Origin of the sequence: Nonomuraea rhodomycinica, from assembly GCF_013363995.1 — a bacterium.
In the GTDB taxonomy this organism is placed as follows: Bacteria; Actinomycetota; Actinomycetes; order Streptosporangiales; family Streptosporangiaceae; genus Nonomuraea; species Nonomuraea rhodomycinica.
This window is the reverse complement of record NZ_JABWGO010000005.1, coordinates 196,054-308,682: the sequence shown is the minus strand read 5'-3', so window position 1 is coordinate 308,682 and position 112,629 is coordinate 196,054. Positions and strand designations below refer to the sequence as shown.

108 protein-coding genes, 1 tRNA gene and 4 pseudogenes (2 of these 113 cut by a window edge) are annotated in these 112,629 nt (G+C 72.5%); 47 read left to right on the top strand and 66 right to left on the bottom strand.

All coding sequences use genetic code 11. From position 1 onward, the window contains the following. A protein-coding gene (locus HT134_RS22960; protein ID WP_175602498.1) for a S8 family peptidase crosses the window boundary here: on the bottom strand, nt 1–363 show its 5' end (the start). Its footprint begins 651 nt before the window's first position; 363 of the gene's 1,014 nt are visible here — the first part of the coding sequence; its start codon is at nt 361–363; the stop codon falls past the left edge of the window. Between the two features lie 176 nt (nt 364–539). Between HT134_RS22960 and HT134_RS22955 the strand changes: the two genes are divergently transcribed. After that, nucleotides 540–1,034: a DUF3145 domain-containing protein gene (locus HT134_RS22955; protein ID WP_175602497.1), complete on the top strand. Its 495-nt coding sequence runs from the start codon at nt 540–542 to the stop codon at nt 1,032–1,034. Between the two features lie 191 nt (nt 1,035–1,225). Here HT134_RS22955 and HT134_RS22950 read toward each other — a convergent pair whose 3' ends face one another. The 9 genes from HT134_RS22950 to HT134_RS22910 all read right to left on the bottom strand — a co-directional run bounded on the left by HT134_RS22950 (nt 1,226) and on the right by HT134_RS22910 (nt 9,386). After that, a complete protein-coding gene (locus tag HT134_RS22950; RefSeq protein ID WP_175602496.1) occupies nt 1,226–2,650 on the bottom strand; it encodes a carboxyl transferase domain-containing protein in 1,425 nt (474 codons plus the stop codon). Continuing rightward, on the bottom strand, nt 2,651–3,883 hold the full coding sequence (gene fabF / locus HT134_RS22945) for a beta-ketoacyl-ACP synthase II (RefSeq protein ID WP_175602495.1): 1,233 nt from the start codon (nt 3,881–3,883) through the stop codon (nt 2,651–2,653). Between the two features lie 70 nt (nt 3,884–3,953). Further along, nucleotides 3,954–4,193 (bottom strand): acyl carrier protein, encoded by a 240-nt coding sequence (locus HT134_RS22940; protein WP_175602494.1) that lies wholly within the window; start codon nt 4,191–4,193, stop codon nt 3,954–3,956. Nucleotides 4,194–4,280: 87 nt separating this feature from the next. Then, complete coding sequence (locus HT134_RS22935; RefSeq protein WP_175602493.1) at nt 4,281–5,237, bottom strand: beta-ketoacyl-ACP synthase III; 957 nt, start codon at nt 5,235–5,237, stop codon at nt 4,281–4,283. Beyond that, a complete protein-coding gene (locus tag HT134_RS22930; protein WP_175602492.1) occupies nt 5,234–6,130 on the bottom strand; it encodes an ACP S-malonyltransferase in 897 nt (298 codons plus the stop codon). Before HT134_RS22930 ends, HT134_RS22935 begins: the two co-directional genes overlap by 4 nt. Before the next feature lie 103 nt (nt 6,131–6,233). Then, entirely contained in the window at nt 6,234–7,358 is a 1,125-nt protein-coding gene (locus HT134_RS22925) for a PucR family transcriptional regulator (protein WP_175602688.1), read from the bottom strand. 106 nt (nt 7,359–7,464) lie between these two features. Beyond that, nucleotides 7,465–7,896: a DUF350 domain-containing protein gene (locus HT134_RS22920; RefSeq protein WP_175602491.1), complete on the bottom strand. Its 432-nt coding sequence runs from the start codon at nt 7,894–7,896 to the stop codon at nt 7,465–7,467. Next, entirely contained in the window at nt 7,893–9,041 is a 1,149-nt protein-coding gene (locus HT134_RS22915; protein ID WP_175602490.1) for a glutathionylspermidine synthase family protein, read from the bottom strand. Before HT134_RS22915 ends, HT134_RS22920 begins: the two co-directional genes overlap by 4 nt. A gap of 3 nt (nt 9,042–9,044) precedes the next feature. After that, a complete protein-coding gene (locus HT134_RS22910; protein ID WP_246364997.1) occupies nt 9,045–9,386 on the bottom strand; it encodes a hypothetical protein in 342 nt (113 codons plus the stop codon). 164 nt (nt 9,387–9,550) lie between these two features. Between HT134_RS22910 and HT134_RS22905 the strand changes: the two genes are divergently transcribed. Beyond that, nucleotides 9,551–10,579, top strand: coding sequence for a PHP domain-containing protein (locus tag HT134_RS22905; RefSeq protein WP_175602488.1), 1,029 nt, complete (start codon nt 9,551–9,553; stop codon nt 10,577–10,579). 144 nt (nt 10,580–10,723) lie between these two features. Continuing rightward, complete coding sequence (locus HT134_RS22900; protein WP_175602487.1) at nt 10,724–11,455, top strand: helix-turn-helix transcriptional regulator; 732 nt, start codon at nt 10,724–10,726, stop codon at nt 11,453–11,455. A 277-nt stretch (nt 11,456–11,732) separates the two neighbouring features. On the opposite strand, the gene HT134_RS22895 is transcribed toward HT134_RS22900, so the two are convergent. The 3 genes from HT134_RS22895 to aceE form a co-directional block, all read right to left on the bottom strand. After that, a complete protein-coding gene (locus HT134_RS22895; protein ID WP_175602486.1) occupies nt 11,733–12,497 on the bottom strand; it encodes a maleylpyruvate isomerase family mycothiol-dependent enzyme in 765 nt (254 codons plus the stop codon). A gap of 26 nt (nt 12,498–12,523) precedes the next feature. Next, a complete protein-coding gene (locus HT134_RS22890; protein ID WP_175602485.1) occupies nt 12,524–14,020 on the bottom strand; it encodes an alpha/beta hydrolase in 1,497 nt (498 codons plus the stop codon). A 132-nt stretch (nt 14,021–14,152) separates the two neighbouring features. Further along, nucleotides 14,153–16,900 (bottom strand): pyruvate dehydrogenase (acetyl-transferring), homodimeric type, encoded by a 2,748-nt coding sequence (gene aceE, locus HT134_RS22885; RefSeq protein WP_175602484.1) that lies wholly within the window; start codon nt 16,898–16,900, stop codon nt 14,153–14,155. A 723-nt stretch (nt 16,901–17,623) separates the two neighbouring features. Between aceE and HT134_RS22880 the strand changes: the two genes are divergently transcribed. From HT134_RS22880 to HT134_RS22850, 7 genes are all read left to right on the top strand, one after another. Beyond that, nucleotides 17,624–17,806, top strand: a complete 183-nt coding sequence (locus HT134_RS22880) for a DUF1918 domain-containing protein (RefSeq protein WP_175602483.1) — start codon at nt 17,624–17,626, stop codon at nt 17,804–17,806. A 9-nt stretch (nt 17,807–17,815) separates the two neighbouring features. Then, complete coding sequence (locus HT134_RS22875; protein WP_175602482.1) at nt 17,816–18,223, top strand: secondary thiamine-phosphate synthase enzyme YjbQ; 408 nt, start codon at nt 17,816–17,818, stop codon at nt 18,221–18,223. A 116-nt stretch (nt 18,224–18,339) separates the two neighbouring features. Further along, a complete protein-coding gene (locus tag HT134_RS22870; protein ID WP_175602481.1) occupies nt 18,340–18,768 on the top strand; it encodes a DUF3052 domain-containing protein in 429 nt (142 codons plus the stop codon). A gap of 30 nt (nt 18,769–18,798) precedes the next feature. Next, nucleotides 18,799–19,260 carry a peroxiredoxin gene (locus HT134_RS22865; RefSeq protein ID WP_175602687.1) on the top strand — a complete coding sequence of 154 codons (462 nt, stop codon included), beginning with the start codon at nt 18,799–18,801 and terminating at the stop codon, nt 19,258–19,260. An 11-nt stretch (nt 19,261–19,271) separates the two neighbouring features. Then, a complete protein-coding gene (locus HT134_RS22860) occupies nt 19,272–19,580 on the top strand; it encodes a hypothetical protein (protein ID WP_175602480.1) in 309 nt (102 codons plus the stop codon). Nucleotides 19,581–19,724: 144 nt separating this feature from the next. Beyond that, complete coding sequence (locus tag HT134_RS22855; RefSeq protein ID WP_312888337.1) at nt 19,725–20,681, top strand: ROK family protein; 957 nt, start codon at nt 19,725–19,727, stop codon at nt 20,679–20,681. A 17-nt stretch (nt 20,682–20,698) separates the two neighbouring features. Then, a tRNA-Val gene (locus HT134_RS22850) sits at nt 20,699–20,773 on the top strand. On the opposite strand, the gene HT134_RS22845 is transcribed toward HT134_RS22850, so the two are convergent. From HT134_RS22845 to HT134_RS22835, 4 genes are all read right to left on the bottom strand, one after another. After that, the gene (locus HT134_RS22845; RefSeq protein WP_312888374.1) at nt 20,730–21,206 is read right to left on the bottom strand and encodes a tyrosine-type recombinase/integrase; all 477 of its coding nucleotides are present in this window, start codon (nt 21,204–21,206) and stop codon (nt 20,730–20,732) included. The two genes, HT134_RS22850 and HT134_RS22845, sit on opposite strands and share 44 nt — an antisense overlap. After that, entirely contained in the window at nt 21,170–21,544 is a 375-nt protein-coding gene (locus HT134_RS44775; RefSeq protein ID WP_217708210.1) for a helix-turn-helix domain-containing protein, read from the bottom strand. The genes HT134_RS22845 and HT134_RS44775 overlap by 37 nt, the downstream gene beginning before the upstream one ends. A gap of 103 nt (nt 21,545–21,647) precedes the next feature. Further along, nucleotides 21,648–22,967, bottom strand: coding sequence for a hypothetical protein (locus tag HT134_RS22840; RefSeq protein WP_175602479.1), 1,320 nt, complete (start codon nt 22,965–22,967; stop codon nt 21,648–21,650). A 725-nt stretch (nt 22,968–23,692) separates the two neighbouring features. Beyond that, nucleotides 23,693–24,019: a hypothetical protein gene (locus tag HT134_RS22835; protein ID WP_175602478.1), complete on the bottom strand. Its 327-nt coding sequence runs from the start codon at nt 24,017–24,019 to the stop codon at nt 23,693–23,695. Nucleotides 24,020–24,308: 289 nt separating this feature from the next. Between HT134_RS22835 and HT134_RS22830 the strand changes: the two genes are divergently transcribed. Then, on the top strand, nt 24,309–24,551 hold the full coding sequence (locus HT134_RS22830; RefSeq protein ID WP_175602477.1) for a hypothetical protein: 243 nt from the start codon (nt 24,309–24,311) through the stop codon (nt 24,549–24,551). A gap of 488 nt (nt 24,552–25,039) precedes the next feature. Here HT134_RS22830 and HT134_RS22825 read toward each other — a convergent pair whose 3' ends face one another. Next, nucleotides 25,040–25,636 (bottom strand): TetR/AcrR family transcriptional regulator, encoded by a 597-nt coding sequence (locus tag HT134_RS22825; RefSeq protein ID WP_175602476.1) that lies wholly within the window; start codon nt 25,634–25,636, stop codon nt 25,040–25,042. A 92-nt stretch (nt 25,637–25,728) separates the two neighbouring features. On the opposite strand from HT134_RS22825, the pseudogene HT134_RS48135 reads away from it, so the two are divergent. From HT134_RS48135 to HT134_RS45845, 4 genes and pseudogenes are all read left to right on the top strand, one after another. Further along, nucleotides 25,729–26,016: pseudogene (locus HT134_RS48135) on the top strand (hypothetical protein); the annotation flags it as partial. Between the two features lie 97 nt (nt 26,017–26,113). Beyond that, nucleotides 26,114–26,527 carry an amidohydrolase family protein gene (locus tag HT134_RS45855; protein ID WP_312888373.1) on the top strand — a complete coding sequence of 138 codons (414 nt, stop codon included), beginning with the start codon at nt 26,114–26,116 and terminating at the stop codon, nt 26,525–26,527. Then, nucleotides 26,524–27,378 (top strand): alpha/beta hydrolase, encoded by an 855-nt coding sequence (locus HT134_RS45850; RefSeq protein WP_175602475.1) that lies wholly within the window; start codon nt 26,524–26,526, stop codon nt 27,376–27,378. Before HT134_RS45855 ends, HT134_RS45850 begins: the two co-directional genes overlap by 4 nt. 195 nt (nt 27,379–27,573) lie before the next feature. Continuing rightward, nucleotides 27,574–27,867, top strand: coding sequence for a hypothetical protein (locus tag HT134_RS45845; protein WP_246364992.1), 294 nt, complete (start codon nt 27,574–27,576; stop codon nt 27,865–27,867). A 344-nt stretch (nt 27,868–28,211) separates the two neighbouring features. Here the strand turns inward: HT134_RS45845 and HT134_RS22805 are convergent, their stop codons facing one another. Next, a complete protein-coding gene (locus HT134_RS22805; protein ID WP_175602474.1) occupies nt 28,212–29,504 on the bottom strand; it encodes an MFS transporter in 1,293 nt (430 codons plus the stop codon). 53 nt (nt 29,505–29,557) lie between these two features. Here HT134_RS22805 and HT134_RS22800 point away from each other — a divergent pair, with 53 nt between their 5' ends. The 3 genes from HT134_RS22800 (at nt 29,558) to HT134_RS22790 (ending at nt 32,380) form a co-directional block, all read left to right on the top strand. Beyond that, complete coding sequence (locus tag HT134_RS22800; protein ID WP_175602473.1) at nt 29,558–30,502, top strand: winged helix-turn-helix transcriptional regulator; 945 nt, start codon at nt 29,558–29,560, stop codon at nt 30,500–30,502. A gap of 143 nt (nt 30,503–30,645) precedes the next feature. Beyond that, nucleotides 30,646–30,858 (top strand): hypothetical protein, encoded by a 213-nt coding sequence (locus HT134_RS22795; protein ID WP_175602472.1) that lies wholly within the window; start codon nt 30,646–30,648, stop codon nt 30,856–30,858. Nucleotides 30,859–31,090: 232 nt separating this feature from the next. Beyond that, the gene (locus HT134_RS22790) at nt 31,091–32,380 is read left to right on the top strand and encodes an NAD(P)/FAD-dependent oxidoreductase (protein ID WP_175602471.1); all 1,290 of its coding nucleotides are present in this window, start codon (nt 31,091–31,093) and stop codon (nt 32,378–32,380) included. A gap of 66 nt (nt 32,381–32,446) precedes the next feature. Here the strand turns inward: HT134_RS22790 and HT134_RS22785 are convergent, their stop codons facing one another. The 3 genes from HT134_RS22785 to HT134_RS22775 form a co-directional block, all read right to left on the bottom strand. Continuing rightward, on the bottom strand, nt 32,447–32,977 hold the full coding sequence (locus HT134_RS22785; protein ID WP_175602470.1) for a hypothetical protein: 531 nt from the start codon (nt 32,975–32,977) through the stop codon (nt 32,447–32,449). A 134-nt stretch (nt 32,978–33,111) separates the two neighbouring features. Further along, nucleotides 33,112–33,564, bottom strand: a complete 453-nt coding sequence (locus HT134_RS22780; RefSeq protein WP_217708208.1) for a hypothetical protein — start codon at nt 33,562–33,564, stop codon at nt 33,112–33,114. Nucleotides 33,565–33,659: 95 nt separating this feature from the next. After that, entirely contained in the window at nt 33,660–34,406 is a 747-nt protein-coding gene (locus HT134_RS22775) for a LysR family substrate-binding domain-containing protein (RefSeq protein WP_312888336.1), read from the bottom strand. Between the two features lie 54 nt (nt 34,407–34,460). Between HT134_RS22775 and HT134_RS22770 the strand changes: the two genes are divergently transcribed. Beyond that, nucleotides 34,461–34,832, top strand: coding sequence for a DUF5997 family protein (locus HT134_RS22770; protein WP_175602468.1), 372 nt, complete (start codon nt 34,461–34,463; stop codon nt 34,830–34,832). On the opposite strand, the gene HT134_RS22765 is transcribed toward HT134_RS22770, so the two are convergent. Beyond that, entirely contained in the window at nt 34,819–36,060 is a 1,242-nt protein-coding gene (locus HT134_RS22765) for a CU044_5270 family protein (protein WP_175602467.1), read from the bottom strand. The genes HT134_RS22770 and HT134_RS22765 overlap by 14 nt on opposite strands. Next, nucleotides 36,057–36,587: an RNA polymerase sigma factor gene (locus HT134_RS22760; RefSeq protein WP_175602466.1), complete on the bottom strand. Its 531-nt coding sequence runs from the start codon at nt 36,585–36,587 to the stop codon at nt 36,057–36,059. The genes HT134_RS22765 and HT134_RS22760 overlap by 4 nt, the downstream gene beginning before the upstream one ends. A gap of 165 nt (nt 36,588–36,752) precedes the next feature. On the opposite strand from HT134_RS22760, the gene HT134_RS22755 reads away from it, so the two are divergent. After that, nucleotides 36,753–37,247 carry an NUDIX domain-containing protein gene (locus HT134_RS22755; RefSeq protein WP_175602465.1) on the top strand — a complete coding sequence of 165 codons (495 nt, stop codon included), beginning with the start codon at nt 36,753–36,755 and terminating at the stop codon, nt 37,245–37,247. A gap of 21 nt (nt 37,248–37,268) precedes the next feature. Here the strand turns inward: HT134_RS22755 and HT134_RS22750 are convergent, their stop codons facing one another. Further along, nucleotides 37,269–39,506 carry an Orn/Lys/Arg family decarboxylase gene (locus tag HT134_RS22750; protein WP_175602464.1) on the bottom strand — a complete coding sequence of 746 codons (2,238 nt, stop codon included), beginning with the start codon at nt 39,504–39,506 and terminating at the stop codon, nt 37,269–37,271. Between the two features lie 252 nt (nt 39,507–39,758). On the opposite strand from HT134_RS22750, the gene HT134_RS22745 reads away from it, so the two are divergent. Next, nucleotides 39,759–40,259: a SigE family RNA polymerase sigma factor gene (locus HT134_RS22745; RefSeq protein WP_175602463.1), complete on the top strand. Its 501-nt coding sequence runs from the start codon at nt 39,759–39,761 to the stop codon at nt 40,257–40,259. Next, entirely contained in the window at nt 40,256–41,167 is a 912-nt protein-coding gene (locus HT134_RS22740) for a hypothetical protein (protein WP_175602462.1), read from the top strand. Before HT134_RS22745 ends, HT134_RS22740 begins: the two co-directional genes overlap by 4 nt. A gap of 148 nt (nt 41,168–41,315) precedes the next feature. On the opposite strand, the pseudogene HT134_RS48130 reads toward HT134_RS22740, so the two are convergent. Both HT134_RS48130 and HT134_RS48125 read right to left on the bottom strand, forming a co-directional pair. After that, a pseudogene (locus tag HT134_RS48130) lies at nt 41,316–41,378 on the bottom strand (hypothetical protein); the annotation flags it as partial. A 64-nt stretch (nt 41,379–41,442) separates the two neighbouring features. Continuing rightward, nucleotides 41,443–41,538 (bottom strand): annotated as a pseudogene (locus tag HT134_RS48125) (hypothetical protein); the annotation flags it as partial. Between the two features lie 238 nt (nt 41,539–41,776). Between HT134_RS48125 and HT134_RS22735 the strand changes: the two are divergent. Continuing rightward, on the top strand, nt 41,777–42,946 hold the full coding sequence (locus tag HT134_RS22735) for an FAD-dependent monooxygenase (RefSeq protein WP_175602461.1): 1,170 nt from the start codon (nt 41,777–41,779) through the stop codon (nt 42,944–42,946). Here the strand turns inward: HT134_RS22735 and HT134_RS22730 are convergent. Then, nucleotides 42,906–43,679 (bottom strand): nucleotidyltransferase domain-containing protein, encoded by a 774-nt coding sequence (locus HT134_RS22730; RefSeq protein WP_175602460.1) that lies wholly within the window; start codon nt 43,677–43,679, stop codon nt 42,906–42,908. The genes HT134_RS22735 and HT134_RS22730 overlap by 41 nt on opposite strands. 18 nt (nt 43,680–43,697) lie before the next feature. Continuing rightward, the gene (locus HT134_RS22725; RefSeq protein ID WP_217708207.1) at nt 43,698–44,360 is read right to left on the bottom strand and encodes a nucleotidyltransferase domain-containing protein; all 663 of its coding nucleotides are present in this window, start codon (nt 44,358–44,360) and stop codon (nt 43,698–43,700) included. Between HT134_RS22725 and HT134_RS45840 the strand changes: the two are divergent. Beyond that, nucleotides 44,248–45,078: pseudogene (locus HT134_RS45840) on the top strand (methyltransferase domain-containing protein); the annotation flags it as partial. The gene HT134_RS22725 and the pseudogene HT134_RS45840 sit on opposite strands and share 113 nt — an antisense overlap. A gap of 85 nt (nt 45,079–45,163) precedes the next feature. Here the strand turns inward: HT134_RS45840 and HT134_RS22715 are convergent. Continuing rightward, nucleotides 45,164–46,138, bottom strand: a complete 975-nt coding sequence (locus HT134_RS22715) for a DMT family transporter (RefSeq protein WP_246364987.1) — start codon at nt 46,136–46,138, stop codon at nt 45,164–45,166. Nucleotides 46,139–46,177: 39 nt separating this feature from the next. Between HT134_RS22715 and HT134_RS22710 the strand changes: the two genes are divergently transcribed. Then, on the top strand, nt 46,178–46,783 hold the full coding sequence (locus HT134_RS22710; protein WP_246364984.1) for a MarR family winged helix-turn-helix transcriptional regulator: 606 nt from the start codon (nt 46,178–46,180) through the stop codon (nt 46,781–46,783). Here HT134_RS22710 and HT134_RS22705 read toward each other — a convergent pair. Beyond that, nucleotides 46,726–47,187 carry a GNAT family N-acetyltransferase gene (locus HT134_RS22705; protein WP_175602457.1) on the bottom strand — a complete coding sequence of 154 codons (462 nt, stop codon included), beginning with the start codon at nt 47,185–47,187 and terminating at the stop codon, nt 46,726–46,728. The two genes, HT134_RS22710 and HT134_RS22705, sit on opposite strands and share 58 nt — an antisense overlap. A gap of 176 nt (nt 47,188–47,363) precedes the next feature. On the opposite strand from HT134_RS22705, the gene HT134_RS22700 reads away from it, so the two are divergent. The 3 genes from HT134_RS22700 to HT134_RS22690 all read left to right on the top strand — a co-directional run bounded on the left by HT134_RS22700 (nt 47,364) and on the right by HT134_RS22690 (nt 49,033). Further along, a complete protein-coding gene (locus HT134_RS22700) occupies nt 47,364–47,816 on the top strand; it encodes a protein-tyrosine phosphatase family protein (RefSeq protein WP_175602456.1) in 453 nt (150 codons plus the stop codon). Between the two features lie 113 nt (nt 47,817–47,929). Next, nucleotides 47,930–48,505 (top strand): HD domain-containing protein, encoded by a 576-nt coding sequence (locus HT134_RS22695; RefSeq protein ID WP_175602455.1) that lies wholly within the window; start codon nt 47,930–47,932, stop codon nt 48,503–48,505. A gap of 36 nt (nt 48,506–48,541) precedes the next feature. Then, nucleotides 48,542–49,033: a GNAT family N-acetyltransferase gene (locus HT134_RS22690; RefSeq protein WP_175602454.1), complete on the top strand. Its 492-nt coding sequence runs from the start codon at nt 48,542–48,544 to the stop codon at nt 49,031–49,033. Nucleotides 49,034–49,114: 81 nt separating this feature from the next. On the opposite strand, the gene HT134_RS45835 is transcribed toward HT134_RS22690, so the two are convergent. Beyond that, nucleotides 49,115–49,450, bottom strand: coding sequence for a hypothetical protein (locus HT134_RS45835; protein WP_246364981.1), 336 nt, complete (start codon nt 49,448–49,450; stop codon nt 49,115–49,117). A gap of 108 nt (nt 49,451–49,558) precedes the next feature. Further along, entirely contained in the window at nt 49,559–49,786 is a 228-nt protein-coding gene (locus HT134_RS22680; RefSeq protein ID WP_175602453.1) for a CDGSH iron-sulfur domain-containing protein, read from the bottom strand. A 417-nt stretch (nt 49,787–50,203) separates the two neighbouring features. On the opposite strand from HT134_RS22680, the gene HT134_RS22675 reads away from it, so the two are divergent. Continuing rightward, on the top strand, nt 50,204–50,734 hold the full coding sequence (locus HT134_RS22675; RefSeq protein WP_175602452.1) for a nuclear transport factor 2 family protein: 531 nt from the start codon (nt 50,204–50,206) through the stop codon (nt 50,732–50,734). 33 nt (nt 50,735–50,767) lie between these two features. Here HT134_RS22675 and HT134_RS22670 read toward each other — a convergent pair whose 3' ends face one another. Together HT134_RS22670 and HT134_RS22665 are read right to left on the bottom strand one after the other, a co-directional pair. After that, nucleotides 50,768–51,391, bottom strand: a complete 624-nt coding sequence (locus HT134_RS22670; RefSeq protein WP_175602451.1) for a TetR/AcrR family transcriptional regulator — start codon at nt 51,389–51,391, stop codon at nt 50,768–50,770. 57 nt (nt 51,392–51,448) lie between these two features. Next, nucleotides 51,449–51,919 carry a MarR family winged helix-turn-helix transcriptional regulator gene (locus tag HT134_RS22665; protein WP_175602450.1) on the bottom strand — a complete coding sequence of 157 codons (471 nt, stop codon included), beginning with the start codon at nt 51,917–51,919 and terminating at the stop codon, nt 51,449–51,451. A gap of 135 nt (nt 51,920–52,054) precedes the next feature. Here HT134_RS22665 and HT134_RS22660 point away from each other — a divergent pair, with 135 nt between their 5' ends. Further along, nucleotides 52,055–53,410, top strand: a complete 1,356-nt coding sequence (locus HT134_RS22660; RefSeq protein ID WP_175602449.1) for an MFS transporter — start codon at nt 52,055–52,057, stop codon at nt 53,408–53,410. A 13-nt stretch (nt 53,411–53,423) separates the two neighbouring features. Beyond that, nucleotides 53,424–54,071, top strand: a complete 648-nt coding sequence (locus HT134_RS22655; RefSeq protein WP_175602448.1) for a nitroreductase family protein — start codon at nt 53,424–53,426, stop codon at nt 54,069–54,071. 40 nt (nt 54,072–54,111) lie between these two features. Here the strand turns inward: HT134_RS22655 and HT134_RS22650 are convergent, their stop codons facing one another. Further along, on the bottom strand, nt 54,112–54,771 hold the full coding sequence (locus tag HT134_RS22650; RefSeq protein ID WP_175602447.1) for a FadR/GntR family transcriptional regulator: 660 nt from the start codon (nt 54,769–54,771) through the stop codon (nt 54,112–54,114). 249 nt (nt 54,772–55,020) lie between these two features. Here HT134_RS22650 and HT134_RS22645 point away from each other — a divergent pair, with 249 nt between their 5' ends. Next, nucleotides 55,021–56,943 (top strand): Xaa-Pro dipeptidyl-peptidase, encoded by a 1,923-nt coding sequence (locus tag HT134_RS22645; RefSeq protein ID WP_175602446.1) that lies wholly within the window; start codon nt 55,021–55,023, stop codon nt 56,941–56,943. A gap of 32 nt (nt 56,944–56,975) precedes the next feature. Here the strand turns inward: HT134_RS22645 and HT134_RS22640 are convergent, their stop codons facing one another. Genes HT134_RS22640 through HT134_RS22590 form a run of 11 tightly spaced genes read right to left on the bottom strand, consistent with a single transcriptional unit; the run spans nt 56,976 to nt 68,147 of the window. Beyond that, nucleotides 56,976–57,839, bottom strand: coding sequence for a hypothetical protein (locus tag HT134_RS22640; RefSeq protein ID WP_175602445.1), 864 nt, complete (start codon nt 57,837–57,839; stop codon nt 56,976–56,978). A gap of 24 nt (nt 57,840–57,863) precedes the next feature. Next, a complete protein-coding gene (locus tag HT134_RS22635) occupies nt 57,864–61,019 on the bottom strand; it encodes a hypothetical protein (protein WP_175602444.1) in 3,156 nt (1,051 codons plus the stop codon). Nucleotides 61,020–61,068: 49 nt separating this feature from the next. Then, nucleotides 61,069–62,046, bottom strand: coding sequence for a porphobilinogen synthase (gene hemB, locus HT134_RS22630; RefSeq protein WP_175602443.1), 978 nt, complete (start codon nt 62,044–62,046; stop codon nt 61,069–61,071). Between the two features lies 1 nt (nt 62,047). Further along, entirely contained in the window at nt 62,048–62,848 is an 801-nt protein-coding gene (locus HT134_RS22625; protein WP_175602442.1) for an aspartate/glutamate racemase family protein, read from the bottom strand. Between the two features lies 1 nt (nt 62,849). After that, the gene (locus HT134_RS22620) at nt 62,850–64,112 is read right to left on the bottom strand and encodes an FAD-dependent oxidoreductase (RefSeq protein ID WP_175602441.1); all 1,263 of its coding nucleotides are present in this window, start codon (nt 64,110–64,112) and stop codon (nt 62,850–62,852) included. Continuing rightward, nucleotides 64,109–64,837, bottom strand: a complete 729-nt coding sequence (locus HT134_RS22615; RefSeq protein WP_175602440.1) for a maleate cis-trans isomerase family protein — start codon at nt 64,835–64,837, stop codon at nt 64,109–64,111. Before HT134_RS22615 ends, HT134_RS22620 begins: the two co-directional genes overlap by 4 nt. Continuing rightward, the gene (locus HT134_RS22610) at nt 64,834–65,274 is read right to left on the bottom strand and encodes a glutamyl-tRNA reductase (protein ID WP_175602439.1); all 441 of its coding nucleotides are present in this window, start codon (nt 65,272–65,274) and stop codon (nt 64,834–64,836) included. Before HT134_RS22610 ends, HT134_RS22615 begins: the two co-directional genes overlap by 4 nt. Then, a complete protein-coding gene (locus HT134_RS22605; RefSeq protein ID WP_175602438.1) occupies nt 65,274–65,498 on the bottom strand; it encodes a hypothetical protein in 225 nt (74 codons plus the stop codon). The genes HT134_RS22610 and HT134_RS22605 overlap by 1 nt, the downstream gene beginning before the upstream one ends. Nucleotides 65,499–65,523: 25 nt before the next feature. After that, entirely contained in the window at nt 65,524–65,736 is a 213-nt protein-coding gene (locus HT134_RS22600) for a hypothetical protein (RefSeq protein ID WP_175602437.1), read from the bottom strand. A 54-nt stretch (nt 65,737–65,790) separates the two neighbouring features. Beyond that, entirely contained in the window at nt 65,791–67,383 is a 1,593-nt protein-coding gene (locus HT134_RS22595; protein WP_175602436.1) for an MFS transporter, read from the bottom strand. Further along, entirely contained in the window at nt 67,380–68,147 is a 768-nt protein-coding gene (locus tag HT134_RS22590; RefSeq protein WP_175602435.1) for a hypothetical protein, read from the bottom strand. Before HT134_RS22590 ends, HT134_RS22595 begins: the two co-directional genes overlap by 4 nt. Before the next feature lie 220 nt (nt 68,148–68,367). Between HT134_RS22590 and HT134_RS22585 the strand changes: the two genes are divergently transcribed. Then, on the top strand, nt 68,368–69,639 hold the full coding sequence (locus HT134_RS22585; protein ID WP_175602434.1) for a helix-turn-helix domain-containing protein: 1,272 nt from the start codon (nt 68,368–68,370) through the stop codon (nt 69,637–69,639). A gap of 158 nt (nt 69,640–69,797) precedes the next feature. Further along, nucleotides 69,798–70,628 carry an SAM-dependent methyltransferase gene (locus HT134_RS22580; protein WP_175602433.1) on the top strand — a complete coding sequence of 277 codons (831 nt, stop codon included), beginning with the start codon at nt 69,798–69,800 and terminating at the stop codon, nt 70,626–70,628. A 25-nt stretch (nt 70,629–70,653) separates the two neighbouring features. Here HT134_RS22580 and HT134_RS22575 read toward each other — a convergent pair whose 3' ends face one another. Both HT134_RS22575 and HT134_RS22570 read right to left on the bottom strand, forming a co-directional pair. Beyond that, nucleotides 70,654–71,472: a DUF4253 domain-containing protein gene (locus HT134_RS22575; protein ID WP_175602432.1), complete on the bottom strand. Its 819-nt coding sequence runs from the start codon at nt 71,470–71,472 to the stop codon at nt 70,654–70,656. Nucleotides 71,473–71,653: 181 nt separating this feature from the next. After that, nucleotides 71,654–72,778 (bottom strand): TIGR03118 family protein, encoded by a 1,125-nt coding sequence (locus tag HT134_RS22570; protein ID WP_175602431.1) that lies wholly within the window; start codon nt 72,776–72,778, stop codon nt 71,654–71,656. Nucleotides 72,779–72,898: 120 nt separating this feature from the next. On the opposite strand from HT134_RS22570, the gene ppgK reads away from it, so the two are divergent. Together ppgK and hrpA are read left to right on the top strand one after the other, a co-directional pair. Beyond that, complete coding sequence (ppgK, locus tag HT134_RS22565; RefSeq protein ID WP_175602430.1) at nt 72,899–73,624, top strand: polyphosphate--glucose phosphotransferase; 726 nt, start codon at nt 72,899–72,901, stop codon at nt 73,622–73,624. A gap of 231 nt (nt 73,625–73,855) precedes the next feature. After that, a complete protein-coding gene (hrpA, locus tag HT134_RS22560) occupies nt 73,856–77,728 on the top strand; it encodes an ATP-dependent RNA helicase HrpA (RefSeq protein WP_175602429.1) in 3,873 nt (1,290 codons plus the stop codon). On the opposite strand, the gene HT134_RS22555 is transcribed toward hrpA, so the two are convergent. Beyond that, a complete protein-coding gene (locus HT134_RS22555; protein ID WP_175602428.1) occupies nt 77,718–78,332 on the bottom strand; it encodes a Uma2 family endonuclease in 615 nt (204 codons plus the stop codon). The genes hrpA and HT134_RS22555 overlap by 11 nt on opposite strands. Before the next feature lie 110 nt (nt 78,333–78,442). Here HT134_RS22555 and HT134_RS22550 point away from each other — a divergent pair, with 110 nt between their 5' ends. Beyond that, entirely contained in the window at nt 78,443–79,096 is a 654-nt protein-coding gene (locus tag HT134_RS22550; RefSeq protein WP_175602427.1) for an HAD family hydrolase, read from the top strand. A gap of 530 nt (nt 79,097–79,626) precedes the next feature. Here the strand turns inward: HT134_RS22550 and HT134_RS22545 are convergent. From HT134_RS22545 to HT134_RS22530, 4 genes are all read right to left on the bottom strand, one after another. Further along, nucleotides 79,627–80,037 (bottom strand): DUF5709 domain-containing protein, encoded by a 411-nt coding sequence (locus HT134_RS22545; protein ID WP_175602426.1) that lies wholly within the window; start codon nt 80,035–80,037, stop codon nt 79,627–79,629. Nucleotides 80,038–80,071: 34 nt separating this feature from the next. Beyond that, entirely contained in the window at nt 80,072–80,632 is a 561-nt protein-coding gene (locus HT134_RS22540; RefSeq protein WP_175602425.1) for a hemerythrin domain-containing protein, read from the bottom strand. 64 nt (nt 80,633–80,696) lie between these two features. Beyond that, nucleotides 80,697–82,262 (bottom strand): gamma-glutamyltransferase family protein, encoded by a 1,566-nt coding sequence (locus HT134_RS22535; RefSeq protein WP_175602424.1) that lies wholly within the window; start codon nt 82,260–82,262, stop codon nt 80,697–80,699. A gap of 117 nt (nt 82,263–82,379) precedes the next feature. Then, nucleotides 82,380–84,113 carry an ABC transporter ATP-binding protein gene (locus HT134_RS22530; protein ID WP_246364972.1) on the bottom strand — a complete coding sequence of 578 codons (1,734 nt, stop codon included), beginning with the start codon at nt 84,111–84,113 and terminating at the stop codon, nt 82,380–82,382. A 70-nt stretch (nt 84,114–84,183) separates the two neighbouring features. Between HT134_RS22530 and HT134_RS22525 the strand changes: the two genes are divergently transcribed. Next, nucleotides 84,184–84,603: a MarR family winged helix-turn-helix transcriptional regulator gene (locus HT134_RS22525; RefSeq protein ID WP_175602422.1), complete on the top strand. Its 420-nt coding sequence runs from the start codon at nt 84,184–84,186 to the stop codon at nt 84,601–84,603. Here the strand turns inward: HT134_RS22525 and HT134_RS47705 are convergent. After that, nucleotides 84,563–85,777 (bottom strand): PucR family transcriptional regulator, encoded by a 1,215-nt coding sequence (locus tag HT134_RS47705; protein WP_175602421.1) that lies wholly within the window; start codon nt 85,775–85,777, stop codon nt 84,563–84,565. The two genes, HT134_RS22525 and HT134_RS47705, sit on opposite strands and share 41 nt — an antisense overlap. A 100-nt stretch (nt 85,778–85,877) precedes the next feature. Between HT134_RS47705 and HT134_RS22515 the strand changes: the two genes are divergently transcribed. After that, nucleotides 85,878–87,977: a M6 family metalloprotease domain-containing protein gene (locus HT134_RS22515; RefSeq protein ID WP_312888334.1), complete on the top strand. Its 2,100-nt coding sequence runs from the start codon at nt 85,878–85,880 to the stop codon at nt 87,975–87,977. A 129-nt stretch (nt 87,978–88,106) separates the two neighbouring features. Continuing rightward, on the top strand, nt 88,107–90,632 hold the full coding sequence (locus HT134_RS22510; RefSeq protein WP_175602420.1) for an ATP-binding protein: 2,526 nt from the start codon (nt 88,107–88,109) through the stop codon (nt 90,630–90,632). Nucleotides 90,633–90,683: 51 nt separating this feature from the next. Here HT134_RS22510 and HT134_RS22505 read toward each other — a convergent pair whose 3' ends face one another. After that, the gene (locus tag HT134_RS22505; RefSeq protein WP_175602419.1) at nt 90,684–91,556 is read right to left on the bottom strand and encodes a hypothetical protein; all 873 of its coding nucleotides are present in this window, start codon (nt 91,554–91,556) and stop codon (nt 90,684–90,686) included. A 64-nt stretch (nt 91,557–91,620) separates the two neighbouring features. On the opposite strand from HT134_RS22505, the gene HT134_RS22500 reads away from it, so the two are divergent. Continuing rightward, nucleotides 91,621–92,412, top strand: coding sequence for a tyrosine-protein phosphatase (locus tag HT134_RS22500; RefSeq protein WP_175602418.1), 792 nt, complete (start codon nt 91,621–91,623; stop codon nt 92,410–92,412). Nucleotides 92,413–92,460: 48 nt separating this feature from the next. On the opposite strand, the gene HT134_RS22495 is transcribed toward HT134_RS22500, so the two are convergent. Together HT134_RS22495 and HT134_RS22490 are read right to left on the bottom strand one after the other, a co-directional pair. Then, nucleotides 92,461–93,501, bottom strand: a complete 1,041-nt coding sequence (locus HT134_RS22495; RefSeq protein WP_175602417.1) for a Gfo/Idh/MocA family oxidoreductase — start codon at nt 93,499–93,501, stop codon at nt 92,461–92,463. Between the two features lie 16 nt (nt 93,502–93,517). Next, nucleotides 93,518–94,420 (bottom strand): proteasome assembly chaperone family protein, encoded by a 903-nt coding sequence (locus tag HT134_RS22490; protein ID WP_175602416.1) that lies wholly within the window; start codon nt 94,418–94,420, stop codon nt 93,518–93,520. Nucleotides 94,421–94,884: 464 nt separating this feature from the next. On the opposite strand from HT134_RS22490, the gene HT134_RS22485 reads away from it, so the two are divergent. Further along, a complete protein-coding gene (locus HT134_RS22485) occupies nt 94,885–95,805 on the top strand; it encodes a terpene synthase family protein (RefSeq protein ID WP_175602415.1) in 921 nt (306 codons plus the stop codon). A 100-nt stretch (nt 95,806–95,905) separates the two neighbouring features. Here the strand turns inward: HT134_RS22485 and HT134_RS22480 are convergent, their stop codons facing one another. From HT134_RS22480 to HT134_RS22470, 3 genes are all read right to left on the bottom strand, one after another. After that, nucleotides 95,906–98,023, bottom strand: a complete 2,118-nt coding sequence (locus HT134_RS22480; protein ID WP_312888332.1) for an ATP-binding protein — start codon at nt 98,021–98,023, stop codon at nt 95,906–95,908. Between the two features lie 243 nt (nt 98,024–98,266). After that, nucleotides 98,267–99,154, bottom strand: coding sequence for an ABC transporter permease (locus tag HT134_RS22475; RefSeq protein ID WP_175602414.1), 888 nt, complete (start codon nt 99,152–99,154; stop codon nt 98,267–98,269). Continuing rightward, entirely contained in the window at nt 99,151–101,697 is a 2,547-nt protein-coding gene (locus HT134_RS22470) for a CocE/NonD family hydrolase (RefSeq protein WP_175602413.1), read from the bottom strand. The genes HT134_RS22475 and HT134_RS22470 overlap by 4 nt, the downstream gene beginning before the upstream one ends. Before the next feature lie 135 nt (nt 101,698–101,832). Between HT134_RS22470 and HT134_RS22465 the strand changes: the two genes are divergently transcribed. Continuing rightward, complete coding sequence (locus HT134_RS22465) at nt 101,833–103,020, top strand: hypothetical protein (RefSeq protein WP_175602412.1); 1,188 nt, start codon at nt 101,833–101,835, stop codon at nt 103,018–103,020. Here HT134_RS22465 and HT134_RS47700 read toward each other — a convergent pair. Together HT134_RS47700 and HT134_RS22455 are read right to left on the bottom strand one after the other, a co-directional pair. Continuing rightward, nucleotides 102,978–104,015 (bottom strand): CopD family protein, encoded by a 1,038-nt coding sequence (locus HT134_RS47700; protein WP_175602411.1) that lies wholly within the window; start codon nt 104,013–104,015, stop codon nt 102,978–102,980. The genes HT134_RS22465 and HT134_RS47700 overlap by 43 nt on opposite strands. Then, nucleotides 104,012–104,689: a copper resistance CopC family protein gene (locus tag HT134_RS22455; protein ID WP_175602410.1), complete on the bottom strand. Its 678-nt coding sequence runs from the start codon at nt 104,687–104,689 to the stop codon at nt 104,012–104,014. Before HT134_RS22455 ends, HT134_RS47700 begins: the two co-directional genes overlap by 4 nt. A gap of 51 nt (nt 104,690–104,740) precedes the next feature. Here HT134_RS22455 and HT134_RS22450 point away from each other — a divergent pair, with 51 nt between their 5' ends. From HT134_RS22450 to HT134_RS22440, 3 genes are all read left to right on the top strand, one after another. After that, nucleotides 104,741–105,517, top strand: coding sequence for a class I SAM-dependent methyltransferase (locus tag HT134_RS22450; protein WP_175602409.1), 777 nt, complete (start codon nt 104,741–104,743; stop codon nt 105,515–105,517). Nucleotides 105,518–105,661: 144 nt separating this feature from the next. Further along, complete coding sequence (locus tag HT134_RS22445; RefSeq protein ID WP_175602408.1) at nt 105,662–106,621, top strand: class 1 isoprenoid biosynthesis enzyme; 960 nt, start codon at nt 105,662–105,664, stop codon at nt 106,619–106,621. After that, nucleotides 106,622–108,577, top strand: coding sequence for an NACHT domain-containing protein (locus HT134_RS22440; RefSeq protein ID WP_175602407.1), 1,956 nt, complete (start codon nt 106,622–106,624; stop codon nt 108,575–108,577). Here HT134_RS22440 and HT134_RS22435 read toward each other — a convergent pair. The 3 genes from HT134_RS22435 to HT134_RS47095 all read right to left on the bottom strand — a co-directional run bounded on the left by HT134_RS22435 (nt 108,489) and on the right by HT134_RS47095 (nt 111,307). Further along, a complete protein-coding gene (locus tag HT134_RS22435) occupies nt 108,489–109,169 on the bottom strand; it encodes a hypothetical protein (RefSeq protein ID WP_175602406.1) in 681 nt (226 codons plus the stop codon). The genes HT134_RS22440 and HT134_RS22435 overlap by 89 nt on opposite strands. 89 nt (nt 109,170–109,258) lie before the next feature. Continuing rightward, the gene (locus HT134_RS22430) at nt 109,259–109,822 is read right to left on the bottom strand and encodes a TetR/AcrR family transcriptional regulator (RefSeq protein ID WP_217708204.1); all 564 of its coding nucleotides are present in this window, start codon (nt 109,820–109,822) and stop codon (nt 109,259–109,261) included. A 141-nt stretch (nt 109,823–109,963) separates the two neighbouring features. Further along, complete coding sequence (locus HT134_RS47095) at nt 109,964–111,307, bottom strand: sensor histidine kinase (protein ID WP_281387604.1); 1,344 nt, start codon at nt 111,305–111,307, stop codon at nt 109,964–109,966. Between the two features lie 161 nt (nt 111,308–111,468). Here HT134_RS47095 and HT134_RS22420 point away from each other — a divergent pair, with 161 nt between their 5' ends. Beyond that, on the top strand, nt 111,469–112,629 hold the 5' portion of the coding sequence (locus HT134_RS22420; RefSeq protein ID WP_175602404.1) for an acyl-CoA dehydrogenase family protein. 24 nt of this gene lie beyond the right edge of the window; the window shows 1,161 of its 1,185 coding nt (coding positions 1–1,161); it begins with the start codon at nt 111,469–111,471; the stop codon falls past the right edge of the window.

The window sequence follows — 112,629 nt, the reverse complement described above, 5'->3', positions numbered from 1 at the left end:
CCACTCGCTGGACTCCCACCACGGATGCTTGGCGACGCCCGTGTCGAGCAGGCCCACGAGCACGGACGAGCGGCCCTTGGCGGGCCGGCTCGGGGCCGGGCGCGCCGGGAACGGCCGCGACGCCGGGCCGCCGAAGAACAGCGGCTGGCCGGCGACCACGTGGTTGGGCGAGGCGCGGAAGCCCCGGTCCCGGAGGTCCCGGGTGATCTCGCAGACGTCGACGCCACGCGACAGATGGATCACGCAGACGCCGTCGCCCTCGGAGACCGCCTGGGTCCAGCGCGCCGCCGAGGACAGGGAGCTGCGATCGGTGAGCACCTGACCTGGGCGGATGAGCGCCTCGCCGGCATATTCGATGTCCATGTGCCGGTACCTATCCCCGAGGTGGCCCGGTGTCACGTGCCACAGCCGCAACAAGTTGGTATGGGCCCCCTCTGGTGCCGGATTGCGACCGACGGTAGTCTCTCCCTAGTCACTTGTGATCATCCCAGGACGAGGCCGTTGGGGAAGGCGCACCTCGTACCGAAACGGGAGGTCCGGTGTCTGCTCGTGGCGTGCTCTACGTCCACTCGGCTCAGCCCGCGCTGTGCCCTCATATCGAATGGGCGGTCGCGGGTGTCCTTGGCGTGCCCGTGGACCTGACGTGGACGCCGCAACCAGCCGCGCCCAACGTCGTGCGGGCGCAGGCGGAGTGGGAGGGCCGCCCCGGCATCGCGGCCGCCATCACGTCCTCACTCATGGGCTGGCAGCGCATCAGGTTCGAGATCACCGAGGACGCCTCGCCGGGCGTCGACGGGTCCCGCCACGCCTACACGCCGACGCTCGGCGCCTTCAGCGCGGTGATCGGGGCGGCGGGCGACATCATGATCCCTGAGGACCGCTTGCGCACGGTGATGATGATGGCTGCCCAGGGGCGGTGCGTGCTGGAGGACGAGCTGGACAAGCTGCTCGGCAGGCCGTGGGACGAGGAGCTGGAGCCGTTCCGCTACGCGGGCGACGGCGCCCCGGTCCGCTGGCTGCACGCCGCCGTCTGACCTGCCGTCCGACGTAGCCGTCTGGCCTAGCCGTCCGACCCAGCCGTCCGACCTTGCCGGCTGACCTTGCCGGCTGACCGCGCCGTCCGCCCTTGCCACCTACCCGGGGGGCGTCCCCCGGCCGGATGCCCGTCAACGCCGATGGGCTCCGCACCTGGGGAAGGTGCGGGGCCCATCGGCGTCGGCCGTGGTCACAGCGGGATGTTGCCGTGCGCGCCGCGGGCCGGGGTGGCCTGGGCGAGCACCTTGGCGATCGCGCCGCGCGTCTCCTTGGGCTCGATGACCTCGTCGATCACGCCGAGGTCCTGCGCGCGGGCCAGGCCGCCGGCCAGCTTCTCGTGCTCCTCGGCCAGGCGCTGCTCCAGCTCCGCCCGCTCCTCCTCGGGCGCCGCCGCCAGCTCGCGCCGCTTGAGGATGCGCACCGCGGCCACCGCGCCCATGACCGCGACCTCGGTCGTCGGCCAGGCGAACACCTTGGTGGCGCCGAGCGCGCGGGAGTTCATCGCGATGTACGCGCCGCCGTACGCCTTGCGGGTGACCAGCGTGACCCGCGGCACGGACGCCTCGGCGAAGGCGTGCAGCAGCTTGGCGCCGCGGCGGACCACGCCGTCGTGCTCCTGGCCGACGCCCGGCAGGTAGCCGGGGACGTCCACGAGCACGACCAGCGGTACCCCGAAGGCGTCGCACATGCGCACGAAGCGGGCGGCCTTCTCCGCGGAGGTCGCGTCGAGGCAGCCGCCGAGCCGCATCGGGTTGTTGGCGATCACACCGACGGTGCGGCCGCCGAGCCGGCCGAGGGTGGTGACGATGTTGGGCGCCCACTTGGGGTGCAGCTCCACACCCGGCTCGTCGAGCAGGCCGTTGACCAGCGGCTTGACGTCGTAGGCGCGGCGCGCCGACTCGGGCAGCAGGCTGGAGAAGTCGACCTCGTCCACGGCGGAGGCGCGCACCCGGCCCTGGTGGCCGAGCAGGACGGCGAGCTGGCGCGCCTTGAGCAGCGCGTCGGTCTCGGTCTTGGTGACGACGTGGACGACGCCGCTGCGCTTGCTGTGGGGCTCGGGGCCGCCCAGCGCCGCGCTGTCGACGTCCTCGCCGGTGACGCTGCGCACCACGTCGGGGCCGGTGACGAAGATGCGGCCGGAGTCGGCCAGCACGACCAGGTCGGTGAGCGCCGGGCCGTAGGCGGCGCCGCCCGCGGCGGGGCCCACGACCACGGAGATCTGCGGGACGACGCCGGACGCCTTGGTCATGGCGGCGAAGACCCGGCCGACGGCGTGCAGCGACTCGACGCCTTCGGCGAGTCGCGCACCGCCGGAGTGCCAGATCCCGATGACCGGCACCCGCTCTCGGACGGCCACGTCGTAGGCGTGCACGATGTGCTCGCAGCCCTCGCTGCCCATCGCGCCGCCCTGGAAGCGGGCGTCACTGCAGAAGGCGACGACGGGGACACCCTCGACGCGGCCCATCGCGGCGAGCACGCCGCTCTTGTCCTCGGCAGTGATCAGCCGCAGCGAGCCCTCGTCGAGCAGCGCGGCCAGGCGGACGGCGGGGTCGCGGGGATCAGCTGGCTCCTGGTCGGAGCCGCTGGTCACCGCCCTGTTGTCGAGCACGGTCATTCAGGCCCCTTGGAAGACGACGGTGGCGTTGTGACCGCCGAACCCGAACGAGTTGTTCACCGCGGCGATGTCGCCGGCGGGCAGCTCGCGGTTGGCGCCGTGGACGATCTCCACCTCGATCCCGTCGTCGAGATCGGAGATGTTGATCGTCGCGGGGACGATCCGCTCCTGCAGCGCCTTGATGGTGAACACGGACTCGATGCCGCCCGCGCCGCCCAGCAGGTGGCCGGTCATGGACTTGGTCGAGGTGACCAGCGGGTGGGTGCCGATGGCCTTGGCGACCGCCTGCACCTCGACGACGTCGCCCGCCGGGGTCGAGGTGGCGTGGGCGTTGACGTGCTTGACGTCCAGGCCGGCGATGTCGGCGTCGTTGAGCGCCTGGGTCATCGCCATGATGATGCCCCGGCCCTCCGGCTCCGGCTGGGTGATGTGGTGGGAGTCGGCGGAGTAGCCGACGCCCGCGGCGTAGGCGTAGATCCGCGCGCCCCGCGCCCGGGCGTGCTCCTCGGACTCCAGCACGATGATGCCGGCGCCCTCGCCGAGCACGAAGCCGTCACGCTCGCGGTCCCAGGGCCGCGACGCGCCGGCCGGGTCGTCGTTGCGGGTGGACATGGCCCGCGCGGCGGCGAAGGCCGCCACGTTGAGGCCGTGGATCGCGGCCTCGGTGCCGCCGGCCACGACGACGTCGGCGCGGCCGGACCTGATCATGTCCATCGCGTAGCCGATGGCCTCGGCGCCGGAGGCGCAGGCGGACACGGTGGCGTGCACGCCGGCCTGGGCTCCGAGGTCGAGGCCGATCCACGCGGCCGGGCCGTTCGGCATGAGCATCGGCACGGTGAACGGCGAGAGCCGGTTCCAGCCGCGCTCCTTGTAGGTGTCGTAGGCCGACAGCGTCGTGTTGATGCCGCCGATGCCGCTGGAGACCACGACGCCGAGCCGCTCGGGCGCGACGCCGGGAGCGCCCGCGTCCTGCCACGCCTCGCGCGCCGCCACGAGGGCGAACTGCTCGCTGCGGTCGAGGCGGCGGGCTTCCGGCCGGGGCAGCACCTCGGCCGGGTCGACCGCGGCCGTCCCCGCGAACTTCACGGGGACGGTGTCGACCCAGTCCTCGGTGATGGTCTTGACGCCCGACTGACCGGCGAGGAGCGCCGACCAGGTCGAGGTGACGTCTCCACCGACGGGCGTGGTCGCGCCGAGCCCGGTGACGACGACACGTACCCGGTTTGCACTCACGTTTCGCGCTCCTTGTCGATCAGAAGGGTGAAGGTTCACGCGATCGGCGGCCCGAAGGCCGCGACGATCGTCAGTTCTGGATGAAGTTCAGGACGTCCTTGACCGTCTTCAGGTTCTTGAGCTGGTCGTCGGGAATCTCGACGCCGAACTCGTCCTGGGCGGCCACGGCGATCTCGACCATGGACAGGGAGTCGATGTCGAGGTCGTCCACGAAGCTCTTCTCGGGCGTCACCTCGGAGGCCGGAATGCCGGTGATCTCGTTGATGATCTTGCCGAGGCCCTCGAGGATCTCCTGCTCGGTGGCAGCCATGTCGTCGTTCTCCTTTGGGTTCTATCTGGATCTGCACGGCTCGCGCCGTACAAGCTGTGACCGGTACGGCGGGAGCCGTACCGGATCCTACGGAACCTCGATCACTTGGCCCGCATAGGTGAGGCCGGCGCCGAAGCCCAGGACGAGCGCGAGGTCGCCGGAGCGGACCTCGCCGCGCTCGATCATGCGCGAGAGCGCCAGCGGGATGGACGCCGCCGAGGTGTTGCCGGCGGTGACGATGTCCCGCGCGATCACGGCCTTGTCGGCGCCGAGCTTGCGGGCGATCGCCTCGATGATGCGCAGGTTGGCCTGGTGCGGCACGAACGCGGCCAGCTCTGACGGGTCGACGCCGGCGCGCTCGCACGCCTCCCTGGCCACCGGGTGCAGCGCGGTGGTGGCCCAGCGGAACACCGCCTGGCCCTCCTGGTGGAGGCTGTCGTTGCGGTCGTTGATGATGATCGCGTCGGACCTGTCGCCGGCGCTGCCCCACACGACCGGACCGATCCCCGGCGTGTCGGACGGGGCCACCACTGCGGCCCCCGCGCCGTCGGCGAAGATCACGGCGGTGGAGCGGTCGGTCGGGTCCACCCACTGCGACAGCTTCTCGGAGCCGATGACCAGCACGTTGCGCGCCGAGCCGCCGCGGACGGCGGCGCTGGCGGTGGCCAGCGCGTAGCAGAAGCCGGCGCAGGCGGCGTTGACGTCGAACGCGCCGGGCGACTCGATGCCGAGCCGGTGGGCCACCACGGCGGCGGCGTTGGGGATCTGCGTCTCCAGCGTGCAGGTGGCGACGATCACCAGGTCGATGTCGCTCGCCGACAGGCCGCTGGCCGCCAGCGCCTTGCCGCCGGCCTGGACGGCCATGTCCTCGACCGACTCGCCCTCGGAGGCGATGCGGCGCTCGCGGATGCCGACCCGCGACTGGATCCACTCGTCGTTGGTGTCCATGACCTTGGCCAGGTCGTCGTTGGTGACGATGGTGGCCGGCTGGTAGTGGCCGAAGGCCAGCACCTTCGCGCCGGGCGCGACGTCGGGGATCCTCACTTGATCAGCTCCTTGGCCGCGTCGAGGTCGTCGGGGGTCTTCAGCGCGACGGTCGGCACGCCCCGCAGCGCGCGCTTGGCCAGGCCGGTCAGGGTGCCGCCGGGCAGCAGCTCGATGATCGCGGTGACGCCCTGCTCGGCCATCGTGGCCATGCACAGGTCCCACCGGACGGGGCTGCTGACCTGCTTGACCAGCCGGTCGAGGAAGTCGGCGCCGCTCGTGACGGCCTGGCCGTCGGCGTTGGACAGCAGCCGGACGGCCGGGTCGGCGGGCGTCACGCCGAGCGCGGCGTCGCGCAGGGTGGCGACGGCCGGAGCCATGTGGACGGTGTGGAAGGCGCCCGCGACGGCCAGCGGGCGCAGCCGGGAGCGCTCGGGCGCGTCGTCCTGGAAGGCGGCGAGCTGCTCCAGCGTGCCGCCGGCGACGATCTGGCCGGCGCCGTTGATGTTGGCGGGGGTCAGGCCGTGCCGCTCGATGGCGGCGAGCACCTCGGCCTCGTCGCCGCCGAGCACGGCGGTCATGCCGGTCTCGGTGACGGCCGCGGCCTTGGCCATGGCCTGGGCGCGCTCGCGGACCAGCGCGAGGGCCTGCTCGGCGGTGAGCGCCCCGGCGAGGACGGCGGCGGCGAACTCGCCCACGCTGTGCCCGGCCACCAGGTCGGGCCGGACGCCGAGCGCCTCGGCGGAGGCCAGCGCGGCGGCCACGAGCAGGGGCTGGGCGACCGCGGTGTCGCGGATCTCGTCGGCCCCGGCCGTCGTGCCATAGGTGATGAGGTCCAGGCCCACGACCTCGGACCACCCGGCGAGCCGGTCGGCCAGACCCGGCAGCTCAAGCCAGGGTGTCAGGAAACCTGGGGTCTGGGCGCCCTGGCCCGGAGCGACGATTGCAAGCACAAAAACCACCATGCCCTGTAGAGGTTCGACACGCGGCTAAGGATCCGTACGAACTTTGTCCAACACCTTTTGTAGAGTTTCTACAGTGGGGGTTTCGGGATGATTACGTTAGGGCCCGCCACGTCAGGGCGCTCTCCGAGAGCCGCCCCAGAATGAGGCCGACCTGGAGGGTGAAGGCCGAGCGGCCCTCGGTCGGCTGGTAGCCGGTCAGCTCCGTGATCTTGCGCAGGCGGTAGCGGACCGTGTTGGGGTGGACGAACAGCAGCCGCGCCGTCGCCTCCAGCGACGTGCCCTGCTCCAGGTAGGTGGCCAGCGTGTCGAGCAGCGGCGTGCCCGCCAGCGGCAGGTAGACGTTCTCCACGAGCTGCTCGCGGGCGTCCTCGTCGCCGTCGAGCGCCCGCTCGGCGAGCAGGTCGTCGGCGTGCACGGGCCGGGGCGCGTCGGGCCAGCCGGACGACGCCTTCAGCCCGGCCAGGGCGGCCCGCGCGGAGCGCGCGGCGGCGTGCAGGTCGGGCACCTCGGGGCCGATGACGATCGGCCCCGGACCGAAGCGGGCCACCACCTGCCGGGCCGCGTCGTTGACGCTGCCCGCGCCGCCCACGATGACGATCAGCCGGTCGGCCTGCACCCCGGCCAGTAGGTCCATGCCGATGCGGCGGCCCTTCTCGCGCAGCCCGTCGATCACCGCGCGCGGGTCGTCGTCGGGGGCGTGCCCGGCGATGACCACCACGGGGGAGGAGGTCCAGCCGAGCGCGGCGGCCCACGAGTGGAGCCCGTCGTCGACCTCGCCCCGCACCAGCGCGTCGACGATCAGCGCCTCCAGCCGGGCGTCCCAGGAGCCGCGCGCCTCGGCCTCGCGCGCGTAGACCTGGGCGGCGGCGAAGGCCACGTCGCGGGTGTAGCGGAGCATGGCCTGCTGGAGCTGGTCCTCGCCGCCGGGCGCGGCCAGCTCGTCGCTCTGCGCCTCGACGACCTCCACGACGATGCGCACGATGTCGACCGTCTGCTGGAGCGAGATCGAGCGCTTCAGCTCGCGCGGCGCCGTGCCGAAGAACTCGATGCTGGGCGTCGGCCGGTCCTCGCCGGCGTGCTGGAACCACTCCACGAACGCGGCGATCCCGGCCTGCGCCACCAGGCCCACCCAGGAGCGGTCCTCGGCGCTGAGCGCGCGGAACCACGGCAGCTGCTCGTCCATGCGCGCCATGGCCGCCGTGCCGAGCGCGCCCATGGCGCGCTCCAGCCTGCGGGTGGTGTCCTCCCGGGTCCGGTCCGTCACGCCTCTAGAGTGCCAGGTCCGGTGAGATGACCGCGACGAGCACCCTCACGGGCGCTGTTCAGATGACGGCGACGGCGGTGATCAGGCCGATGGCCACGTGGGTGGCGGCCAGCAGCCGGGTGCCCGGCTGCACCTCGGGCTCCTTGACCAGGTCGCGGACCGAGATGCCGACCACCTTGTCGAAGACCATCATCGCCACGGTCTGCACCACGATGCCGACCAGGCCGAAGACCGCCGTGCCGGCCAGGCCCTCGACGAGGCGCCCGCCGGAGGACCAGATCGAGGCCGCCACGATGAGCCCCACGGCGATCATGGCGGAGGTGGCGAGCAGGGTGGCGTTGGGGTTGCGCTCGGTGCGGATGATCGAGCTGAGCTTGCCGGGGGTGGCCAGGTCGATCACGTAGAAGCCGATGATCAGCAGCGCCACGCCGACGGCGGCGTACGCGGCGATGGCGCCCGAGCCGCGGGCGAGGGTTTCCAGCAGGGTCATGATCGCTCGATTCGGTGGGGGACGAAGGAGGAGGTGTCATCGGTGATGAGGCCCGTGGTCTCACGGATGCCCAGGCCGGCCGCCTCGTCGGCGACCACCCACGCGCCCAGCACCGGCCGCTGGCCGTCGAACTCGGGCAGGGCCTCGAAGGCCTGGTGGACGAAGCCCTCGCGGCCGTACTCGCCCGGCGTCTCGTGGGCGCCGCCGGGGGTGACGACGCGCATCGACGCACCCTCCCTGCCGAGCAGCGGCTTGACGATGTACGAGGTCAGGTCGCGGGGCCCGTCGAGGTAGGCGGGCAGCAGGTTGGGGTGGCCCGGGTACAGCTCCCACAGCACGGCGAGCAGTGCCTTGTTCGACAGCAGGACCTTCCACAGGGGCTCGATCCAGGTGCCGTGCCGGACGGCGTGCCGCCCGAACGGGTCGGCCAGCATCCACTCCCACGGGTACAGCTTGAAGATCGAGCGGATCCACCGCTCCTCGACGTCGGCGAAGCGCCGGTTGAGGTCGTCCCAGCCGACGTCCTCCATGGCCACCGCCACCGTGGAGCGCCCGGCCTGCTCGGCCGTCTCCTGCAGGTAGGCGAGCGTCATCGCCTCCTCGCCGGTCTCGTCCATGGCGGTCCAGGCGAAGTGGGTGGGGCCGGGCGGCAGCGTCATGGCCGCCCAGCGGTCGACGAGCCGCTCGTGGACGGAGTTCCACTGGTCGTCGTCCGGGTGCGTGTCCTTCAGCCAGAACCACTGCGCCACCGCCGACTCCACCAGCGAGGTGGGCGTGTCGGCGTTGTACTCCAGCAGCTTGGCCGGGCCGGTGCCGTCGTAGCGCAGGTCGAAGCGGCCGTACAGGTGGGGGTCGCGCCGCTCCCACGAGCGGCGCACGTCCTCGACGGCCCACCCGGGGATGGCGAAGTCCGCGAAGCGGCCGGTCTCCACGACGTGGCCCGCGGCGCGCAGGCACATCTCGTGCAGCTCCTCGACCTGCGCCTCCAGCTCCTCGACCTCGTCCATGGAGAAGACGTAGTGGACGGACTCGTCCCAGTACGGCCGGCTCAGCCCCTCGGGGTGGGCCGCGCGGTGGTAGGCCAGCCCCTGGCTCTCGATGATCTTGTCCCAGCCCTGCCGCGGTGTGCCGTGTTCGCGCCGCACGCGTCAGCTCCCGCTGCTGGAACGGCCGCCGAAGCCGCCCCGCTGGATCGACTTGCCGCTGCGGGAGGAGATCGTCACGTCGGAGGGGCGGTAGGAGGTGCCCCCGCGCACGCGGGTGCCGACCCGGGTGCCGCCGTAGTACCAGTGGTAGGCCGAGCGGGAGCCGCCGCTGTAGTAGTGGACGGTGCCGTCGTCATCGTCGTCGCAGTAGTCGTCGTCGACGACCTCGTACGTGCCGTCGGGCAGCTGCTGGCTCATGTCGACGCAGTCGGCGGTGACGTCGTCGTCGTCCTGGGCGGCGCAGTAGGCGACGATCATGACCGAGACGATGCCGATGACGGACAACGTGACCACTTTGGACGCCATGGACCGCTGGGGCGGTTGGTGCTGCTGCGGTGGTCGCGGTTGTCCCATGAGCTCCTGCTTTCGTTGGCCGATCAGCCTATCGGGGGCCACCCGCGGCATCAATGTCGATTAGGTGACGAACCGCGCGGGGGTAGGAGTTCCCCATGACACCGGTCGAAGCCCTGCGTGAGATCGCTTTCCTGCTGGAACGGGCCGGCGAGCCCACCTACCGCGTGCGTGCCTTCCGCCGCGCCGCCGCCGTGGCCGAGTCGACCCCTCACGCCGAGCTCGTACGGCTGGCCGGCGCGGGCGGCCTCGCGGACCTGCCCGGCATCGGCAAGGTCACCGCCCTGGCCATCACCGAGGCGCTGGACGGCGAGGTCCCCGCGTACCTGCGCAGGCTGCGCGCCACCGAGGGCACGGACCTGGACGACGAGACGGCGGCGCTGCGCGCGGCGCTCAAGGGCGACCTGCACAGCCACTCCGAGTGGTCGGACGGCGGGTCGCCGATCGAGGAGATGGCCGCGACCGCCCGCGCGCTCGGCCACGAGTACTGGGCGCTGACCGACCACTCGCCCCGGCTGACGATCGCCAACGGCCTGTCGCCCGCCCGGCTGCGCCGCCAGCTCGACCAGGTCGAACGGCTCAACGAGCGGCTGGCGCCGTTCCGGATCCTCACCGGCATCGAGGTGGACGTCAACCTCGACGGCACCCTCGACCAGGAGCCCGAGCTGCTGGAGCGCCTCGACGTGGTCGTCGCCAGCGTCCACTCCAAGCTGCGCATGAACCGCCACGAGATGACCCGCCGCATGGTCGCCGCCGTGGCGAACCCGCACGTGGACGTGCTCGGCCACTGCACGGGACGCGTCGTGCGCGGCGGCGGGCGGCGCGGCGGGGTGCGGCCGGAGTCGGAGTTCGACGCCGAGGTCGTCTTCGAGGCGTGCCGCCGGTTCGGGGTGGCCGTGGAGATCAACTCGCGGCCGGACCGGCTCGACCCGCCCAAGCGGCTGATGCTGCTCGCGCACGAGACGGGGTGCGACTTCGCGATCGACTCCGACGCGCACGCGCCGGGGCAGCTCGACTGGCAGCGGTTCGGGTGCGAGCGGGCGGCCCGGTGCGGGATCGAGGCCGCCAGGATCGTGAACACCTGGCCGGTGGAGGAGCTGCTGTCCTGGACGCGCCGGGGTTCGTGACCGCCCGGGCCGGACGCGGCGGCGCTGCGAGGGGTCATGACGCGTGACCGGCGCGGGAGACCCTGCTGGCGCGGAGGTGAGGGGACCGTGGCCGGGGCGCCGCGGGACGCGTGATTGTCGGTGGCGGCGCGTAGCGTCGCGGTCGTGAACCGTACCGACCGGCTGTACGCGCTCGTCGAGGACCTGCGCGCGATCTCCCCACGCTGCCGCTCGGCGCGCGAGCTCGCCCGCCGGTTCGAGGTGAGCGTCCGCACGATCGAGCGCGACATCATCGCGCTCCAGGAGTCCGGGGTGCCCATCCACGCCGAGCCGGGCCGCAGGGGCGGCTACGCGCTCGACAAGGCGATGTCGCTGCCCCCGCTCAACTTCACCCCGGCCGAGGCGGTGGCCATCGCCCTGGCCCTCAGCAGGTCGGGCGACCAGCCGTTCGGGCGGCAGGCGCGCAGCGCGCTGCGCAAGGTCGTGGCCGCGATGCCCGGCCGCGAGGGCGAGCTGGCGCGCGAGCTGGCCCGCCGGGTGCGCGTCGTGGCCGACCCCGGCGACGACGGCACGGGCGCCCGGCTGCTCGGCGCCGCGGGCGTCTCACGGGCGATCGAGGAGGCGCTGCTGCGCCGCCGCGTGCTGCGGCTGGAGTACGCCGACGCCAAGGGTGCGCTGACCTCGCGCGACGTGGAGCCCGGCGTGTTCCTGGGCGGGCGTGGCGGTTACTGGTACCTCGTCGGATGGTGCCGGTTACGCGACGACGTGCGGGTCTTCCGGCTCGACCGCATCGCCTCGGCCGGCGTCACGGGGGAGCGCTGCCCCGACCGGCCGCTGGAGGGCTTCACGCCCGACCTTCCGGAGATGGCGCTGCACGGCACGGTTCTCGATCAGTAGCTCGAAAATCCGGCGGAAACACCGACATAGGGCTGTCGTCTCACCGTGGGATCGTCATTGTGTTCGATAACGGAGTGCGGGTCATGAGCCAGGGTCTCCCACCTGAGTCATGAGCCGCGGCGAGCCGCCGCCGGCGCCTTCCCCGCCGGCCCCCACTCGCCCCGGCTCGTGACGGGCCGCGCGGTCCATGCGCCGCGCGGCCCCCGTCCCTGGACTCGCCGCCGACCGCCGAGCGGCGGCGCGTCCAGGGCCCTGTTCGCCTCACTCAAGGATGCGGTCAGAAGGCGGCCGCGGCGAGCCAGCGGTCCAGGAAGGGGCGGTCGCCGAAGACGGTCAGCGCGGGGGCGAAGCGCCTGCCGTACAGCATGAGCAGCAGGTCACGCGCGGTGCCGCGGACGGCCGCGTCGGCCTTGGCGTGGCCGCGCGTCCAGGTGATCACGCCCTCGGGGCCCTGGGTGACGGTCCACTCGCCCGTGCCCTCCGGCGAGCCCGCCGGCGGGTCGGTGGCGTGCAGGTGGATCGTGGCGCCCTCCGCGCCGAGCCCGGCCAGGCGGCGGGTGATCCAGGCGGCGTGCGGCAGGTTGCCGAGGAGCTCCTCGACGCCGTCCAGCGCCGCCGCCACGGGCACCGACGGCTCGACGCCCAGGGCGAGCTCGGCGTCGATCCGGTGGACCAGCAGCTCGAACGTCATCCGCCGCGCCCAGTACGCCGCCGACTGGTCGCCGCCCCACGACCACACCCGCGTGGCCGGGTCGGTGGCCCGCAGCGTGTCCAGCAGCTCGGCGGCGCCCCGCGCCAGCCAGGCCGGGTCGCCGCTCGCGCCCTCGGGCAGGCCGTTGGGCACCTGCCGCGACCAGATCCGTTCCTGGACCCGGTCGCGCAGGATGTGGGTCACCCACCGGTGCGTGGTGCCGACGTGGGTGATCAGGTCGGCGACGGTCCATCCGGGACAGGCGGGCACCGGCGTGCCGGGGTCGGCGCCGCTCGCCAGCTCGACGAGCCGGGCCGCCTCACCCTCGATCAGCGTGGGATAGTCGGTCACGGTCCCGAGCCTAGACGGGGGGCCGCTCAGGTCGCCTCGCAGACGGAGCCCCGGGCCGGGAGCTTGCCGCTGAGCAGGTAGGCGTCGATCCGGCGCTGGATGCAGCGGTTGCCCGACGTGTACGCGCCGTGCCCCTCGCCCTCGTACGTCAGCAGCCGCGCGGTCCCCAGCTCCTTGGTCAGGCGCGGCGCCCACTGGTACGGCGTGGCCGGGTCGCCCTTGCCGCCCACCACGAGGATCGGACCAGACCCGGCGGCGTTCACGCGCCGCGCCTGGTCGCTGCCCGGCACCGGCCAGAACCGGCACAGCCCGCCCGAGCCCTCGCCGCCGAACAGCGGCGAGATCCCGGTCGAGCGCTCCCACGTGCGGCGCAGCTGCGCGTCGTCGGGCCGCTCGGCGGAGTCCACGCAGGTGATGGCCGGGAAGCTGGACATCTGGGTGCTGTAGTGACCACGCTGGTCACGCCCGGTGTAGGAGTCGGCCAGGAACATCAGCGCCTCGCCCCGTCCCTTGATCGCCGCGGCGATCGCCTTCTCCAGGAACGGCCACGACAGCTCCGAGTACAGGGCGGCGGCCACGCCCGTGGAGGCCAGGCCCTGGGTGAGCTGCCGGCCGTCCACGGTGAGCGGCCGGGTGACGAGGCGGTTCATGAGCTGGTCGACGTTGGCGTTGGCGGCCTTGACCGACTTGCCGAAGTCGCAGCCCTCCTTCACGCAGTCCTTCAGGAAGGTCTCGTACTCCCGCTGGAAGCCGCGCGTCTGCGCGATCGTGCGCTCCGAGAACGTGATCGACGGGTCGAGCGGGGCGTCGAGCACCATCCGGCCGACGTTCTTCGGGAACAGGGTGGCGTACACGGCGCCGAGCTGCGTGCCGTACGACATGCCGAAGTAGTTGAGCTTGGGGTCCTTGAGCGCGACCCGCAGCCGGTCCATGTCGCGGGCGGCGTTCACGGTGCCCACGTACGGCAGGACCCGGCCGGCGTCGCGCTGGCAGAGCCGGGCGAACTCCTTGTTGGCGGCCTGCCCGGCCAGGCGGGTCTGCTCGGTGAGCGGCAGCGTGTTGAGCGACACCCAGCGGTCCATGTCGGCGTCGGAGCCGCAGCGCACGCCCGCGCTGCGCTCGACGCCGCGGGGGTCGAAGCTGACGAGGTCGTAGCGGCCGCGCAGCGACTCGAACTGCTTGGCGGCCTGGTCGAGGGTGTCCACGCCGGATCCGCCGGGACCGCCGAAGTTGAACACGAGCGAGCCGAGGCGGTGCTTGCCGGTGGCCGCGATCTTGATGAGCGCGAGCTGGATCGTGTCGCCGCCGGGGTTGTTGTAGTCGAGCGGCACGGCGAGCTTGGCGCACCTGACGGAGGAGTCCTGCTGCGCCGGGGTCTGGCCGCCCGGCCGTTTGATGTCCGTGCACGGCCCCCACACGATGGGCGGTACGGCGCCCTTGGGATCGGTGTCGGGTTTCGCCGTGCCCGCGCAGGCGGTGGCGGACACGGCCAGCGCGGCGGTCACGGCCAGGACATGACGCATGAAAGCTCCCCCTCGACTCTCAGGGGGAAGTAGTGCCCACAATACGTGAGACTCCACCAGGAACGGTGTGAGGCGCCGCGCCCGTCGGGAACGCGTCGCCTCACACCGCCTGTCGTGGTCGTGCGCGCCGGGTCAGACGCCCATCGACTGCGTGTCGTTGCTCTCGGCGCCGCCGGCCTCGGTCACGCCGTTCTTGAGGTGGTAGCGGGCGATCGCCTCGCGCAGCACCTCGCCGTTGAGCTCGCCGCGCTTGACCAGGCTCGTGAGCACGGCCAGCGTGATCGACGCCGCGTCGACGTGGAAGTGGCGGCGCAGCGCCGAGCGGGTGTCGGACAGGCCGAACCCGTCGGTGCCCAGCGACGACCAGTCACCCGGGACCCACTGGGCGATCTGGTCCTGCACGGCCTTCATGTAGTCGCTGACGCCCACGAACGGCCCCTGCGCCTGCGACAGCGCCCGGGTCACGTACGGCACGCGCGGCTCGGCGTCCGGGTTGAGCAGGTTGTGCTCGTCGCAGGCGAGCGCGTCGCGGCGCAGCTCGCTCCACGACGTGGCCGACCAGACGTCGGCCGACACGCCCCAGTCCTCGGCCAGCATCCGCTGCGCCTCCACGGCCCACGGGCCCGCCACGCCGGAGGCGAGGATGTTGGCCTTCGGGCCCTGCGTCTGCGGGCCGTCGGAGAACTTGTACAGGCCCTTGAGCAGGCCGTCCACGTCGATCCCGGCCGGCTCGGCCGGCTGCAGGTAGGGCTCGTTGTAGACGGTCAGGTAGTAGAAGACGTCCTCGGGCTGGTCGCCGTACATGCGGCGCAGGCCGTCCTTGACGATGTGCGCCACCTCGAACGCCCACGACGGGTCGTACGAGACCGCGGCCGGGTTGGTCGAGGCGATGAGCGGCGTGTGGCCGTCCTCGTGCTGCAGGCCCTCGCCGTTCAGCGTCGTGCGGCCGGCCGTGGCGCCGAGCAGGAAGCCGCGGCCCATCTGGTCGCCGAGCTGCCACATCTGGTCGCCGGTGCGCTGCCAGCCGAACATCGAGTAGAAGATGTAGATCGGGATCATGTGCTCGCCGTGCGTGGCGTACGAGGTGCCGGCGGCGATCGTCGAGGCCATCGAGCCCGACTCGCTGATGCCCTCGTGCAGGATCTGGCCCTGCACGGCCTCCTTGTACGACAGCAGCAGCTCGCGGTCGACGGCCTCGTACGTCTGGCCGTGCGGCGAGTAGATCTTCGCCGTGGGGAACATCGCGTCGAGACCGAACGTGCGCGCCTCGTCGGGGATGATCGGCACGAACCGGTGGCCGATCTCCTTGTCGCGCATGAGGTCCTTCAGCAGGCGCACGAACGCCATGGTGGTGGCCACCTGCTGCTTGCCCGAGCCCTTGCCGAACGTCTTGTAGACGTCGTCGCCGGGCAGCTTGACCGGCTTGGCCCGCACCACGCGCTTGGGCAGCACGCCGCCCAGCGCCGCGCGGCGCTCCTTCATGTACTCGATCTCGGGGTCGTTCTCGCCCGGGTGGAAGTACGGGGGCAGGTCGCCCTCCAGGGCCGAGTCCGGGATCGGCAGGTAGAGCCGGTCGCGGAACTCCTTCAGCTCGGCCTTGGTGAGCTTCTTCATCTGGTGGGTGGCGTTGCGCGCCTCGAAGTCCTTGCCCAGGGTCCAGCCCTTGATGGTCTGGGCGAGGATGACGGTCGGCTGGCCGACGTGCTCGCGGGCCGCCTTGAACGCGGCGTAGACCTTGCGGTAGTCGTGGCCGCCGCGCGACAGCTTGCGGATGTCGTCGTCGGTCAGGTGCTCGACCATCTTGCGCAGGCGCGGGTCGCCGCCGAAGAAGTTCTCGCGGATGTAGGCGCCCGACTCGACCGAGTAGGTCTGGAACTGGCCGTCGGGGGTGGTGTTCATCTGGTTGACCAGCACGCCGTCGACGTCGGCGGCCAGCAGCGGGTCCCAGTCGCGGCCCCAGACGACCTTGATGACGTTCCAGCCGGCGCCGCGGAAGTAGGACTCCAGCTCCTGGATGATCTTGCCGTTGCCGCGTACCGGGCCGTCGAGGCGCTGCAGGTTGCAGTTGATGACGAAGGTGAGGTTGTCGAGCTCCTCACGGGCCGCCACGCCGATGGCGCCGAGCGACTCGGGCTCGTCCATCTCGCCGTCGCCGAGGAACGCCCAGACGTGGCTGCGGCTGGTGTCCTTGATCTGCCGGTTGAGCAGGTAGCGGTTGAACCGCGCCTGGTAGATGGCGCCGATCGGGCCCAGACCCATCGACACCGTGGGGAACTCCCAGAAGTCCGGCATCAGGCGCGGGTGCGGGTAGGAGGGCAGGCCGTGGAAGCCGTGCGACAGCTCCTGCCGGAACGCGTCGAGCTGCGCCTCGTTGAGGCGGCCCTCCAGGAAGGCGCGGGCGTAGATGCCGGGCGCGGCGTGGCCCTGGAAGAAGACCTGGTCGCCGGACTCGCCGTGGTCCTTGCCGCGGAAGAAGTGGTTGAAGCCCACCTCGTACAGGGACGCGGCGGAGGCGTAGGTGGCGATGTGGCCGCCGACGTTGGTGCGCGCGTTGGCGCGGGACACCATGATCGCGGCGTTCCAGCGGATGTAGGCACGGATGCGGCGCTCGACGTGCTCGTCACCCGGGAACCACGGCTCGCGCTCCGGCGGGATCGTGTTGATGTAGTCGGTACTGCGCAGGCCAGGCACGCCGACCTGGTGCTCGCGGGCGCGCTCCAGCATGCGGAGCATGAGATAACGGGCCCTCGTGCGGCCCTCGGTCTTGACGACGTTGTCGAGGGACTCGAGCCACTCGTTGGTCTCGCTGGGGTCGACATCAGGCAACTGGCTGGGTAGGCCGTCGCTGATGATCGAGAAACGCTGGCGTCCGGAAGCCACTGGGTCTCGCCTTCCGAGGATGACGGATGTCTGGTCTGGGTCGCCTTCCATCCTGGTCGTTCGCCGTAGAAAGTGCATCTCTACTGGCCGGTAACCAGGACGTCCCTGCTGGCAGGGCGGCTAGTGGTGGCCTAGACCACCGATGGTAGGACGAATCAAGGGCCAAGGTTACATTGGGCGGCCAATTTAACAAGTCGGGAAAACCTGGGAAATTTCGCCCTCATGTGTGGAGTATCCCCCGAAGGGTGGACACCGTCACCCGCGGGGGGCGGGGCGGCCCGCACGCCGCGCGAGTCTAGCCGCCGGAGCAGGTACGGCGATCGTGGAGGGGAGCGCTGCCGCCTTCGCCGCGCCGCCGCGCGGGTGTCGCCGCGCGAGCACGGACAGTCCTTGCCGGATCCCACGGCGCGCCCGCGCGATCGGGCGCGCCCGAGTGTTTCGGTGATCGCCGCGATGATCCCGCGCGTGTCCGGCGATGCGGCGCCCACGCTTCCGGAAACCCGCGGACCGTGAGGAGACGCGGACCGTGAGGAGACGCGGACCGTGAGGAGATACGTGCGGGATGACCGAAGACCCCGAACCGACAACGCCGGGCGTGTCGTCCGCGGGGACGGCCCCGGGCGTCCGAGCAGCGTAACGGTTCGGTCATGATTTTTCCTGACCTCGTGGTGGGAGCCGGACATCCCCCTTTTCGTTTGGCGGCCACCGTACGAATGTGGAGATATGAACGCGACGGTAGGCGATCGGCTCCTTGTGCACGGGAACGTCGTCGGAGAAATCGATCACGGGGGAGTCATCGTGGAGGTCCACGGGGCGAACGGAGGCCCCCCGTACATCGTGCGGTTCGACGACGGGCACACCGGCCTGGTGTTTCCCGGCCCGGATGCGGTCATCGTGCCTCAGTAGAATTCACGTGTGAGATCCCAGATCATCTCCGTGGCCACGGGCTCGCGCGAGACGGTGCACGACATAACGCCGGCCTGCGCGGACTTCGTGCGCGAACAGGGCGAGGACGGACTGCTGCACGTCTTCGTCCCGCACGCGACCGCCGGCGTGGTCCTGATGGAGCTGGGGTCGGGCAGCGACGACGACCTGCTCGCGGCGCTGCGCGAGCTGCTGCCGGCCGACGACCGGTGGCGTCACGCCCACGGTTCGCGCGGTCACGGCAGGTCGCACGTGATGCCGGCGCTCATCCCGCCGTACGCCACCGTCCCGGTGGTCGGCGGCCGGCTGGCGCTGGGCACCTGGCAGTCGATCGCCCTCGTCGACCTCAATGTCGACAACCCGCAGCGCCAGGTTCGACTGTCATTTTTGTCCGATTAATTATGGCCGCCTACGGCCGTACCCGTGGCGACCGTTGACGACTGAGGGTCACAGCGTGTGGACTGTCCCGAAGCGATAACCGCACAAGCGGGGCCACTCAAGCAGGAGGGATAAACGTGAGCGCGACCGCGGGTCAGGCGCAGGGCGAGCGCGGCCTGGCCGAACGACTCGGCCTCAAGCCGGGTCAGGTGGTGCAGGAGATCGGTTGGGACGAGGACGTCGACGAGAAGCTTCGCGAGTCCATCGAGAACCTGACCGGCAACGAGCTGTTGGACGAGGACACCGACGACGTCGTCGACGTGGTGCTGCTGTGGTGGCGTGACGGCGACGGGGACCTGTTCGACGTCCTGAGCGACGCCATGCGAGGTCTCGCCGAAGGCGGCCAGATCTGGCTGCTGACTCCGAAGGCCGGACGTGACGGCCACGTGGAGCCGAGCGACATCGGGGAGGACGCCGCGACCGCGGGTCTCTCGCAGACCAGCAGCATCTCCGCCGCCCCCGACTGGTCGGGGACCAGGCTCGTCTCGCCCAAGGGGCGACGCTAGGGAGCACCAGTGCCGGCCGGATACGGCAGGATGAGTGCCGTGACGCAACATCCTGCCGCGGTGGGTGCCGTGGCTCCGGACTTCGAGCTTCAGGACCAGCACGGCACGCCCGTGAGGCTGTCCGGCTTCCGGGGCGGGAAGGTCGTGCTGGTCTTCTACCCGCTCGCCTTCAGCGGGGTCTGCCAGAGCGAGCTGGCCGCCCTGCGCGATCTCGACGTCGACGCGCAGATCCTCACCGTCTCGGTCGACTCCCTGTTCACCCACCGTGCCTGGGCGGACCAGGAGGGTTACGGTTTTCCCCTGCTCTCCGACTTCTGGCCACACGGACAGGTCGCCCGGGCGTACGGTGTCTTCGACGATGCGAAAGGCATCGCGCGGCGTGGCACCTTCATCATCGACGGTGAGGGCGTGATCCGGTGGTCGGTGGTCAACCCGGCCGGCACCGCACGTGACGTCGCCGCCTACGTGAAGGCACTCGCCGACATCTCGTAACGGAGGACACCATGCCCTGCTACCGCTGCGGGGCCCGGCAGACCGACCCCGTCAAGGGCGCCAGCCCGTGGAAGCGCGGGGTACGCCGGGAGTCCCAGGTGCTCATCTGCCCTGACTGCCAGCGCCTGCACGACCTCGATCTCGACTCCTGCCGTACGTGCGGGTCCACGGCGCTCATCTGCCGCCTGGGCGAGGTGGAGTGCCGGGCCTGCGGGGCGGTGCGGATGGCCCGGGCCAGGGCCTTCGCGGGTTCGGGGGCCCCGCCGGGGCTGTCGGCGGAGGTCGAGGCGGCCCTGAACCGGGTCCTGGGCCGCGCCTGAGCCCCTGAGGCGGACCGGCATTCTGAGAGGGTCGGCCCGACTGGGACAAGCCTTCAGAAACTTGGACAAGATGGGACGCGAGGCTGAAGAAGCCTCGGAGACCCCTTTCCAGACATTTACTGAGCTGCGCTATCGTCTCGTACCGTGTCCGAACCTAGGAGCAGTTCGTTCGTCGTAGCGCTCGACGTCGGTGGCACGTCCATGAAGGGCGGCCTCGTCAGCGAGTCCGGCGCGGTGCTGTTGAGCGAGCGACGCCCCACTCCGGTCTCGGAGGGGCCTGAGGCGGTCGTGGCGGCGATCCGCGACTTCATCGGCCACCTGGCGGACTCGGGCGACGGCAACCCGGCAGGGGTCGGCCTGGTCGTTCCCGGGCTGGTCTCCGAGGACACCGCCCTGTACGCCGCCAACCTCGGCTGGAGCGACGTCCCGGCCACCGCGTTCACGCCGCTGGACGTCCCCGTCCTGCTCGGCCACGACGTCCGCACGGGAGGGCTCGCGGAGAGCGTCCTCGGAGCGGGGCGCGGCGTTTCGGACTTCCTGTTCCTGCCGATCGGCACCGGCATCGCCGGCGCCATGATCCTGCACGGCGAGCCGTACGGAGGCGCCTCCGGCTGGGGCGGCGAGATCGGGCACATCCCGGTCTTCCCGGACGGGGAGCAGTGCGCGTGCGGCCAGTTCGGCTGCCTGGAGACGTACGCCTCGGCCGCCTCGGTCGGCCGGCGCTACAGCCAGCGCTCGGGCCTGGAAGGCATACGGGCCGAGCAGGTGGTCGCCTCGGACGACCCGGTGGCCATCGAGGTGTGGGACGAGGCCGTGGAGGCCCTGTCGCTGGCCCTGGCCACGTACACGCTGCTGCTGGACCCCACCATGATCGTGCTGGGCGGCGGCCTGGCCGAGGCCGGTCCGGCGCTCTTCGACCCGGTCCGCACCCGCCTCGTCAAGCGCCTCGCCTTCCGCGCCGCACCACCCCTGCACCCGGCGGCCCTGGGCGTGGACGCCGGCATGCTCGGGGCCTCACTCCTGGGCTGGCGCGCCGCCGGCCGCCCCGAACTGGGTCCGGGCTGGGTTCTTGATGTGCGATCCCAGCCGTTGGTGTCGTAAGGTGTAGTGCCGATCAGGGGCGGTTAGCTCAGCGGTAGAGCACTCGCCTTACAAGCGAGGGGTCACTGGTTCGAACCCAGTACCGCCCACCAGGTGAAACGGCGTGTTGCCGATCTTGTTTTCGCGGACCGAGTGACTATGCCTCGAAGAGGCTGTCCATCTTCTCCGCGCCCTGCATGAGCACGGGCGGATCTGCTTGCGGTAGACGGTCTCGGTGACCACGGTGTTCCGGCGGCCGACGAGGCGGGAGATGTCCTCGATCGGTACGCCGGAGTCCGACAGCAGCGAGACGAAGCTGTGCCGCATCTCCCGAGGGGACCAGTCCTTGCCGGGGAGATCGGCGTCGTCGAGGATCTTGCGGAAGTCGCGCCGTACGTTGTGCGCGGTGAGCGCCGTTCCGTTCTTTGTGCGGAAGGCGAGATCGGATTCGGTGGAGGTCTGTTCGTCGGCCAGGGCGCGTAGGACGTCGACGCACAGACGGGGCAGCTTTAGGCCGCGATCTGCGAATAGCGATCCTGCTTCCACAGCGGCATCGACGCTTCCAGGGCTGAGCCCAGTCCTTCTCGGGTCGGCGCATCCAAGGGCGGACCTTCGAGGCCGTACAGCGCCCGCCGTACTGGCCCCCACAGGTCGAGAGTCTGCTCGTCGGCTGGCTCCGCATCGTGCCGGATCATCAGCGAGGTTGTTGGCACCTTGAGGGCAACCGCGATCTTGCGCAGCGTTTCCAGCCGCACGTCTCTCCGCGCGTCCTGCTCAAGCTTCCGGATGAGCGAGGCAGACACGCCGGCAAGGTCGGCAAGGCCCTGCTGAGTCAGGCCCCGCCGCTTCCGGACGCTGCGGATGCGTTCGCCTATCGTGGCCACGAATCCATGCTAAAGACGGCACGCTCAAGCGTCGCGTGATCTCGAAACCTGCCCCTGGGAACAGGGCGAGGAGGGCGCGAGAGCGTCTCAGCCCGCTGGCGCGTCAAGGCCGGGCTTTTCTCCCGTGAACATCGAGGGCGTCGCGGCCGAGCTTCAGGGACTCCACGCTGATTGTCTCCTCGACGGTCCGCAATTCGTGTGGGCCGTCGAATGCATCGGTCCGCAATCGGAACCGGCTCACATCTTCAACCTTGAGAGCGCGGAGCCGCCAAGGCCGATTCGGGGAGTCCTGTTCAGTGTGGGCTAGAACTATGACGGCGGCGGGGTCTTGTGGCGTCTCGTGACGGGTGTGTGCGGTCGTGTACTTGGCGAGCCGGAGCTCACCTTCTGGGGGCAGGTCGAGAGCCGATGCCGTGACGAGGCGCGGGTGCTTCGCCTCTGGTGTGGTGATTCCTTCGATCCATGCTTTGGTGGCGTCCGGGAGCCGCTCCTCGCGGATGACGCGACGTAGTTCACCGATAAACCAGGGCGCCAGGGCGGAGCCACCCTTCTTGATCCAGGTCTCGGTCAGGTTACGGAATGCCTTCTCGCGGCGACTACCTCGGTGGGCGCCTGCGGCCAGGATGTCTGCATCCGCGCCAGCGAGTGCGCTCGCGAGCATCCGTACGGGAATCCGATCGGCGAGGTGGGCGTAGCGGACCATGCGGATCTCCAGCATCACGCTGTGCAAGATCCTGGCGGCGACCAGGACCGCGCCCTCTGGGTATGGTCGCCGTCGCTCAGGTGTGCGGCGAGTTTGTTCCTCACGGGGTGGGGTCCGCTGGTCGGCGGCCCGGCCCGCGGTGGAAAGATGCCAGGACCGGTCATCGGGGTAGGCGGTGCCGCTGGTCGCGCGTAGCTCTCCGCTCGCGCCGACGCCAATCACTATCCCCTCCGCCCCGCTATGCAGGGCGGCTCCCACCCGGTCGTCGGAGTCGAAGTTTACGTCGGTGACGTCCTCCAGCCACAGGTTCAACTCGGGCGGATCTGCCGCCTGTAGGCCACCGTCGTAGCGGCGCGGGGCGGACAGGACGAGTGACCCGGTCAGTCGTGTGCCGACACGTTCGATCAGTAGGGTGCGGACCTCGGCGGCGGCAAAGTCGTAGTCGGTTCCAAGCTCAAGCGCAGCCTCGGCGGTCAGCGGCATGAACGGGGGACTTACCTGCCCTCGGTAGTCCCTGGTGTGGAGAGGCTTCGCTACCGGTGGCGGCAGTAACCGCTCCAGTGGGTGCCCCGCCGCCGCGGCCTGCTCGACCATCCAGCTTCGCCGCTCCGATCCGAGATCGGCCATCCATGTGAGGGCAGCGCGGGCACGCCGTTCCCGCCCAATGGAGGTGAAGGCGGTCGCAGCATGGAACAGAGGAAAGGTGTTGTTGTCCCACATGTCCGCGACCTCGTAGATCGCTTGCCGGTCGTACGTTCGTGCGTCCGCTGACGCCTCACTGATCTGTACGAGCGACCTGTCCAGCAACGACCCCAGGGCGCCCAGCGCCGTCCCACTTCTGATCATCCCAGCGAGATATCGCGATCGATGTGCACCATGCAGTTGTACCTGTGAGGGGCTGGTGCGGCATCGTCTATGGCAAGGAAAAGATCACCGCCAATGACGTACCCCCGGAGCACCGTCCGCGCATGCGGAGGCGTTGACGCTGCCTCGCGGCTGATCGCAAGCATGGTCGTCGTGAGTGACTATCTGGGTGACAATCGCCATGAACGAGCCCGGACGGCGGTGGACAACGGTGGACCGCACGCCCAGGTCAGGGCGGGTTCCGGTGCTGGTCCCGCCCCTTTCTGGGTTGACTTACAAGCGAGGGGTCACTGGTTCGAACCCAGTACCGCCCACCCTGCACACCCACCCGTTGCCCACCTCCCGGGTGGGCCGTCCGACGCCCACCCGCACACCATGGCCCTCGCTCCGCTCGGACGCCTTTCCCGAGGGCCGGGCTGCGCCCGGCAGCTGTCGCCCATGATGACCATCTGATCAGTGGGCTCGATGCTGCGCCGAGGCTCCAACGGCTGCTCCTTGCCCATGCGCTCCCGCGGGCGTGGTGGGGAACAGCGCCGCCCGCCCTCGTGTCGCACCGAGCTGTGGTGCCGACAGCCGGCACGTCACCGCCGGCAACCGGCGACGCGATCCAACGCCGCTATCAGCTCATCCGCTGTCGAGACCTGAACTCCTTCCTGAGCAAGTGACAGGTCGTCCCAGTTGACCCGGGTCACGTCCAGGATGCCGCCCCGGAAAACGGCGACATCGATCTCCGTCGGAGGCTGCTCCAACCGGAGGATGTAGACGGGATCCATGCCGCCTGCCTCGAACGGCCCCTCCATCGTCAAGATCGTCCCTGCCGCTTCCAGCGCCCCAGCACGATCACGCCGCCACCGCTCCACCGGCGCAATGATCGGCTCGTTATCGTCATAGGGATGAAGATCGTCCATGATTCGCCATCCTGGCATCGATCGGCATGGCCATGCCTCCGGCGGGTCTCGGCTCCGAACTGATCGCGATGAACCGGCGCGCGGAAACTGGCGCCCGGCGATGCTCGATCTTCCTGTCTTCCACGTCCAGGCATGGCCCAGCAGTCCAAGGGCCAGGGGCCAAGCGCGTTCTTCCAGCAGGGAGCTCCGACCCCTGGCCCGCTGCCTGTGCAGGTGGACGAGACAGACGGGAAGATCGGGCAGAGGAGCCGCGGGCGGGCGGGGCTTCCGCATCAAGGATCAACGTGGAATGCTCTCCGCCGTGGCTGAATCGGATGAACCCGCGAGGCAGAAGAAGCCAAGTGACGATCACGTCGAGACCGAAACAATCAGCACGTACGGCACGGCGCTTCTCGTTCTCGGCGGAGCACTGTGCGGCGGGGCACTCCTGATCGGCGATGGTGAGCCTACGTGGCAGATACTCGGTGTCTTTATGCTCGTCGCGCTCACGGGACTGGTTCTACGCATCGAGGCGGCCATCCGTAGCCGGTGAATGTCCTTTTAACCTCGAGGCGTGCCATAAGCGTGCCATTCAATTGAGGTGGTACGGCGTGGCAGGCACGATTGAGCGGCTGTCGACGTCGAGCGGGAGCGCGCACCCACCCGTTGCCCACCTCCCGGGTGGGCCGTCCGACGCCCGCCCGCACACCACGGCCCTCGCTCCGCTCGGACGCCTTTCCCGAGGGCCGGGCTCCGCCCGGCAGCTGTCGCCCACGATGCCCATCTTGGCAGTGGGCTCGATGCTGCGCCGAGGCTCCAGCGGCTGATGCCTCCCCATGTCGGGAGGCATCGCGGTGCCGGGTATTCGTCGCGCATACTGCCCCCTGCAGCTATGACGAGCAGGCTCTTCCCTCGCGCACACCGACTATTCGGTTAGCACGTGGAGAGGTAGGGCGACCGATGGTCGAGGCTGCTTGTCAGAGCGTCCGCAGACAGGGTGCGAGGGATCGTGTGGGGCGGCGGCAAGGGCCGGGGGCCTGCTTAACGCTCCGGACGTGATCGTGGAACGGATCGGCCCTCTCTCATGCGCAGGATCAAGGTGACCGCGTCCTCCGAGCGGGTTCCGGGAGTCAGGACTTCCTGCAAGAGGAGGCCGCGAATCGCGGCGATGGTGACAGTGGCCAGATCCCGCGCTTCCTTCGTGTCGAGCCCTTCGCGTTCCGCGAGTGAGGACAGCATCACGGTCAGGTCGCCGATCGACTCTACGAACTCACGGAAGTCCTCGGGGCCGTACGCGGCCAGTCCGACAACGTAGAAGAAGCCGCGGGCACGCGACAGTTGCTCTGGCCGGGTGTAAGCACGCCAGATCGCCACGACGAAGTCGTCGAAGGTGCCCTGCTGGGCGGCCTCCAGGAGTGCCTCGTTGTCACGGGATCGCTGCGCCTTGAGCATGGCGGCCAAGACGCCCGAGAGTGACCCGAAGTGGTATCGCAACAGGGCGTGGCTGGTCTCGATCCGGACGGCGATCTCGCGGAGCGACATCTCCGGCGGGGGAAGAGCGTCGCCGAAGGCGTCGAGAAGCCGTGCCAGGAGTCGCCCGCGGGCGCTGCCCCTGCGTTCCGAGTTTGACAGGATCACTCCCGCAGTTTATCCATTGGAAAAGAACGATCGGCGGTCCCGTGTCGCTTCGCACATGGTCGCAGTCAGCTCGCAACGGCGGAGGATCGACCATGGGACCTGCTCGTGTAGTCGGCGCGGCGGTCATCGACGGATCGGGGCGCGATCCCGGCAACCTCGATATCACTGTCGAGAACGGCCGCATCACCCAAGTCGGTTCCTCCAGCGGGCACGGCGAGCGTCTCGATGCCGAGGGATTGACGATGACGCCCGGCCTGATCGACGCTCACGTCCACCTGGGCCTGTCGAGCCCGATCCGGCCGCACTTCTCGTTTCAGACAAGCGCCACCGAGATCGCGGCGGACATCTTCGCCACGGCCGGCGCGATGCTCGACGCCGGCTTCACCACCGTTCGCGACACCGGCGGGATCGACGGCGGTTTCGTCACCGCGATCGCGAAAGGCAAGGTCAGAGGGCCGCGCGTCCTGCCGTGCGGGCCTGTTCAGTGCCAGATCGGCGGGCACGGCTACTACGGAGCCGAAGGGGAACCCACCGAGCTGTGGAACAGTCACCACATCCCGGGCCTGTCGCCCTGTCCTCGCTGTCGCCAAGCACGCAGGAGTACGGATCGGGCTGGCTTCCGATCTCATCGGTCCGGCCCAGGACCGTCGCGGCGAAGAACTCAGCCTGCGCGCAGCCCTCGAGACGTCGATGGAAGCGTTCGTGGCGGCGACCCAGACCAACGCCGAGATCCTCGGCCTGTCCGGCCAGGTGGGTGTCGTCACTCCCGGCGCGCAGGCAGACCTCGTTCCTTGGAACGGCGACCCGCTCGAAGACCCGGAAGTGTTCTCCGACCCCACCAACGCCGTCCTCGTAAACCAGGCCGGCCAAATCGTGAAGGACCTCAGATGAGCACCATGTGGCAGGGCTGCCTCGCCCACACCGACTACTTCGAGATGCGCTCCAGCGGTGGGCACGACTACGGCGTCTGGGTCACCACGCCACCGCGCTACGACCCTGCCGCGGCGCAAGCGCCAGTCGTGTACGTGCTCGACGGCAACTGGGCCGTGGGCATGACCGCCCCACTCATCGTCACGCAGCTGGACCCCATGCAGTCGATTCGGCCCTACGTCCAAGTCAGCGTGGGTTACGCAGGCGAGGAGGCAGAGCACTGGGAGCGGTTGCGCAACCGCGACCTCGTGCCCCCCGGCGAACCCATCGCGAAGGAGTACATCGATGCGGTGGAGATGGGAATCGAAGCGGGCACGATGACTCGCGAGCAAGCCGACGCCTACCTCGCTGAACTGAGCGACAGCCGCGGGGATATGTTCCTGAACTTCCTTACCGACGACCTGCACCCGCGGATCGAACGCGACTACGGCACAGCCCCGAGCGGCCACGGCCTCTTCGGCTATTCCTACGGCGGACTCTTCAGTCTCTACGCCTGGCTCACCAATGGCACCTTCTTCGAGAGCATCGGCGCGGGCAGCCCCGGCATCGTCAATGCAGACAGTCAGGTCTTCGCCCGTCTTCAAGCAATGGGTGACACCCTGCCTGCCACCAAGCTTCACGTGACCTTCAACGACCGAGAGATCCTCGGAGACGTGGCGGTCTACCAGAATCTCGCGAAGAACGCGGCCACGTTCCTGCACCGCCTCACCTCACGCAGCGGATCTGTCACCAGCGCACTCATGCACGAAACGCACGTGACCGGGCTGCAGGCGTCGTTCCTCAGCTACCTCAGGACCTGCCGTGCCCAGTGAGCAGGGACGCCGCGGCTCTGCCTGACCGCCGCGCTGGGCGGCGGCGCTTCTGGGCAGCCAGTGCAGCCGTCCCGAGTCCCTGGCACCATTTTCCATCGGTCTTTTCGTGCATATCGTCCATGAACCGGCTGCCCGGCGGCGTGGTGCCATCTACGTCGCATTCATCTTCGAGTCGACTTCTCTGGAGGTGCGCGGGTGGCCGAGCGGGACTTCGTCAGCACGACGCCCCCTGCCGTGGGTATCGCCGAAGTACTCAGGCGACGGCTACCCGCCGGCCGGGTGGTGACTGATCCGGACATCGTCGCCGGTCTCTCCCACGACCAGGCGGTGTGGGCGCCTGTCGGCCGAGCGGTGACGGTCGTGCGCGCCAAGAGCCCCGACGAGGTCCGGGCCGTGGTTCGTGCGTGCCTTGACCAGGGAGTCCCGTTGGTTGCACGCAGCGCCGGTGCTGGATTGTCGGGGGCGCCAATGCCGTCGAAGGCGGCGTGATCCTGGCGCTGTGCTGCGTCAAGTACGGCGCCACTCGCGACTATGTCCTCGGTTTGGAGGTCGTGACCGGCACGGGAGAGGGGGTCCGGCTCGGGCGCCGTACGTCGAAGGGGGGCGCCGGCTACGACCTCGTGGGTCTCATGGTGGCTGCCGAGGGCACTGTTGGTGTCGTCACCGAGCTCACGGTCCGGCTGCGAGCACTTCGTACCAGCCCAAGCCGATCACGGTATCCACCCCTTCAGCACTGATCGGTCTGATCATGCGCTGCATGCGGTCTTCTGGCCATGCTTGGGGTGGGTCGCATGTCCAGCAGCCTTGGACGGGCAAGCCGTCGGCCCCGGCGACTAGGCCGGTTCGGGGTCGGCGGTGAGCTCCGATGACGTGGTCGGGGCGCTGGTTGATCCGTCACGCTGATAGTCGGTGAGGTCGCGCAGGTGCCTGATCGGCGAGGCCAGCAGGACCAACGGCATGCAGGCGGCCGCGGCGACGAAAATCATCAGGGCGACCCGGCCGCTGAGGACCCCGGCAATGGCTCCGGCGACCAGCCCGCCGATCGGGACCGCACCCCAGGACACGAAGCGGACCGTCGCCATCACCCGGGGCAGCAGCTCGGGCGGGCTGGCGATCTGCCGGTAGGTGCGGGTCACCACGCTGAGAACCACCACCCCGGCAGAGAAGACCGTGTTGCCGACGGCGAAGGCGGCGAAGGCCTGCCAGCCGGTGCCGAGGGGCACGACGAGCGCCCCGGCGACCGAGACGAATCCGGCGACGATCAAGGTGCGGGCGGTCCCGAACCTGGCCGTGATCTGGTTCGTCAGAGCCGCGCCGATCAGCGCGCCCACGCCGTCCGCAGCCAGCAGCAGGCCGACGAGGCCGGGCTGGGCGTCCAACTCGCGCACGAGGTACAACGCGTAGAGGGCGTGCTGTGCCCCGCAGACCGTGTTCGCCGCGGTGGCGGCCCACATGCAGGGCCCCATCACCGGGTGGTGCACGACGAAACGCCAGCCTTCCCGGATCATCGCGCGTACCGGTGGCCAGCGGTCGGGGGCCTCCGCGCGGCGTTCGGGCAGGGTTCGCAGCAGCAGCGCCGAGACAAGGTAGCTGATCGCGTCGATGAGAAGGGTAGGCACCGCCCCGAGCACCTGAACGATGAGACCGCCCACCGACGGTCCGCCGAGCTGAGTGGTGGCGTGGGTGCCGGAGGTCAGGCTGTTACGGGACTGCAGGTGCTCCTTGCTCACGATCGACGGCAGGAAGGTCGAGTTGGCGACGTCGAAGACGACGTCCGCGAAGCTGATCACGAGGGCCACGATCACCAGCTGGGCGACCGTCAGACGGTCCAGCCACCAGGCCAGAGGAATGGAGAGGACCGCCGCCGCGCGCGCCAGGTCAGCGCAGACCTGAACCCTTCGGACGGGCAGTCGCTGCACCATCACCCCGGCGGGTAGGCCGATCACGATCCAGGCGACGTAACCGGCGGCGGCGATCATGCCCATTTCCAACGCGGACGCGTCGAGCACCGTCAACGCCGTCAGCGGCAGCGCCACCGCCCCCATCGCCGAACCGACCGCGCTGGTCGTACCGGCCGTCCACCACCGCCAGAAGACGCTCGCACCGCGCGCACTGTCGACTGCCATCTGGCCTCTTCCTTTGTAAGTTCCAGAATGGAACGCACTATATACTGGGGCCTGTGAAGCGTGCGGATCTGTCCGACGCCGACTGCGGTATCGCGCAAGCGCTCGGAGTGATCGGTGACTGGTGGACGTTCCTGGTGGTGCGGGACATCGCCGGCGGCACCACTCGCTTCGACGGCCTTCAGCGCGCGCTCGGTGTCAGTCGTCGAGCTCTGACCGAGCGCCTGGCCGGCCTCGTCGCCCACGGGGTACTGACGAAGCGGCTCTACTCCGATCACCCGCCGCGCTACGACTACCTGCTGACCGCGAAGGGTGAGGGCCTGCTGCCGGCGCTCCTCGCGCTACAGGACTGGGGCACCAGGCATGTGATGGGCGATGGGGCGCTGACCGCGACCAGCGAGGAGGGGTCCGCCGAGGCCCGTCGGGTGCAGGGGCTGGTCAATCGGAAGCTGCCGGATGTCCTTCTGGAACGACACGATGGCGACCTGGTCGCGCCGAGCGCAACGGGCGGCGCCTGGACCGTGCTCTACTTCTTCCCTGGCGCCTTCGCCCCCGACGCCCAGGGCCATCCGCCTGGTTGGGCCGACATCCCAGGCGCGCAGGGATGCACTTTGGAGTCCCTCACCTACGCGTCACGGCATGCCGATTTCGCGGCGTCCGGCGCCGCGATCCGAGGCGTCAGCACCCAGCGCCCGGATCAGCTGGCCGCCTTCGTCACGCACGCGAGATTGCCCTATCCCCTTCTGTCCGACCAGGACGGCAAGCTCGCGGCCGGACTGCTCCTGCCGACCTTCCGGGCGGCCGGCGTCGACCGCCTCAAACGCCTCACCTTGCTGGCCGACCCCGACGCGATCATCCGCGCGGTGCAGTTTCCGATCAGGGATCCGGCCGGCTCGGTGGAGGAGATGCTCGCTCTCGTCCGCGGTCAGCAGCGAAGACCCCGATCCGCTCCTGGCGCGGAGCCCGAGCACCGCCGGGTTCAAGCGTCTGGTGGGGACTGAAGTGTCAGGTATGTCCCGGGACAGCTCCTGACCAGGGTGTTCAATCCCTCGCACATCACGAACACGCCTGCGGGGGGCATGTCGAGACGTCCAGCCTGCTCGCGGCTGCTCGCAAGCGCGGAGCTCAGGCTTAGGTCGGCCTCGTGCTGGTCGCGATCCGGCCGCGGATGGTGTCCGGCGCACGATCGGGCTTCGCCGTGGGCGCCACCACCGCATGGCGCTGCATCCGTGCAGCCATCACGCTGCCGGCCGACCGCTCGCCCGGCCGGGACCAGGCGTCACGAGCCGCCCGGCAGGCCGGCTACGCCTTCGTGGTGCTGGACGGCACCCTGATCCCCATCGATCGAGTCGCGTGAGCGCACCGTGTTCCAGCGAAACGACGGACGTTGGCAGGGCGCCATCGAGCTGGGCTGTGATGTGCATCGCCTGGTGTCGGCACCCGCCCCACCTGGAGCTCCGACCACCGTCCCCGCCGCGGATCGCCGGGCCGCCCGCGCCTCGGCATGACGTAGATCACGTGCGCCGATGTCAGGTTCGGCCGCGCTGTCTTGTCTTGGTGATGAGTGATCGGATGAAGGGCAGGCGACCATGAAGAACATCCTCATCGTGGGCGGCGGTTATGTCGGCATGTACACCGCGTTGCGACTGCGGAAGCTGCTGCGCCGGGGCGAGGCCGCGGTCACCGTGGTCGATCCTCGCGGCTACATGACCTACCAGCCGTTCCTGGCCGAGGCGGCCGGAGGGACCGTCGAACCCCGCCACGTGGTGGCGCCGCTGCCTCGGATACTCAAGGGTGTGCGGGTGCTGACCGGACGGATCACCGGAATTGAACACGCGGCCAGGCGGGCGGAGTTCACACCCGCGCAAGGACCGGTCAGGACCCTCCAGTACGACATCCTGGTGGTGGCGGCCGGATCGATCACCAGGACTCTGCCCATCCCGGGGCTGGTGGAGAACGCGGTCGGTTTCAAGACCCTCGGCGAGGCGGTCCACCTGCGCAACCACGTGCTCACCCAGCTCACGGCCGCCTCGTCGACCGATGACCCGCAGGTCCGTCGCCGGGCGCTGACCTTCGTGTTCGTCGGCGGCGGGTTCGCGGGCGTGGAGGCCCTGGCCGAGTTGCAGGGCCTGGCTGACGAGGCTGTCCGCTACCACCCGACCCTGGAACGCAAGGACATGCGCTGGATCCTGGTCGAGGCCACCGACAAGATCCTTCCCGAGCTCGACGACAGCCTCGGCAGGTGGACGGCGCGGGCGCTGACCCGTCGCGGGGTCGAGGTGCGACTGAACACTCGGCTGGCCTCGGCAGCCGACGGCCGCGCCGTCCTGGACGACGGAACCGAGGTGGACACGGGCACCCTGGTGTGGGCCGCGGGCGGCAGGCCCAGCCCGCTCGCCGCGACCAGCGATCTGCCGGTCGACGCCGCAGGCCGGATCATGGCCACCGCCGACCTCACCGTGGACGGCGTCCCCGACGCCTTCGCCGCCGGCGACTGCGCGGCCATCCCGGACCTCACCAGGCCCGGCCAGTTCTGCGGCCCGAACGCCCAGCACGCCGTACGGCAGGCCAAGACGCTGGCCCGCAACATCGTCGCCCACCTGCGAGGCCGCAAGCTGCGGCCCTACCGCCACGCCTACCTCGGTTCGGTCGCCGGGCTGGGCCACCACCAAGGCGTCGCCCAGGTGTACGGCCTCAAGCTGACCGGCCTGCTGGGCTGGCTCGCCCACCGGGCGTACCACCTGGCGTGGGTGCCCACCTTCAACCACAAGGCCCGGGTACTGGCCGACTGGACGCTCTCGGGGCTTTTCCGCCGCGAAGCCGTACAGCTCGCAGGGTTGGAACACCCCGGCGACGACTTCAGGCAGGCCGCGGCCTGACCGGCGCGCTACCAGTGGGGCGACGACAGACGGGTAGGTCTGATGGTGCGTCGTGCGGCTGACTGCTCACAGTCCGCGGTCCCGCTCGAATTTCTCTGAATCCAGGAAGTACTGAAAAGAGTCACTTGTGGCCTTGACTACAGCGGGGTCCTCAAGAGGGGCAGGCCATATTTGCAGGTAGTGGTCATCGGCGGTGTCATCCGTGCCCTCCCTGTCCATGCCCTTGACGTGATATCGCATGCGGTAGGTTCCAGGCCCTGCCTGGAGAGGAGGAAGGGGAGACATCGCAGCCTCGAAGAAGGTGAACCCGCTCATCTCCACTTCGCCCGACATGGACACGTAGCCGATTTCCACGATGTCTTCGTAATCCGCGAGATCTGCCCCGGGGTCCCGGTCGGCAATGGTCACGGTGAAGTTGGCCGGTCCCGACTGGTGGGTGATGTGGAGGGTGGCCCACCCCTTCTTGACCTCAATGAGTGCGATGGACCGGGCCGGTGCGTCGGCATATCCGCCGGGCTCTCGGTCCGACAGGAAAACGATCCCGCAGTCCTGCACCTCAACTGTCAGTCGTACCGTGCGGGTCCGGTTGTCGCTCATGAAGGGGAAGCGTAAAGGCCGCCTCGGACAAGATCGTCTGTGATCCCGGCAAGGCCGTCCCCGGGGCTCCTCCATGGGGCGATGTCCCACGAAACTCCGATGGGGTTGCGGCTACGGGATGATGCGTAGCCCCGTCACCTGTCCGGGCAGTCGGCCTGCAGCCATGAGGCGGTGAGATCCCGGCTGGTCACGGTGATGGTGCCGGACAGGAATCCGATCTCGTGATGGCAGCCGCTCGGGTGCGGAAGGATCTCGTCCAGCATGACGATGGCGTCGCCGATGCCGTCGGACGGGAGGGCGATCTCGTACTGCGTCACGGCCTCGTAGCGGATGGTCAGGTCTTCCTCGTGTTTCCAGCAGTTGTGGCGGAACGTGAGCTCGATGGACTGGTCGTCGCCGTCCCGAATGAATGCCAGGGAGGCGAGGGACAGGTCCTTGACGCATCGCCGGCCGGAGAAGTCGTAATGTTCCGGGTCGGTGGCGAACGAGCGGGCTCCCTCGGGGAGGTCCGCGCTGAGGGTGGGGAGCGCCGCGAGGTACGGTCCCGGATCGAGTGCCCGGCCTTCGGGAGTGACCCCGATCTTCACGTATTCCACGTTCTACCGGTGCCGGATGTGCCGCCGCGTCGCGTCCGTTGTGACGCGGCGACGGCCTTCACCGGCCTGGCGGCGCGGTTCGCGGCTCATCGGGGCCGGTTGCCTTTTCTCCTCCGGTTGCTCGGCACGCCACGGCTGCTCGGCGCGCCCCGGCGGGCAGAACCGCTCTGCGCAGGCTTCGGCGCCTTCCGCTGGGCCGGTTTCTCGGCGGCGGGTGCGGGGGTGCGGCCGCGCGAGCTGTTCACCGTCCGCCCGCGGACGATGCCGATGAAATCCTCCACCAAATCAGTGGTCGCCTCCGTGGGCCAGGCCAGCGCGACCTGGGACTGGGGCGCGTCCGTCATCGGCCGGTACGTGAGGTCCTTGCGGTGGTGGAGGCGCGCCAGCGACTGCGGGACAAGGAGCAGCCCCGTGCCGGACGCCACCAGCTGGACCGCGTCCGCCGTCGTCTCCGGGCGGGTGAACGCGGCCAGTCCGGGCCGGTCGGTCCACTCGATGGTGTCGTCCAGCGGATGGAACACCTCGTCGTCGGCCAGGTCGCCGATGGTCACCTCGTCGGCGGCGGCCACCGCGTGGTCCTTGGGCACCACGACCACCGTGGTCTCCACGTAGAGGGGGATCACGCTCAGCCCGTCCCGGTCGACCGGGAGGCGGACGAAGGCGGCGTCGGCGCCGCCGTCCCGGAGGAGCCGCACCGCCTCGGCGGCGGGGACCGCGATCAGGGTGAGCGGCACGTCGGGCATCCGCTCGGTCCAGACGTTCACCCATTTCGCGGGCGTCACGCCGGGCACGTACGCCAACCGGAACGTTCTGCCGGTCTCCCCATCAGTCACGTCCTCAGGGTACCGATGTCAGGGGAACCCGTTCTGACTGACTACGCTTGGCCCATGACCTCGCCCAAGCGGAAGACCGTCCAGACGATGAAGCCCGAGACCGCGGCCAAGAAGCTGGGTGTCCTCCTCTCGGCCACACCTGCCGAGTTCCAGGAGGGTGTGGTCTCCCGGGACGAGCTGAACGAGTTGCAGGCGAAGCCGCCGGCCTGGCTCGTCGAGCTGCGCCGCAACGGTCCGCACCCCAAGCAGGTCGTCGCCGCCAAGCTCAGGGTCTCCATTTCCGGCCTGGCCCGAGGCGGGATCACCGAGCCGCTCACCACCGCCCAGATCGAGGCGCTGAAGGCGGAGAACCCCGAGTGGCTGGAGCGCGAGCAGGCCGTCCAGGCCGACAACCGCAAGGAAGCTCTCCGCCTCAAGGAACGCTGACCGGCTTCCGTACGTCGCCCACGGCGATCGCCGGCCCCGCGCCCGCGGCTCTCCCCGGACGGGACGAGCCGGACGGCGTGAGGCGGACGGCGAGAGGCGGCGGACGAGATGACGACGCTCCAGGGCCTACCCGACGCAGTCTCGCGGGCGGTTCCCGTTCGGCGGAGGGCACTGCTTCGGGAGTTTCACCGGCGAGCCCCTCCATGCCCGGCGGATCCTGCGACCACGGCTTCACGACGACGCTCTGGAGCGAGAGCAGGGCGCCGCTGGACTCCTCCACGACGAGCTGCTCCTCGCTCTGCCCGTCTCCTTCGGTCCGGGTCCATCCGATGCCGACTCCCCAGCGGCCCTCGGCGTCGCGGATCCGGCCCAGAGCGCGGGCGCCGGGCAGACCGGCGACCACCCGATAGAGGGCCGCACGGGTGCCCGGGGCCATCGGGGCGTGCTGCAGCAGTTCGAGGGACAGACCGCGGAGCCAGGAGTCCTTGGTGGGCAGTGACGCCCCCGCGGGCGGCGACGGCCACGCGCCCATGCCGTCGCTGTAGGCCGGCCAGTACGACAGCAGGCGTTCGCGCAGCGCGTCGGGCTCCTGCGGCAGGTCGAGCAGCTCACGGGCCGACAGGGGGAGCCCCAGATCCCGCTGGGGCCACGTGCTGGGCATGAACATGAACCTCGTGCGTCCGAGCGGGGCCGTGTCGTTCCCGCAGTCGGTGTCGGCGCCGCACAGCTTCGGCTTCCCCGCCCGCTGCCAGGCCTGTTCGTCTGGTGGCGACACCGGAACGGTCGGCAGGCCCCGTTCGGTGAGCACGAGGAACGACGCCGGGTCCCGTGGCACCCATCGGCTGGTCTGGACACGGGTCTTGATCCGATACCGGCCGCCCGGTGGGCCGATGACCACCTCGTCCAGGATCCAGCCCTGGGTGTACCAGTACCGGCCGGGGACCTGGTGCTGCTCGGACGCTCGGTCCGCCGCCGCGTCCAGCGCGTTTCCGGCATTCGGGGTGGCCACTCGCCCTGCGGCGATCTCGGTCCCCAGCAGACGGGGAAGGGCCGTCACACCGATCAGAGAAGCCGTGGCCAGCGACGCGGCGACCACCCCGAGCCACCGTACGCGCCCGCGTCTTGCCGGCGCGGGCAGTTCCTCCGCCTGAACACGCGCGAGCCCGGGAAGATCGAGGTCGGCCGGCCGGGCCGCCGCCAGGAGATCCAGGACGTTCTTCCGCTTCACTGCTCCTCCTCAGGTACGAACGCGGGCCGCGGGCGGGCCGCTGTCACGCTGTTCATGGCGGCCTCCAGCCGTCGGCGGGCCCGATGCAGCCGAACGTAGAACGCCGACCGTGAGCTCCCCACCACCGTGGCGGCCTCCGCCGAGGTCAGCCCGTGCCACGAGACCAGCGTCAGCACCTCTTTGTCCTCATCGCTCAGCGCGGCCAGAGCCTTGAGCGCGGCGACCCGCTCGGCCACCTCATAGGCCACATCCCGCCCCAGCTCGTCGGCCCAGCCGCGTAACGCCTCGTCCAGCGCCGCCTGGCGACGCTCGTCGCGGTACAGCTCGCGGGTCACGTTGTGCGCCACACCCAGCAGCCATGGCAGCGGAGCCTTGGCGGGGATGTCGTCGCGGCGCCGCCACACGACCACGAAGGTCTCGCTGACCACCTCTTCGGCGAGCCGGCGACCACACCTGCTCACCGCGTACGCGTACACCCGGTGGCGGTACGCGTCGACCAAGGCGGCGAACTCCTCATCGTTCAGCACACAGGCTCCTTCGACGACCGTTTCATCGGGTCATGGCCGAAGCCGGGCCGGTCTTACAGCAGCCTCGCGAAGTCGGCGGATGTCGGACGGTACGACGGCCGGGGCGGCGTCAAGGAGATCATGCGGAGGTGTGTGGTGCTCCGGCAGTACGGGAACATAAGCCGCATGCCACCGGAGGAGGGGGAGTCGCGCGACCAGGGGGCGTCGTTCGCCCGGGCCCGGGCCGCCGCGGGGGCCGTCTTCTTCGACGCGGAAGGCCGGGTGCTGCTCGTGCAGCCGGCCTACAAAGAGCAGCGGGAGATCCCGGGCGGCCACGTCGAGCCGGGGGAGACCCCGTATCAGGCGTGCGTGCGGGAAGTGCGCGAAGAGCTGGGCATCGAGCCGCCCATCGGCCGGCTGCTGGTGGTCGACTGGGCGCCCCATCCGGAACAGGGAGACAAGATCCTCTTCGTGTTCGACGGCGGTGAGCTGGACGCGGAGACGCTCAAGCGGATCACGTTCGCCGACAGGGAGGTGAGCGCGTACGCCTTCCACCCGGCCGACGAGCTGGACGAGCTGCTGATCGAGCGGCTGGCCCGCCGGGTCAGGGCGGCCCTGACCGCCTGGGAGCTCGGCGAGACGATCTACCTGGAGCACGGCCGGGCCGTCGCCGCCGGGTGACGAGCCCGGCGGCGGGCCGGGTCAGTCCCTGACGACCTCCACCCAGTAGCCGCCGTCGCTGTCGCGGTGGGCGCCGTGGATGTCGGTGGCCAGGTCGGGGAACGTCCGGTCGAAGTCCTCCAGGGCCCGCAGGTACGTCATCAGCGGCCCGTCGGCCGGGCCGGTCGCCTCGCCGGGCATGAGCATGGGGATCCCGGGAGGCGTGACCACCACCGTGGCGGCGGCGACCCGGCCCGGCAGGCCGGTCAGCGGGACGCGTTCGGTGCGGGCCCGGATCATGGCCTGGTAGCAGTCGGCGGGAGTGGACACGGGCTCCGGCAGGGTGGTGAAGACCTGGTCGAGCAGCTTCCCGAGCCCGGAGTCGCGCAGTTTCTCGTGGACGAGGGTGCAGAACTTCTGCAGCGAGATCCCGTCGGGTCCGAGGCCGGGCAGCACCTCCGCCAGGGGCAGGTCGGCGTCGTAGGCGTTCTTGAAGTCGGTGAGGGCGTCGATCAGCGTGCCCCACTTGCCCTTGGTGATCCCCATGGAGAACAGCACCAGCAGCGTGTGGTCGCCGGTCTTCTCCACGACGATGCCGCGCCGCTGCAGGTAGGCGGCCACGACGCGGGCCGGGATGCCCCAGTCGAGGGTGCCCGTGGCGGCGTCGGCGCCCGGGCAGGTGATCGTCACCTTGACCGGGTCGAGCAGGCAGTAGCCCTCGGACATGCCGTCGAACCCGTGCCAGGCGGCGCCCGCCTCCAGGGTCCAGCATCGGGGCTCGGCGCACAGCAGCGCCGGGTCGGCGTCGGCGAACGGGACGGTGCGGCCGGTGCGCGGGTCGGTGACGGACTGGGGCTGCCAGACCCCGAAGAACCATTCGGGCCGCAGGCCGTCCTCGCGGATGCGGGCGGCCAGCCGGACCATCGCCTGCCGGAACCGGACGGCCTCGACGATCGCCTCCCCGGTGAGGAACGGCCCTGACGGACCGTCCATCATCGCCGCCGCGACGTCCAGCGAGGCGATCATCGGGTAGAGCGGCGAGGTGGAGGCGTGCATGAGGTAGGTCTCGTTGAAGGCGTCGTAGTCGACCGGCGCCCGCTCCGAGGGGCGGACGTGCAGCATCGCCGCCTGCGACAGCGCCGCCAGCAGCTTGTGCGTCGACTGGGTGGCGAACACGGTGGGACGGCCCGGGCCGGGCAGGGTGCGCTCGTCGACGGCCATGCCGTACCGGCCGGCGTAGAGCGGGTTGAACCGGGCGTAGGCGAACCACGCCTCGTCGAAGTGTACCCGCGGCACGCTGGCGCCGAGCAGCTCGCCGACCCGCACCGCGTCGTAGCACACCCCGTCGTAGGTGGAGTTGGTGATCACCGCGTACGTGGGCTCGCCGGCGGCCAGGGGGTGGGCGGCGACCCGGGCGCGGACCGCGGCCGCCTCCAGCGCGGCGGGCGGGATCGGGCCGGCGAGGCCCAGCCCGTTGCGCTCGGGGACGAGGTAGACCGGCCGGGCGCCGCTGATGGCCAGCGCGTGCTGGACCGACTTGTGGCAGTTGCGGTCCACCAGGACGGTGTCGTCGCGGGCGATGGCGTGGTGGCCGACGATGCGGTTGGCGGTGGAGTTGCCGTTGACGACGAAGAACGTGCGGTCGGCGCCGAAGACGCGGGCGGCGTTGCGCTCGGCCTCGCCGATGGGGCCGGTGTGGTCGAGGGGCGAGCCCAGCTCGGTGACCGAGATGGACAGGTCGGTGCGCAGCAGCCGCTCGCCGTAGAAGTCGAAGAACGCCCGGCCGACCGGCGACTTGAGGAACGCCACGCCGCCGGCGTGCGCCGGGGTGTGCCAGGAGTAGCGATGGTGGTCCTGCAGGCGGCGCAGCGCGCCGAAGAACGGCGGGAGGATCTTCTCGGCGTACTGGTCGGCGGCGTACGCGATGCGCCCGGCGATGAACTGCGGGGTGTCCTCCAGCGGGAAGACGTAGCCCTGGATGACCTCGTACACCCACAGCGGGAGCTCCTGCTCCTGGGTCATCAGGAAGACCGGCAGCCCGCGGAACCGCCTGGCGACGGCGCCCAGCAGCTCCTCGGCCCCCGGCGCGTCCCAGGCCGCCAGCACGGCCGTGAGCGAGGCGTCGGACCCGACCACCGCCAGGGCGTCCTCGGCGCGATGGGTCCAGCGCACCTGGAGCCCGAGCTCGTCCATCGCCGCGCAGACGCGGCGGATCTGCTCGGCGAGCGCCGAGTCGGCGTCGGGACGTTCGGTGACGGCGGCCAGAACCGTTCGCTCCATGCGGCACTCCGTGGTCGGGGGGAAGGGGCAGGAAGGGGCCTGGCAAGGTCATGCCGGTCCCATCTCATGGTAACGCATTGGAGTTGAAGGGCGACTGAACGTAATGGGTGGTCTCGGGTGATATGTGCCTTTGGTGGTTCGCGCTCCGTGGAGAAGGCGCGCGGTCCGGCGATCGGCGCGATCGGCCTGTCATCCGAACGCGTCCCCCAGGCGGTAGTCATCGCCGGAGAGACGACGAGACGGAGATGATCGATGGACGACGGGTTCGCCGAGTATGTGGCACACCGCCATCTGAGGCTGTGCCGGATGGCGTACCTCCTCACCCGGGACTGGGGCACGGCTGAGGACGTGGTGCAGACGGCGCTGGCCAAGGCATGGCTCGCGTGGAGGCGCATCGAGGGCAATCCCGACCCTTACGTCTACCGGATCATCGTGAACACCCACGCCTCGTGGTGGCGCAGGCGCTGGCGCGGGGAGGTGCCGGCCGCGACGCTGCCGGAGACGGCCGACCCGCGGGACCCGGCCGCCGAGGTGGACGATCAGGCCGCGCTGTGGAGCGCGATCGGCACGCTGTCCCCGCGCCAGCGTGCGGTGATCGTCCTGCACTACTTCGAGGGGCGGACGCTGACCCAGGTCGCCGAGATCGTCGGCTGCTCGCCGGGAGCGGTGAAGAGCCAGCTCAGCCGGGCCCTGACCCGTCTTCGCGTCGATCCCGACATTCAGACCATGACCTTGGAGGGGATCCGGCGATGACTCATACCGAGAGCGACCTGCGTGAGCTCCTGGAGGAGCACGCTCACGGGCGGGCCGGCCAGGAGCCGGCCGCCCAGTTCGACGCGATCGTACGGCGGGGCCGCCGCATGCGCCGTACCCGGCGGGCCGCGACGGCCGGGACCGCGCTCGCCGTCGCGGCCGTCGCGGCGGCCGGGCTGACGAGCCTCCTGCCACCCGGGACGCAGAGGGGGGAGGGGGCGGCGGTCGCTCAACAGCCTGCGGACTCGGCGCGGGTCGTCACGCGCGGGCCCGAGCTTCCCGGAACGCTTCCCGTGGTCCTGGGAGCCCGGAAGTTCGATCTGGGCCTCATCCAGTCCCGGCGGTTCGAGACGGTGGGCGTCGCCCGCAAGGTGACGTACACGCCGACCAGCGTCTTCACCGGGTTCGCGGTGGTGTGTGAGGACCAGCGGTCCTGGGTCGTCGTCAGCCAGCGGGGCAAGGGCGGCGAGCCGACCGGCGTGTCCGGCCGGTGCGCGGGGTCGATGAGCGGTCACAACGACAAGCTGTCGGTGCCGTCCGACTGGCTGAAGCGCCCGCAGTCCCTGCAGGTCTGGGTCTTCCCCGCGGACGCCCCCGTCCGGAAGGCCGCAGAGGCCGTCACCGGCTGCCGGCAGGCGCGGGGGGCGAGGTGCGACGAGGGCGCTCTGTCCGGGGCGTTGGCCAACCCCGAGGTGCGCCGGCGGCTGTCGGCCATGGTCCGAGAGCGGCCGGGCAGGTGGGCCATCGGCATCTACGACCGGCCGGCCCCTGCCCCGGCCCCGGCCCCGACCGCGTCCGCGGTCCCGTCCGCGGGCCCGTCTGCGGCTCCGACCGCGTCCACGGCTCCGTCCGCGGGCCCGTCTGCGGCTCCGACCGCGAGCGCGTCCCCGACCGCGCGGAGGCCGTAGACGCCCGGGTCCGGGCGAGGTCGCCCGGGCCCGGCGGGTCCACTCCCGCTGCCTCCGCCATGACCTGGTCCATCTCTGGGTGGCCTGGCCGTTGCAGGTGGCCGATCACGAAGGCGCCTTTCCCGAACTGGGGGCAGCCCGTCACGCCCGTCGCGTCCGCTCTGAGGACGGCGCCGTCCGGCTGCTCGATGACGTCGATGATCCGGCTCACCCCCCCAGGCCCAGGCGACCAGGAGGCCGGTGCCGCTGGAGGAGCCGTAGAGGCTGGAGAAGGCGCCCTGCTTGTGGCTGTGCGGCGGGCCCTCCCGGCCGACCGCGTAGGGGTCGTGGGTGATGACGGCGGCGCTGCGGCCGTTGTGGGTCGCGTTCACCCTGAGGCCGGTTCGCGAGACCGTGCCCGTGACGCCGCCGGCAGCGCCATTCGGACCTGGCGGAGACGTGCCGGGCGGCTGGGGGGAACGACGGCCGGCGACCGGTGATGGACCGAGGCCGGGCGGGACTTGGCCATCTCCTGACCAGGGGTTCGGCCGGATGTGGTCGTCTTTCCGCACACCTCCACTGATACTCTATGTCACGAATTGATCGCGTTGCGTGACCGAGGAGGCTCGTGTGAAGGTCGCCTGTGTCGGCGGGGGACCCGCCAGCCTGTACTTCTCGATCCTGATGAAGCGGGTGGACCCGTCCCATGACATCACCGTCTACGAGCGGAACCCGGCCGGGTCGACGTACGGCTGGGGCGTGACCTACTGGGACGAACTGCTCCACCACCTCCAGCGGGCCGACCCCGAGTCGGCCGCGGCCATCCTCGACAGCTCGGTCAGCTGGGAGAGCTTCGTCGTCAACGTGCGCCACCGGGCGACGGTGACGGTGGAGAACGGGGACCAGGGCTTCGGCGTCGGCCGGCGCCGCCTGCTGGACATCCTCACCGAGCGGGCCCGCTCCCTCGGCGTCCGCGTGGAGTTCGAGCACGAGATCGCCGGTGAGGACGCGGCGGAGCTGGCCGGGGCCGACCTGGTCGTGGCCGGTGACGGGGTCAACAGCGTCCTTCGGGAGCGCCACGCCGACCACTTCGGCACCGAGGTCGAGGTGGGCCGCGACATGTACGTCTGGCTCGGCACCACCAAGGTCTTCGACGCCTTCGTCTTCGCCTTCACACCGACCGAGCACGGCTGGATCTGGTGCTACGGCTACGGGTTCGGCGACGGCCACAGCACCGTCGTCGTCGAGTGCTCCCCGGAGACGTGGCGGGGGCTCGGCTTCGACCAGGCGAACGAGGCCGACAGCCTGGCCCTGCTGGAGAAGCTCTTCGCCGACATCCTGGACGGGCACCCGCTGATCGGCCGGGCCAACGCCGACGGCGGCGCGCACTGGCTGAACTTCCGCACCCTGACCAACCGCACCTGGCACCGCGGCAACCTCGTCCTCATGGGCGATGCCGCGCACACCACGCACTACTCGATCGGGGCGGGCACCGCCCTGGCCCTGGCGGACGCCGCGGTCCTCGTCAACGCCCTGCACGGGGGCATGGAACGGGAGCCCGCCCTGGCCTGGTACGAGCGGGAGCGCAAGGCCGCGATCGTGGCGCCTCAGCGCTCGGCCCGCAACAGCGCCCGCTGGTACGAGAACCTCACCCGCTACATCGACCTGCCGCCGGAGCAACTGGTGGTGCTGCTCAGCGAGCGGCACTCCGGGCTGCTGGCGCACCTGCCGCCCCGGCTGTACTACCGGCTCAACCAGCTCACGACGGCTCTCGGAGAGCTGCGCAGGGGCAGGCGCTGAACGCGCGGGCGCGGACCACCAGGTCGTGCAGGGCGTCGTGCGCCGTCGGCTCCTCCGGCAGGGCGGAGGAGTCGCGCGCCTCCGCCAGCTCGGCGCTCAGGCGCTCCACGTCCTCGGCCGCGCCCGGCACCGGCGGCGCCGCGCCGTGCTCGGCCGCGCGCTTGGCGGCGACCAGGTCCGGCAGGTACGGCGGGCCGTAGGCGTACAGGTGGGTCAGGTCGGCCCGCACCTCCCCGGAGCGCATCAGGTGCAGGCCGGTCAGGAGCACCCGGAACGTGTACAGCAGCGGCTTGAGCCGCCCCGTCCGCTCGAACAGCCGCCATTGCGTCCGGGCGAAGCCGAGGTAGTGGTGGGCGTGGTGCCGGGTCAGGCAGGCGGGGGCGAGTGCGACGAGCTCCTCGTGCAGCGGTGAGGCGGCCACGACCAGCGGCGACAGGAGCTGCTCCAGCACGTAGCCGTTGCGCCTCAGCAGCAGGCGGCAGAACTTGGCCAGGTCGTGGGTGACGAGGTCCACCTCGACGCCCTCCCTGGTCCAGGCGCGCTCCAGCGTGTCCGGGCCGGTGCGCAGGCCCACGACCCGCTCTGCGGGCAGCACGTGCACGCCGCGCAGGTCCACGTCCGAGTCGGCCGACGGGAAGCCGTAGAGGTGGGCGCCGCTGACCGTGGCGAAGGCCAGGGGGGTGCGGCTGCTCCGCGGCGACCTCCGGCAGCCAGGCGGGCAGGTCCGGCGCACTCGACGGGTTCGGCGGGTTCACAGGTGCCCCCTGCGGACGTCCATCAGGAACTCCTCCACCTGCTCCTGGTCCGGTTCGGCCGGCAGGACGCTGGGGGTGGCGGCCAGCTCGGCGTTCAGGGAGATGCGCCAGGCGTCGACCTCCGCCCACGGCCTCTCGCCGCGCCGGACGGCCAGCAGCCGGTCACGGAAGCCGTCCATCCGCACCAGCGGCTCGCCGTGCCGGACCAGGTGCAGCCCGCTCAGCAGCAGCCTGATCATGTGCATGGCCTGCTTCCACCGGGGGGCGGCCGGGTCGAGGCGGCGGAACTGGTCGTCGGCGTAGCGGGCGAACGTCCGGTGCGCGCGCCGCGACACGAACGCCTCGCGCAGGCCGAGCAGCCGCTCCCCGTACGGGGTGGAGACCTCGACGAGCGGCGACCACAGGCACTCCAGCACCGTGGGGTTGGCGGCGAGGGCGAGCACGCAGAACCGCTCCACCTCCCAGGAGAACTGCTCCGGCAGCGGCCCCTCGCGGTGCGTGGGCGGCTTGGCCAGGCGCCAGAAGTCCTGGGTGGGGGCCACGAAGATGCCGCGCCGGTCGGTGTCGGACCCCTCGGTGTCGAGGCCGTACGCGCGCGATCCCGTGACGACGGACAGGATCAGGTCGTCGCCGAGGCGGGCGTCTTCGCGGGAGGTCATGGTGGGACCGGCCTCTTCCTCTGGAGATCGTGGTCGATCACCGTACCGGGACATATCCGGAAATGTCCTCGAATTTCGTGCAGGGGCTGCACCGTTTCTCGACCGTCCCACCGCGGGAACGCCACGGCGATGTGCTTGGCTGCACCTCATGATCGACAAGCATGAGGTGCGGCCGCCCGATCCCATCGACTACCTCGACCAGGTGGCCGCGAGCGCGACGGGCCGCGCCTACAAACGGCGGCTCCTGCGCCGGCTCGGCCTCCGCCCGGGCCAGATCGTGCTGGACCTCGGCTGCGGGCCCGGCACGGACCTCGGGGCGATGGCGGACGCGGTCGCGCCGGGAGGCCGCGTCATCGGCGTCGACCGCGACCCCGCCATGGTCGCCGAGGCGCGGGCCAGGCTGGCGGGCCGGCCGGGCGTCGAGATCCGCGCCGGCGACGCGCACGCCCTCCCCCTGGACGACGGCAGCGTGGACCGGGCCCGCACGGACCGGGTGCTCCAGCACGTGGAGGACCCGTCACGGGCGCTCGCGGAGTTGCGGCGCGTGGCGCGCCCCGGCGGGCGGATCGTCATGGCCGAGCCCGACTGGGACGGCCTGCTGGTCGACTCCCGCGACCCGGCCATGAGCCGCCGGCTGACCCGCTTCGTCGCCACCGAGATCGTCCGCAACGCGACCGTGGGGCGCGGGCTCGCGCGGATGTGCGAGGAGGCGGGGCTGACCGTGCTGTCCGTGACGACCGTGGCGCCGGTGTTCCGCGACTTCGGCACCGCGGACCGGCTGCTCGGGCTGCGCCGCAACGCGGTCAGGGCGAGGCGGGCCGGCGCTCTCGGTCCCGCGGCGGAGGAGTGGGTCGAGGACTTGCGGTCGGGGCCGTTCCTGGCGTCGTTCCTGCTGTTCCTGGTGACGGCCGAGGTGCCCGGCTGATCAGGCGGGTCGCGATCGGCTGGCCGAGCAGGATGCCCGCGAAGACCAGGGCGAGCCCGCAGACCTGCTGCGCCGTGAGCGTCTCGCCGGCCACGGCCGTGCCGAGCAGGACGCCGGTCAGCGGGTTGAGCAGGCCGATGAGGCCGACCGTCCCCGCGCTCAGGTGCCGCAGCCCGGTGAACCAGGCGGCGAACGCCAGCGCGGTCGCGATCACCGTGACGTAGCCGAACCCGAGCACGGCGGGCCCGTCGAGCGCCGGCGGCGCGCCCTCGACCACGACCGCGACGGGGACCAGCACGGCCCCGCCCGCGACGAGCTGCCACGCCGTCAGCGAGAACACGTCCACCGACGCGCTCCACTTCTTGGCCAGCACGTAGCCGAACGACGACATCGTCATCGCCAGGACCGACGCCAGCACCCCCGTCGCGTTCACGGCGGTCGCGCCGCGCAGCAGCAGCAGGCAGACCCCGGCGATGCCGATGACGGCCCCGGCCACGTGCGCCGCGCGGGGCCGCTCGGACAGGGCCGCCCAGGCGAACAGCATCATCACCACGGGCGAGGTCGCCATGATGGTCGAGGCGACGCTCGTGGGCAGCGTCTGGGCCGCCAGGTAGACGAGGGCGAAGAACGCGCCCATGTTCAGCGTGCCGAGCAGCAGCGACCTCCACCACCACGACCCGCGGGGAAGCCGCCTGCGGACGAGCAGGAGCAGCAGCCCGGCGGGCAGCGCCCGGATCGCGGCGCCGTACAGGGGGTGGTCGGCGGGGAGGTAGCGGTGGGTGACGAGGTAGGTGGCACCCCACGCCACCGGTGCGATCGCGGTGACCGGGGCCCACCGCAAAGTAGCTTCCATGGAAGGCAATATAGCTTCCATGGAAGCTATTGTGGAACCATGACCGGATCCATGACAGGCGACCCCGACCCTCTCGACCACGTGGCGCGGATCCAGCGGGCCTGGGCCCGCGAGCGTCCCGACCTGGACGTCGCGCCCCTCGGGGTCATCGGGCGGCTGCACCGCCTGGCCGGCCACCTCACCGACCGGCTCCTGATCGTCTACGGGCGCTACGGGCTGGGGGAGGGGGAGTTCGACGTGCTCGCCACGCTCCGGCGGGCCGGGCCGCCGTTCGAACGCGCCCCCGGCGAGCTGGCCGCGTACACGATGGTCACCACGGGCGCCATGACCAAGCGGATCGACCGGCTCGAACGCGGCGGCCTGGTCACCCGCCGCCCGAGCGAGCGGGACGGCCGCGCGCGCGTCGTCGCGCTGACCGACGCCGGGCGGGAGCTGATCGACGAGGCGTTCGCCGAGCACACGCGCAACGAGCGCCGCCTCCTCGACTGCCTGACGCCCGAGGAGGCCGCCCAGCTGGAACGGCTGCTCACCACCTGGCTCGCCTGCTTCGAGTCGCCGCGCCCGCCGCGCGACGAGCCCGGCGCCGCTCAGGCGGAGCCGAGGCGCCGCTCGAACACGACGCGGTCGGTGGACGGCCCGTCGTAGCCGGGGACGGGCCCCCGCACCGCGAACCCCATCGCCCGGTGGAAGGCGATGGAGCCGTGGTTGAGCGGCGAGGTGATCGCCCGCACCCGTGTGCGGCCGCCGGCCGCCGCCAGGTCGAAGAAGGCGCGGTAGAGCCGGCGCGCCAGCCCGCCGCCGCGCCGGCCCGGATGGACGCCCACGAAGTGGATGTATGCGGCGTCGGGCACGGACGGCGACAGGAAGCCGACGAGGAACCCCGCCAGGGCGTCGCCGTCCTCGGCCACGAGGCTGGTGCGGTGGAAGTGGTCGAGGAACAGCCGCGGCAGGCCGCCCTGGACGGGGCGTCCCCACCAGTCGTCCACCACCGGGGCGATCCGGTCGTAGTCACCCGGTTCGGCGGCGCGCAGCCGCACGTCGTCGGTCATGCTCATCACTTCCCGTCCCCTGCGGACCCTCCCGGGCGCTCCGGGGGACATCATCCCGGATCGTGCGGCCCGCTTCGCGGCGGGGCGTCCCGGGCGTCCCGTGTGCGGCCGTCCCCGCTGATCGCCGGTGGCGAAAGGGGCGGCCTCCCGGCCCGTCCCCGGACTATCGTCGGCCCGTGAACGATCTCTGGGATCCCGCGGCCATCGGTGTTCTGCGGCTGCCCTCGGGGCGGCTCGTGCGCGGCCGGGGGCTGAGGCGTCCCCTTCCCGACGGGCCGGCGCCGGCCCTCGGGGTGTACCTGCTCGGCAAGGAGCCTCCGGCGGTGCCGTGGGAGGCGCGGTGGGTGCGGTGGCCCGACTTCTGGCTGCCCTCCGACCGGGCAGCCGCCGCGGAGACGCTGCGGGAGGCGTGGGAGCGGGCCGCGACCGAACGGGTCGAGGTGGCCTGCGGCGGCGGCGTGGGCCGCACCGGCACGGCGCTGGCCTGTCTGGCCGTCCTGGACGGCGTGCCGGGTGACGAGGCGGTCGCGTACGTGCGCGCCCACTACCAGGCCCGGGCCGTGGAGACGCCCTGGCAGCGCCGCTTCGTCGCCCGTTTCGACGGCGGATCGGCGCGGCCGCCCGCGTGAGCGGGTGACCTCCCGAGGCCCGGCCGGTACGGCGTGTCGCCGAGGACGCGGGCCGCAGGGGAGAGCGTCGTCTACGCTCGGCCCATGGGGACCGAGGTGAGAGGGGACTCCTCGTGGCTGACGACATGACGGGGCTGACGGGCCTGCTGTACGAGATGGGGCTGCTCAAGCGCTACAAGCGCACGGGCTGGCTGGTGGCGGGCGTGCGGGATCCGGAGAGCATCGCCGACCACTCCTTCCGCACGGCGGTCATCGCGGGGGTGATCGCGGCGCTGGAGGGGGGCGACCCGCAGCGGGCGGCGTTCATGAGCCTGTTCCACGACAGCCAGGAGACCCGCATCACCGACATCCCGTACGTCGCCAAGCGCTATCTGACGGCGCCCGCCAACGAGGACGTCACCGCCGACCAGACGCGCGACGTGCCCGAGGCCGTGGCCGCCATGCTGCGCGGCGCGATCGCCGAGTACGAGGAGAAGGTCAGCCTCGAGGCGGTGTGCGCCCGCGACGCGGACAAGCTGGAATGCCTGCTGCAGGCCGTCGAGTACCGCGAGCAGGGCCACCAGAACGTGCAGCCGTGGATCGACAGCTCGCTGGCGGCGCTCAAGACCGCCACGGCCAAGCGGCTCGCCGACGAGGCCCTGCGGACGAACACGCTCGACTGGCTCACCCGCGTCCTCGGCGAAGCCTGAGACCGGTCACGCCGGCGGGTCCCCTACGCTGGGGACATGATTCGCCGCGCCACCCCTGCCGACGTGCCCGCCATCCTCGCACTGATCCACGACCTCGCCGAGTACGAGAAGGCCGCGCACGAGGTGCGCGCGAGCGAGGAGCAGCTGCGCGCCGCCCTCTTCGCCGCCGAGCCGGCGGTGTTCGCGCACGTCGCCGAGGAGGAGGGCCCCGACGGGGAGCGCGAGGTGGTCGGGTTCGCGCTGTGGTTCCTCAGCTTCTCGACCTGGCGCGGCACGCACGGCGTCTACCTGGAGGACCTGTACGTGCGGCCGGACCGCAGGGGCGGCGGCCACGGCCGGGCGCTGCTGGCCGAGCTGGCGCGGATCTGCGTCGAGCGTGGCTACCACCGGCTCGAATGGTCGGTGCTCGACTGGAACGAGCCCGCGATCGGGTTCTACCGGGCGCTGGGCGCGGTGCCGATGGACGAGTGGACGGTGTACCGCCTGACGGACGAGCCGCTCCGGGCCCTGGCCGGGCGCGCCTCCTGACCTCTCCGGGCCCTCGGACGCCCGTCGCCGCGGGCCCGTGAACGGGCCCGCGGCGATCGAGAACGCCTGTCGGCGGCGCGACTACCGGCTCGTGGCGGGGTGCGACATGCCGCTGGACGCGCGGTCGAACACGTCCGTGTCGGCCTCCCGGCCGCGCTCCATCTCCGGCATGGTGCCGCCCATGCCCATGGTCTCCTGCATGCCGCCCTCCTCCAGGCGCAGCGCGACGCCCAGGGCGAAGAACGTGGGAGCCCATTCCCCGATGAAGATCCCCCATCGGTCGGCCCGGTCGAGGCCGCGGGTCTTCTCGGCCTTGGTGGACAGGGCCCAGGACGCGAACGCGAGCCCGATCGAGGCCGTGCCGGCGGCGTAGGCGTGATGGGAGCGGATTCCCATCTTGTGGAGCATTTTGATCATGATTCCCCCTTCGCTGTGGTGCTGCTACCCGCCCCTAATGTCCAGATAACACGCCGATCATCCGCTTTGCCGGGTCTTATCCCGTACCGGGGCGGAGGCAGGGGAACGTCAGGCGGCGGGGTCGGGGTCGCTGGTCGCCCGGAAGCCCGCGGCCCGGTGGGAGCCGTCGCAGAACGGCTTCGTGGACGACAGCCCGCACCGGCACAGCGCCACCGTCGCCCGGCCGGGATCGATCTCCCGCCCCTCCTGGGTCACCAGGCGGAAGTTCCCGCGCAGCAGGAGCGGCCCGTCCTCGCAAGGGGTCACGGTCACCTCGCCGTCACCTTCGGTACGCATTCCGGACACCTGCCCGGGCCGCCCCCGCGAAAACTCAGTCACCGTGACGCTTCACTGCTGTCGCGAGACCGTTCAGAGGTCGGATCGTGATCGTCGCGCGACCAACCCCCGAGGGTGCCGCCGTAACGTCCAGCGAGTGCCCGAAATGGAGCCGAACGTCACCAACGCCCCAGCCCGCCTGCCGCAGCGTGAGAGTGCCGATCGCTGCCCCAGTGTCGACTCGGGGCGGCGCTGCGTCCTGCCGCCGGGTCACCAGAGCCCGCACGTCTATCCACCGTCGGAGCCGCACCCCTGACGGAGCGGCCCGCGCCGGCTGATGCCCCGGTCCGCGGCTCATGATCCCTGGGAACCGTAAAGGGCGTGTGCGGACTGGACAAGCAGGCATTCGATCAAAGGCGGCGTGGGCATCAAGCCGCCATGCACAAGATTTTTCGGCGCAGGTCACTCCTGCTGGCGGCCATTGTCCCTGCTCTGCTCGCCGCGGGCTGCGCGTCCGGCGGCGGCACGGAGGCCATGGGGGGCGCGGCGTCCCCGGGGGCGCCGACCACGGACATGAGCTCGATGCCGATGGAGAGCGGCTCTCCGTCAGAGACCATGATGGGCAAGAACACGCCGAGGGGGACGGTCCAGCGCTACTTCGCCGCCCTCAAGGCCGGCAACGTGGACGCCGTCGTCAAGCTGTTCGATCCCACCGACGGGCTGGCGGCGCTCCAGGGCTCGCCCACCGCCGAGGGGGCCGACGCGCTCCGCAAGCTCTACCAGCAGACGGTCACCGGGCCCCAGTCCGGGTCGTACACGATCGAGCTGTCGGAGAGGCACGGCGACCAGTACGCCTTCGTCCGCTCGACCAGCCAGCAGGACAGCCAGAGCCAGCGGGAGTTCTTCATCCTGGAGAAGTCCGGCGACGGCTACAAGATCGATGAATTGATGACCAACCAGGCGTCCTGACCCGCGAGGTCCACCGGGGAGCGGTGGCCGCCTTCAGCCGGCGGCCACCGCTTCGTCGTGTCCGGGGGGCGGGGGAGTCAGGAGCGCGTCCAGTGTGCGGACCAGCGTCTCTCCCGCCTCCTCGCGCGCCAGCCGCCCCGCCTCGACCTCGCCCGCCGCCGTGTGCAGGATGGCCAGGAACGTGCTGACGAGCCAGGTCAGCGGCAGGTCGGTGCGGAACGCGCCCTCGTCGCGGCCCCGCGAGATCAGGCGCTCCACCCGGGCCAGCGGCTCGGCGTGGCGCTCGCGCAGCCGCTCGGCGGGCAGCGCCGCGTCGGCCGCCAGGAACAGCCGGCTGTGCTGGCTCAGCACGTCCCAGGACGAGCGGACCAGCGCGGCCAGCGCCTCGCGGGCGGGCGGCGTGTCGAGGTCGAGCCCGGCCAGCGTCGTGCCGGCCAGGTCGACCGTGTGGCTGACCACCGCGGCGACCAGCGACTCGCGCGACGGGAAGTGGCCGTAGAGCGTCACCCGCCCGACGCCGGCCTCCTTGGCGACCTGCATCACGCTCGCGCCCGGGTCGGCGCTCAGCACCCGCCGTCCCGCCTCGAGGATCGCGGCGATGTTGCGCTCGGCGTCGGCCCGTCTGGTCCCCGTACCGTCGGCCCGTCTGGTCCCCATACCGGCGAGCCTAGCGGCGCGGGCCCGCCCCGGTGTCAGGGGCGGGCGCCGGGGCGGTCAGGCGCCGGTTCCCAGGAGCTTGCCGAGGAGCATGCCCAGCTGGGCGCGCTCCTCGGGTGTCAGCGGGTGGAAGGTGTCCCCGAGGAAGGCCGGGATCGAGGTCTGCGCCTCGGCCAGCCGCCGCCGGCCGGAGTCGGTGATGGTGACGGCGTAGGAGCGGCGGTCGCGGGGGTTGCGTTCCCTGCGGACGAAGCCCTCCCGTTCCAGGTCGTCGCAGACGCTGACCATGACGCTGCGGTCGATGCGCAGCTCCTCGCTGAGCGTCTGCTGGGAGCAGGGGCCGACGGCGTCGAGCATCTGGAGCACGAGGTGCTGGCCGACCCCGAGACCTTCCTCGGTGGCGTGGGCGTCCGCGGCGCGGGCCACGGCGGCCGAGGCGCGGCACAGCGCGATGTCCAGCCGCTCGGCCGCCAGCTGCGGGAAGTACGTCGGCCTGGCCCGTTCGGCTGTCTTGGTTGTGGTCGCCATCGGTCTCCTCTTCGCTCTGCCGTGATTCTACCGTACGACCGTCTCTGTGCAGATCGTTTGACAGCAGATGATTGTCCGTCATACGGTCCGATTCGTCTGTCAGCAAATTGTTTGTACTCAGATGGAGAGTGGATCGTGCCACGAACCGACGGCCGCGAACAGGCGGCCCTGGTGGTGCTGTGCGCAGCGGTGTTCCTGGATTCGATGGACCTGTCCCTGATGGGCGTGGCCCTGCCCGCCATCGGGCGCGATCTGTCGCTGCCGGAAAGCCTCCTGCAGTGGCTCATGTCCGGCTACGCGGTCGCCTACGGCGGGTTCCTGCTGCTCGGCGGCCGGATAGCGGACCTGTTCGGCCGGCGCCGCGTGTTCCTGCTGTCGCTGGCGGTCTTCGCGGCGGCGAGCCTGGCCGGCGGGCTGCTGTCGGCGGGATGGCCGCTGGTCGCCACCCGGGTGATCAAGGGGGTGGCGGCCGCGCTCACCGCGCCCGCGGCGCTGTCGCTGATCACGACCACCTTCGCCGAGGGGCCGCGGCGCAACCGGGCGCTGGGGGTCTACTCGCTGGCCGGGGCGACCGGCTACACCGCCGGGCTGATCGCCTCCGGACTGCTGACCGGGATCAGCTGGCGGCTGGTGTTCTTCCTGCCGGTCCCGGTCGCCCTGCTGGTGCTGGCGGCGGCGCCGCTGGTCCTGCCGCGCGGCCCGCGGCCGTCGGGGGCGCGCGAGGGGTTCGACGCCGGCGGCGCGGTCGCGGTCACCGGCGGGGTGCTGCTGCTGGTGTTCGCGCTGACGGAGCGCGACTGGCCGGCCGGAGCCGTGGCCGTCGTGCTGCTGGGCGCCTTCGTGGTCATCGAGCGGCGGCGTCCCGCGCCGCTCGTCCCGCTGGAGGTGTTCAGGTCGGGTACGGTGGCCGCCGCGAACCTCGCGGCGCTGGCCTGGGCGTGCGCCACGATCGGCTGGCAGTTCGTCGCCGTCCTGTACCTGCAGGGGGAGCTCGGCTACACCGCGCTGACCACCGGGCTCGGGATCGTCCCCATGGGCCTGGCCATCGTCATCACCGCCAACCTGGCGGGCGGGCTGATCAGCCGATGGGGACTGCGCGGGGTGGCCGCCGCCGGGATGCTCGTCCAAGGCGCGGGCATCCTGCTGTTCCTGCGGGCCGGGGCCGGCGCCGACTACCTCACGGTGCTGCTGCCCGCACTGGTCGTGCACGGCGTCGGCAACGGGCTGTCGTTCCCCAGCCTCAACATCGCCGCCGTCAGCGGCCTGCCGGACGAACGGCAGGGCCTGGCCTCGGGACTGGTCACCTCCTCCGTCCAGATCGGGGCGGGGATCGGCGTCGCGGTGCTGGCCGCGGTCATGACCTCGGGGGGCTCGGCGCCGGCCGGTTACCGGATCGCGTTCCTGACGGCCGGTGGCTTCTCCCTGCTGGGTGTCCTCATCGCCGCGTACGGCCTGCGCTCGCGCCGGTCCGCACCCGTACCCACCGCCTGAAAGGAGGCCGTTCGTGACGCTGGACCTCACCCCCGACGAGCTGCTGAGCACGACCCGGGCGGTGCGCAAGCGCCTGGACCTCACCCGTCCGGTGCCGCGCGAGCTGATCGAGGAGTGCGTGGACCTGGCCGTGCAGGCGCCCACCGGGCGCAACCGGCAGCGCTGGCACTTCCTCGTCGTCACCGAGCCCGGGCAGCGGCGGGCCGTGGCCGACATCTTCCTGCGCGCCCTGTCCCTGGCCGGCGGGCAGCCGCTGACCGAGCGCGACCTGTGGCGCATGAACTACCACAGCGGCTCCACCGAGCGGGTCTTCGACGGCGTGCGCCACCTGGCCGCCAACATCCACCGGGTGCCCGCCTTCGTCATCCCCGGGGTGGAGGGACGCACGGATCGCGCCCCGGTGGAGGTCCAGGCGGGGACGTGGGGGTCGATCCTGCCCGCCGTGTGGAGCTTCATGCTGGCCGCCCGGGCGCGCGGCCTGGGCACGGTGTGGACCACCGCGCAGGCGCCGCTCGAACGCGAGCTGGCCGGGGTGCTCGGCGTGCCGTACGAGAAGGTGATGCTGGCGGCGTTCATCCCGCTGGCCTTCACCATCGGCACCGGCTTCAAGCCCGCTCCCCGCGTCCCGAGGGAGGAGGTCCTGCACTGGGACCGGTGGTGAACCCGCCGGTCAGCCCCGGGAGCCGCCGGACGGCACGGGGTCAGAGCTCGCGCTCGTGCATGTCGAGGATCGCCATGGAGACCGCCACCGCCGCGGCGGCGTCGCCGGACTCGATGGCGCGCAGCAGGTCCCAGTGCGAGGTGTCCGGCTCGTGCGTGGTGCGGCGCACGTCGCGCACGCTCTCGCGCACGGCCTCGCCCATGCCGTGGTAGAGGTCGGCGAGCAGCGGGTTGCGGGCCGCGTCCGCCACGCGCAGGTGGAAGGCGGCGTCCGCGTCGGCGAACCCGTCGAGGTCGCCCGCCTCGCCGGCCGCGTCCCGGCGCTCCAGCGCCTCCCGCAGCGACGCGAGGTCGTCGTCGGTGCGCCGGACCGCCGCCAGCCGGGCCGCCACCAGGTCGAGGCCGCGCCGTACGTCGATGATGTCCATCGCGGCGGCGCGGTCGAGTCCGCGGCGCAGCGCGAGCCGCGACTCGTCCGTCGCGGTCACGTACGTGCCGTCGCCCTGGCGGGTGGTCAGCAGCCCCGCGTGCGCGAGCACCCGCACGGCCTCGCGCACCGACAGGCGGCTCATGCCGAGGCTCGCCGCGAGCTGCGCCTCGGACGGGATCTTCGTGCCGACCGGCCACGCCCCGCCGGCGATCTCCCTGCGGAGCTGCTCGATGGCGGCGTCCACGAGCGAGGTCCGCGAGACGTTGCGCATGCGTCCTCTTTCCTCAGGTCCGGGGCTCGGGGAACCGGGGCCTCAGGCGCGGGCCGCCGGTTCGGACCCTCCAGCCTAGACGCCCCGCCGCCCGGACGTCCGCGTACCGGGGAGGCGGCTCGGGGAGGGCCGGACAGGTGTCTCCACCCGTACGGACAGGATCTTGTCAGGCTCTTGGGCGGGTGAGAGATTGCCCGAGGAACTTATCCCTATTTCCGACACTTGCCACCTTTGCCACGGAGGACACGCGTGTCGCAATTACGCCCGGCTCTTCTGGCGGTCGCCCTCACCCTGGCGATCGCGACCCCCGCCCAGGCGGCGGCCGGTCCCGCCATCACCGTCGAGAACGGCCGCACCCAGCCGGTCTTCTCCTACGCCGACGCCGTCCGCGAGCACGTCTACGTCGAGTCGGGCGTCGACAGCGACGCCGACGGACGGCCGGACCGGGTGCGCGTCGACATCATCAGGCCCAAGGAGTCCGGTCCCGGGCTCAAGGTCCCGGTGATCATCGACGAGAGCCCGTACTACGACAACTCCGGGCGCGGCAACGAGGCCGAGCGCAAGGTCTACGACTCCGCCGGAAACGTCACGAAATTTCCGTTGTTCTATGACAACTACTTCGTGCCGCGCGGCTACGCCGTCCTCAACGTCGACATGCTCGGCACCACCCGCTCCGACGGCTGCCCCGACATCGGCGGCAAGGCCGACGTGCTGGGCGGCAAGGCGGTCGTGGACTGGCTGAACGGCCGCGCCCGCGCCTTCCGCGCCGACGGCACCCCCGCCACCGCCGACTGGACCACCGGCAAGAGCGCGATGATCGGCAAGTCGTACGACGGGACGCTCGCGAACGCGGTGGCCGCCACCGGCGTCGAAGGCCTGGAGACGATCGTGCCCATCTCGGCGATCAGCTCCTGGTACAAGTACCAGCGCTCCAACGGCGTCGTCTACAGCTACGACTACGCCTCCTGGCTCGCCGACTACATCGACACCGACCCCCAGGCCAAGTGCCAGGCCGTACGGGACCGGATGGACGCCGAGGACGGCGACGACACGGGGAACTCCAACGCCTTCTGGGCCGAGCGCGACTACCTGTCCGGACTGCTCGGCGACGCCTCGAAGGTGCGGGCCAGCGTCTTCGTCGTCCACACCGTCAACGACCTGAACGTCAAGCCGGACAACTTCTCCACCTGGTGGGACGCGCTCGCCCGGCGCGGCGTGCCGCGCAAGATCTGGGTCGGCCAGTACCAGCACGTGGACCCCTTCGACTTCGAGGGCCGCAGGGACGTGTGGGTGGACACGCTGCACCGCTGGTTCGACCACTGGCTGCTCGGCGTGCGCAACGGCGTCATGAGCGAGCCGCGCGCCGACGTGCAGACCGGGCCCACGAGCTGGATCACCCAGCGCGACTGGCCGGCGCCGCTCGCGGCCCGGCTGCCGCTGCGCCCGTCCGCCGACGGCGGGCTCGGGCTGCGCCCGGCCGCCCGGGGCGCCACCGCGTCGTTCGCCGACGTGGCCATGGACGAGGCCGACATGATCGCCGACGTGGGCACCGCGAAGCCCGGCCGGGTGGCGTTCACCACCGGGCCGCTGCCGCTCGACCTGCGCCTGTCCGGCACCCCCACGGCCGACCTCACGGTCAGGCTGGACAAGCCCACCTCCAACCTCACCGCCCTGCTCGTCGACTTCGGCGACGCCGCCCGGGTGGACTGGCGGCGCGGCCAGGGCATCACCACGCTCACCGAGGAGGACTGCCACGGGGAGAGCACCGCGGCCGACGACGCCTGCTACAAGAAGGTCGTCACCAACGTGGCGAACCGGCCGGCCGAGATCGTCGCCCGGGGCTGGATCGACGTGCAGAACCGCGCCTCGCTGAGCGACCCGTCCCCGCTGCCGGTCGGCACGTTCGGCAAGGTCCGGTGGCGGACGCTGCCCCAGGAGTACACCTTCGCGAAGGGGCACCGGCTGGCGCTCGTGGTCGCCGGCACGGACAGCACCTACAGCGAGGAGCCGGGCACGGGGGCGAACGTCACGCTCGACCTGGCGGCCAGCTCCGTGTCCGTCCCGTTCGTGCTCGGCACCGCGCTGACGGACGTGCCCGGGAACCGGGCCGGCTTCCGCGGGCCGTCGCGCGTCGAGCTGCCGGAGGCCGAGCCCGAGTTCAGCTTCTTCTGACGGTGATCTGCTGAAGGTGCGCGCGGCGAGTTTCAGTCCCGCCTGTCCCGGCACGCGTCCGGCGCGTGGCCGCACAGGACGGGGAGCCTGCTCGCCGCGTCCAGCACCACGCGGTTCCCCAGCGGCTCGTCGAGCCTGACGACGCCCTGGCCGGACTGGCCGGTGCCGGCGCACCAGCCGTTGCCCTGGTAGGGGACGTCGATCCCGAGGACGACCGCGTCCGGCCACTCGCTGATCCGCAGCGTGACGTCGAGTCGCCTCCCGCTGCAGGAGCCGTAGACGTAGTCGACCAGCAGCGTGCGTTCGTCGAGCACCCTGTAGTCGCTGACGCCATCGCCGCCTGACGTGTGTCTGCCGATGGCGTCTGCGATGGTGCCCGCCGCGTCCCGATCGACCGCGACCTGGTCGATCGGGCCGGGCAGGTCCGAGAAGGACAGCCGCCAGGCGGGCACGGTCGCCATGCCGCGTACGGTCCGCAACCGCATCGTGGTGTAGGTCGCGCCGGTCAGGTGGTACGCCTCGTCGTCGGGGAAGGTGTCTCCCTCGGACCATGGGGACAGGGCCATCATCGCCTCCCGCGGCTCGATCACGGGGACCCGCATCGTCGATCCGTCGTCCCAGCGGATGCGCGCCTCGGCCGGTGCGGCGGGGAGCCGGCCGGCCACGACCCAGCCGTACTCCTCGTCGTGGTCGATCTTCCCGCGCACGTCAGGAGGCATCGCGCTCAGGTCGCCGACGGGGACGAAACCGTCGCGCCAGATCGCCGCGGCACCGCTGGTGCGCCAGGTCCGGACGGTCCGTGCGGCCAGGTCCTCGAACGAGAGCGGCCCGATCGGGTTGCTCCCGCCGCTGAGGACCAGCACCGCGGCCAGCAGCGTCGTGATCAGTCGCAGCATGCGTCGATCTTGACAGGGGGCGGCTCAGTAACGGGCGCAGTTGCTCCAGTGGCCCCTGCCCTCACCGTCGATGACGTAAGCGCCGGGATCCCTGGCGACGGTCCAGGAGACCCGCAGCCGCAGCGTCCCCCGGGCGGTCGTCGTGCCGGACGTCCTACGGCCGTCCCCGCGCGCGACGCCGACCCAGCGCACGACGATCGTGCCCGTCTGCGTGACCGGCCGGCCCTGGCAGCCGGGCCGGGACGCGGGCGCCTTCACCCGGAACGCGCGGCCCGACACCGCGATGCCGCCCGTGCCGCCCGCCGAGACGACCCGGCACGTGCCGCCCTTGCAGGACAGCGCGAACGCACCCGTGCGGCGGGCGCCCAGCCTGACCCACACCGGCGACACGGACGCGACCGGCGCGTGCGGCCGCGGCAGCGTCACCGGCTGCCTCGCCGGCTGCTCGCGCGGCGTCCCCGCAGGGCGGCGCGTCACGCTGTCCGTGGGGTCGCCGGTGGCGGAGCGCTTGGCGGGCCGGTCGGCCGGGCTCATCGTGCCGGCCACGACCGGGCTCTCCCGCCGGCCGTCCGCCGCCTCCTCCGTGCGGGACGGACCGGCCGTGGGGCGCGCCGGGGACCCCGCCGCGGGGGTCACGGCAGGGGCCGCCGTCGCGGCGGGAGGCACGGCGGCGGGCTCCGGAGGCGGCACGGGCACCGCCGGGCCCGAGGACGGGCGGCCGTCCGGCGACGGCGTCCGCACCGGGTCCTCGGCGCCCGTCTCGGAGATCGCCGGCATGTGCTGGCGGGCGTTGAGACCCGACCAGGCCAGGCCCGCGACCAGCAGACCGACGCCGACCAGCAGGCTCACGCGGGCCACGTTCCGCACCGTGAACCGCGTGTCGCCGTCGGCGAGGCCGGGGCGCTCCAGCCAGAACTCGTCGGGACCGCCCGCGTTGAGCTCCACCACCTGGCCGCCGAAGGCGGGGCCCGGCTCGTAGCGGAGCGGCGCGGTGAACGGCGGGGCGCCGACGGCCGGGCCCTCACCCGGGCCGTCGGCGCCGCGGCCACGGGCCCACCCCGGCACGCCGCCGGCCGGAGGGGGGAAGGCGTCCTCGGGGGGCCGGCGAGGCCCGGGAATGGTGATCACACCGTGGATCCGGGCGGAGGAGGGCGGGACGCGCCGGTCGGCCTCGGGGGACGCGGGGTGGGCTGGGCCGGTGGTGGTCACGGGACGTTCGGAGGCTGCCGGGCGCCGGGTGGCCGCCGGGCCTTCGGCGGGTCGGCGGGTGGTGGGCGCTCCGTCGGCTGGGTGGTGGTGCCCGGTGGGGGCGCCGGGGGTCGCTCCGCCGGCGGGTCGGTGCTGCTCGGAGGGGGTGGTGCCGGTGGAGCCGTTCCTCGGGCGGGTGGTGGGCGGGGCGTCGGCCATGACGGGGGCGCTGAGGGGGACGGGCCGCTTCGAGCGCGGGGATCCGGCGACCATGCGGTCTGTCGGCAGGCTCGTGGGGGTCACTTGCGCGGCCGGGGTGACCGGGCCTGTCACGGGCCGAGCCGCCGGTGCCGGTGCGCCGGTCGGCGACGGTGAGGGGGAGGGGGAGGTTGGGGGCGTGGGTGTCGGGGAGGGGGCGGCGGTGCGCATCGGCGGCACCATGGGCCGGGGCGTGGCGTCGGGCCTGCGGGCGACGTCAGGCCCGGACGTGGCCTCGGGCCGGGACGTGATGTCGGGGCTCGACGCGGCGGGGCCGGGCGCGGCAGGGCTCGACGCGGCGGGGCCGGGCGCCTGGGCGGTGACGGGCGTCGCCGGGCCGGCGGGGGTCGCCGGGGTGGTGCGCGGGATGGGTGGGCCATCGTCCGGGTGGTGCTCCCATGGCGGGCCACCTTCGGCCCGGCGTGAGGGGGCCCGCTCCTGACCGGCCGGGCCGCTACTGCTGATCCGGTCATGAGCGGACGCCGCTGGAAGGTTCCGGTACGGCACGCCTCCGCGGTTGCGGCGGACGATGGCCCAGTCTGCGGCCGGATCCGGCGACCAGGCGGGGGACTGGCCGGTCGGGTCCGGGGTCCAGGCGGCGCTCCGGGCGGCCCCGCCTGGGGTCTCGCCGGCGGGCGCGGACGGCCCGCCGGGGGTCTCGGTGGAGGACGCGGACGCCCGCGCGGCGGCAGGTCCAGGAACGCGCTCGGCCGGCGTGCCGGCGCGCGCGGCCGGGACAGCCGGGCGACCCGGCAGGGCGCGGGACGGGACGGCAGCGGGCGGCACCGGCTGCGGGGCGGCGGCTGCCGGCTGCCGTCGCGGGACGATGTCCGGCGGTCCCGGGCGGGCGTGCTTGCTGGGCGGGCGGTGCGCGGCCTGGTCAGGTGTGCGCTCCGGGCCGGCGGCGGCCGCGCCCGCCACCGGCCCGGAGCTTTCCCAGGTCCCCGTCGTGGGGCCGGGGACCGGAGAGATGGGCGGCGGCGCGGGCTCGGCGAGCCCGCGCGCCTGCGCCGGGAAGCCGTCCTCCCGCCACAGTCCCGCCTCGTCCGGTAGAGGGAGCGCCCAGGCGAGCTGCCCCTGCAGCGTGCCCGGCGCCGAGGAGATCGGCATCTGGCGCAGCAGCGTGTCGGCCACCATGACGCGCGGCGCGCTCCGGCAGAGGTCGCAGTGCGCGATGTGGCGGCTGATCCGCGCCCGGGTGCGCCGCCCGGGCACCGCCGCCCAGTCGTTGACCCGCGACTCCAGCGCCGCGCATCCGTGGCGCGTCCTGGCGGCGATGACGGCGGCGAACCACTCCTCCAGCCCGTCGGCCGCCTCCAGCACGATCGTCTCCACCTCCTCGGCGTCGGCCGCGAAGATGGTGGCGATCTCGTCGTGCGTCAGCCCGTGCCGTACGGACAGGTCGAGCAGCTCCCGGTGCGCCGGGGCGAGCGCCCGCAGCGCCTCGGGCAGCAGATCGGCCATCCGGCCGGGCCGCGACCAGGAGCCGACGCTGGTGGGGGTGGACAGGTACGCGCGGTGCGCCCGGGCCAGCGCGTACAGCCACGGCCGCAGCGGCGAGGACTCGTCGACGCGCTCGGCCCAGGCGTGCGCCGACAGCAGGGTGCCCGCGACGGCCAGTTCGGCGTCGCTCGACGACAGCTCCGTCCGGCAGTAGTCGTACAGGTGCGGCCCGTAGCCGTCGCACAGTTCGAGGATGGCCTCACGTGCGTCCTCCGACAGGGTGCGCCACATGGGGGTCGCATCTCCTCTCCGTGGTTCGGGCATCGGGGCGGCTCCGGGGTCAGCGGGGAAGGCGTTCGGCGATCTCGGTGGCCCAGTACGTGATCACACTCCCCGCGCCCGCCCGGCGGATCGCGGTGAGGCTCTCGACGATGGCGCGGTCGCGCGTGAGCCAGCCGTTGGCGGCGGCCGCCTCGATCGCGGCGTACTCGCCGGAGACCTGGTAGGCGGCCACCGGCACGTGGACGGCGTCGGCGACGCGGCGCACCACGTCGAGGTAGAGGCCGGCGGGCTTGACCATTACCATGTCGGCGCCCTCGTCCACGTCGAGCAGCACCTCGCGCAGCGACTCGCGCAGGTTGGCGGGGTCCTGCTGGTGGGTGGAGCGGGTGCCGGTCAGCCGCGACTCGACCGCGTCGCGGAACGGGCCGTAGAACGCGGAGTCGTACTTGGCGGCGTACGCCATGATCGGCAGGTTGTGGTGGCCGGCGGCGTCGAGGGCCGCGCGGATGGCGCCGACCTGGCCGTCCATCATGCCGCTGGGCGCCACCATGTGGGCGCCGGCCCTGGCCTGGGCGACGGCGACGCGGGCGTAGGCGGCCAGCGTGGCGTCGTTGTCGACGTCGCCGCGCTCGTCGAGGACGCCGACGTGCCCGTGCTCGGTGTACTCGTCCAGGTTGATGTCGCCGATGACCACGGTGGCGTCGCCCACCTCGGCGGCGACGTCGGCCAGGGCGAGCTGGGTGATGCCGTGCTCGTCCCAGGCGCCGCGCCCGTCGCTGTCCTTGCTCTCCGGGATGCCGAACAGCAGCAGCCCGCCGACGCCGGCCCGCACGGCGGCCGCGGCGGCCTTGCGGACGCTCTCGCGGGTGTGCTGCACCTGCCCGGGCATGCAGGCGATGGGACGGGGCTCGTCCAGGCCCTCGCGGACGAACAGCGGCTGGATCAGGTCGGCGGGGTGCAGGCGGGTCTCGGCGACCAGCCCGCGCAGGGCGGCGGTGCGCCGCAGGCGGCGCGGACGCTCGGCGGGGTAGCTCATGTCAGTCTCCGATCACCTTGCCGAGCAGGACCCGCTCGGCGTGCTCGACGGCGGCCTGGGGCGGGCGCCGGTTCCAGTAGCCGGCGTTGCTGCGCGCGGTGATGTTGAGCGCGCGCAGCTCGCACAAGTGCTCCGCCGTCTTGATGGCCAGCCCGCCGGGGTCGATGACGGGCAGTCCGTGCAGTTCGTGGACGCGCAGGTGGACGAGGATCACGTTGGGGATGCCCTCGGCCGGCACCAGCCACTGCGCGCCGGCCTTGGCGGCCTGGCGGGCGGCCTCGGTGTAGGCGTCCAGGAACGGCTCGAAGTCGTGCGCGAGGGCCCGCTGCACGACGTCCGCGCCGCGCTCGACGATCTGGTACGAGGCCAGGTCGGCGCCCGCGGCCCTGATGTTCTCGGTGATCGGCTCGGCCAGGTGCGGGATGAAGCCGAGCACCCCGAGGCGGTGGCGCTCCATCCGGGCGGCCTGCCAGACGGCGTCGCCGTAGCCGACGACGGGGATCGACACCCGGGTGCGGGCCGCGGCCAGCCCCGGGTCCTGGCCGGCGCCGCTGATCCAGGCGGCGCAGCCGTCGCGCTCGGCGGTCACGGCGGTCTGCGCGAAGTAGTGGCCGAACAGCAGGCCGATCTCGCCGTAACCCACCAGGTGCTCGGGCAGCGCGGTGCCGTACGTCTCGGGCGGCAGCGTGTGGATCTCCACGGTCGTGCCGGGGGCGGACACCAGGGCCAGGTGTTCGGCGTACAGCTTGTCCAGAAGCGGCGTGCGGCCCTCGACGGTGTGTTTCTGGAACCAGATGCGCATGTCAGCTCTGCCTCACGGGGTGGTGGGGGACGGGGTCCAGCACGCGGTCGGGGCCGCGCCCGGGGGGACGGCCGGGCAGGGTGTCGGCGGCGCTCGCGGGCATGCCGCCGGGAAGGGTGTCGAGCATCGACGCCTGCGCCAGGTACAGGCGGGTGGCCTGCGGGTCGCCGGCGATGGCGCGCAGTCCCGCCATCGCGGCCGCCAGCCGGGAGCTGTCGCGGTCCTGCACGCCGGCCACGCGCGCCTCGCTGCGCGGGATCACGTGTTCGAGCAGGACGTTGCGCCGCCGCGCCGCCCACGCGTCCAGCGCCGCCGGACCGGCGTGCCCGGCCGTCACCTCGGCCAGCACGGCGCCGAGCTCGACGGCGTCGTGGATGCCGGCGTTCATGTTGAGCCCGCCGGCCGTGGACGTCAGGTGCGCCGCGTCGCCCGCGAACAGCACCCGGCCGCACCGGAACGAGCCGAGCACCCCGCGCGACAGGCCGTACCGGTCGGCGCCGATGACCCGTACCGGCCGGCTGACCCCCGGCAACGCCCGCCGCACGAGCGCGGCGACGCTGGAGGTGGCCAGCGGGTTGCGGGCGTCGCACGGGATGCGCACGACGATCCGCCAGTGGTCGGGCAGCGCGAGCAGGCTGCACGACTGGCCCACGTCGCGCACGTACGTCAGGGGCGCCAGGCGCGGCAGCAGCTCGTCCAGCGGCGAGTCGGTGAAGACCCGCAGCGCCTGGGTCGGGTAGGCGGCGCGGGGGAACGGCAGGCCGAGCGAGCCGCGCACGGTGCTGTGCGCTCCGTCGGCGGCCACCACGTACTTGGCCCGCGCCCAGCTCTGCCCGATGCGCAGCCGCACACCGGTGCCGCCCTCGGCCACCCCGTCCACCGCCGTGCCGAACCGCACGTCCGCGTCCGGCTCGGCCTCCAGCGCGGCCAGCAGCAGCGGGGTGAGCGACGACTGCTCGGCGTGCAGCCGGTACGGGTGCCGGGTCATGCCGTCGAGGCTGCCCATCCCCATCTCGGCCAGGACCACGCCGGCCCGGTCGCGCCACTGGACGCGGTCCACCACACGGCCGCGGGCGATGAGCGGCTCGGCGACGCCGAGGTCGTCCAGCAGGTCGAGCGTGGCCGGATGGAAGGTGGAGGCCCGCGACTGCCTGGCCAGGCCCGCCTCCCGCTCGAACACGGTCACCGGCACGCCCGCCCTGGCCAGGGTGAGCGCGGCCGTCAGCCCGACCGGGCCGGCGCCGACCACGGCGACGCCGCTCATGTCCGCTGCCCCTGCGCGGCGGGACGGTGCGGGACGCGGCCCAGCGTGATCGGCATGCCCGTCGCCCGGGACAGCGCCCACCAGGAGCTGCACAGGTTCGAGGTGAGCAGGATCCGGTCGTTGCCGGCGCCGATCGACAGCAGCGCGGGCAGCGTCGACATGCCGGTGCCGCTGAACAGCACCACGGCGTCGTCCGGCAGGCACGCCTCGCCGACCTGCTCCACCAGCTCGGCCGTGGTGACGTCGTAGGGCGAGAACCGGCCGCGCGCCCGCACGTCCACCACCCGGGTGACGTGCATCCCGGCCGCCTTCCAGAACCGCTCGGCCAGCTCCGTCAGCCACGGCTCGTACGGCGAGACGAGCACGATGTCCTCGGCGCCGATGTGGTCGAGCGCGTCCAGGGTGGCCACGGTCGCCGAGGCGAACGGGACGCCGAAGCGCTCGCTCAGCTCCTCGCACCGGAACCGGTCCTCGTCCGGGCCGAGCAGGTAACGCGAGCCGCTGCACAGCATGACGATCGCGTCCAGCGGCAGGTCGCCGAACGAACAGATCATCGCCGGCAGCGCCTCGTTGTACGCCTCCAGCCGCTCCGGCAGCGTCAGCCCCGGCCGTACCGGGAGGCGGGTGACGTGCATGTCGGCCCGCGAGCCGAGCAGCCGGGCCAGCTCCGGCTCGGCCGCCGGGTTGGCCGGTGGCACGATCACGCCCACTCTGCCGCGTTTCATGCGGTCCTCCCCGCGTCCAGGCCGAACAGCGCGCGCAGCGCGTCGGCGTACCGCTCGCCCAGGGGAGAGCCCGAGTGGCGGGTCAGGCTGGTCAGCGGCCCCTCCAGGAACGCGTCCACCACCCGCTGGACGGCGTCGCGCACCTCCTCGCGCGCCGAGGAGTCCAGCCCCGGCGCCCGCGAGGCGAGCCGGCCCAGCTCGGCGTCCGCGACGGCGCTCGCCTTCGTGCGCAGCGCCGCCGCGACCGAGCACGCGGCCGGCTCCGCCGCGTCGGGCAGGGCGCCGGAGGACGGGACACCGGAGGACGGGGCCGGGACCGTGGTGATCCACGGCCTGCGCGGCACGGCGGCCCGGCGGGCGGGGATGGCGCCGCCGATCCCCCTGCGCGGGCGCCGGTCCGGCAGGACGGGGGACGGGGCGAGTCCGGCCGTCGTCATCAGCAACCCGACCAAGCCGCGGCCCAGAACGCCGCCTCACGCCGCTCCCGAGCCTCGTCATCCAACTCGCGCCGGGTCCGCGCGGCTTCGTCGGCGGTGTCCAGCCGCACCCCGGCCCGCTCGGCGCCGAGCAGGTGCACCGCGGCCCCGATCACGGTGTCGGCGAATTCCCGTTGCCGTTCCGCGGCGACCTCCGCCGGGCATTCGACCTTGATGGTGACCATGGTTTCCTCCATGCGGGTGGGGGGTTCAGGACGCGTGCGCGAGCGCCTGGTCGATGACGCTGATGGCCAGGTCGGACACCTGCCGGATGTGGTGCAGCCGGTGCACGGTGCGCTCGGCCGTCGCGCCGTCGGCCTGCTCGTCCTCGACCGGCCGGGGCGGCGGCGGCGCGGGCCTCTCCCCGCGGGCGGGGGCCCCGTAGGGGTGCTGGTACGGCCTGCGGATCTCGTCGGCGAGCATGGTCCACTCCTGTCAGCGCGGCTTCACGGGCGGATACACGGGACTGAGGGGGGTTCAGAGCCGTTCAGGGGTTCGGTGGGCGGACAGGTCGCGGGCGCCGAAGCGGGCCAGCTCCTCCTCCGCCTCGTCGCGTACCTGGACGAAGCTGTCGCGCAGCTCGGCGAGCAGCCGGCGCAGCATGATCAGCTCAGCCTCGGCCTCGCGCCGCGACAGGCGCGGGGTCCTGCGGCGCGGCGTGCCGGCGACCCGGGCGAGCGCCACGGTGCCGACGACCACGGCCGCGATCAGGCAGCCGACCATCGCGGAGGCGAAGCCCGGCATCGGGCCGTCCAGCACCGGCTGGTCCACCAGGGCCGAGGCGCCGGCCACGCCGATCGCGCCGCCCAGCATGCGGGCCGTGTTGATGGCGCCGACCGCGGAGGCGTACTGGGTGGGGTGGGCCGCCATCGTGCCGACCGTGGAGGTGCCGGTGGACAGGGCGCCGAACCCGAAGCCCAGCATGAGCGCGGCCACCAGCGTCCAGACGGTGGGGTAGGGGTTGGCCAGCAGGAGGGCGCAGCCGCCGCCGAGGAGCAGCGCCCCGGCGTAGATGACCGCGTTGAGGCCGATGCGCCGCCCGGCCAGCATGGCCAGCGGGCTCCCGCCGATCATCGCGAGCGAGATGGGCGTCAGCCACAGCCCGATCGTGACGGGGTCGAACCCGGAGTTCTTCAGGTAGAGGGGGCCGAGCGCGAGCACCACGAACGAGGCCGCGCCGTACAGCAGGGACGCCCCGCCCGACCAGAGGAAGCCGGGCCGGCGCCACAGCCGGATGTCGATGGCGCCGGCCGCGTGCCGCCACGACGTGGCGATCGCCCCGGCCAGCAGGAGCGCGGCGGCCAGCGCGCAGCCGATGGTGCGCAGGTCGGTCCAGCCCCACGTGCCGCCCTGCGAGACGGCCAGCACGGCCGCCGCGATGGCGCCGACCAGCAGCACCGTGCCGAACACGTCGGGCACGCGGCGCACCTGGCCGAGGGAGCGGGGGAGCGCGGGGGTCAGCATGAGCAGCGCCGCCGCCAGCCCGGCGCTCGGCAGGAACAGGCCGCGCCAGCCGTACTCAGCCACGAGCAGGCCGCCTCCGGCCTGGAGCGCGAGGCAGCCGATGCCGGACGAGGCGCTCCACAGCGCCACGGCGCCGGCGCGGCGGTTGGCGGGCAGCTCGCCCAGCAGCAGGCCGAGCGAGGCGGGGAACATCAGCGCGGCGCCGACGCCCTGCGCCAGCCGCCCGCCGAGGAGCAGCGGCCAGGACGTGGTCGCGATGACCGCCGCGGCGCCCAGCCCGTACAGGGCCAGGCCGAAGGCGAGGACGCTGCGCCTGCCCAGCAGGTCGGCGAAGCGGCCCGCCGTGGCCAGCAGCGCGGCCACCGCGGCGAAGTTGATCGTGCTGACCCAGGTGACCTCCGCCATCGGCAGCGAGGCGGCGATCGGGTCGCGGCTCAGCACGGGGATCGCCAGCGTCGTCGCCGTGCTGTCGGCCATGATCGCGATGACGACTCCGCAGGCGATCAGGCGCAGGACGGCGAAGCGCCCCCGGACCTGCGACCGGGGCCGCGCCACCGGCCCGACGAACGGGCCGGCGACGTGCTCGCGAACGGGCGTCAGGGTCATCGCGGCGTCTCCGCCAGGTCCCTGCGGGCGACGGTGACGGTCTCGGGCCGCGGCACCTCGGGACGGTTCGGCACGCTGGCCGCGACCATCCGCTCGGTGAGGCCGATGAGCCGGCCGGGCGCCCGCGTCCAGGAGCGGGCCGAACGGCCGGCGTCGGGGCCGACCAGCGACATGACGACCTGGGAGGCCAGCGTCAGGTGCTCGGCGCAGCGGCGGCTCACCTTGGCTTCCAGCCCGGCGACCTGCGCCAGGCGCAGCCGCAGCGCCTCCAGCGAGGCGGTGCGCTCCAGGCCGTCCAGCTCGGCGAGCCGGTCGGGCCAGCGCAGCTCGCGGCCGACGTGGTCGCGGACCCTGGTGGCGATCTCGTCCGCGGGCACCTTCTCCTCGCGCAGGCGGGTGCCGAGGGCGAAGGCCGAGCGCGCGGTGCGGGAGTAGTCGGACAGCCGGCCCGCGAGGGCGGCGTCGAGCATCCGGGCCCGGTGGACCAGGCACTCGGAGCTCCAGCCGAGCACCATGAGCCGCTCGGCGGTGACCTCGGTGAACCAGCCGGCCAGCCGCAGCTCGCGGGCCATCCGGTGGTAGTGGACCCAGCGGTCGCCGTTGCCGTCCACCCAGACCTCCACGCCGCCGAGCGGCATGTTGGCCACGTGGACGCGCTTGTCGCGGGGCGCCACCCGGGCGCAGATGCGCAGGATCACCCGGTCCGGTGCCTGCGGCGCTCTCGGCCGCCTGGCGAACCAGGAACCGGTCTGGGGATCGGTCACGTCCGGCCACCTCCTCGCCGGCGACTCTCCAGAACCGTCCGGCTGTCAAGTCTCACTTTCCACGTGTCGGTCCGATAGTGGCGTTCTGTGGGAAGATGTGTCAACTGACACTTTCCAGTTGGGTATGGATGCCCCGCTGGAGGTTTACGGACGCCCGTGGGCGCGCATGATCCCCGGATTCCCCTACGCTGAGGGTCTCCCGGGCGGCAGGAGGTGCGGAGTGGCGACCATCGCCGACAGGCTGGACCTGGCACTGCGCGAGCGGGGGCTGAGCGGCGCCCAGGTGGCCGCCGAGCTGACCGAGGCGGGCATCCCCATCACCCGGGCCTACGTCAGCCAGCTGCGCACCGGCAAGCAGACCAACCCGACCCTCCAGGTGCTGCGCGCCCTCGCCTCCTGCCTCCAGGTCAGCGTCGGCTGGCTGGTGGGCGAGGAGACGCCGGCCGGCTCCGCCGCGGTGGACGACCTCCAGGCGCGCGCCGCCGCCGTCGGCGCGGCGGCCTCCGGGCTGTCCGACGGCTCGCTGGCCGTGCTGCGCGGTGTCATCGACCTGGCCCGCCGGGCCGAGGGGCTGGCCGAGAGCCCGGAGGCCGGCCCGCGGCCCGCGCCCGAGGCCCCGGCGGTGCCGGCCGCCCGGACCACCCTCGCGCCGCCGGTCCGCGCGGCGCTCGGCGAGCGGCTGCGCGGCCTGCGCGAGGCGGCCGGCCTGACGGCCGAGCAGGTCGAGAGCGCGCTCGGCCGCGGCACGGTGCGCGTCGAGGCGGCCGAGACCGGCCGCGCCGCCCCCGCCCCGGCCCTGGTGGAACGGCTGCTCGACCTGTACGGCGTGACCGCGCTGCCCGCCCGCGAGCACGTGCTGTCGCTGGCCCGCGGCGAGCGCGAGCCCGCCTGGTGGGACACCAGGGCGGTGCCCGTCTGGCTCGCCACCGCCTTCGCCCTGGAGCAGCGGGCCTCGGTGATCCGCGTGTACGACCCGCGGACGGTGCCGGCGCTGCTGCAGACCGAGGCGTACGCCCGCGCCGCGATCGGCGTCGCCGGCCCCGCCACGCTCGGGCAGGGCTCGGTGGAGGCGGCGGTGCGGCTGGTGCTGGCCCGCCAGGAGATGGTCTTCGCCGGGCGCGGCCCCGTCGTGTGGGCGATCATGGACGAGGGGGTGCTGCTGCGCTCCATCGCCGAGCCCGCGGTCCACCTGGCCCAGCTCGACTCCCTCATCGACCTGGCCAAGCGCCCCGGCGTCTCGCTGCACCTGCTGCCGCTGGACGACCCGGCGTACCTGCCCCGCACGGAGCCGTTCACGCTCTGGCGCTACGCCGAGGCGTTCGAGCCCGACGTCGCCTGCGCGCACACCGTCGAACGCGACGAGCTGATCACCGAGCCGGGCGCCGTCGAGGCCTACCACCAGGCGTTCGCCAAGCTCTCGGTCACCACGACGACGCGCGAGGAGACCCTCGACCTGCTGAACACCCACCGTGACCGGATAGCGCGAGGATGATCCTTTATTCACCGGGAAACGTATATTTCCCGATTATTTCGCGCCAATAGGTTGTATTGTTGGGACATTTGGAGCATTTTCAACTTGGTCCTCCGAGTGGGGTCGAGGCCGCGGAACTTTCCCGTACGGCAAGGCGAGGGGAAAGGGGCGATACGGAAATGCGTCAACGTGCCATCCGTAATTTGGCCAGGCTCAACACGTCCCAGGCGCGTATCACCCGTATGCTCGACGCCGCCGCCGGAGGCAAGAACAATTTCGTGGCCGACCGCGACGCCGTGCGCCGCTATGACGAGGCCGCTCCCGTGACCACCGCCGCCGCGCGGGCCGTGCTGGCCTTCCTGTCCCGCGTGATCCGCCACCTGGCGGCGGGCGGCGTCGACCAGTTCGTGATCGTCGGCAGCGGGGTGCCCAGCGGCCTGCCCCCCGGCCGTCAGCTGCACGACCTGGCCCGTGAGGCGTCGGGCCGCTCCGACGTCCGGGTGCTGTACGTGGAGAACGACCCGATGGTGCTGGCCTACGCCCAGGCCACGATCGAGCCGGTGACCGACCTGGTGCGCGTGGTGGAGGGCGACATCCGGCAGGTCGAGGACCTGCTCGGCGACCGGGTGGTGCGGACGTTCGTCGACTGGGACCGGCCCGTCGGCCTGGTGCTGGTCTCGGTGCCCAGCCTCGGCGACGAGGAGGCCCGGCACGCGATCAAGTGCCTGTGCCACGCCGCCGCCCGGGGCAGCTACCTGGCCCTGCTGCAGACCACCTTCGACGCGATCCCCGACGAGCTGCTGCCGGCGATCGGCGAGCTGCTGGCCATGACCCTGCCGGGCCACGTCGTCCGCACCCGCGCGGAGACGGCGGCGCTGCTGGACGGGCTGGACCTGGTGGAGCCGGGGCTGGTGTGGGTGCCGCAGTGGCGGCCCGACGGGCGCGACGAGGCGTGCGCGGCCCTGCCCAGCGCCTCGGGCAACTACGGCGCCGTCGCCCGCGTCCTCTGACCACGGGCGCCCCGATCCGGCGTCCTCAGTCCCACCAGAACGACCAGAAGTGCCGGCCGATGATCTGCTCCGCGTAGCCGCGCAGATCGCCCGGGCCCTGCACCACGTTGTCGGGACAGAACGTCCAGTGCTCGGCCGCCACGTGCAGCGCGTGCTCGGCGTCCACCGGAGGCGCCGCGACGCTCAGCTCCAGCGTGTTGAACCCCACGCACACCACCCGCGCCCCGAAGCGGTCCTCCCAGCTGCGCACCACCGCCGCCAGCGGCACCATCCACTCGTTGTGGTGCAGGGCGCCCTGCCAGCCCATCACGGCCAGCGCGTCGGCGCCGCGCCGGGCCGCGACCAGGCCCAGCGGCATGCCGCGCGCGGCGAGCTGGTCGGCGTACCAGTCGGCGACCTCGCCGGGAGTGGCCTTCGGCACGCCGGGGGCGGCCGGGCCGGGGCAGAGCGCGCCGTAGGGGTCGAGCTCGGCGAGGGCGTCGGACGGCATCTGCGCGACCCACTCCTGCCACACCTCGTGCATGAACCCCTCGGCCGTGAAGTGGTCGATCTGCGCGGGCTCGTCCGGCACGACCTGGCCGATCGACCAGGGCTGGGCCGACTCGTCCAGCAGCACGGGCCACAGGCCGCTCGCGGGGTGCTCGGCGCGTAAGCGGGCCCAGTCGTGGCCGGAGACGGGCTCGTCGCTCATCCAGAACGCCGGCCTGGCCGGCTCTCCCTGCCCGGTGTAGCCGGGGTCGGGCCAGACGAGGTCACCCGGCGGCAGGGCGGCCCGCAGCGCGCGGCCCATGCCTGCGTCGGCGAACAGCCGGCCCAGCTCGCGTGGCAGCCGATGATCTGTCATGCCCTACCGTCTCCGTCCGCACCCGTCGGGGAGATGGTAGTGCCGCCCACCGACATGGCCTCGGGGGCGGCGCGAATTCCTCGCCTCGCTCGCGCGGGCGGCGGGCGAGCGCACGCCCGGCCGCCGGTGAGGGGTGTTTCCGGCACGGCCGCGCCACCGTGCCGGAAACGTCAGCGGCCGGTCAGTAGCCCCCGTACGACGAGTGGTTGGAGTGCTGCGAGGACGTGGAGGTCGGCGTCGGGGTCGCCGTCGCGGTGGGAGCGGCGGCGGAGGAGCCGCCGGAGCCCGCGGGCCGGATGAGGCCGAGCAGGCCGTGCCGGCCGCCGTCGACGCCGGCGGAGAACCACAGCGCGTTCTCGCCGCCGTTGGCGGCGGTGCCGAGCTCCAGGTCCCACAGGCCGGGAAGCTGGATGGTGGCGCCGTTGGCGGTGCGCAGGGCGCCGAGGTGGCGGTTGCCGCGGTAGGCGTGGATGGTGCCGTCGCCGAAGTTGCCGACGAGCACGGACCCGGCGTACGCGCCGCGCGGGGCGGCGGTGATCGCCCATGGCGCGTTCAGCCCGGTGCGGGCGATGCGGCCGGTCAGGCGGCCCTCGGCGTTGAAGCGGCTGACGAAGCCCTTGCCGGCGCCGGCGACGGACTTGCCGGTGTCCGGGTCACGCAGCGCGTACGCCACCCAGATCTGGTTCTGGGCGACCGCCACGTTGAACGGCGAGTAGTTCGAGGGGACGTTCGGGTCGCGGAACTGCCAGCGCTTGAGCCGGACCCGCTCGAAGTCGGAGTTCCAGGCGTGGACACGGCCGCCGGCGAAGTCGGCGGCGAGCAGGAAGTCGCCGTCCTCGGTGCGCGCCAGCGCCAGGCCCTTGTAGTCGGCCCCGCGGGTGAACGCGGCGATCACGGCGTTCTTCGGGTCCGCCTCGGCGTTCCAGCCGCTGATCGCGCCGCTGGGGCTGGAGAAGAGGAACGTGGCGGGTTTGCCCTTCACGGTGAACCCGTCGGTGGGGTTGAACACCTGGCCCGTCGGGGCCCCGCCTGGGATGCCGACCTCCGTCTGCTCCTTCTTGCCGGCGCCGGAGTAGACGGTGGCGGTGCCGGTGCCCGTGGCGGAGACCCAGAGGGTCTTGCCCATGGCCAGGCCCCAGGGGTTGACCAGCTTGGGGTCGGTGGTGGCGGCCTTGCCCCTCACGTCCGAGACGAGGTTGACGACGTCGAACCGCGCGCGGGGGGTGGCGGTGGCGTGTGCGGGGGTGGCGAGAGTGCTGCCCAGGCCGACCGCAACAGCGCAGAGTGTGATGATGCGTGACCGCATCCGTGCCTCCTTGTTAGCGCTTGTGACGCGAGATACGCGGGGCACCTGGGGCAGGGTTCAGTATGGTCCGGAAATATCCGGCGAGGCGTTTCTTGCCGTCTGTAGGGGAGATGGATGGTTATGGAAGTTCTGGGGATTGATATCGGCGGCTCAGGGATCAAGGGCGCGCCCGTCGACGTCACGGCGGGCAAGCTGGCCCAGGAGCGCCTGCGCATTCCCACCCCGCAGCCGTCCAAGCCGGAGCCCGTCGCCGAGGTGGTGCGGCAGATCGTCGAGCACTTCGCGTGGTCGGGGCCCGTCGGCGTGACGTTCCCCGGGGTGGTGCGCGACGGGGTGGTGCACACCGCCGCCAACGTCCACCGCTCGTGGATCGGCGTGGACGCCTCCGACCTGTTCGGCGGCGCGTGCGTGCTCAACGACGCCGACGCGGCCGGCCTCGCCGAGATGACCTTCGGCGAGGGCCGGGACCGGCGCGGCACCGTGCTCATGCTGACGTTCGGCACGGGCATCGGCAGCGCCCTGTTCACCGACGGGGTGCTCGTGCCCAACACCGAGCTCGGCCACCTGGAGCTGCACGGCAAGGACGCCGAGCTGCGCGCCTCCGACAAGGCCCGCGAGGACCACGAGCTGAGCTGGGACAAGTGGGCCGGCCGGGTCGAGGAGTACTTGCGGCACGTGGAGATGCTGTTCTCCCCGTCGCTCATCGTGGTGGGCGGCGGCGTGAGCAAGAAGGCCCACAAGTGGCTGCCGCACGTCCACATCGACACGCCGATCGTGCCGGCCGCGCTGCAGAACGAGGCGGGCATCATCGGCGCCGCCCAGATGGCGGGCAGCCGGGCCGACTGATCTTACTGATCAAGAAAGTCGGCCGGGGAGGCAACCGGAACGGCGTCTCGGGAGTCTCATTGATGGGCGTGGCCGTTCACGACGCAACTCTGGGGAGAGTGGGCCCGCCGTGGACGGCCACGGCCATGTCGCGCCACGCTCACCCGTTATTGGGATGCGGAACGGCGGCGCGGTCCGGCAGCATGGACCGTTGGCTCCCGGCGCACGGGGCTCAAATATCCTGAAAGCAGTATGGGAACCTCCGCGTTGTCCTCTCCGCTCTCCGACATCCAGTCCCGCCTGCCCGAGCTCATGCCGCGTGATCAGCGGCGGCTGCGGCGCAGGCTCGACGGCGCGCGCCGGGTGCGCTCCCGCGAGGCCCGCGACAAGATCGCCGCGGAGATCCTCGCCGACGTCGAGCGCGCCGAGCAGCGGCTGGCCCGCCGCCGCGAGGCCGTGCCCGCGGTCAGCTACCCCGAGGCGCTGCCCGTCTCCCAGCGCAAGGACGACATCCTCGCCGCCATCCGCGACCACCAGGTCGTGATCATCGCCGGTGAGACCGGGTCCGGCAAGACCACCCAGATCCCCAAGATCTGCCTCGAACTCGGCCGCGGCGTGCGCGGCCTGATCGGCCACACCCAGCCCCGCCGCATCGCCGCCCGCACCGTCGCCGAGCGCGTCGCCGAGGAGCTCGGCACCGAGCTGGGCCAGGTCGTCGGCTACAAGGTGCGCTTCACCGACCAGGGCAGCGACCGCACCCTGGTCAAGCTCATGACCGACGGCATCCTGCTGGCCGAGCTCCAGCACGACCGGCTGCTGGAGCAGTACGACACGCTCATCATCGACGAGGCCCACGAACGCAGCCTCAACATCGACTTCATCCTCGGCTACGTCAAGCAGCTCCTGCCCCGGCGCCCCGACCTCAAGGTCATCATCACCAGCGCCACCATCGACCCCGAGCGCTTCTCCCGCCACTTCGGCGACGCCCCGATCATCGAGGTCTCCGGCCGCACCTACCCCGTCGAGGTCCGCTACCGGCCGCTCGGCGAGGACGACGACCAGACGCAGGGCATCGTCGACGCCTGCCGCGAGCTGGTCACCGAGGGCCCGGGCGACATCCTGGTCTTCCTCAGCGGCGAGCGGGAGATCCGCGACGCCGCCGACGCGCTCGGCAAGGCCGAGTTCCGCAACACCGAGATCCTGCCGCTGTACGCGCGGCTAAGCGCCGCCGAGCAGCACCGCGTCTTCCAGCGCCACACCGGCCGGCGCATCGTGCTGGCCACGAACGTGGCCGAGACGTCGCTCACGGTCCCCGGCATCAAGTACGTCGTCGACCCCGGCTACGCCCGCATCTCCCGCTACAGCCACCGCACCAAGGTGCAGCGCCTGCCCATCGAGGCGATCTCCCAGGCCAGCGCCAACCAGCGCAAGGGCCGCTCCGGCCGTACCTCCGACGGCATCTGCGTCCGGCTGTACGAGGAGGAGGACTTCCTCGGCCGGCCGGAGTTCACCGACCCGGAGATCCTGCGCACCAACCTGGCATCGGTCATCCTGCAGATGACCTCCATCGGGCTGGGCGACATCGAGGCGTTCCCGTTCGTGGAGCCGCCGGACCGCCGCCAGGTCAAGGACGGCGTCAACCTGCTGCACGAGCTGGGCGCGTTCGACGCGGAGGGCCGGCTCACCCCGATCGGCCGCAAGCTCGCGACGCTGCCGGTCGACCCGCGGCTCGGCCGCATGGTGCTGGAGGCCGAGAAGCACGGCTGCCTGCGCGAGGTCATGGTGATCGCCGCCGCCCTGTCCATCCAGGACCCGCGCGAGCGCCCCGCCGACAAGCAGCAGCAGGCCGACGAGAAGCACCGCCGCTTCGCCGACCCCGAGTCCGACTTCCTCACCTACCTCAACCTCTGGCACTACCTCCAGGACAAGCAGCAGGAGCTGTCCTCCAGCGCCTTCCGCCGCCTGTGCAGGGCCGAGTACCTCAACTACCTGCGCGTGCGCGAGTGGCAGGACATCTACAGCCAGCTCCGCCAGGCGCTCGGCGCCCAGCCCAACAGCCACCCCGGCGACCCGCACAGCGTCCACGTGTCGCTGCTGGCAGGACTGCTGTCCCACATCGGCGTCAAGGACGTCATGGACAAGCAGCGCCCCTCCGACGGCCGCCGCCCCCTCCAGGAGTACATCGGCGCCCGCAACGCCCGCTTCGCCATCTTCCCCGGCTCGGCCCTGGCCAGGAAGCAGCCGCAGTGGGTCATGTCGGCCGAGCTCGTCGAGACCTCGCGGCTGTGGGCCCGGGTCAACGCGAAGATCGAGCCGGGCTGGGTCGAGCCGCTCGCCCAGCACCTCGTCAAGCGCTCCTACTCCGAGCCGCACTGGGAGAAGGACCAGGGCGCGGTCATCGCGCTGGAGAAGGTCACCCTGTACGGCGTGCCGCTGGTGACCGGCCGCAAGGTCAACTACGGGCGCATCGACCCCGAGCTGTCCCGCGAGCTGTTCATCCGGCACGCGCTCGTCCAGGGCGAGTGGGACGCCCACCACGATTTCCTGCGCGCCAACCGGCGGCTGCTCCAGGAGGTCGAGGAGCTGGAGAACCGTGCCCGCCGCCGCGACATCATGGTCGACGACGAGGCGCTGTTCGACTTCTACGACCGGCGGGTGCCCGCCGACGTGGTGTCGGCCCGCCACTTCGACGCCTGGTGGAAGAAGGCCCGCGCCACCGACCCCGGCCTGCTGACCTTCTCCCCGGAGATGCTGGTCAACGAGGGCGCCGACGTCAGCACCCAGGACTACCCCGACACCTGGCGCCAGCTCGGCCAGCGGATGAAGCTGACCTACCAGTTCGAGCCGGGCGCCGACGCCGATGGCGTGACCGTCCACGTGCCGCTCCAGGTGCTCAACCAGATCGGCGCCGACGGCTTCGACTGGCAGATCCCCGGTCTGCGCGAGGAGCTGGTCACCGAGCTGATCAGGTCGCTGCCCAAGCCGCTGCGCCGCAACTTCGTGCCCGCCCCCAACTACGCCAAGCAGGTGCTGGCGGGGGTGAAGCCGGGCGGCGAGCCGCTGCTGGAGGCCGTGGAGCGCGAGCTGCTGCGGCTCACCGGCGTACGCGTGCCGCGCGAGGCGTGGCAGCTCGACCAGGTCCCCGACCACCTGCGCATCACGTACCGGGTGATCGACGAGCGCAAACGGACGATCGCCGAGGACAAGGACCTCGACGCGCTCAAGCGGCGCCTCGCCCCGCGCCTGCGCCGCACGCTGTCGGCGGCGGCCGACGACCTCGAGCGCACCGGCCTGCGCACGTGGAGCTTCGGCACGCTGCCCAAGGTGTTCGAGCAGGGCCGCATGAAGGGCTTCCCGGCCCTCGTGGACGACGGCGACTCGGTCTCCATCAAGATCTTCGAGACGGAGGCGGAGCAGCGCCGCTCCCACTGGCCCGGCACGCGCCGCCTGCTGCTGCTCAACGTCACCAACCCGGCCAAGTCCCTGCTCGCCGGGCTGTCCAACCAGGCCAAGCTGGCCCTGTCGCGCAGCCCGCACGGCGGCGCCGTGGCGCTGTTCGACGACGTGGTCAACGCGGCGGCCGACCAGCTCATGCTCGACATGGGCGGCGCCCCCTGGGACGCGGTCGCCTTCGACCGCCTCTACCAGCACGTACGCGCCGAGCTGCACGACACCGCGGCCGACGTGCTGGCCAAGGTGGAGCAGATCCTGAGCGTGTGGCACGCGGTCGGCACGCGACTGGACTCGCTGCGGTCGAGCGCCTCGACGGAGGACGTGCGCGAGCAGCTCCGCGGGCTCGTGTACGCGGGTTTCGTCACCGCGACCGGCCGGCGTCGGCTGTCCGACGTGCTGCGCTACCTGCGGGCCGTCGAACGGCGGCTGACCAAGCTGCCGGAGGAGCCCTGGCGCGACGAGGAGTGGATGGCGCGGGTGCACAAGGTCGAGGACGACTACCACGACCTGCTGGACAAGCTCCACCCGGCCCGGCGTTCGGACCCGGACGTGGTGGAGATCAGGTGGATGATCGAGGAACTGCGGGTCAGCTTCTTCGCCCAGACGCTCGGGACCCCCACCCCGGTGTCGGAGAAGCGCATCGCGAAGGCGATGGAGCGGCTCAGCCCTTGAAGATGGAGGTGTCGAGCTCGAGGTTGACGGGGTCGGGCAGCCGGACTGTCGAGCCGATCGGCACAGTGGCGAGCGCGATGTAGGCGCCGTTGTCGATGGTGCTGTGGACAGTGACCGTCTGAGGGGTGGCGACGATGTCGATCAGGAGATAGATCGGCACTCCGGCTGCCGCATAGAGGCGCGGCTTCTCTGTGCGATCGCGAACGATACTCCCCTTGGAGACCACCTCGGCGACCATGATCAAGCCGGAGGAGCGCAGCTCACGCTCTCCCCAGCGAGGGCAGTCGGAGGGCGCCAGCACGAAATCGGGCTCCACCGGATCCCGCGAGCCGTCGAGACACACATCGACGTTGCCGGTGTAGCCCCACCAGCCATGCTCATCCATGACCGGGATAAGCGCGCGGTAGAGCAGCATGGCGTGGTTGGCGTGCTCGGGAGTGCCGACGGGGGTCAAGATCACGCTTCCTTCGATGACTTCAGCGCGGAAGCCCGGCAACTCTGGGAGTGCTTCGAACAACTCGCGCCCCGTCTCCGGCACGCCGCTGTCTTCAGCGAGCCACATCTTCGGGCGCTTACGGTCTCTCTTCGGCAGCACCGCGCTCATCGGCCGTCCCTCCGTAGTCGAACGGGCACGCTAAGTATTGCATGTCCTGCCCCTCCGCTGAAGCGCCTTCCCCCCGCCCGTACAGTGGGGCCCGACGAGAAGGGACAGGGATGATCAAGGCAGTGGTGTTCGACGTCGGCGAGACGCTCGTCGACGAGACCCGCATCTGGTCGCGGTGGGCCGACCGGCTGGGCGTCAGCAGGTTCGTGATGATGGGCGCGCTGGGCGGCATGGCGGCGCTGGACCGCTCGCACCGCGAGGCGTTCGAGCTCGTCCGGCCCGGTATCGACATCGACGCCGAGCTGGCGGCCTGGGAACGGGACGAGCCGGACAGTCTGCGCAACCACTTCGACGCCGACGACCTCTACCCGGACGTGCGCGATGCCCTCGCGGCGCTGCGCGCCGCCGGCCTTCAGGTGATCATCGCGGGCAACCAGCCGGCCCGGGCCTACGACGCGCTGGTCGCCATGGAGCTGCCGGCCGACTCCGTCCACACCTCGGAGGGGTGGGGCGTGTCCAAGCCCGACCCCGGGTTCTTCGCCAAGGTCGCCGCGGTCGCGGGGCGCGAGCCCGGCGAGATCCTTTACGTGGGCGACCGGCTGGACAACGACGTGCTGCCGGCCGGGCGAGCGGGCATGCGCACGGCGCTGCTGCGGCGCGGGCCGTGGGGGTACCTGCACGCCGAGCGGGCGCGGGCGCGCGAGGCCGACGTGGTCGTCGACGACCTGCACGCCCTGCTGCCCGCGCTCTCCCGCATCGCATGACCCCCCGAGTCGTGTGACGCCGGTGCCGTGTGATCCCCGCGTCGTGTGACGTCGGTGGCGTGTGACCCCCGAGTCCTGTGACTCTCGCGTCCTGTGACTCCTGCGTCGTGTGACTTCGGCGTCGTGTGACCCCTGCGTTGTGTGACTTCCGCGTCGTGTGACCTCGGCGCCGCCTTCCCGCGCCGCCTTCTCCGCGCGGCGTGGCTTCCGCGCCGCGTGATCCTCACGTCGCTTGACGCTCGCGTCGCCTGGGACCCGCGCCGACGGCCCTCCCGGACGCGCTCCTCCCGGACGCGCTCCGCCCGGACGACGCGCCCCGTGACGCGCTCGGCCCGGACGACGCGCCCCGTGACGCGCTCGGCCTGGACGCGCTACGGCCTGGACGCGCGCCGCCCGGACGCGCCTCGCCTGGGCGTGGCTGGGCGGCCCATCAGGACGTCCTCCTGGTGGGCCGCCGCCGGGCGGATCGCCGCGAGAGGCGGGGTGAGGGCCGGCGGGTCCGGCGGCGTGCCGGAACGCCGCCGGCCGGGTCAGCGGGAGGAGGGGCCGGCGGTGCGGCCCACGTCGCCCTCACCCTCGTCCTCGCCGCCGAAGCCGAAGCCGGAACCGGAACCGGAGCCGGGGGCCAGGTCGTCCGGGGCGACGTGGACCGCGCGTTCCTCGGCCGACAGGTCGCCGGAGTCCTCCCCCCAGTCCTCGCCGATCTCGTCCTTCTCCTCGTCGGGTGCCAGTCCCTCGTCGGGCTGCGTCAGGCGGTGCTCCTCCCGGGGCGCCTTCTCCCGGTCGGGCTTCTCCCGCCACAGCCGCTCGTCGAGGGAGTCCTGGTGCTGGGGGTCGTCCTCGTCGATGCGGTGGTCGAGGCCGAGGTCGTCGGTCCACTCCTCGACCTCGATCTCCTGCTCGTCGGCGAAGCCGAACCTGTCCGGAGGTAGTTCGCTCATAGCGGCACCCCTACCCCCACGCACGGCCGGAACCCTAGGATCCGGCCTTCCGCAGCGCCTCCTCCAGCTCCTCTTTGTCCATCTGGGAGCGGCCGGGGATGTCGGCCTGCTGCGCCTGCTTGTACAGCTCGGCCTTCGTGGCCTCGCCGTCGGCCGAGGAGCGGGGGCCCGCGCCGCCCGTCAGCGCGGTCAGCTCCTCGTCGCGCCGCTTCTGGAAGGCCGCGCCGAGCCGCTCCAGCTCCTTGGCGTCGGTCTGGCTCGCCAGCTTCGGCAGCAGCTCGCCCTCCTCCTCCTCGACGTGGTGGTTCACCGCCTCCACCAGCTTGCCGAGGGCCTCCTCGAACTCGGCTGTGCCCGGCTCGGCCCGCACGAGCGCGTCGAGCAGCACCTCCGCCTCCTTGTGCTCCTCCACCTCGTGGTGCGCGTCGATGCCGGGGTAGACGCGGTCCTCCTCGGCGCGGGCGTGCGCGGTGAGCAGGGCGTGCAGCTCCGCGACGGTGGCCCGCGGGTCGCCCTCCTTCTTCTTGAGCCGCTCGAAGAGCGTCTCGACCTTGCGGTGGTCACGGGTGATGAGTGTGATGACATCGGTCGCCATGAGGCGACGTGCTACCCGCCCGGCGCCGCTCCAATCGCCCCGGACGGGCACGCGACGGACGGGGTCAGCGGCCGATCGCGGCGCCGATGAGCGCGCGCGGGTCGGCCGCCCCAGCGAGGGTCCCGTCCGGCCGTACGTCGATGAGGTGCGCGTGGCCGAACATCCCTCCGTACGGCCGCGGGGTCACCGGGTGGCCGAGCGCGGCCAGGCCGTCCGACCACGGCGTGCCCTCCTCCAGGTCCAGGACCGTGTCGTCGGGCGCGTACCAGGTGTCGAAGCCCGTGCCGCCCGAGCCGATCCGCCAGCGCGGCGCGGAGATCGCCGGACCTGGGAGCTCGCCGTGGCGCAGCAGGCGGGTGATGACCTGGAGGAGGACCTGCGGCTGCGCGTCGCCGCCCATGGTGCCCACCACGGAGCGCAGCGCCCCGTCGGGGCGGGTGACCAGCGCCGGCGCGAGCGTGTGCGGCGGCCGGCGGCCGGGGCCGTACTCCGCGGGGTGGCCGGGCGTCAGCGAGAAGCCGATGCCGCGGTTGTGGAGGTTGATGCCGGTACGGGGCTCGAACACCATGCTGCCGAACCCGGCGGCGTTCGACTGGATGAGGGAGACGCCCATGCCGTCGCCGTCCACGGCGCACAGGTACGTGGTGTCGCCGGGCGCGGCCGGGGCGCCGAGGCGGAGCCTGCGGGCCGGGTCCACCAGGGCCCGGCGCCGCTCGATCTCCTCCGCGGACAGCAGGTCCTTGGCGTCCTCGTGCAGCAGGGCCAGGCGGTCGTGGCCGCTCACCCGGGCGGCCTCGGCCAGCAGGTGCGCCCACAGCGGGTCGTCCGGCGAGGCGGGCAGGTCGAGCCCGTCGGCGATGCCGAGCGCCATGAGCAGCAGGTATCCCTGGGAGTTGGGCGGCATCGACCAGACGTCGTGGCCGAACGCCCGGATCCGGAGCGGGGTCACCCAGTCGGCGTTCGGCCGGGCGAGGTCGGAGCGGTCGTACTCGCCGGCGCCGAGCTCCAGCAGTCCCTCGCCGAACTCGCCGAGATAGAAGCCGTCGCGCCCGTCCGCGGCGACGGCGCTCAGCGCCCGGGCCACGCCCGGCCGCCGTACCCGGTCGCCGGCCTCGTGGACGACGGCGAAGTCGCCGCCGCCGGGCCGCTCGGCCGCGATCCGGGCGCCCGCCAGGAGCAGCGGGGACGCGGGGAAGCCCGCGCTCGCCAGCCTGATCGCGGGTTCGAGCAGGGAGGCCAGGGGGAGCCGGCCATGGCGCTCGTGCAGCGCGAGCCACCCGTCCACGCAGCCGGGCACGGGGACCGAGCGGATGTCGTGCAGGTGCGGCATGCGCTCGTGACCCTCGGCGCGCAGCCGGTCGGGGTCGGCGCCCGACCCGGCGCGTCCGGAGGCGTTGAGCGCGGTCACCCCGCCGGAAGAGCCGTCGCCGGAAGAGCCGTCGTGGACCAGGGCGAACAGGTCGCCGCCGAGCCCGCACATGTGGGGGGCGGTGACGGTGAGGACGGCGTTCGTGGCGATGGCGGCGTCGGCGGCCGAGCCGCCGCGGTCGAGCGCCGCCATCCCCGCCGCGGAGGCGAGGTGGTCGACGCTGCACACCATGCCGGATGTCGCGTATCGGGTGTCATGCACGCATTCGACCTTACGGCCGGGCGCGCAGCGCACGAGGCCGGCGCGGGGGATTCGAAGGGAGTTCGCAGCCGCCCGTGACCGGGACGGGGCTGTTCCGGCCGGGGTGGGGAGGCGGCGTCAGACGGGTTCGAGGGGGCGGTCGCGGCTCACCAGGGCCGCGTAGTGGCCGTCGAGGGCCAGCAGGTCCTCGTGCGTGCCGCGCTCGACGACCCGGCCGCCGTCCAGCACCACGATCTGGTCGGCGTCGCGCACGGTGGACAGCCGGTGCGCGATGGTGATCGTGGTACGGCCCTCGGCCAGCGTGTCCAGCGCCTCCTGGACGGCCCGCTCGGTCTGCGTGTCCAGGGCGCTCGTCGCCTCGTCCAGCACCAGCACCGGAGGGTTGCGCAGCAGCGTGCGGGCGATCGCGAGACGCTGCTTCTCGCCGCCGGAGAAGCGGTAGCCGCGCTCGCCGACCAGCGTGTCGTAGCCGTCGGGCAGCGCGGCGATGTGGTCGTGGATGCGGGCCGCCCGCGCCGCCTCCCGCAGCTCGTCGTCGCTCGCGTCGGGCTTGGCGAAGCGCAGGTTGTCGGCGATGGAGGCGTGGAAGAGGTACGTCTCCTGCGAGACCACGCCGACCGTGTCGGCCAGCGTCTCGAAGGTGAGCTCGCGCACGTCCACGCCGTCGATGGTGACCCGGCCGGCGCCGACGTCGTACAGCCGCGGCAGCAGGTAGCCGAGCGTGGTCTTGCCCGAGCCGGTCTCGCCGACGATCGCCAGGCTGGTGCCGGCCGGCACGGTGACGTCCACGCCCTCCAGCGCCGGGGCCTCGCCGTACGAGAAGGACACCTCCTCGTAGCGCACCTCGCCCCGCACGGAGGTGAGCGCGCGGCGGCCCGGGTGGATGTCCACGGGCAGGTCGAGGTACTCGAAGATGCGGCCGAACAGCGCGAGGGAGCTCTGCACCTCCACGCCGAGCCGCAGCAGCGACACCGCCGGCCGGAACAGGCTCACCTGGAGCGTCGTGAACGCCACCAGCGTGCCCACGGAGATCGCCCCGGTGTAGCCGACCGCCCAGTAGATGACGGCGGGCATCGCCGCCATGACGATCTGGATCGACGCCTGCCGCCACCGCCCGGTCATGCTGGAGCGCACGCCGAGGTCGGCCAACTCGTCCGAGGCGTCGGAGAAGCGGCGGGTGAGCTCGGCCGAGCGGCCCATGGTGCGGCCCAGCAGGATGCCGCTGATCGACAGCGACTCCTGGACCATGGAGGAGATGACCGCCAGCTTGCGCTGGCGCTCGGAGGTGATGCGCCGGCGCTCGGCGCCGACGTGCCGGCTGATCCACACGAACACCGGCAGCAGCACGAGCGAGATCGCGGTCAGCCGCCAGTCGAGCGCGACCATGGCCACGACCGTGGCGATCACGGTGGTGAGGTTGGAGACGATCGAGGTGGCCGTGTTGGTGACCACGGACTGCATGCCGCCGATGTCGTTGGCGATGCGCGACTGCACCTCGCCGGTGCGGGTCCTGGTGAAGAAGGCCAGCGACATGCGCTGGAGGTGGGCGTACACGGAGGTGCGCAGGTCGTGCATGACGCGCTGGCCGACCGTCGTGGACACCAGCGTCTGCACGACGTCGAAGACGCTCGTGGTCACGGCGACGACGATCATGCCGAGGGCGAGCAGCGCGAGCAGGCCCGGGTCGCGGCGGGGGATGGCCACGTCCAGCACCTCGCGCAGCAGGAACGGCGAGGCCAGCGACACGAGCGACGACAGCAGGATGAGGGCGCCCACCAGGGCCAGCCGGCCGCGGTAGGCGCGGAAGAGCGTGACGACGCGCCGCAGGGGCGCGCGAGGTTCGTCTGCCAAGAAGACCCCTTTCGGATGTTCGCTCAAACAGAGGTTAACTCATATTTGTTCCCGCCTCTAAGCTTGGGTCATGGACGACATGGAGCTGTCTGAGCTCGTGCACCTGGTCAGCCGCAGGTTGCGGCACGGCTGGAAGAACCGGCTGGAGCCGCTCGGGCTGAACCCGGGCCAGGCGCGGGCGCTGCGCGCGCTGGTCGACGCGGGCCGCCCCCTGCGGATGGTGCAGCTCGCCGACCAGCTCAGGATCGTGCCGCGCTCCGTGACGCCCGTCATCGACACCCTGGAGGAGAGGGGCCTGGTGCGCAGGGAGGTCGATCCGGCCAACCGCCGCTCCACGCTGGTGGTCATCACGGACGCCGGGCGCGAGGTGTACGAACGTGCCCGCGAGGCGCGGCGCGAGGCCGGTCACGACCTCTTCGCGGTGCTCACGGACGAGCAGCGCGACCAGCTCAGGGAGCTGCTGGGGGCGGTGGAGGCCCAGTTCGGGTGATCCTCGGGCGGTAGCGGCCCGACAGGCGGGCCAGCTTGAGGCTCAGGTGCAGGGCCAGCCGCTCGCCGCCGTCCTTGAGGTCGGTGCCGGCCAGCTCCTCCACGCGCTGCAGCCGGTAGTACAGGGAGGTGCGGTGCAGGCGCAGGGCGCGCGAGGTGGCCACCGCGCTGCCCGCCAGGTCGAGGTACGCCTCCAGCGTCTCCAGCAGGGGGAGGTGCTGGTCGTCGCCGAGGAGGGCTTCGAGGCCGGGGTGCAGCTCGTGGCCGGGCAGGTGGGTGAGCATCCGGTAGACCCCGAGCCGGGTCCACTCCGCCGTACGGCCGGCGCCGGTCACCCGGGCGGCCACCTCGGCGGCGTGCCGGGCCTCGGCGTACGAGGCGGCGGCCCCGTCGAGCTCCGGCCGGGGCCGCCCCACCCCGACCGTGACCGGGAGGGGCATGGCGGCGTGCAGCTCCTCGGCGATCGCGAGCGCCACCGGCGGGCCCGACTCCAGGGCGCCGGCGGCGATCAGCAGGACGACGTGGTCGTGGCGGACCAGGTGCAGGGGATGGTGGCCGGTCAACCGCCGCCGCAGCGTCAGCGCCCCCTGCTCCAGCGCCGCCCTGGCCTCCTCGCCAGGGGGCGTGCCGACGGGACCGCGGGGGCGGGCCACCAGGGCCGTCACCGGCTGGGCGCGCGGGAAGGCGCCCGCCTCCACCAGGCGGCGGGCGGCGTCGTGCTCCCCCAGCATCAGCCCCGCCACCGCCTCCAGCTCCCGGCGCGCGGGCAGCCCTGCGGCCAGGCTCTCGTGCAGCAGCGTCAGCCCCAGGCCGGGAGCCGCCGCCGCGGCCTCGGCCACCTGCGCCTGGGTCATGGGCGGGTCGGCGTCGATGAACCACAGGAAGCCGAGCAGCCCCCCGTCGTGCCGTAACGGGACGCACACCCGCGGCAGCAGCCCCGTCTCCGGCGCGCCCGGGATCCGCACGGGACCGGCCGCGTCGTGGATCCCGGCGGCGGCCAGCCGCCGCCGGGCCTCCGGCGCGGCGCGGCGGCGCAGGATCGAGTCGCGGCGGACGTCGTCCATGGCGCCGTTCTGTTCGCTGTGCGCGACGACCCGGTGCAGCCGGTCCTCCACCAGCAGGGGACGGCCGAGACGCGCGGCGAGGTCGTCCACGCTCTGCTGGAGGGTCGCCACGGCTCACCTGGGCATTTCAACAAATGTCGGAAAGGTGCCTACGGCTCTTCCCTACAACTGCGCGATGATCTCTGTCAATATCGCCTATAGCGTCCCATCCGTGAACGCCCCGAAGAAGCTGTTACGAGGTCTCCTCACCGCCCTGGTCCTCGTACCGGTGAGCCTGATGGCGACCCCCGCTTCCGCCGCGCCCCCCTCCGACCCCGAGCTCCCCTGGCGCCGGGCCCACTGGCCCCAGACGCAGCCATGGCAGCAGGACGGCCCCGACGTCCAGGAGCTGCGCTCCCGTCCCGCCGCCGACATCCCGCCGATCGACCCCCAGAACTGGGAGAACCCCGACCACATGACGTGGTCGGACTACACGAAGGTCCCCGGCGCCACCTGGAACGACCCGGCGGTCAAGGGCTCCCAGCGCACCTTCAAGGGCGCCCTGGTGCTGCTCGACTACCCCAACCAGCCGTTCGTGGTCACCCAGCCCAAGGGCTCGACCATCTTCCAGAACCCCAGCGCCGAGGCCCACGACATCCCCCGCGACCAGGTCGCGAAGTTCTACCAGGACTTCCTCAACACCCCCAACGCCCTCAACAAGGGCCACACCATCCACGAGTACTGGATGGAGGACTCCGGCGGGCGCATCGGCGTCGAGCTGACCGGCTTCGGCCCGTACACGATGCCCGGCAAGGACCACGAGTACGCCATGGAGTACCAGGCGGACGCCTGCCCGGCCGGCGACACCTGCAACCGCAACCTGCGCGCCGACGGCAACGCCGCCTGGCTGGCCGCGGTCGGCGAGGAGACCGCCAAGCAGTTCGACTTCGTCTTCTACCTCAGCGCCGGCCAGGACGAGTCGTCCACCTGGCAGGAGTTCGGGATGATGAAGTTCCCGGACAAGGCGTCGGTGCCCGACGAGTGGGGGCCGCCGGACCCCGCCCTGCCCAACTGGTCCAAGACCCGCTACGTCGACTGGACGTCCTGGCAGTCCGGCTCGACGTTCTGGCCCAACGCCCGCTTCGGCGTCGACTCGGTCCAGGCCGAGAGCTCCGGCATGTCCGTCTACGCCCACGAGCTGAGCCACATCATGGGCGTCGCCGACAACTACAACAACCCGTACGGCACGCCGCTGCGCCGCGCCTACTCCGGCATCTGGGACATGCTCAGCCGCGGCACGTTCAACGGCCCCGGCGGCCCGCACAGCCGCTGGCTGATCCCGCCGACCTCCGGCTCCTCCATGGGCGCCCAGCACATGCTGCGCAACAAGATCAAGCTGGAGATGGTCGACGGCCGCAACGTGCTCAGCCTGAACCGCGACGCGCTCGCCCAGTCGGGCCTGGTGACCGCCCGCGTGACGGCGCGCGCCGTGCGGCCCGGCACGGACGGGCTGATGGGCCTGAACATCGCGTTCGGCAGCGGCGACAAGAGCCCCGCCTGCGACACGAGGACCGACCCGCTGTGCGACGGCGGCGGCTACGACAACTACACCGTCGAGGTCGTCGACCGCATGGGCACCGACTCCTTCACCCCCGACTCCGGCGTGCTGCTGGCCAAGACCAAGGACCAGGACCGGGCGCCGTTCATCTGGGTGGTCGACGCCAACCCGCAGGACATCGGCATGACCGACTACGTGCTGCCCGACGGCACCAAGGTGCCGATCACCATGGGCGACTACCGGCAGCTGTCCGACGCCCTGTTCCACGCGGGCACGAACTCGGGCAGCGAGTACGAGTTCGTGGACCAGGCCAACCGGCTGCACTTCTACGTCACCGACGTCCAGCGCGACCGCGAGGGCGTGCTGGCGTACACGGTGGCGGTCCGCTCCCTCGACGGCGCCGGCCCGCAGCGGCGCGGCGTCCGGCTGCTGCCCGCCGCCGGCACCCCGTCCGGGCACAACGTGGCGCGCTGCTCGTTCCCGCTGGTCAACACCGGCAAGGCCGCGCCGGCGCAGGGACAGCACCCCGAGGACGTCAGCGCCTACCTCGGCTCCGACGTCTACCGGCTCAAGGCGGAGGTCAAGGGCAAGGGCTGGACCGCCCAGCTGCCCAACGAGCTCGCCTCGGTCGCGTTCGGCAAGCGGGCCGGCGTGACCGTCAACGCGGTGCGCGCCTCCGGCGGCGACCGGCTGGCCACGGTCACGCTCACCGCCACCTCGGAGAGCGACCCGGCCAAGAAGGCCACCGCCACCTGCCACGTGATCGGCCTGTAGCAGGGGCACGTCCGCGGGGTACGGCCGGAACCCGGCCGTACCCCCTCGGTGTTCGCACGGTACGACGTGAAGAGAGAGGTCCCGTTGACCGGGCAGCCGCCTGACAACCCGGAGCCCCGGCGTGCCGACATGCCGGAGCCCCGGCGTGCCGACAAGCCGGAGCCCCGGCGCCGGGGCATCCCCGTGGCCGCGCCCGTCGCGGCCGGGCTCGCCGCGGCGGCCGCCAGCATCCTGGCCGCCTCCCTGGAGTGGGACATCCCGCCCATCGCCAAGATCGGCGTGACGGCCGGCGCCGCGATCCTCGTCGGCCTGACCACCTGGGCCACCACCGAGTCCAAGCCCAAGGCGCCCGCCAGGGCCGACCCCGCCTCCCGCGCCCCCGACCAGTGGCCGCCCGTGCCGGAGCACTTCACCGGCCGCACCGAGGCGCTGGCCGAGCTGCGCGAGGTCTTCACCGCCCGCCGCGGGGCGAGCGACGTCGCCCCGCCGCTCGTCGTGTCCGTGTACGGCAGGGGCGGCGTCGGCAAGTCCGCGCTCATGGCCCGCTTCGGCCAGGAGGTCGCCGGCTGGTTCCCCGACGGGCGGCTGCACGCCGACCTGCGCGGCGGCGCGGGCGCCCCCGTACGCCCGGAGGAGGTGCTGATCGGGTTCCTGCGGGCGCTCGGCGTCCGCCTCACCACCGACCCCGGCGGCCTGGACGAGCTGCGCCGGCTCTGGCTCACCTGGACCAAGGGCCGCCGCATCCTCATCGGCCTCGACAACGCGCACAACGCCGACCAGGTCAAGCCGCTCATCCCGGCCGAGCCCGGCTGCGCGGTGCTGGTCACCTCGCGCCAGCCGCTGTTCCTCAACGCCACGCACGACACCCGGCTCGGCGTGTTCAGCGAGGCGCAGGGCGTGGAGCTGCTGGCCCGGCTGGCGGGCAGCGCCCGGGTCGTGGACGACCTGGACGCGGCCAAGGAGATCGTCCGGCTGTGCGACCGGCTGCCGCTGGCCATCGGCATCTGCGGCGGGCGGCTGGCCACCCGCGAGCAGTGGACGCTGCGCGAGATGGCCGACCGGCTGGCCGACGAGCGCCGCATCCTCGACCAGCTCGAACTCGCGCCGACCGTCGACACCAGCGTGCGCGCCTCGGTCCAGCTCAGCTACGACGACTGCACCGGCATGCAGCGCCGCCTGCTGCGGCTGCTGTCGGCGCTCACCGTGCCCGACGTGCCCGGCTGGGTGGCGGGCGAGCTGCTCGACATCTCGGTGCTCGACGGCGCCGACCAGCTAGAGGCGCTCATCGACGCCCAGCTCGCCGAGTGCTCCGGCACCGACCAGACCGGGACCATGCGCTACCGGCTGCACGACCTGGTCCGCGTCTTCGCCGCCGAGCCGGCCGCCGAGGAGGACGAGAGCCGGCGCCGCGACGCGGTCGAGCGGGTGCTGTCGGGCTACCGCCGCCGCGCCGAGGCCGCCGCCCAGGACCGCTGGCCGCAGGACTGGAGCAGGGGCGGCCGCCGCTCCAGCGCCGAGGGCCAGGTCCACGCCGGCGACTGGCTGAACGCCGAACGGCTCAGCCTGGTCGCCCTGGTCGGCCTGGCCCGGGAGTACGAGCTGTGGGAGCTGACCTGGGGGCTGGCCCGCGCGTTCTGCTCCCTCTGCCACTCGCTGCGCGCCTACTGGGCCGACTGGCGGGAGGTCGCCGAGCTGGGCTGCGAGGCGGCGCTGCGCTCCGGCGACCGGCGGGCGCTGGCCATCTCGCTGCTGGACCGGGCCGCCGTGCAGGGCGGGATCGGCGCACACGAGCTGGGCCGCGCCGACGCCGAGCGGGCGCTGGAGCTGTTCACCGAGCTGGGCGAGACGTGGTGGGCGGCGCGGGCCCGGCGGGCGATCGGCATGGCGCTGTTCTCCGACGGCCACCTCGACCGCGCCCAGGAGCACCTGACCGGGGCGATCGCCGCGTTCCGGGCCGAGGACGACCAGTGGTGGATGGCCCGCACCCAGCGCAACCTGGCCGAGCTGCGGCTGGCCGAGCGGCGCCCGGAGGAGGCCAGGGAACTGCTGGAGGACTCGCTGGCGGTCTTCGAGCGCTCCGGCCACCGGTACTCCGAGGCGCAGACGCTGCGCGCGTACGGCGAGGTGCTGGCCGCCCAGGCGCGCGGCCTGCGCAGGGACGGCGAGCACCGGGCCGCGCTCGACGGGTTCACCCGGGCCGGCCACAGCCTGAGCCGGGCCGCCGAGATGTTCCGGCAGCGCGGCGAGCTGTGGGAGGAGGCGCGCTGCCTGCGCGCCGCCGGCGAGGTGGGGGACCCGGCCAACGGGCTGCGCGAGCTGGACTTCGTCCGGCGGGCCGAGGACATCCTGGCCGCGCTCGGCGACTCGTGGGGCGTGGCCCGCACCGCTCTGTCCGCCGGGCGGGCGCTGGCCCGGCTCGGGCGCATCGAGGAGTCGGAGCGGGAGCTGCGCCGGGCCATGGAGGCGTTCCGGGAGCTGGACGACCGGTGGTGGATGGCGCTCAGCCTGCGCTACCTCGGCGAGGCGCACCTCGACGCCGGGGGAGCGCGGGCCGCGGTCGGCCCGCTGCGCGAGGCGCGCGAGATCTACCGCAGCCTCGGCAACGAGGCCGGCATGCGCCGCACCCTGGAGCTCCTGCGCCGCGCGGAGACCTGACCCGCGGCTTCCCGGCACGCCCAGGTGAGCGGGGTCCTGTCGGAGGGGCGCTCAGGTGAGCGGGGTCCGCAGGAGCTCGCCCGCGGTGCGGCGCGCCTGCAGCACGCTCTCCTCGAACAGCCGCCGCACCTGCCGCGCCTGCTCGCCCAGCTCCCTGATGTGCCGGTGCGCCAGGTCGTCGCGGACGGTGTCGGCGATCAGCCGCTGGTAGTCGGGCGTGCGCGCGGCCAGCGTCTCCAGCCGCTGGTGCGCGTGGTAGACCTGGTCGGCGCGCGTCACCTGCCGCGCGTACTCCTCCAGGTGCCGCACCCGCCGCGCCAGCGACGTCCAGGCCGCGTCCAGGGCCGTCGTGTACGGACGGAACGCGTCCTCCAGGCCCGAGGGCAGGACGCGGGGCACGAGCCTGCGGTGCTCCGCGTGCATGGCCGACAGCCGCGCCAGCCGCTGGGCGATCTGCCACACCTCCTCCGGCAGCGTCACCTGGTTGTCGATGGTGTCGATGAACCCCGCCCGCTGCACGGTGGACGACAGGATGGCGTCCACGGCGTCCTGGGCGCGGCGCAGCAGCCGCTGGCACGGGTAGTCGAGGTCCTCGGGCAGCACGTAGTGCGCGGCGTACTGGCGCGCCAGCCGTATCCGCTGCCGGACGTCGTGCTGCCCGGCCGCCACACCGGCGTACCGCAGCAGCGCGATCAGGCCGATGATCCCCGCGATGATCGCCGCGGAGGACGCGCCGCCGACGACGTAGGCCAGCATGGCGATCCACGGGACGAGGAAGAGCAGGACGCGACCGCCGGACGCCTTCGGCTCCACACCGGTACGCGCCATGCGGAGGAACTGCGGCCCCGACCACAGCCGGGCCCAGACGTCCCGCGGCAGCGCTGGATCGATCACCACCCGGGGAGGCAGAGCGCGTGGATCCATATGTTCATGCTGCGTTATGAACCTTGAATCCGCTGAAGATTGGCGGACATATAGGGTCTAAGCGATGAACGCGATGACGAGATGGATCGACCTGGAAGGCGCCGTCAACGTCCGCGACCTGGGCGGACTGCCCACCGTCGACGGAGGCGTCACCCGTTACGGCCGGATCTTGCGGTCGGACAACCTCCAAGGGCTCACCCACCGCGACGTGTCGCGCCTCGTGGGCGAGCTCAAGCTGCGGCACGTCGTGGACCTCCGCTCGACGGCCGAGGTCACCCTCGAAGGACCGGGACCGCTGGCCCGCGTGCCGGAGGTGACCCACCACCATCTGACGCTGTTCGCCGAGGGCGGCAGGCACACCGACGTCGAGGCCGACACCATCGACGCCGACAAGGTGCTGCCCTGGCAGGAGCGCCAGCTCGACGAGGACCTGCGGATGACCGGGTTCTACTACGGCTACCTGCGCGACCGTCCCGACTCGGTGGTGGCGGCGCTGCGGGCCATGACGCTGGACGACGGCGCGGCCGTGGTCCACTGCGCCGCCGGCAAGGACCGCACCGGCGTGCTGTCGGCGCTGGCGCTGGAGGCCGCGGGCGTCACCCGGCAGGCGATCGTCGAGGACTACGTGGCGACGGGCGAGCGGCTGGAGCAGGTGCTGCGGCGGCTGCGATCCAGCAGCACGTACCGCGACGACCTGGACTCGCGCCCGGCCGACGACCACATGCCGCGCCCCCGCTACATCCAGCAGTTCCTGTCGGTGCTGGACGAGCGGTTCGGCGGGCCGATGGGCTGGCTGGGGGCGCACGGCTGGACGGCCGCGGACACCGAGGCGATGCGCGCCCGGCTGCGCGACTGAGCCGGGGCGCGGCGACCAAGGCGGGACGGGGCCGCCCCGCGCGAGCGGCTAGGCGAGGGTGACGACCGACCGCTCGGTCACCGAGCGGCGGGCCGCCTCCAGGACGGCCAGCGCGCCGGCCACGCTCTCGGGCGTGACCGGCGGCGGCGCCCCCTCCCGCAGGCAGGCCGCGACGCCCCGGTAGAAGTCGAGGTACGCGCCGGGCAGCGTGGGCACGATGCCCTGCCGCTCGGTGTCGCCGAGGGTGCCCCACCGCTCCTCGGGCTCCTCGCCGAAGCCCGGGGAGTCCGGCGCCACGCCGGCCCGCAGCCGTTCCTCCTGCACGTCCAGGCCGTCCTTGACGTACGCGGCCAGCGAGCCGAGCACCCGGAACCGGGGGCCGGGCCGGGCGGCCAGCGCGCCGGCCCACAGGTGTGACCTGGTGCCGCCGGCGTGGGTGAGGGCGAGGAAGGTGTCGTCGTCGCCGGAGACGCCGGCGCGGCGCACGTCGCTCTCGGCGTAGACCTCGCGCACCGGGCCGAACAGCTCGATCGCCTGGTCGACCAGGTGGCTGCCGAGGTCGTAGAGCAGGCCGCCGATCTCCTCCTCGCCGCCCGTCTCGCGCCAGCCGCCCTTGGGCCGGGGCCGCCAGCGTTCGAAGCGCGACTCGAAGCGGTGGACCTCGCCGAGGGCGCCGCCCTTCACCAGCTCGCGCACGGTGAGGTAGTCGCCGTCCCAGCGGCGGTTCTGGAAGACGGTCAGCATGAGGCCGTGCTCGCCGGCCAGCGCGGCGAGCTCGCGGGCCTCGGCGGCGGTGCGGGCGAGCGGCTTGTCGACGACGACCGGCTTGCCGCGCGTGAGCGCCTCGGTGGCCAGCGGCACGTGGGTGCGGTTGGGCGAGGCGACGACGACGAGGTCGCACAGGTCCCACAGCTCGCCGGCGGAGGGCACGGCGCGCGCGCCGTAGCGGGCGGAGGCGTCGGCGGCGCGGCCCGCGTCGCGGGTCACCACGGCCGCCAGCGTCAGGCCCTCGGCGGCGTGGATCAGCGGCGCGTGGAAGTACGCGCCGGCCGTGCCGTATCCGATCAGGCCGACCCGGATGTCGCTCATCGGGCCAGCCTAACGGCTACTCGTCGTCGCGTTCGGCGAGGAAGCGTTCGAACTGGGCGGCCAGCTCGTCGCCCGTGGGCATCTGCGCGGCCTCGGCCATGAGGTTCTCGCGGTCGGCGCCCCCGGCGAACGCGTCGTACTGCTGCTCCAGGCCGGAGATGGCGGTCGACAGCTCCGTGGACGCCTGGATCTGCTCCTCGATCTCGGCCGTGGTGCGCCGGGCGGCCTCGCGCAGGGTGTCCATGGGGAAGACCAGCCCGGTGCCGCGGGTCACGGCCTCCAGCGCGGTCACGGCGGCCTGGGGGTACTCGGCCTGGGCCAGGTAGTGGGGGACGTGGACGGCGTAGCCGAGCGCGTCGTGGCCCTCGGCGCCCAGGCGGTACTCGAGCAGCGCGGCGGCGCTGCCGGGCACCTGGACCCGGCCGAACGTGCTGGTCTGGTCGGCGTTGAGCAGTTCGGGCCGGCTGGCGTGCGGGGTGACGCCGAGCGGGCGGGTGTGGGGCACGGCCATCGGGATGCCGTGGACGGTGACGAGCCTGCTGACGCCGAGCCGCTCGACGAGCGTGCCGACGGCCCGGGTGAACAGCTCCCACTCGCGGTCCGGCTCCGGGCCGTTCATCACGAGGAACGGCACGCCGGTGGCGTCCTTCACCGCGTACACGGCCAGCTCGGGCATGTCGCAGGACACCCACCGGTCGGTGTCGAACGTCATGACCGGGCGCCGGGAGCGGTAGTCGAGCAGCCGGTCCACGTCGAAGCGCGCCACCACCCGGTGCTCCAGCCCGTCGAGCACGTGCGCCAGCGCGAGCCGCCCGGCGCCTCCGGCGTCCACGAAGCCCTCGAAGTGGTAGAGCAGCACCGGGTCGGCCGGCTCCGGCACGTCGTCGGCCAGCTTGTAGAGATCCGTCGGGTCGAACACGGTTGGACAGCCTTTCCCTAGCTACTCTCAGGTGAAACCCACGGCGAGCCGGAACGATTCCGTGCAGGGCACCCTATCGAGGCAGAACGGGACAGACGGACGGGGTCCGGGTGGCCAGGTTCGACGGCGAAGGTGACACTTTGCTGCGGTGGGCGACCTACGGGAGTGACGCCGGCGACCGCATACGTGTCCGCGCGGGGCGCCGCGGATCCGGATTCGCCTGGCGGTGGTGGGGGACGCGGGCGCGGGAGGTTCGCACACGACGAATTCCATGAATGGTTCCGTCAAATGGGTGAATAGTGCGGAATAGTGCTAAATATCCCAAAATGACATGGAAGTTATCGACTGTGGTTTTTCGGACTGTAGCTCGTCATGCTGTATGAGTGGTTACTTCTGCGCGTCCCTTCACGAGGCGACCCCTCCGCATCCCCCCGCTGCCATGCCCGTTCCCCAACGAGATCAACGTGCACGCCGCAGAGGTCGACGCGGAGAGCCACGCCTGGCTGGCCGCCTCCAGCATGCTCGCCGGGGCCGACACCATCGAGCACTTCCGGCGCTCCCAGATCGGCCTGCTGGCCGCCCGCACGAATCCGTCCGTCCCCCGTGACAGCCTCCGGCTGATCAATGACTGGTACAACTGGTTATTCGCGTTCGACGACGCCTTCTGCGAGAGCGAACGGATGGGATGCCGCGCCTCCGCGCTGGCCCGTGCCCTGCCGCCGCTCCTGGAGATCGTCGACGGGCGCCGCAAGCCCGATCCCGCCGACCCGTTCGGGGCCGCGCTCGACGAGCTGCTCCACCGGCTGTCGGACGTCGCCACCCCCGCCCAGGTGGACCGCTGGCGCATCACGGTGAAGGAGTACCTGTTCGCCCAGATCTGGGAGGCGGCCAACCGGGAGGTCGATCTCATCCCCACGCCCGACGACTACATCCTGATGCGCCGCATCACCGGCGCCACCTTCACCTGCTTCGCGCTCATCGACGTGGGCGGCGGCTACCGGCTCGAGGCGGAGGAGTGGCACCACCCGGACGTGCGCGCCCTGTCGGACCTCGCGTGCGACCTCATCGGCTGGGACAACGACCTGCTGTCCTACGCCAAGGAGCGCGGCCGCGACAAGGCCCGGCACAACCTCGTCACGGTGCTGGCCACCCACCGCGCCCTCACCCTCCAGGAGGCCCTGGAGGAGGTGGCGCGCATGCACGAGGCCGCGATCACCGCGTTCGTCGCGCGGCGCGCGGCCGTGGAGCAGTGGGCGTCGCTGCCCGTGCGCAAGTACGTGCGCGGCCTGGAGAACTGGGTGCGGGGGCACATCGCGTTCTCGCTCGGCAGCGCCCGCTACGTGCACGCCTGGCCCGCCGGCACCCGCTGGCCGCGGGTCGTCTGACGCCCGCCCGGGGCCGCGCCGGTCGCCCGGCGCCCGCCCCGGGGCCGCCCGGGGCCGCGCGGGTCGCCCGGCGCCCGCCCCGGGCAGGCCCGCCAGAGGGTCAGGCGTCCGGGGTGTCCAGCTCGCCCAGCGCGAGCGCGGACACCTCGTCGAGGTCGAGCCGCGCGCCCTCGTCGAAGGCGGCCCGGTAGGCCGCCTCGCCCAGCGCCTTCTGGCACTCCTTGATGCACCGCTCGTGGTCGCCGGTCAGGAACGGCGCGCCGAGCATCGGCAGGCCGGCCGTGCGCCAGTTCTGCTGCAGCGCGCCGAGGAGCTTGGCCGCCGTCTCGAACTGCTCGTCGGCGGCGAAGATGCGGGCCATGGTCTCCAGCCCGAGCAGCGTGCCGAGCGTGTCGTGGAAGTAGCGCTTGATCCGCACGCCCTCGCGGGCGCTCTCCAGCGCCTGGCTGGTCCGCCGGGTCGCCAGCCGGGTGATCGACAGCGCCCACTGCGCGTACGAGCTGACCCACAGCTCGCCCCGCTCCCGGAACACCTGCAGGCAGTCGACCAGCAGCGACTCGGCCTCGTACAGCTCGCCCTGCGACGACAGCACCAGCGACAGCTCGACGATCGCGGGCAGCAGACCCGGGTTGAGCTCCTTGTTGTCGGTGTTGAACTCGATCGCCACGCCGAGCAGCGCGCTGGCCTTCTGCAGGTCGCCCTGGAGCAGCGCCGCCGTGCCCTGCATCTTCGAGGCGAGGATGACGGCCTTGGAGTCGCCGACCCGGACCGCCTCGCTGCTGCACTGCTCGGCCGCCTCCAGGGCGCCCGCGCTGTCGCCCTGGGCGCTGCGGACGTACGACAGCACCCACAGCGCCTTGCAGCGCTCCTTGCTCACGCCCGGGTTGGCGTGCAGCGCCCGCTCCAGGTACAGGCGGCCCTCGCGGGCGAAGCCGCAGCACACCCACATGAACCACAGCGACGACAGCAGCGTCAGCGCCTGGGCCGCCGAGCCGGGCGTGCGCAGCGCGTGCTCCAGCGCGACGCGCACGTTGTCGTGCTCCTGGCGCATCCGGACGAACCAGTAGATCTGCCGCGGCCCGGACCACGCGTCCTCGCCGCGCTGGGCGAGGGCCAGGTAGTAGTCGAGGTGCTGCTGGCGCATGCGCTCGCGCTCGCCCAGCTTGTCCAGCCACTCCTCGCCGTACTCGGCCAGCGTGTCGATCAGTTTGTAGCGCACGCCCGCGTGGTTGCTCCGGATGAGCAGCACCGACTTCTCCACCAGCCCGGTCACCAGGTCGGTGATGCGCTCGGCGGGCAGCCGCTCGTCGGCGCAGACGAACCGCGCCGCGTCCAGCTCGAAGTCGCCGGCGAACACCGACAGCCGCGCCCACAGCAGCCGCTCCGCCGGGTCGCACAGCTCGTGGCTCCAGCCGATCGCCGCCCGCAGCGTCTGGTGGCGCGGCAACGCGGTGCGGCTGGCGCCCGCCAGCAGGCTGAACCGGTCGGCCAGCAGCTCCACGATCTGCTCCACCGACAGGGCGCGCAGGCGCACGGCCGCCAGCTCGATGGCCAGCGGGATGCCGTCGAGCCGCCGGCACAGCTCGGCCACCGCGCCGATGTTGCGCTCGTCGAGCACGAAGTCGGGCACCACGGCCCCGGCCCGCGCCGCGAACAGCTGCACCGACTCGTTGGTGAACAGGCTCTCCGCCGGGTCGTCGCCCGGCACCTGGAGCGGTGGCACCGGCACCACGTGCTCGTACGGCAGGTGCAGCGACTGGCGGCTGGTGGCCAGCACCTTCAGCCGGGGATTGCTCTCCAGCAGCTCCTCGACCAGCTCGGCGCAGCCCTGCACGAGGTGCTCGCAGGTGTCGATGATGAGCAGCATGTCGCGGTCGCCGACCCACTCCGACAGCGTCTCGGAGGCGGCCCGCGAGGACTGGTCGGCGATGCCCAGCGCCGAGGCGATGGTGTGCCGGACCATGCCGGAGTCCTGCAGCCGGGCCAGGTCGGCGAACCAGACGCCGTCCTCGTACTGGGCGCGCACCTGGTGGGCCAGCCGCAGCACGGTGCGCGACTTGCCGACCCCGCCGATTCCGGTCACGGTGACCAGCCGTGACTCGCCGAGATGGCGCTTGAGGTTGGCGAGAAGGCGTGTGCGCCCCACGAAGCTCGTGAGCTCCGCCGGCAGATTGCCCTCTCGCCGCCAGCCGGTCGGGGTGGCCATCGGCAGCCTCACGTGGGGGTAGGCGACACCTGCCCTGGCATCGTACCCTCGCCGCCCGCCGATGTCCGGCCTCCCGCGCGGCCCGAGGGGTCAGGTTTGTACGTCTCGATAGCATGTATGCCGTGAGCGAGTATCTCCCGGAGCAGACCTCCGACGACACCGACCTCGGCTGGGGCGACGAGCGCGACGACGACGCCGACGCCTTCTACCTCGACAACAAGCCCCCGCACTGGGGCTGACCCTCCAGCGGCCCCCTCAGCTGACGACGTCCTTGCGGCGGAACCGGCGGAACGCCACCGCGATCAGCACGGCCGCGTAGGTCACCGACACCGACGCGCCCCTGATCATCCCGCTCAGGTCCGGCTCGGGCGCGAGCGCGTCCAGCCACGCGGTGTTCCAGAACGTCGGCAGGAACTCCCGGGCCGGCCCGAGCGCCTCCACCGCCTGCAGGATGGTGCTGACGATCCACAGCCCCACGGCCCCGCCCACCGCGCCGAGCGGAGAGTCGGTGGCCGTCGAGATCAGGAAGGCCAGCGCCGCCACCACGAGCTGGCTCACCAGCGCGTACGCCACGACGATCCCGAAGCGCGGCAGCACGTCGAGCGCCGGGATCGTCTCGCCCGTGCCGGGCACCTGGATGTCGTTCCAGCCGAACGCGAGCGTGCCCGCGAGCAGCGCCATCAGCGGCAGGACGACCACCGCGGTCGCCGAGTAGCCGAGCGCCACGACGAGCTTCTGCCGCAGCAGCCGGTCGCGCGGCACCGGCGCGGCCAGCAGGTAGCGCAGCGACGACCAGCTCGCCTCGCTGGAGACCGTGTCGCCGCAGAACAGCGCCACGGCCACCACGAGCAGGAAGTTGGCCGACACCGACAGCACGAACGCCGCGAAGTTCAGCCCGCCGGCGGTCGCCAGGTCGGAGACGCGCAGCGACGCCTGCTGCTGGCCGCCGCTCTGCGGGCCGAGCTGGAAGGCGAGCACGAGGATCCAGGGCAGCGCCAGCAGCAGCCCGAACATGGCCAGCGTGCGCCGGCGCTTGAACTGCCGGACGATCTCCACGCGCAGGGGCAGCGTGCGGCCCGGCGCGTAGCCGGGCGCGTGCGCGTGACCGGATGCCCGCGCGGGGCCGGGGGCGGTGGTGGTCACGACTTGTCTCCGATGAGGTCGAGGAACACGTCTTCGAGCCGGGGACCGTGCCCGTTGGCCGGCACCGCCCCGGCGAGCAGCACGGACACCGGGCCGCTGGACACCAGGCGGCCCCGGTGCATGACCACGACGTGGCTGCAGGTCTGCTCCACCTCCGCCAGCAGGTGGCTGGAGACGATGACCGTGCGGCCGTCGCGGGCGTAGCGCTTGAGCACCTCGCGCATCTCGCGGATCTGGGGCGGGTCGAGCCCGTTGGTGGGCTCGTCGAGCACGAGCAGGTCGGGCAGGCCCAGCATCGCCTGGGCGATGGCCAGCCGCTGCCGCATGCCCTGCGAGTACGTGCGCACGGCCCGCTCCAGGGCCTTGCCCAGGCCCGCGATCTCCAGCGCCTCGGCGAAGCGCGCGTCCTCGGCGGGCCGGCCGGTCGCCGCCCAGTAGAGCTCCAGGTTCTCGCGCCCGGACAGGTGCGGCAGGAAGCCGGGCCCCTCGACGAACGAGCCGAGCCGCGACAGCACCGGCGCCCCGGGGGCGACGGGCTCGCCGAAGATGCGGATCTCGCCGTCGTCGGGGCGGATGAGGCCCATCATCATGCGCATCGTGGTGGTCTTGCCCGCGCCGTTGGGGCCGAGCAGGCCGAGCACCTGGCCGCGCTCCACCCGGAACGACAGCCCGTCCACCGCCTTCTCGCCGTTGCGGTACGCCTTGGTCAGCCCGCTGATCTCCAGCGGCACGTCCGCGCCGGAGCCGGACGCGGGCACGGCCCGCGTCCGCCCTGTCACCAGCAGCACCACGGCCACGGCGACGGCGACGAGCGGCATCGCCCACACCCACCAGGCCACGCCCGTCGCGGGCGTCTCCAGCGCGGCGACGGTCGGCACGGCCAGCGCCGCCGAGGCCAGGCCCACCTGGTACGAGGCCGCCTGCGCGGGCGTCGCGTAGCCCATGTCGGTGGTCGAGACCGTCAGCCGCAGCCGGTGGCCGGCGGCGAAGAGGTGGTCGACCGCCGGCAGCGTCACCGTGGCCTCCGCGCCGGAGGCGCCCTCGGGGATCGTCACCCGGAACGGCGCGACCAGCCCGGCGGGCAGCGTGGGCGGCTGCACGCCGTCGGCCACGTCGAGGAGCTTGGCGAACAGCGTCACCTGTCCCTTGCCCGACACCTTGAGCCGCACGGTGGGGCTGCCGGTGAGCTGGAGCGGCCGGGCCAGCGGCGCCGACTCGAACGAGGCGCTCTGCCCCGGCATGTCGAGCGACACGCTCACGTTGCTCTGGGCGGCGCCGCCCAGCAGGCCGCTGATCCCCGGCACGGTGGAGATCGCGGCGGGGGAGCCGCCGGGCGGGTTGGCCACGTTCTGGTCGGGGCCGCTGAGCGTGACCTGGGTGGTCGCGGTGCCGCCGAGGCCGGGGTAGGCGCCGGTCTCGGGGTGCAGGCGGATGCGCTGGCGGGTGCCCGGGTCGCGTCCGGCGTCGCGGGTCACCGTGAACGCCTTCGCGACGGGGGAGCCGTCACCCTTGAGGTGGCGGCCGAACCAGGCGGCCGTCTGCTCGTACAGCCAGTCGGCCTCGCCGTTGCCGCCGTCGTGGCCCCCGTCGAACCAGGCGACGCTCACCGGCGTGCCGGCGGCGGCGATCGCCTTGGCGTTGGCGTCGGCCTGGCCGAGCGGGAACAGCGAGTCGCGCTGCCCCTGCAGGAGCAGCGTCGGCGCCTTGATCCGGCCCGCCACGGTGACCGGGCTGGAGGCGCGCAGCAGGGCGACCGCCTCGGGCGTGGCCCGGCCGGTCTCGGCGACCTGCTGGTAGACGCGGCAGATGTCGGGCGTGAACCGGCCGCAGCGCGCCTCCTCGGCCGTCAGCGGCCGGGCCGGGGCGCTCGGCCGGTCAGCCTGGGCCCGCGCGGCCATGCCGCCCAGGCCCTGGATCTCGCCGCCGCCCCGGCCGAAGAAGAAGCCCGCCCACATGCGCTTGAACACGCCGTTCTCCGGCCCCTTGCCGGTGGCGTCGGGGAACAGCGCGTCGGCCAGGTCGGCCCAGGTGATCTGCGGGACGATCGCGTCGATCCGGGAGTCGTGGGCGGCCGTCATCAGCGCGATGGAGCCGCCGTACGAGCCGCCGGCGATGCCCACGCGCGGGTCGCCCGGCCCGTCGAGCCGCACCTCGGGCCGGCGGGCCAGCCAGTCGACGAGCTGCTTGACGTCCTTGACCTCGTAGTCGGGGGAGTTCAGCGCGATCTGCCCGGTGGACTCGCCGAAGCCGCGCGCCGACCAGGTGAGCACGGCGTAGCCGTCGGCGGCCAGGCGCCGCGCCTGGGCGCGCATGCCGTCCTTGTCGCCGCCGAACCCGTGGGCGAGCAGCACGGCCGGGGCCCGGCCGCCGCCGGACGGCGGGTAGAAGGCGGTGTCGAGCTCGACACGCTGGTCGCCTGCCGGGCCGTCGAGGACGGTGATCCGCTGCTCCGTCGCGCGCACCTCGGACGCCGACGGCCAGGCCAGCCAGGCCCCCACTCCTGCGAGGACGAGCACCACGAGGAGGGCGACCACACGTTTCATGGCGGAAAGCCTACTTTCCGCACCTGAGAGAACCCTGAGATCATGGGGCCCGCTCACGTTCATCGGACGCACAGGGGCACGGACGGGCACAGACAGAGCTGAAAGGGGCATGGACCCGGGCGCGATCGCCGTAAGATGCAGCCCGTGAACGCACCAGCAATCATCAAAAAGGCCGCCGGCTGGGCGGTCCCCTACTGGACGCGGGGGCCGGCGGGCCGGGAGACGCCCCCCGACCTGTTCCGGGTCCTCTACTACGGGTGGCTGGTGGCGCTCACGCTCAAGCTGCTCGGCTCGGCCTGGGACGTCTCGTGGCACTTCAAGTGGCTGCGCGACGACCTCGCCCCGCCCCACCTGCTCAACTCCGCCGGCACCGCCGTGGCCCTCGGCCTGACCATCGTCCACGGCTACACCGGCTACGGCGTGGACAAGGCCGCCCTGCGGCTCATCCAGTGGGGCACCGGCGTGTTCCTGGTCGCGGTGCCGCTCGACCTGATCAACCACCGCGTCAACGGGCTCGACATCACCTCGTGGAGCCCGTCGCACATCATGCTCTACCTTGGAACGTTCTTCATGATCGCCGGGGTGGTCCGGGGCTGGTTCATGGGGGCGCCTCCGGGGCGGGAGCGCACGGTGCTGCTGGGGGCGTTCCTCGCGTTCTTCCTGGAGAACGTGCACTTCCCCGAGCAGCACCAGGAGTACGGCGTGCTGTCGATCGGCGCGTGGGACAACCACGCCACCTACGCCGAGCCGATCCTGCTGCGGTTCGCGGCCGACCAGATGGGCCGGCCCGTCGACCGGGCGATGATGACCGCGTTCTCGCTGCCCGTGCCGGACGCCCTGTACCCCGTGTACGCGGTGGTCGCCGGGCTCGGCGTGCTCGTCGCGGCCCGCATGCTGATCGGCAGGTTCGGCGCGGCGACGCTGGTGGCCGCGGCCTACGTCGGGTTCCGCACGCTGATCTGGCCGCTGCTCACCTTCACCGGCTTCCCGCCGTCGGCCGTGCCGTTCTTCCTCGTCGTGGGCGGGCTGTGCGTGGACCTCGCGTTCGCGGTGCGGCAGCCGGTGGCCAGGGCGGTCGTCGGGTCCGTCGGCGTCACCGCCGCCGTCTACGGCGCCCTGGCCGCGCAGAGCGCCCTCATGGGCCAGGTGTACGGCGCGATCAAGGGCCAGAGCGGCCTGCTCGGCGCCCCGCCCCTGGCGGCCGGCTCGGCGCTCTGGGCGGGAGCGGGGCTGCTGGCCGCCTGGCTGGCCTTCGAGTGGTGGAGCGGCCGGGCGGGCCGTCAGCCGATCGAGGCCCGGGTGATCGCCACCGCGACCCCGTAGGCGAGGCCCATGACGGCCAGCTCGGCCGTCACCCACGCGACCACGGCCGTGGCCGCGCCGCCGCGGATCGCCGGCAGCAGCCGGAAGCGGATGTGCGCGGCCAGCGGCACCAGCAGCGCCGCCAGGGCCAGCTTGGCCACCACCAGCAGGCCGTACTCACTGGTGAGGATCGCGCCCGGCAGCTCGACGCCGGGCGTGAGCGCCATCGTCCCGAGCCCCGTGACCAGCCCGGACAGGCTCACCACCAGCAGGCAGACCGTGGCGATCCTGGAGAAGCGCGGCAGCACGACCGCCAGCAGCTCGCGGCGCGGCGCGACGAACACCGTCACCGCCGCCAGCCCGCCCGCCCAGGCCGCCGCGCCCATCACGTGGCTCTCCATCGAGATCATGATCGGGTCGTGCCAGACGGAGTTCACCGCGTGGCCGGTCACCGGGATCGGCAGCAGCCCGAACAGCGCCACCACGATCCGCAGCTCGGCCGGGACCTTCTCGCCGAAGCGCACGGCCATGAGCCCGATGCCGGCCGCGGCCAGCGCGCAGGCGGCGCTGAACAGCAGCCCCTGCCCGGTGCCGACGCTGTCCACGTAATCGGCGATCATCGCGGGCGTGGGCACGGACCCGGGGTTCAGCTCGGCCGTCTGGAACACGATCGTCAGCAGCGCGCTCGCCGCCCACACCCAGGCGGCGGTGACGGTCAGCGGGCGCACGCGGCGCATGACCGGCTCGGTGCGCCCGGGGTGGTCGAAGCCGAGCAGCTTGGGCAGCAGGCTCATGCCGACCACCGCCACGGCGGCCAGGTCGAGCACCACCCGCACGACCGGCAGGCCGTACGCGACGACGGGGCCCGGCATGGGGATGCCCGGCACGGCCTCCTGCGCGGTCAGCCCCGAGGCGACCACGGCCGAGACGACGGCGCAGGCCAGGAACACCCCGGCCACCGCGCCGCCGCCGAGGGCGCGGGAGCGCGGGGGAGCCTCGCGCTGCTCGACGCTCACGCCCGGCCCTCCCCGTCCGGCCCGCCCGCACGAGAGGCGTCCGTCGCCGGTGCGTCCCCTCCCTGGCCGGTCTCGGCGGGGCGGGCGCGGCGCAGGGCGACGCCGGTGCCGGCCGCGAGCAGCAGGAGCGCGGCCACGATCCACACCACGGCCATGCCCGCCCCGCCGTTGGCCGCCGCCTCGGCCGCCCGGGCGCTGTCGGCGGCGTCCGAGGCCGTCACCGTGCCGGGCGGCGTCGCGGGCGGCGTCTGAGCCGCCGTCTGAGCCTCCGTCTGCCCCGCCGTCTCGGGCGCCGTGGAGGGTGCCGCGGAGGCCGGGGCCGTCAGGCGGAAGGTGATCTTGCCGGTCACCGGGTGCCCGTCGGCCGACAGGATCCGGTAGCCCACCACGTAGGCGCCGGCCGCCGTCAGCGGCTTGACCTTGAGCGTGACCTTCTCCGTGGCCACGGACGCGGCCCCGTCGGCCATCGCCGCCCCGTCGGGGCCCGTGACGCCCACCTGCGCGTACCCCTGGCGCACGGCCTGGTCGAACACCAGCGTGATCTGCGCGGGCGCGGCCGACAGCGCCGCCCCGTCCTTGGGGTCGCTGCTGATGAGCACGTTGTGCGCCCGGGCCGGGAGCGAGATCCCCACCGCGGCCGACGCGAGCAGCAGGACCGTGAGTAGCCGCCTCACCGATCGAGAACCTTCCCTTGAACGCTTCCAAACCTGTCTATGCTCCCATCCGTGACGGACCTCTTCGGCGGCGCGGCCACCTATTACGCGCGATACCGCAGCGACCACGGCGAGCAGGCCATCGGTCACCTGGCCCGCGCGTTCGGCCCGGACGGCGTCGTGCTGGACCTCGGCTGCGGGCCGGGCACTGTCGCGATCCCCCTGGCCGGGCGGGTGCGCGCGGTGCTGGCCGTGGACCCCGACGAGGAGATGCTGGCCGAGGGCCGCCGCCTGGCCGGCGGGGCGGCGGGGGACATCCGGTGGATCCGCGGCGACTCCGCCACGCTGCGCGCGCTGCCGCCGTTCGACCACGTCGTCATGGGCAGGTCGTTCCACTGGATGGACCGCCGGGCCGTGCTCGCCGACCTCGACGCCCTGCTGCCCGCGCACGGGGCGGTGGCCCTCGTGGGGCCCACCCGGGAGGAGGGGGAGCCGCCGTGGGAGGCCGTGGTGCGGCCGGTGCGCGCCGCGTTCGGCCTGAACGAGTCCGGGCTGGACAAGCAGCGGGCCCTCGGCTCGTTCCAGGCGACCGGTGAGCACCACGACGAGGTGCTCGCGGGCTCGCCGTTCGGCCGCGTCGAGTCGGCCCGGTTCGAGCGGACGGTGTCGATGGGCGTCGACGAGCTGGTGGGACTCCAGCTCTCGTTCTCCTACAGCGCGCCCGCCCGGCTGGGCGACCGGCTGGCGGCGTTCACGGAGGAGGTGCGCCGGGCGCTGCTGGCCGCGCGCCCCTCGGGCGTGTGGGAGGAGCGCAGGACCACCGAGGTCCTGATCGCCCGCCGTCCCTGACCGCCCGCCGTCCCACCGCCCCGCCGACCCTGACCACCCCGCCGCCCCTGACCGCCCGGACCGCGCCGCCGCACGGCGAAGGCCGTATTTACCGCGGCCCTGCGCCGTGTCATCATGCGCTCACCGTCTGCCGATGGGAGCGTCGTGATCCGCGACCTACTGACCGTTGCGCGTTGTGCCCGGCCGGCGATCGCCCTCCCCGTCGCGCTCAAGGACGCGGTCGCGTGCGCTCCCGCCGCCGTGCGCGACTTCGAGCGGGCGGTCGAACCGATCGTCCGCGACGTGCTGGCCGGGCCCGAGCGCGAGGCGATGATCGCCTCGCTGCGGGGCACCGCGCTGACCTTCAACATCGGCATCCGGGCCTACGCCAGGATGGCGGGCCGGCCCTGTGACGGCGAGCTGGCCATGCTCGCCGGATCGGTCGCCCGGCTCTACGACGACCTGATCGACAACGGCGAGGACCCGGAGATCGACTCCTGGGTGGCGTCCTTGTTCGGAGCCGGGGAGCCGGCACCCGGCGGCCGTCCCGTACCCAGTGATCGTCACCGGCGGCTGCTGGCCGCCCTCTACGCGGAGATCCGCCGGCGCGCCCCCGGCGAGCTCTGGCACACCGCGCTGCTCGAACTGCACGACTACCAGGTGCTCTCCCGGCGGCAGCGCGACCCCGCCACCCCGGCGGCGCAGCTCGGCAAGATCACCAGGGGGAAGGGCGGGCTGGCGTGCGTCGTGCTGTTCGGGCTGGTGCATCCGGACATGAGCGTGGTGCAGCGCGACACGGTCATGGAGGCGGGCGAGGCGCTGCAGCTCCTGGACGACTACCTCGACCAGGACGCCGACCTGCGCGACGGCATCGGAACCCCGCTCAACCGGGGCGAGGTCAGCCTGGCCGAGGTCGGTGCCCGGCTGCGCGCCCTGCGGCCCCGGCTGGCCGCCAGCTACGGGCGGGCCGCCGCCCGGCCCTTCGTCGCGACGCTGCTCCTCGTCCTGGCGGCCGACGTGCTCAAACGCCACCGGTCCCGGCGCGCCCGGACAAGGCAGGACAGCCCGCTGGGGCTCCTGCTGGCCGGCGGCACCCACGCCATCCCCCCGAAGAGAGCCTCGTAGATGCGCAGAGTGCGGACCGCGGTCCTGGTCGTCCTGCCGCTGGCGTTCGTCCTGCTGGCCGTCGTACGGCTGGCGGTGGGCGGCTGGTCCAACGTCGAGGCGGTCATCGCCGCAGCCGCCCTGGTCGTGGCCTACGTCGGCACCCTGCGCCGCGCGCGGCCCCCGGACAGCGCCTCCGACCTGGCCGACCGGCTGTCCGACGAGGTCATGCAGGCGGCCAGGCGGGAGGCCGGCAACCGCGACGTCCCGCACAGCCGCGGCATCCCCGTCCGGTGCGAGTCCGGCGGCGCGCTGCCCGCGACGGTCGAGGACCTGGCCGACCACCTGCTCAGCCGCAGGCAGAGCGTGGTGGTGACGGGGGAGCGGGGCTCGGGCAAGACCACGCTCGGCCTGCTCCTCGCGCTGCGCATGCCCTCGGTGCAGCACCGGCCGATCCCGGTCACGCTGCCGCTGTCGTCGTGGGAGCCCCGGCTGACGCTGCGCGCGTGGGTGGCGCTGCGGCTGTCCGCGGAGTACCCGTTCCTGCGGGGTGACCCGCTCGCGCTGGAGCGGCTGATCAGGAGCGGCAGCCTGCTGGCCGTCTTCGACGGCTTCGACGAGGTGCCGCCGGCGCGCCGCGCCGAGGTGATCAGGGCCATCGACGAGGACTGGTCCAGCTCGCCGTACGTGCTGACCAGCCGCGTCGACGCGTTCACCGGCCCGGTCACCCGCAGGCTCGACGGGACGCCGGTCCTGCGGCTGCTGCCGGTGGACGCCGCGGGCGTCGCCGGATACCTGGAGTCGCGCTGGGGCGACGTGCCGGAGGCCGCCGCGCTCGTGGCCCGGCTGCGCGCGGAGCCGAGGGGCCCGCTGGCCGAGGCGCTCGACACCCCGCTGATGATCTTCCTGGCGGCGCGCATCTGCGAGAGCGGCCACACCCCGCGCATCGACGGCACCGCCGAGCAGATCAGGAAGGGCCTGGTCGCCGGGTTCGTGCCGGCCGTCTACCGCCCGGAGCCGGAGGCCGACCAGCCGTGGACCCCCGAGGAGGCGGCCCGCTACCTCCGGACCCTGGCCACGTTCCTGCGCGGCAGAGGGACCCACGACCTGGCCTGGTGGGAACTGCACCACGCGCTGCCCCGCGCGGTGATCCCGGCCTTCCAGACCGTGCTCGGCATGGTGATCTTCGGGCCGCTCTGCACCGCCGTGTTCGCGCTGTTCGGGCTGAGGGCGATCGGCTGGTGGTTCGGCCTGGCGATCGGGCTGGCCGGCGGTCTCGCGGTGTCGCTGGCAAGGCAGCACCACCCGCGTGAGGCGCGGCCGCGGCTGCGCAAGACGCTGACCCGGCGCTACCTGCTACGCCGCCTCGGCCAGGGCCTGGTGTGCGTGGCGCCCGGCATGGTGATCGTCCTGGTGCTGTACGACGGGGTGAGCTACGCGCTCACCGAGGGCGCGGTGTTCCTGCTCGGCTTCCTGGCCGCCTCCCTGGCCCTCGCCCCCGCCAACGCCGACAAGGCCGGCACGCCCGACGGCTTCCTGCGCAACGACCGGGCGGCCGTGCTGCTGGCCTTCGCCGCGGGCGGCCTGGTCGGGCTCGCCGTGGGCGCCTACCTCGGCTGGTGGATGGAGACCGGGCTGCGGGTCAGGGACCAGGTGTGGCTGCTCACCCTCGACCGGTGGGAGCAGACGCTCATCGGCTGCGCCTCCGGCGCGGTGCTCGGGGCCGCCGGGTTCGGCACCACGATGATGGCGCCGAGCGCCTGGGGGCGGTTCGTCAACGTCCGGGCGTGGTTCGCGTTCCGGCGGGTGCTGCCGCTGCGGCTGATGGCGTTCCTGCGCGACGCCTACGAGCGCGGGGTGCTGCGCCGGACCGGGCCGTACTACCAGTTCAGGCATGAGCTCCTGCAGGATCGGGCAGCAGCGGGGCCGCAACCGCCGGGGTCAGCACCACCCGCCCCGCCAGCGACCACGCCGTGACCCGGCCGCCCGCGCCGATGACGTAGCTGCCGTCGGGGAAGCGCACCCGGCCGCTGTCCGGCGCGAAGCGCGCGTACCGTACCTCCAGCTCGGCGCGCCGGCGGCGGACCCGCTCGACCGCGACGCGCGCGCCCGCCGCCGGCCGGTAGCCGAACTCCAGCACCACCTCGGCGCCGGGCGCGGCCCGCGTCAGCGCCGCCACGTCGCCCGTCCTGGTCAGGTCGCAGACCCGGCCGCCGACCGTGCAGCGCAGGACGTCGAAGCCGTGCCCGCGCAGCACCCGCGTCTGCGCGGCCAGCCAGGCGGGTTCGAAGCGCCGCTGCGCCCGTACCAGCAGCGGCAGCGCCACGACCCGCGCCAGCACGTACGCCCCGGCCAGCCAGGTGGCGGCGGAGAAGACGGGATGCGGCGCGAACGTCGCCGCCAGCGCGAGCGCGGCCGTGACCAGCGCCCAGGCGACCGTCACGGCCGGGGCGCGCTCCGGCGACGGCCCGGCCAGCGCCCGGCGGACCGTCCCGGGCACGCCGGGCAGCGGCGCGAGCGGGACCGGCAGGTCGGGGCGGCAGTGTTCGGGCCCGTAGGTGACCGGCATCTTGCCAGTATCACCCGCGACGCCGCCCCGCGTTACCGCCCCCGCGGCCCGGTCGCCGGGCGCCCGCACGCGCCCGGCGACCGGGGCGGTCACAGGTCGGTGGGGGAGAGGCCGAGCTCGGCCGCGGCCGCCGTCCGGATGAGCTGGTTGGCGCGGCGGCGCGACAGCGCCTTCGGATGGACCTGGATCTGGATGGCGAGCCCGTCGATGAGCGCGAACAGGCGCCAGCTCGCCCCTTCCGGGTCCTCGCAGGCGAACTGGCCGCGCGCCACCCCGTCCTCGATGATGCCCCGCAGCACCTGGCGGCCCTGCTGGTCGAGCCGGCGGGTGGTCTCCTCCAGGTCCGAGCTGCGGATCGACTCCGCCCAGGCGTCGATCCACAGCCGCCAGCCGTCGGCCGAGCCGCCCGGCGAGCAGCGCCGCAGCAGCGTGCGCAGCCGCTCCAGCGGGGGCCGCTCCAGCCGTTCGATGCTGTCCAGCGTGTCGCGGTGCAGGCGGGCCGCGTACGCGAACGCCTGGGCGAACAGCCGGTCCTTGGTCTCGAAGTGGTAGAAGAGCAGCGCCTGGCTCACCCCGGCGGCTCGGGCGATGTCGAGCGTCCTGGTGTGCCCGAAGCCCTGCGCGGAGATCACCTCGCACGCTGTCTTGAGCAAGTCCTCACGTCGTAATCGGCTGAAACCTGGTGTCACAGCGGGCCACTCTAACCAGTGGCCGGAAACAGCTGTAGGACAAACCGGTCATGGGTATGGGAGCGTGACCACCTGGTGCGGTTCTGGGCGGCCCGGTGACCCGGGTCAGATCTCCCTGATCGGCAGCCGCAGCACGAACCGGGCCCCGCTGTCGGAGTCCTCCAGGGTGAGCGTTCCGTGGTGCGCCTGGGCGATGTCACGGGCGATCGACAGGCCGAGCCCCGTGCCGCCGGCGTCGCGGTTGCGCGAGGCGTCCAGCCTGGTGAAGCGCTGGAAGACGAGCTCGCGCTGATCGGGCGCGATGCCGCCGCCGTCGTCCAGCACCTCCAGGACGGCGTGGCCGTCGTCGTCCCGGCGCACGGTCACGGTGATCGTGGACTCGGCGTGGCGCTCGGCGTTGTCGAGCAGGTTCGTCAGCAGGCGGGCGAGCTGCAGCCGGTCGCCGGTCACGACCACGCCCGGCTGGAGCGTGGTGGTGAGCTTCTTGGCGCGCGGCCTGGTTGTCTCGGCCGCGACGAGCTCGGCGAGGTCCACCGGGTCGCGGGCCATGGGCGAGCCCGCGTCGAGCTTGGCCAGGGTCAGCAGGTCGGTCACGATGGCCTGCAGCCGGTCGAGGCTCGACAGCAGGGCGCGGCCGATCTCCTCCCACTCGGCGTCCTGGGGGTGCAGCATGGCCTCCTCGACCTGGGCGCGCATCGCCGTGATCGGGCTGCGCAGGTCGTGGGAGGCGTCGGAGGCGAACCGGCGCTGCTGCTCGACCGCCGCCTCCAGCCGGTCCAGGGTCTGGTTGGCGGTCTCGGCCAGGGACCGGATCTCCTCCGCCTGGCTCGGTACGGGCAGGCGTTTGCCCAGGTCGCTGCTGGTGATCTCGGCGAGCTTGTCGCGGAGCTCCTGCACGGGCGCGAGCGTCCTGGCCACCACCCGCGACACCCCGAACCAGGCCAGGGCGACCATGGCCACCGAGATGCCGATGAGGAACGTCAGCACGGCCGGATGGACGTACCAGGGGACGGTGGAGTCCACCACGTACACGAGCCAGTCGCCGCCGTGCTCGTACACCCGGACCACGGTCATGTACTCGCACTGACCGCGGAAGTGCGGCAGGTCGCAGACCACCTCCATGCGGCTGGCGTTGAACTCGTCGGGCACGACGGTGCTCATGCGCGGCAGGCCGACGAGGTTGTCGGTGGAGGCCACCACCTGGCCCCGGGAGTCGACCACCTGGATGCCGTCCAGGTCGCTGGGGATCACGGTGGGCAGCGCGCCGCGTTTGACCAGGTGGACCACGCGCAGGGCGGAGGTCGTCACCGCGGTCTTGCGATAGTCGTCCGCGGTGCTGTGGACGGCCCACAGCACGAACGCGTTCACCACGATGCTGAGCAGCACCATGGCGATCCCGGCGAACAGCGTCAGCCGCGTCCGGATGGACCTGCCGAACCGTGTGACCAATCCTTTCCCCCCGGTGATCAGATGATCACACTAAGTCGCCATGGTCCTAATCAACGGAGATTCACCGTCAAATCCGGATAAAAGGTGCATTCAGCGGCGCTTCTTTGCCGGTCCGGCGGGGCTGGTTAGAGTAAGTGAACACTGATGCCCGAGGAGCGAACGTGAATCTCGACGATTACCGGCGGGCCGCCAGGGCATGGCTGCGCGACAACGCGCCGGTCGGCGAACCCGCGCCCGAGGACGCGATCGCCCACGCCAAGGACTTCATGGCCAGGCTGTACGACGCCGGCTACTCCGGCATCACCTGGCCCGCGCGATGGGGCGGCCAGGGCCTGACGCAGGCCGAGGAGCGCGCGTTCGCCGCCGAGGCCCGCCCCTTCTCCCTCCCCACCTACGTCTTCTCCATCGGGCTCGGCATGACCGGGCCCACCCTGGTCGACCGGGGCACCGACGAGCAGCGCGAACGGTTCGTCCGGCCGCTGCTGCGCGGCGAGGAGATCTGGTGCCAGCTGTTCTCCGAGCCGGGAGCGGGCAGCGACGTGGCCGCCCTGCAGACCCGGGCGGTCCGCGACGGCGACCGCTGGATCGTCAACGGGCAGAAGGTGTGGACGTCGGTCGCCCAGCACGCCGACTGGGGCCTGCTGCTCACCCGCACCAACCCCGAGGCGCCCAAGCACCGGGGCCTGACCATGTTCGTCGTGGACATGCGCGACCCGGGCGTCACGGTCAGGCCGCTCAAGGACATGACCGGCCGGACCCACTTCAACGAGGTCTTCTTCGACGACGTGGCCGTCCCCGACGCGCACCGCGTGGGCGAGGTGGACGACGGCTGGAGCGTCGCCGTCACGACCCTGCTGCACGAGCGACTGTCGATCTCCGCGGGGGTCGGCATGGGCCGCGCCAAGGACGACCCCACCTCGCTGGAGGCGCTGCGCCGCACCGCCGACACGAGCGACCCGCTGGTCCGCGACGACCTGGTCGAGCTGCACATCCGCACCCGGGCGCTGGCCCTGTTCAACCAGCGGCTCGCCCAGGAGACCGAGGCGGGCCTGTTCCCCGGCGCCCGGGGCAGCGCCGCCAAGCTGCTGCTGGCCGAGCTGACCCTGTTCGAGGCCGACCTGGCCACCCGCCTGGCCGGCCCGTCCGCCGTCACGGGGAGCGGCGACGGCGAGGGCCCCGGCCCGCTCGCGCACGCGATCTGCCTGGCCCCGGCCATGTCGCTGGGCGGCGGCACCAACGAGATCATGCGCAACATCATCGGCGAGCGCGTCCTCGGCCTGCCGCCCGGGCCGCGCGTCGACAAGACCGTGCCCTTCAAGGAC

Bases quoted from the DNA above. Each gene is read 5' to 3' on its own strand.
- HT134_RS22465 (WP_175602412.1), top strand. From the start codon at position 101,833: ATGCAGCCCGTGAACGCACCAGCAATCATCAAAAAGGCCGCCGGCTGG.
- HT134_RS22725 (WP_217708207.1), bottom strand. From the start codon at position 44,360: ATGACCTCCCGCGAAGACGCCCGCCTCGGCGACGACCTGATCCTGTCC.
- HT134_RS22650 (WP_175602447.1), bottom strand. From the start codon at position 54,771: ATGCGCAACGTCTCGCGGACCTCGCTCGTGGACGCCGCCATCGAGCAG.
- HT134_RS22435 (WP_175602406.1), bottom strand. From the start codon at position 109,169: ATGCCGGTCACCTACGGGCCCGAACACTGCCGCCCCGACCTGCCGGTC.
- HT134_RS22510 (WP_175602420.1), top strand. From the start codon at position 88,107: ATGCCGGAGCCCCGGCGTGCCGACAAGCCGGAGCCCCGGCGCCGGGGC.
- HT134_RS22905 (WP_175602488.1), top strand. From the start codon at position 9,551: ATGACACCGGTCGAAGCCCTGCGTGAGATCGCTTTCCTGCTGGAACGG.
- HT134_RS22770 (WP_175602468.1), top strand. From the start codon at position 34,461: ATGACCTCGCCCAAGCGGAAGACCGTCCAGACGATGAAGCCCGAGACC.
- HT134_RS22755 (WP_175602465.1), top strand. From the start codon at position 36,753: ATGCCACCGGAGGAGGGGGAGTCGCGCGACCAGGGGGCGTCGTTCGCC.
- HT134_RS22575 (WP_175602432.1), bottom strand. From the start codon at position 71,472: ATGACAGATCATCGGCTGCCACGCGAGCTGGGCCGGCTGTTCGCCGAC.
- HT134_RS22785 (WP_175602470.1), bottom strand. From the start codon at position 32,977: ATGAGCGACAACCGGACCCGCACGGTACGACTGACAGTTGAGGTGCAG.
- HT134_RS22830 (WP_175602477.1), top strand. From the start codon at position 24,309: ATGCTCTCCGCCGTGGCTGAATCGGATGAACCCGCGAGGCAGAAGAAG.
- HT134_RS22890 (WP_175602485.1), bottom strand. From the start codon at position 14,020: ATGCGTCATGTCCTGGCCGTGACCGCCGCGCTGGCCGTGTCCGCCACC.
- HT134_RS45850 (WP_175602475.1), top strand. From the start codon at position 26,524: ATGAGCACCATGTGGCAGGGCTGCCTCGCCCACACCGACTACTTCGAG.
- HT134_RS22920 (WP_175602491.1), bottom strand. From the start codon at position 7,896: ATGACCCTGCTGGAAACCCTCGCCCGCGGCTCGGGCGCCATCGCCGCG.
- HT134_RS22690 (WP_175602454.1), top strand. From the start codon at position 48,542: ATGATTCGCCGCGCCACCCCTGCCGACGTGCCCGCCATCCTCGCACTG.
- ppgK (WP_175602430.1), top strand. From the start codon at position 72,899: ATGGAAGTTCTGGGGATTGATATCGGCGGCTCAGGGATCAAGGGCGCG.
- HT134_RS22545 (WP_175602426.1), bottom strand. From the start codon at position 80,037: ATGAGCGAACTACCTCCGGACAGGTTCGGCTTCGCCGACGAGCAGGAG.
- HT134_RS22835 (WP_175602478.1), bottom strand. From the start codon at position 24,019: ATGGACGATCTTCATCCCTATGACGATAACGAGCCGATCATTGCGCCG.
- hrpA (WP_175602429.1), top strand. From the start codon at position 73,856: ATGGGAACCTCCGCGTTGTCCTCTCCGCTCTCCGACATCCAGTCCCGC.
- HT134_RS22550 (WP_175602427.1), top strand. From the start codon at position 78,443: ATGATCAAGGCAGTGGTGTTCGACGTCGGCGAGACGCTCGTCGACGAG.
- HT134_RS22950 (WP_175602496.1), bottom strand. From the start codon at position 2,650: ATGACCGTGCTCGACAACAGGGCGGTGACCAGCGGCTCCGACCAGGAG.
- HT134_RS22925 (WP_175602688.1), bottom strand. From the start codon at position 7,358: ATGGGCGCGCTCGGCACGGCGGCCATGGCGCGCATGGACGAGCAGCTG.
- HT134_RS22610 (WP_175602439.1), bottom strand. From the start codon at position 65,274: ATGACGACGGCCGGACTCGCCCCGTCCCCCGTCCTGCCGGACCGGCGC.
- HT134_RS22670 (WP_175602451.1), bottom strand. From the start codon at position 51,391: ATGGGGACCAGACGGGCCGACGGTACGGGGACCAGACGGGCCGACGCC.
- HT134_RS22740 (WP_175602462.1), top strand. From the start codon at position 40,256: ATGACTCATACCGAGAGCGACCTGCGTGAGCTCCTGGAGGAGCACGCT.
- HT134_RS22840 (WP_175602479.1), bottom strand. From the start codon at position 22,967: ATGTGGGACAACAACACCTTTCCTCTGTTCCATGCTGCGACCGCCTTC.
- HT134_RS22750 (WP_175602464.1), bottom strand. From the start codon at position 39,506: ATGGAGCGAACGGTTCTGGCCGCCGTCACCGAACGTCCCGACGCCGAC.
- HT134_RS22580 (WP_175602433.1), top strand. From the start codon at position 69,798: ATGCGTCAACGTGCCATCCGTAATTTGGCCAGGCTCAACACGTCCCAG.
- hemB (WP_175602443.1), bottom strand. From the start codon at position 62,046: ATGAGCTACCCCGCCGAGCGTCCGCGCCGCCTGCGGCGCACCGCCGCC.
- HT134_RS22525 (WP_175602422.1), top strand. From the start codon at position 84,184: ATGGACGACATGGAGCTGTCTGAGCTCGTGCACCTGGTCAGCCGCAGG.
- HT134_RS22620 (WP_175602441.1), bottom strand. From the start codon at position 64,112: ATGAGCGGCGTCGCCGTGGTCGGCGCCGGCCCGGTCGGGCTGACGGCC.
- HT134_RS22865 (WP_175602687.1), top strand. From the start codon at position 18,799: ATGAGTGCCGTGACGCAACATCCTGCCGCGGTGGGTGCCGTGGCTCCG.
- HT134_RS22640 (WP_175602445.1), bottom strand. From the start codon at position 57,839: ATGCTGCGACTGATCACGACGCTGCTGGCCGCGGTGCTGGTCCTCAGC.
- HT134_RS22680 (WP_175602453.1), bottom strand. From the start codon at position 49,786: ATGCGTACCGAAGGTGACGGCGAGGTGACCGTGACCCCTTGCGAGGAC.
- HT134_RS22595 (WP_175602436.1), bottom strand. From the start codon at position 67,383: ATGACCCTGACGCCCGTTCGCGAGCACGTCGCCGGCCCGTTCGTCGGG.
- HT134_RS22605 (WP_175602438.1), bottom strand. From the start codon at position 65,498: ATGGTCACCATCAAGGTCGAATGCCCGGCGGAGGTCGCCGCGGAACGG.
- HT134_RS22715 (WP_246364987.1), bottom strand. From the start codon at position 46,138: ATGGAAGCTACTTTGCGGTGGGCCCCGGTCACCGCGATCGCACCGGTG.
- HT134_RS22805 (WP_175602474.1), bottom strand. From the start codon at position 29,504: ATGGCAGTCGACAGTGCGCGCGGTGCGAGCGTCTTCTGGCGGTGGTGG.
- HT134_RS22500 (WP_175602418.1), top strand. From the start codon at position 91,621: ATGAACGCGATGACGAGATGGATCGACCTGGAAGGCGCCGTCAACGTC.
- HT134_RS22745 (WP_175602463.1), top strand. From the start codon at position 39,759: ATGGACGACGGGTTCGCCGAGTATGTGGCACACCGCCATCTGAGGCTG.
- HT134_RS22940 (WP_175602494.1), bottom strand. From the start codon at position 4,193: ATGGCTGCCACCGAGCAGGAGATCCTCGAGGGCCTCGGCAAGATCATC.
- HT134_RS22440 (WP_175602407.1), top strand. From the start codon at position 106,622: ATGCGCAGAGTGCGGACCGCGGTCCTGGTCGTCCTGCCGCTGGCGTTC.
- HT134_RS22600 (WP_175602437.1), bottom strand. From the start codon at position 65,736: ATGCTCGCCGACGAGATCCGCAGGCCGTACCAGCACCCCTACGGGGCC.
- HT134_RS22615 (WP_175602440.1), bottom strand. From the start codon at position 64,837: ATGAAACGCGGCAGAGTGGGCGTGATCGTGCCACCGGCCAACCCGGCG.
- HT134_RS22710 (WP_246364984.1), top strand. From the start codon at position 46,178: ATGACCGGATCCATGACAGGCGACCCCGACCCTCTCGACCACGTGGCG.
- HT134_RS22555 (WP_175602428.1), bottom strand. From the start codon at position 78,332: ATGAGCGCGGTGCTGCCGAAGAGAGACCGTAAGCGCCCGAAGATGTGG.
- HT134_RS22540 (WP_175602425.1), bottom strand. From the start codon at position 80,632: ATGGCGACCGATGTCATCACACTCATCACCCGTGACCACCGCAAGGTC.
- HT134_RS22790 (WP_175602471.1), top strand. From the start codon at position 31,091: ATGAAGAACATCCTCATCGTGGGCGGCGGTTATGTCGGCATGTACACC.
- HT134_RS22665 (WP_175602450.1), bottom strand. From the start codon at position 51,919: ATGGCGACCACAACCAAGACAGCCGAACGGGCCAGGCCGACGTACTTC.
- HT134_RS22880 (WP_175602483.1), top strand. From the start codon at position 17,624: ATGAACGCGACGGTAGGCGATCGGCTCCTTGTGCACGGGAACGTCGTC.
- HT134_RS22495 (WP_175602417.1), bottom strand. From the start codon at position 93,501: ATGAGCGACATCCGGGTCGGCCTGATCGGATACGGCACGGCCGGCGCG.
- HT134_RS22505 (WP_175602419.1), bottom strand. From the start codon at position 91,556: ATGGATCCACGCGCTCTGCCTCCCCGGGTGGTGATCGATCCAGCGCTG.
- HT134_RS22470 (WP_175602413.1), bottom strand. From the start codon at position 101,697: ATGAAACGTGTGGTCGCCCTCCTCGTGGTGCTCGTCCTCGCAGGAGTG.
- HT134_RS22705 (WP_175602457.1), bottom strand. From the start codon at position 47,187: ATGACCGACGACGTGCGGCTGCGCGCCGCCGAACCGGGTGACTACGAC.
- HT134_RS22635 (WP_175602444.1), bottom strand. From the start codon at position 61,019: ATGTGGCGCACCCTGTCGGAGGACGCACGTGAGGCCATCCTCGAACTG.
- HT134_RS22675 (WP_175602452.1), top strand. From the start codon at position 50,204: ATGCACAAGATTTTTCGGCGCAGGTCACTCCTGCTGGCGGCCATTGTC.
- HT134_RS45835 (WP_246364981.1), bottom strand. From the start codon at position 49,450: ATGATCAAAATGCTCCACAAGATGGGAATCCGCTCCCATCACGCCTAC.
- HT134_RS22570 (WP_175602431.1), bottom strand. From the start codon at position 72,778: ATGCGGTCACGCATCATCACACTCTGCGCTGTTGCGGTCGGCCTGGGC.
- HT134_RS22625 (WP_175602442.1), bottom strand. From the start codon at position 62,848: ATGCGCATCTGGTTCCAGAAACACACCGTCGAGGGCCGCACGCCGCTT.
- HT134_RS22860 (WP_175602480.1), top strand. From the start codon at position 19,272: ATGCCCTGCTACCGCTGCGGGGCCCGGCAGACCGACCCCGTCAAGGGC.